Origin of the sequence: Ectopseudomonas composti, from assembly GCF_900115475.1 — a bacterium.
Lineage (GTDB): Bacteria > Pseudomonadota > Gammaproteobacteria > Pseudomonadales > Pseudomonadaceae > Aquipseudomonas > Aquipseudomonas composti.
Map to the genome: position 1 here is coordinate 284,955 of NZ_FOWP01000005.1, position 112,151 is coordinate 397,105.

Genomic DNA, 112,151 nt, shown 5'->3' on the forward strand with positions numbered 1-112,151 from the left:
CACGGTCTTGGCGGTGCCGGTGACCGGCACGTAGAAGTGGCGGAAGAACCAGCTTTCCCTGGCCAGACGGTCGAGGTTCGGTGTCGGATTCAGCGGATTGCCGTAGGCACCCACGGCGCTGGTGCCGAGGGATTCGAGCATGACGAAAACCACATTCGGCTGGCGCTCGGTCTGGATGCGATGCGCCTGCAGCGGCTGCTGGCGGAAGAAGTTCAGCCCCTGCGCATCACGCTCGCTGACGCCCAGGTAATCGGCGACGACCTCGTAGTGTTCGCGCGTGGCCGTCTCGTCGAAGGCGCTGGGTTCGAGCTTGAGGGTGTCGAAGAGAAACAGCGCCGGGTTGATCCCGAGCGCGCCGATCTGGCTGTTACCGCTGTAAAAGGCATCGCTCCAACGCAGCGGCACCGGGTTTTCCAGGTTCAGCGCGCTGGCGCGTCCGAGCAGACCGAAGAACACCAGCACACCCACCACCGCTGCACCGCCGAGTGCCGGTAATACGCCTACCCGTTGTGCTTGCGGTCGATCCAGCGTGGCGCGCTCCAGGCGCAGCAGCGCCCAGGCCCACAGCGCTACGCCGGCCAGCCAGGCCAGGGTTATCCACAGCACCGGGTAGGTCTGCCAGAGCATGTCGGCAGAAATTTGCGCGTCGTCGGCAAAGCGCAGCACCGTGGCATTGAGGCGCACGCCCAGGTAGGCGTAGTGGCCGAAGTCGATGATGTAGAGCAGGCCCAGCGCTGCCACGGCCAGCAGCAGATAGCCACGCAGCAGCCAGCGTACACTGCGAAAGCGCGCCAGGCGCAGCTTCGGCAGCGCCAGCAGGAGGCCCACCGGTAGCATCAGCAGCAGAGCCAGGCGCAGGTCGAAGCGCAGGCCGATGCCGAGGGTGCGCAGCACATCCGGGTCGCTGATGCTTTCGACGGCGGAAAAACCCAGCAGGAATAGCCCGCGCAAGGCGGCGAAGAGTACGAGCAGCAGCGCCGTGAGGCCGACCAGGTAATGCAGACGGCGTGATTTCAACCAGCTCATGCGAGGTTCCTTGTTCGAGTCGAGAGTCGAATCAGCAGCCAGCGTCCGCCTGCGATCAGCAGGGCGCCGAGGCTATAGAGGGCCAGGTAGGGATCGATCAGGTAATCCCAGTAGTTTTCCGAGGCGCCCAGGCGCAGGGCGAAGGCCAGGGTCGCCAGTACCAGCGCCAGGGCGCCGAGCCAGCTGCGCTGGACGATCAGCACCGCGCACAACAGGCCCAGTACCAGCAGCATGGGCCGTGGTTCGAAGCCCAGCTGGTAGGGGTCGGCGTAACTCAGGCCCAGCGCCGCCGGGTAGAGCAGCACGGCCAGGCTGGCGAACAGGGCCAGGCTGGCCAGGCGATCTCGGGCGTCGGCAGGCGGCGCGCCGAAACGGCTCAGGGTCGCCCAGCCGAGCATTGCCAGGCTGGCCACTGACAGGTCGCCGATATAGGTGCGCAGGTGTAGCGCCAGGCTGATGCCCTGCACCGGCACCAGGCTGAGTAGCAGGCAGATGCACAGCTTGAGCGCCTGCAACGGACGGTGGCGGCCAATGGGCGCCAGCAGCAGGAAGGCGAGCAGGGTGAAGGCCAGGTGCGGCAGCCAGAAGTCATTCATGCGGGCGGCGCTCCGACAGCCAGGCCTCGTTGAAGGCCAGGTGTTTGATGAACATGTCGTTCCACGAATAGACGAGGTGGTAGGTGCCCTCGCGGTCGCGGGTGAAGTAGGGGTACTCGTAGTCGAAGGTGCAGCCCTCGGCGCTGCACATGCGCGCGGTCACCCGTTCGAGCACGCGCGCCTGCTGCTCGGGCTTGCCGCCGCTGGCACGGTATTTCTCCGTGACCACGGCGGGAAAGTCCCCGTGCGGGATCGGCTCGCCCCAGGGGTTGGGGCTTTCGTCGAGCTCGCCGAGGGTACGCCAGTTGCCCAGGTTGGCGTCGGTGGCATAAAGGGTCAGGCGAAAGCGCCCGTCCTCCAGATCATTCATCGCCACCAGCAGGCTGCCGTCGGGGCGACCGACCGCGGCCAGGGACGAGTTGGGGTTGCTCGGCTCGACCGGCTCTGGCCGGCTCCAACTGCGCCCGGCGTCGTCGCTGTAGCTGGCCAACACGCGGTGATGCTCCTCGCCGGCATAGCGCAGCAGCGCCACGGCGCGGCGTTCGTCCAGCGCCACCACAGTCGGTTGCAGCGAATAGCGGCCCTTGCCGATGCGGTACTTGCCGAGTACTTCGCCGTTCGCGCTCAGATGCAGGTACTCGGGAAACTTGCCGAGGAACTCGTGGTACACCGGCAGGCCGATGCTGCCGTCGGCGTGGAACACCGGCGCGGCGCGCACCAGGGTGCTGATGTTGAGGAACGGGCTGGTGACCAGCTGGCGGGGTGCTGACCAGGTTTCGCCGAGGTCATCGGACACCATGGCGTTGACCGCGCTACCGGCCCAGCCGCCCAGCGACACCGAGACGTAGAACAGCCACAGGCGATTGTCCGGCGCCAGGCTGATCACCGGGTTGCCCAGCTTGCGGATGTGCTTGCCGACCGCGCGCTGGGTCGACTCGCGTGTGGCCAGCACGCGCTCGGCGCTCCACTGGCCGCTGGCGGCATCGAAACGCGCGGCGCGGATCTGCACATCGGCGGCGCCTTCGCGGCTACCGGCGAACCAGGCGGCCATCAGGTCGCCGCCGGGCAGGCCGGTGATCGATGCGGAGTGGACGAAATCCTCCAGGTCGGAGGAGGCGAAGTGCGCAGCCAGAGCGGGCGTGGCGTTGGCTGCAGACGCTGCCGGCTGAGCGGCGAAGGGCGCCAGCGTATGGGGTACGGCGCCGAGCCAGGCACAGGCAAACACCGTGGCCGCGCCCAGCAGCAGGGCGCAGGTCTTGAAAGTCGAGGTCATGGTTGCTGGTTCAGGGATGGTCGGGAGCCGATAGGCCGGAGCTGGCGACTTCTTCTACCGGGCGTGCGTCGACCGGGTCGTAGTAGACCTCCAGCTTGCGACCGGCGGCGTCGAAGCCGTAGATCTCGTAGCAGTGGCCGGGAGTGATACGAAACTTGGTGATCTGCACGCCCTGGTGCTTCATCTGCTCACGGAACTGCGACTCGGGCATCCAGGTGCTGCGGTCGGGGCGGGCACAATCGGTGTCGGCCAGCAGCGGCGCGGCGCCAAGCATCAGCAAGCTGCCCAGAGTGGTTCGGGCTAAAAGGGGCATGGCGGGGCTCTCGTGACGGGGCACCGACCGCCAGGGCCGGCGCCGGGCTGTGCTCAGTCTTCGATCTCGGTCTTCACGGCCTTGCCGCTGACTGGGTCGTGGTAGATCTCGACCTTGCGGCCGTCCTTGTCGAAACCGTAGATCTCGTAGCAGTTGCCTTCGGTGACCTTGAATTTGTTGATCTTGTAGCCATCGGCCGCGAGCTTGGCCTGGAACTGGTCGGGGTCTTGCCAGGTGGAGCGGTCGGCGGTCGTGCATTCGGTCTTGGCGAAGGCCGGCGCAGTGCAGACCAGCAAGGCGGGAACGAGCAGTAGACGACGCATGGTAGGACTCCAGATGGGGTTGGAGCTGCCACCTTCGACGCGCAGGCTTAACGAAAACTTAAGGCTCACACCCCGTTACATCTTGCCCGCGAGCATCCGGCTGGCAGCGCAATTTGGCCATTTCGATCCCCTTTTGGCCGTTGTCAGCGTTCTCGATTCAGGTTGCGCAGGCGAACAATGCAGGCACAACAACGAGCCTGGAGCGCTTTGCATGCTCACCTACTACAGCGACGACCACCACCTGCACCACGGCAAATGCGAGCTGATCGACGGGCAACTGATGCCCTGCTTCGAAAAGCCGCAGCGCGTCGACCATATCTTGGCCCGTGTGAACAATCGCCAGCTCGGCGATGTCCGTGTGCCGAAGGATTTCGGCCTGGCGCCCATCGAACGCATCCACAGCAAGGCCTATCTGGAGTTCTTCCAGGGCGCTTGGGCGCGCTGGCAGGAACAGGGCGGCCAGGGCGACCTGCTGCCGTTCACCTGGCCGGCGCGCACCCTGCGGCGGATGATCCCCAACGACCTGCACGGCCAGCTCGGCTACTACAGTTTCGACGGTGGCGCACCGATCACCGCCGGCACCTGGCAGGCGGCCTACAGCGCCGCCCAGGTGGCACTGAGTGCCCAGCAGGAGATCGCCAATGGCGCGCACAGCGCGTTTGCCCTGTGCCGTCCGCCAGGTCACCACGCCGCCGGCGACGTGATGGGCGGCTACTGCTACCTGAACAACGCCGCCATCGCCGCCCAGGCCTTCCTTGACCAAGGCCGCAAGAAAGTCGCCATCCTCGATGTCGACTACCACCACGGCAACGGCACCCAGGACATCTTCTACCAGCGCAGTGACGTGCTGTTCGCCTCGATCCACGGCGACCCGGCCGAGGAATTTCCGTTCTTCCTCGGCTATGCCGATGAACTGGGCGAGGGTGCCGGCGAGGGCTACAACTTCAACTACCCGTTGCCCATGGGCAGCTCCTGGGACGCCTGGAGTTCCGCACTGGAGCAGGCCTGCCAACGCATCGCCGAATACGGCGCCGAGGTGCTGGTGGTGTCGCTGGGCGTGGACACCTACATGGAAGACCCGATCTCGCAGTTCAAACTCGACAGCCCGGACTACCTGACCATGGGCCGGCGTATAGCCGCGCTGGGCTTGCCGACGCTGTTCATCATGGAAGGCGGCTACGCGGTGGAGGCCATCGGCGTCAACGCGGTCAACGTACTGGAAGGGTTCGAGGGCGCCTGAGAGGCGCCTCTTCAGCAATCAGAAATCTGCCAAACAAGAGCAATATTTCAGGGGTGCTAGAACGATGAAAGCCATAAAACAGATGCTCGGCGCCGCCCTGTGCGGCGCCACCCTGCTCAGCGGCGCGGTGCAGGCCAAGGAACTGCGCGTATACAACTGGGCGGACTACATCCTGCCGTCGGTGCCCAAGGACTTCCAGAAGGAGTCCGGCATCCAGATCACCTGGGACACCTTCGAGACCAACGAGGCACTGGAGGCCAAGCTGCTCACCGGCAACTCCGGCTATGACCTGGTGATTCCGTCCAACCAGTTCCTCGAAACCCAGGTCAAGGCCGGCGTGTTCGCCCCGCTGGACAAGTCGAAAATCCCCAACTGGAAGAACCTCGATCCGGCGCTGCTCAAGCTGCTGGAGAAGAACGACCCGGGCAACCAGTACGGCGTGCCCTACATGTACGGCACCGTGCTGATCGGCTACAACCCGGACAAGGTCAAGGCCGCGCTCGGCGAAGATGCGCCGGTCAACAGCTGGGATCTGGTGTTCAAGCCCGAGTACATGGAAAAGCTGAAGTCCTGCGGCGTGGCCATGCTCGATTCGCCCAGCGAGATCATCCCCATCGCCCTGCACTACCTGGGCCTTGACCCTAACAGCAGCAATCCGGCCGACTACGAAAAGGTCACCGAACTGCTGCTGAAAGTGCGCCCTTACGTGGCCTACTTTCACTCCGCCAAGTACATGACCGACATCGCCAACGGCGACATCTGCGTGGCCATCGGTTATTCGGGCAGCTTCTACCAGTTCGCCAACCGCGCCAAGGAAGCCGGTAACGGCGTGAAGATCAGCTGGCGTCTACCCAAGGAAGGCGCGCCGATCTGGTTCGACACCTGGGCCATTCCCAAGAGCGCCAAGAATTCGGACGAAGCCCACGCCTTCATCAACCACCTGCTCGAACCCAAGGTGATCGCGCCGATCAGCGACTTCCTCGGCTACCCCAACCCGAACGTGCCGGGCATGCAGCTAGTAAGCAAGGAAATTGCGGCCGACCAGGACCTGACGCCGACCCCGGAAATGCAGAAGTCGCTGTACGTGGTGCAGCCACTGCCGCAGAAGATCGAGCGCGTGCGTACGCGGGCGTGGACGTCGATCAAGTCGGGCAAGTGATTTGTCACTAACGGCTCGCGGCTGAAGCCGCTCCTACAGGCTTTGCAGTTTTCTGGAGGAGCGGCTTCAGCCGCGAATATCTTTGTCCTGCGAAAGCCGGTGCGCGCAGCGCACCCTGCCCGAAAGCTCAGCCACCCACTTCCCCCGTCTCCAACTTGCGCCACAGCAAACGCACCGCGGCCTTGCGCACCAGGGCGCAGCGGTACAGGCGGATTTCCAGCGGGATCTGCCAGTGTTCGCCGCCGCAGATGGCTAGTTCGCCACGGGCCAGTTCGGCGGTGACGGACAGGCGTGGCACCCAGGCCACGCCCATGCCCTGCAGGGCCATGCTCTTCAGGCTGTCGGCCATGGCGGTTTCGTACACCGTGGTCGAGCGCAGCGCGCGCTGGCGCAGCAGCAGGTTGACCGAACGCCCGAGAAAGGCGCCGGCGCTGTAGGCCAGCAGCGGCACACTCTGGCCATTGTCGAGGTCGTACAGCGGCGCGCCGGACTCGTTCACCGCGCACACCGGCAACATCGAGGTGGCGCCCAGGTGCAGCGAGGGGAAGATCGCCGGGTCCATCTGCAGCGCCGCGTCGGGGTCGTAGTAGGCGAGGATCAGGTCGCAGGCGCCTTCACGCAAAGAGTGCACCGCTTCGCCGACGTTGGTCGCTACCAGTCGTGTGGTCAGTGGCAGGCCTTCGCGGCGCAGGCGGGCGATCCACTCGGGGAAGAAGCCCAGGGTCAGCGAGTGAGCGGCGGCAATCGACAGCATTTCGCCCTGCTGACCTTCCAGGTTGTGCAGGTGGCGCACCACTTCGCCAAGCTGTTCGACCAGGCTGCGCGCGGTGACCAGAAACAGCCGGCCGGCCTCGGTGAGTTCGACGGGCGTGCAGGAGCGGTCGACCAGGGTCAGGCCGAGCATGCCCTCCAGGCTGCGGATGCGCCGGCTGAACGCCGGCTGGGTGACGAAGCGCTTTTCCGCGGCCTGGGAAAAGCTGCGGGTGCCGGCCAGGGCAACGAAGTCTTCCAGCCATTTGGTTTCCAGGTTCATTGCAGGCTCCCGAGGCTTGCACGAGGCGTAGGGTGGGTTAGCGACGCTGAACTCGGTTCGGCAGACGCAGCTGTCGTGGTGCGTCGCGTAACCCACCAGGTGATGGATCATCGTTGCGCCGATGGTGGGTACGCCGCGTCTCGAACGACGTGATATTCGGCAATGGCAGCATGCGGCTAACCCACTCTACGTTTGCCGCTATCTCGCAGTCACATTCACATTATGCCGATCATGCATAGGGCAGCAAGCAACGGCATTGGTAGCGAGACGATTGGAGCCCCTATTCTATGGGCATCGCGGCACTCGCCGTACTTCCCAAGAGCCATCGCTATCATGTCCTCTGCTGCATCTGTTCGCGTCGAAAAAGACCTGCTCGGCACCCTCGAAGTCCCCGCTGATGCCTACTACGGCATCCAGACCCTGCGCGCCGTGCAGAACTTCCGCCTGTCCGGTGTGCCGCTGTCGCACTACCCGAAGCTGGTGATCGGCCTGGCCATGGTCAAGCAGGCCTCGGCGGATGCCAACCGCGAGCTGGGCCACCTGAGCGCGGCCAAGCACACCGCTATCAGCACCGCCTGTGCACGCATCATTCAGGGTGAGTTCCACGACCAGTTCGTGGTCGACATGATCCAGGGCGGCGCCGGCACCTCGACCAACATGAACGCCAACGAGGTGATCGCCAACATCGCCCTGGAGGCCATGGGGCATGAGAAGGGCCAGTACCAGCACCTGCACCCGAACAACGACGTGAACATGGCGCAGTCGACCAACGACGCCTACCCGACCGCCATTCGTCTCGGTCTGCTGCTCGGTCACGAGAGCCTGCTGAACGCGCTGCATAAACTGATTCAGTCGTTCGCGGCCAAGGGCCTGGAGTTCGGTCACGTGTTGAAGATGGGCCGCACCCAACTGCAGGACGCCGTGCCGATGACCCTCGGCCAGGAGTTCCGCGCCTTCGCCACCACCCTCGGCGAAGACCTGCAGCACCTGAAACTGCTGGCGCCGACCCTGCTCACCGAGGTCAACCTGGGCGGCACCGCCATCGGCACCGGCATCAACGCCGACCCGAAATACCAGGCCTTGGCGGTCAAGCGTCTGGCCATCATCAGCGGTCACCCGCTGACCCCGGCTGCCGACCTGATCGAGGCCACCAGTGACATGGGCGCCTTCGTGCTGTTCTCCGGCATGCTCAAGCGCACCGCGGTCAAACTGTCGAAGATCTGCAACGACCTGCGCCTGCTTTCCAGCGGCCCGCGTACCGGCATCAACGAGATCAACCTGCCGGCGCGTCAGCCGGGTAGTTCGATCATGCCAGGCAAGGTCAACCCGGTGATCCCCGAGGCGGTCAATCAGGTGGCCTTCGAAGTGATCGGCAACGACCTGGCGCTGACCATGGCAGCCGAAGGCGGCCAACTGCAGCTGAACGTGATGGAGCCGCTGATCGCTTACAAGATCTTCGACTCGATCCGCCTGCTGACCCGCGCCATGGATATGCTGCGTGAGCTGTGCATCGACGGCATCACGGCCAACGAAGAGCGCTGCCGTGAACTGATGGAAAACTCCATCGGTCTGATCACCGCGCTCAACCCCTACATCGGTTACGAGAACGCCACCCGCATCGCCAAGGTCGCTCTGGAAAGTGGGCGCGGCGTGCTGGAGCTGGTACGCGAGGAGCAGCTACTGGATGAGGCCACCCTGGCCGACATCCTGCGTCCCGAGAACATGATCGCCCCGCGCCTGGTTCCACTGCAGGGCTGATCCAACTGGCAAAACCCGCGCCGCCCTCATCCGAGTGCGGCGCGTTTATTTCCGCCCTAGCCTGCCGGGTGGTACCGCTCAAGGCCGCGCAGACGGCCCCACAAAAATGACAATTCGGGTGATAACCACATGAGTCAGAGCAACACCGCTTCTCCTTCTTTCCTTGCGCGCGTGCCGTTGTGGCAGCAGATTCTCGTCGGCCTGGTGCTCGGCGTGGTCGTCGGCATGCTGTTCAAGAGCGTCGCCCTGGCGCTGGCGCCGATCGGCGCGCTGTTTCTCAATGCGATCAAGATGCTTATCGTGCCGCTGGTGTTCGTGTCCCTGGTGGCCGGTATCACCGCCATGAGCGACAGCGCCAAGCTTGGCCGCATCAGCGTCAAGACCATCGCCATCTACCTGATCACCACCGCCTTTGCAGTGAGCATCGGCCTGGCGTTCGGCACCCTGTTCAGCCCTGGTGAAGGCATGAACATGGTCGCCAGCGGCAGCGAAGAGGCCAAGCAGGCGCCTTCGCTGGTGCAGATTCTGGTGGGACTGGTGCCGACCAATCCGGTGACCGCCTTCGCCGAAGGCAACATTCTGCAGATCATCGTCTTCGCCATTGCCCTGGGCGTGAGCATGAATCTGGTTGGCGAAAAGGCCGCGCCGGTGGTGCGTCTCTTCGACAGCCTGGCAGAAGTGTTCTACAAGCTCACCGACCTGGTGATGCGCTTCGCCCCCATCGGCGTGTTCGCGCTGATCGCCGGCGTAGTTGCCTCCCATGGCATCGAGGTGCTGCTGCCGCTGGCCGGTGTGATCGGCGTGATCTACCTGGCCAGCATCGCCCACATGTTGCTGATCTACGGTGGCCTGATCGGCGGCCTGGCGCGCCTCAGCCCGCTGCGTTTCTTTCGTGGTATCGCTCCGGCGCTGGCGGTGGCTTTCAGTACCTCGAGCAGTTCCGGCACCTTGCCGGTGTCCATCGAGTGCGCGCGCAAGAACCTCGGCGTGTCGCAGGGTGTGGCCGGCTTCGTGCTGCCGGTGGGCGCGACCATCAACATGGACGGCACCGCGATCTACCAGGGCGTGCTGGCGCTGTTCATCGCCCAGGCCTTCGGCATCGACCTGAATGCCGGGCAGTACCTGATGATCATCCTCACCGCCACCCTGGCCTCGGTCGGCACCGCCGGCGTGCCCGGCGCCGGCCTGATCATGCTCGGCCTGGTGCTGACTTCGGTTGGCCTGCCGCTGGAAGGCGTGGCGCTGATCGCCGGTATCGACCGCATCCTCGACATGGCGCGCACCACCGTGAACGTCGCCGGCGACCTGATGACCACCACCCTGGTGGGCAGCAGTGAGAAGGAACTGGATCGCGAGATCTACAACAGCGACAACGCAGCCTGAGTGCCGCGCGCCGGGTTATCCACAGCCTGGCGCATTCGTTTTCATAGGAGGCCTCACCAGCCTCACCCTTCAGGGATGGCCTCGGCCATCCCTTTTTTTGTGGCCTGCCATCCCTGGCGGCCACCCTTCGGGCCGTCGCAAGCGACGTCAAAAGCTGCTGCCATTCAAGGGTGGCTGCCGTAGGGTGCGCCGCGCGCACCGCCGGTTGGCCCGCATCAAAGTTTCCACGCTCGGCGCAGCGTCTGCACGGCCTCGACGATCTGCGCCTCGGGCACCGCAGCAAAACCCAGCACCAGTCCGGCGCGGGCGTCCTCAGCCGTCTCGCTGCCTGGCAACCAGTAATCGCTCAGGGGGTTCATCTCGATGCCGGCTGCACGTGCGGCGGCGATAAGCTCACGTTCCCGCGCAAGACTCTCGACCTTGATGCTCAGGTGCAGGCCGGCTTCCACGGTCGGCAATGGCGAGCAGCCGGGAATCGCCGCCGGCCAGGCCGCGAGCAAGGCGTCGCGCCGGCTGCGCGCGGCCTGGCGCATGCGCCGCACATGGCGCTGGAAGTGCCCGGCGGCGATGAACTCGGCCATCACCGCTTGGGTACCGACCTCCGAATGACGCATCTCCAGTGCCTGGCGCCGGGCGAAGCTCTCCGCCAGCGCGGGTGGCAGCACCAGGTAGCCCAGGCGCAATGCAGGAAAGGCGAGCTTGCCGAAGGTGCCGATGTAGATCACCCGCTGCTGCTCGTCCAGCGCCGCCAGAGGCGCGAGCGGCGTGCCGCTGTAGCGGTACTCGCCGTCGTAGTCGTCCTCGATGATCCAGCCGTTCACGCGTTTGGCCCATTCCAGTAGCGCCAGGCGCCGTTGCAGCGACAGGGTCACCCCTGGGGTACTGGTGTGCGGGTGTGACATAGGCCAGCCGGCAATCGTTCAGGCGTTGCAGGGCGGCGACGTCCAGGCCGTCGCCGTCCACCGCGATACCGCACAGCTGCGCGCCGGCCACCGCAAAGGCATGGCCCGCCGCGCGGTAGCCGGGGTTTTCCAGCGCCACCCGCGCGCCGGGCTGCACCAGCAATTGAGCGCAGAGGCTGATGGCCTGCTGCGAGCCGCAGGTGATCAGCACCTGCGTCGCCTCGCAGGTCAGGCCGCGGCTGCTGCGCAGGTAAGCAGCGATCAGCTCGCGCAGTTGTATGTCACCGGCGGGGTCGCCATAACCCAGCCGGGCCGGCGAGGGTTTGCGCCAGAAGCGCGCCTGCAGGCGCGCCCAGGTCTCGAAGGGGAACAGATCGAAGGCCGGTACACCGATGCGAAAAGCGCGCGGTGCACCTTTGGCGGGCATGGCCAGATGGTGATTCTGCAACAGCTGCAGGGCTGGGCTGGCCGCTGCTGGAGTGACCGCAGTGGCGGCGGCAGGCCGGCTACGCGGCAGTTCGGCGATGTAGGTGCCATCGCCGACCCGCCCGGCTACGTAGCCCTCGGCGTACAACTGGTCCAACGCGCGGGTCACGGTATTGCGCGAAATGCCCAGCAGCGCGGCCAGCTCGCGGCTGGCCGGCAGACGTGTGCCGCCCGCCAGGCGGCCGTCGAGGATGCGTTCGCGTAAGGCCTGGTAGAGCTGGCGTGCCAGGCCCTGGCCGGGCTGCAGGCGAATGCCGGAAAGGTCGAACGGCAAGGCAGGCGCGCGATTCATGATCGTCGATTGGCTCCATGAAAATCGTCGGGAATGGATCTTACGTCAGGCCAATATCCTGCCTAGCATGACCCCATCACGCCAGGAGAAACCCTCATGTACTGCCCCGCTGCCTTTCGTCAGGACGACCTGCCCACTCTGCACGCGCAGATTCAGGCCAACGGTCTGGCCATCGTGACCAGCAGCGGCGCGCAGGGCCTGCAGGCCAGTCATCTGCCGCTGCTGCTGGCGCCTGACGAGGGCGAGTTCGGCACCCTGTACGGCCACTTCGCCCGGGCCAACCCGCACTGGCGCGACCTGGCCAGCGGCGCCGAGGCCCTGGTGGTGTTCAGCGGCGCGGACGCCTATGTGCATCCCGGCTGGTACCCGGCCAAGGCCGAGCACGGCAAGGTGGTGCCGACCTGGAACTACATCGCCGTGCATGCCTGGGGTCGGGCCGAAGTGTTCGACGAGCCCGAGCGTCTGCTGCAACTGGTCAGCCGCCTCAGCGACCGCCATGAGCAGGGCCGTGCGCAGCCCTGGGCCGTCGACGATGCGCCGCGTGACTACATCGAGTCCATGCTGCGCGCCATCGTCGGTTTCGCCCTGCCGATTCGCCGACTCGAAGGCAAATGGAAGCTCAGCCAGAACCGCTCGACCCGCGACCAGGCCGGTGTTCGCGCCGGCCTGGCGACGTCCGCCAACCCGCGCGACCACGAGCTGGCGGCGCAGATGAACCCCACCGACTGACCACCAAAGGAAGGCCATCATGCTCGATATCCGCCCCATCACCGCTGCCGATCATGCTGTCTGGCTGCCGCTCTGGCAGGGTTACCAGCGCTTCTACCAGGCCGAGATCCCGGCCGAGACCAGCGCCCTCACCTGGCAGCGTTTTCTCGACCCGGCCGAGCCCATGCAGGCGGCGCTGGCCTGGCAGGACGGCGAGGCGGTCGGTTTGGTGCACTTCATCTATCACCGCAGTTGCTGGACGAGCGGCGACTACTGCTACCTGCAGGACCTGTTCGTCGCCGAGCATATTCGCGGTGGCGGCATCGGTCGCGCGCTGATCGAGCATGTTTACGCCGAGGCCCGTGCTGCCGGCGCCAGTCGCGTGCATTGGCTGACCCAGGAAACCAACTACCAGGGGCGTATGCTCTACGACCGCATCGGCGACCGCTCCGGTTTCATCCAGTACAGGAAGCTCTTCTGATGACGCGTGATCTCACTCACTGGCAACCCCGACCCACACCAGACCAACGCACGCTGCAAGGCCGTTTCGTGCGTCTCGAAGCACTCGATGCCGGGCGCCATGGCGATGATCTGTGGCGCGCCTTGCAGGGTCCGGACCCGGCGCTTTGGGATTATTTGCCCTACGGCCCCTTCAGCGAGCGCGGCGCTTTCGATGCCTGGCTGGCCGCCAATGCGCAGAGTCGCGACCCGCTGTTCTACGCGGTGATCGACCTGGCCAGCGCTCGCGCCCTGGGGCTGTTCAGCTACCTGCGTATCACCGCGCAGGACGGCAGCATCGAGATCGGCCACGTCGCCTTCGGCGCGCCGATGCAGCGCACGCCAGGCGCGACCGAGGCGATCTATCTGTTGGCACACCACGCCTTCGACGACCTCGGCTACCGGCGCCTGGAGTGGAAGTGCGACGCGGCCAACGCCCGCTCGCTGCGCGCCGCCGAGCGCTTTGGCTTCAGCCAGGAAGGACTGTTCCGTCAGCACATGGTGCGCAAGGGGCGTAACCGCGATACCGCCTGGTTCGCCATCATCGACGGGGAATGGCCGGCCCGCCGCGATGCCTTCGAACGCTGGCTGGTGGTGGATAACTTCGATGAGGATGGGCGGCAGAAGCAGCGTCTGGAGGCGCTGCGCGAATAGCCCCTCACTCCATCTCGAACAACCCATCACGCAGCTGTGCGCCACCCAGGCGCTGGCGGATGTCGTCGTCGATGCGCGGGTCGTCGGGGGCGTAGAGCATCAACTGGCGATAGGCGTTGACCCGGTTGATCTCATTGCCCAGGTACTGCCAGACAACGCGGGTGCAGGCCGGCGTGCGGCGGTCGCCGCTTGAGACGCCGGTCTTGATGCCGTTGAGGCGGATGATGCGGCTCTTGAAGCTGGGGATCAGGATGGTCTGGCTCATCTCGTTGCCGGTGAGCGACTCGTAGTCCACCAGGAACAGGCGGTCCTGCAGGAACAACGCCGTGCCCAGGTAGCGGCAGCGCACCCAGTCCTCGCTGCCGCCGCGTGCGGGCTCCTGGCGCTCCTGCCGTTCCTGGCGCTCGAACAGGTAATTGCCGCGCTCCTCACGCAGGTGCACCAGCGACAGCAGCACGTGCCCCGGCACTGACATGCAGTTGGAGTATTCGAAGTAGTAGCCGCAGTAGCGCTCCATCGGGCTGGCCTGGCGGCGTAGCGGGGCGAACAGCTCCAGCAGCGGATCGTTACCACTTTGCTGTTGCGCATCGCCGCTGCGCGCGCCGATCAGGCGGGCGAACTGCTCGGCCGGCATGGCCAGTTCGAAGGGTTCGACGCCGAAGAAATCGCAAATGCGCTTGAGGTTGTGCGTGGTCGGTCGGCTCTGTCCGGCCAGGTAACGGTTGAACTGCGCACGGTTGATCGACAGCTTGCGGCATACCTCGGCAATCGAACGGTAATGGCTGCAGAGCAGTTTCAGATTGGTGCCGAGGGAATCGGACATATGGCCGCTCCAGCTGATGCGAATGACGCGATTCTAGCATCAACTCGCGTCAGCTCGCCGCGACCTGCGAAATTGTTCCACGCAGAGCCTTGACCAAAGATTGCGCCATCCGCTCGGCGCGGCGCCTTCCCATTCAAAACAACAAGAGAGAAAGCCTCCATGCTCGATCTTCTCAATGACCTCATCTGGAGCAAGCTGCTGATCGTGATGCTGATCGGTCTCGGCCTGTACTTCACCATCGCCTCACGCTTCGTGCAGTTCCGCTACTTCGGCAGCATGTTCCGCATCTTCAGCGAAGCATTTCAGCGTCAGCCGGGCCAGCTCAGTTCGTTCCAGGCCCTGATGCTGTCGGTGGCCGGCCGCGTCGGCGCCGGCAACATCGCCGGTGTGTCTGTGGCGATCATGCTCGGTGGCCCGGGCGCCATCTTCTGGATGTGGGTCGTGGCCCTGGTCGGCATGGCCACCAGCTATTTCGAGTGCTCGCTGGCCCAGCTGTACAAGCGTCGCGAGGCCGATGGCGGCTACCGTGGCGGCCCGGCGTTCTACATCCAGCACGGTCTTGGCCAGCGCTGGCTGGGCATCGTCGTGTCGATCCTGCTGCTGGTGACCTTCGGCTTCGGCTTCAACGCCGTGCAGTCCTTCACCGTCGCCAGCTCGCTGCATGACACCTTCGGTATCCCGACCCTGGCCAGCGGCATTGCCCTGACCGTGGTGATCGGCCTGATCATCTTCGGTGGCATCAAGCGCATCGCCAAGTTCGCCGACGTGCTGGTGCCGGTGATGGCGTTCTCTTACCTGGGCATGGCGCTGCTGGTGATCGGCATGAACATCAGCGAAGTGCCGGCTACCTTCGCCCTGATCTTCAAGAGCGCCTTCGGCCTTGAGCCGGCCTTTGCCGGCGGTATCGGCGCGGCCATCATCATGGGCGTCAAACGCGGTCTGTTCTCCAACGAGGCCGGTCTGGGCAGCGCGCCGAACGTGGCCGCAGTGGCCGAGGTCAAGCACCCGGCCGCGCAGGGCATCGTGCAGTCGCTCAGCGTGTTCATCGACACCCTGATCCTGTGCAGCTGCACGGCGATGATCATCCTGCTCTCCGGCGTCTATCAGCCGGGCATGGAGCAAGCCGGTGTGGTGCTGACCCAGAGCGCCGTTGCCGCCGTGGTCGGCGAGTGGGGCCGCGTCTTCATCAGCCTGGCGCTGCTGCTGTTCGTCTTCACCACCCTGATCTACAACTACTACCTCGGCGAGAACGCCCTGGGTTTCTTCAGCCAGAAGCGTGGCCCGGTGATGATCTACCGCGTGCTGGTAGTCGTTCTGGTGCTGTGGGGCTCAGTGCAGGACCTGGGTACCGTGTTCGCCTTCGCTGACGTGACCATGGGCCTGCTGGCGATCTGCAACCTGATTGCCCTGGCCCTGCTGTTCAAGGTAGGCGTGCGCCTGATGCGCGACTACGATAGCCAGATCAAGGCAGGTGTTGAGTCGCCGGTACTCGATGCCAAGCAGTTCGCTGATCTGGACCTCGACCCTGCCGTGTGGGGTAGTCAGCCAGTTGAAACCGCCGACCAGGCGGAAATCGGTGATCGCGTCTACCAGCGTTGATCTGACTCAGATGGGAAGAGGGGGCGATGCCCCCTTTTTCTTGGCCTGCCATCCCGGCGGCCATCCTTCGGGCAGTGGCAAGCGACGTTGCAATCGTCCCCCTTTGCCCGTGATATGCGAGGAGAGCCCATGGCGACCCCAGAAAAACTCTTGGTGCTGTACACCGGCGGCACCATCGGCATGCAGATGAGCGCAGACGGCCTGGCGCCAGCCTCGGGCTTCGAGGCGCGCATGCGCACTCAGCAGGCCAGCGAGAACGCCAGTGAGTTGCCGCAGTGGTGCTTTCGCGAGCTGCTGCCGCTGATAGACAGCGCCAACATGAACCCCGGCCACTGGCTGGCGCTACGTGACGAGATCGTCACTGCAGTGCAGACAGGCGGCCACGACGCCGTGCTGGTGCTGCATGGCACCGATACCCTGGCCTACAGTGCTGCGGCGCTGAGTTTTCTGCTGCTGGGCCTTGACGTGCCTGTGGTGCTGAGCGGCGCCATGCAACCGGCTGGCGTCGCTGGCGGTGATGCCTGGCCCAATCTGTTCGGCGCCATGCGTGCGCTGCATCGCGGTGTCGCGCCTGGCGTGCACCTGTACTTCAACGGGCAACTGCTGCACGGCGCGCGTTGCTCGAAGTTGCGCAGCGATGCTTTCGACGCCTTCCAGGTGTTGCCACGTCAGCGTCAGGCAGAGCGTGCAACGCTCGATGCTCGTATCGACTTCCGCCAACCGCGTCAGGCGGTCAATCTCGCCGTGTTGCCGCTGCATCCGGCCGTGCAGGCCGGGCATCTGCAAGCCCTGCTGGCCAGCGGCGTGCAGGGCTTGCTGTTGGAATGCTACGGCAGCGGCACCGGCCCGGCCGGTGATGAACAGCTGATGAGCGTGCTGCGTGAGGCGCACCAGCGTGGCGTGGTGCTGGCGGCGATCAGCCAGTGTGCGCAGGGCCACGTGCAGTTCGGCGTCTATGCGGCCGGTAGCCGACTGGCCGAGGTAGGCCTGGTGTCCTGCGGCGGCATGACCCGCGAGGCTGCCCTGGGCAAGCTGTTCGCCTTGCTCGGCGCCGGTTTGCCGCAAGCGGAGGTCGAGCACTGGCTGGCGCGTGATCTCTGTGGTGAGATGAGCGACTGATCCACCTGCCCAAACAGAGGAAGGACGATGAGCATCGAGATTCGCCCTGTAGTCGCTGCCGATTACGAAGCCTGGTTGCCGCTATGGCAGGGCTACCAGCGCTTCTACATGACCGAGATTCCAGCCGACACCAGTGCCGTCACTTGGCAGCGCTTTCTCGACCCTGCCGAGCCCATGGGCGCTGCCCTGGCCTGGCACGGTGATCGGGCCATCGCCCTGGTGCACTGGGTCATTCACCGCTCGACCTGGACCACCGGCGATTACTGCTACCTGCAGGATCTGTTCGTGGCCAAGGGCGAGCGCAGTGGCGGCGTTGGGCGCAAGTTGATCCAGCATGTTGTTGAGCAGGCGCGTGCCGCCGGCTGCTCGCGGGTGCATTGGCTGACCCATGAAACCAACAGCCAGGCCAAGCTGCTGTACGAGCGCATCGGCGAGCGTTCGGGCTTCGTGCAGTACCGCAAGCTGCTGTAGCTATTCCTGGTTACGGCCGGCGCGCGATAAAGTCGATTTCCACCAGGGCATGGCGCGCCAGCCCGGTGGTGCCGATGCAGGTGCGCGCCGGGCGTTTGCCTTCGGGGAAGTAGCTGGCGTACACCGCGTTGAAGCGCGCGTAATCGCCATAGAAATCGGTGAGAAACGCCCGCGCCGAGACCACGTTTTCCAAGCCCAGACCCAGGCCTCTCAAGACCACCAAAAGATTGTCGAAAGTCTTGTGGGTTTGCGCCTCGATGCCCTCGGGCAGGGGCGCGGACTCATTACCCGGATCGATGGGCAACTGACCGGTGATGAACACCCAGCCGTCGGCTTCGCAGGCGTGGGAAAAGGGCGCAACCGGCGCCGGGGCGCCGGCGAACATGTGGTATTCAGGCAACGACATAAGCACTCCAGGGCTGATCAACGGGCACCGACGCAGCATGGCACCGGACCCTGTGACCATACCTCAGAATACCGACCAGCCGATGCGTTCGCTGAGCAACTCCAGCGCCTTGATGCCGGCCAGGGAGTTGCCCGCTGCGTTCAACTCCGGCGACCACACGCAGACGCTGAACTGCCCCGGCACCACCGCGATGATCCCGCCGCCCACGCCGCTCTTACCCGGCAGGCCGACGCGATAGGCGAAGTTGCCGGCTTCATCGTACAGCCCGCTAGTGGCCATGATGGCGTTGACCTGCTTGCTCTGCCGCGCGCTGAGGATCTGCTGGCCGCTGTGCTTGCAGAAGCCGTCGTTGGCCAGAAAACAGAACGCCCGCGCCAGATCTGCGCAGCTCATACGCAGCGCGCAGTAACTGAAGTAACTGCGCAGCACCGCTTCCACGTCGTTATGGAAATTGCCGAACGACTGCATCAGGTAGGCCGCTGCCGCATTGCGTGCCCGGTGCTGGTACTCCGACTCGGCAACGTGGTTGTCCACCGTCACTTCGGGGTTGCCCGACAGGCGTCGAACGAAGTCGCGCATCGACAACACCGGTGCGGCAAAGCGCGATTGGTTGATGTCGCAGATCACCAAGGCCCCGGCGTTGATGAATGGATTGCGCGGCTTGCCCCGTTCGAATTCGAGCTGTACTAGCGAGTTGAACGGCTGACCGGAAGGCTCGTGCCCCAAGCGTTGCCAGATGTCTTCCCCGGAATGTTCGATAGCCTGCACCAGGCTGAAAACTTTGGAGATGCTCTGCACGGAGAACGACGTGTGCGCATCGCCGGCGCAGTACAACTCGCCGTCGTTGCTGTACACCGCAATACCTAGCTGGTTGGCTGGCACGTCGGCTAACGCCGGGATGTAATCGGCCACCTTGCCCTGACCGATCAGCGGGCGGACTTCATCGAGAATTTCGTTCAACAGCGCTTGCATGCTCTGGCTCGCGGCAGCGCCGGGCTTGCCCGGCATGTCACTGCTAGACGCCAGCGGGCGCCAGCGAATCACAGCCCATGACTTGCCCTGAGCGGCTGGCACCCCTAGGCTCGGTCCTCCCCTGTCGTTGGCGTGGTTCGATGTCCACCGTTCTCAATGTGCTGCTGCCGATCTTCGGCCTGATCTTGGTTGGCTTCATTTGTCGGCGAACCAATCGCCTGGGCGCGACCGCGGCATCGGAGATGAACCGCTTCGTGGTCTGGCTCGGCCTGCCAGCCTTGCTGTTCAGCCTGACGGCCAAGGCCGACTGGGCGCAGATCTGGCAGCCCGGTTTCCTGCTCGCCTTTACCGGCGGCATGCTCGCGGTGTTTCTGGTCACGCTGGTGTATCGCTGGAAAACCACTGGCAGCCTGGTCGACGCCAGTATCGATGGTCTCAGCGCCGGTTACGCCAATACCGGTTATATCGGCATTCCGTTGTGCGTACTGGTGCTGGGCGAGGACGGTATGGCGCCGGCACTGATCGCCTCGCTGATGGTGGTTTGCGTGCTGTTCGGCCTGGCGGTGGTGTGCATCGAGGTGGGCTTGCAGAGCAAGAAGGGCCTGGGCGGCGCCATCGTTCAGGTGGTCATGGCGCTTTTGAAAAACCCGCTGGTGGTTGCGCCGCTGCTCGGTGCTGCGTGGGCGTTTGGCGGCGTGCAGATGCCCGCGGCGCTGGACGAATTTCTGCGCTTGCTTGGCGCCGCCACGGTGCCCTGCGCACTGGTGTCGCTGGGGTTGTTCCTGGCGCAGCGCCAAAGCGGACCAAGCGAGGGCGCCTGGCCGTTAGTGGCGCTCAAGCTGGTGCTGCAACCACTGGTGACCTGGTTTATCGCTTTCGTACTGCTCGACCTGCCGCCGTTCTGGGCGCACGCCGCGCTGCTGCTCAGCGCTCTGCCAACTGGCACCGGGCCGTTCATGCTGGCCGAGTACTACCAGCGCCAGGCGGCGCTGGTGTCGCGGGCGATCCTGTTCTCTACCCTTGGCTCGCTGCTGACCTTGACCCTGATCCTGCTGCTGATCACGCCTTGAACTGCAGCTCCACGCCCAGCTGTTGCGACAGGCAGGGCCAGCGCCGCCAGGCTGTCACGGTATCCGGCGCTGCCAGGCGCTCACGGTAGGCCTGTACCGAGGGCTGGTCGAAACTGGCGTCATCAAGCATGCCGTCCAGCGCATGATGGACCGCCTCGTCGAGTTGGTTGGCGAAGGGTTCACCGATCAACTGATGGGCGATCAGGTTGGCGCGCGTAGTGTCCAGCGGGATCAGCGTCTGGCCGAGGTGGGCGATATAGCGGTCGTTGACCTCCTCCACCAGGCGATGCGCCAGATAGGCTTCATCGAGCAAGCCTTCAAGGCCTTCGTGGCCCTCCATCAGGGCCGGTGGTTGCAGGAAGAAATGCTCGGCGATCTTCAGCACGGGTTTCACCGCATCCTCGATTCCGGCTTCGCGCGCCACGTCGGCAGCGGCGTCAAGCACGTCCGGCACTTCTTCGATATAGGCGACGACGAAGGCGGTCAGCGCACCTGACGCGTCGTCCTCGGGTAGGCGGATGGACGGGTGCAGGCGATCTAGCTGAGCCTGTAGAAATCGAGCGAGTGCCTGGCTGCCACGTTCCTGCTGGCGAGCCTGGGCGATCAGTTGACGAAGGGCGACGGTGTTCATGACTGCTCCTACATATCAGGACATGGACGTGAACCTTAGCCGGCCGTTTCGGTTGGCTAAGACGCGATTGTCATAACTTTTTCATACTTATGCGAGTCCGCTATATGCATCTGTATCAAAATGGCTACACCCCGCGTCACGCGGGTGTGTGGCATCGCTGTCGAACTGGCCTGGTTGCGGTTGTGCTCACATTGCGGGCTTAAAGTCGCCGTCTATACTCGATTTCGAAAGGCAGTACCTGATGGAACCGGACGAGCTTTGGCACGGAAAGGTTCGACATGTAGTCGCCAGTAGTCAGGAGTGGGTGTTCAGGCAGCGTGCGCCAGCGCCCAACTCCGTGAGGCAGTCGATCCCTTAGCCGCAGGCTTAGCCGGCGGGATAACAAGAACAATCAAGGGGAACCCGCAATGATGCGACATCCACGAGTCTGGATGGGCCTCCTGCTGTGGCTGGCATTGGGCTCGGCGCATGCCCAGTGGACGGTCAACATGACGCCCGGTGTAACCGACGTCAGCCGCTCCGTCTTCGACCTGCACATGACCATTTTCTGGATCTGTGTGGTGATCGGCATCCTGGTCTTCGGCGCCATGTTCTGGTCGATGCTCATGCACCGCCGCTCCACCGGCCAGAAACCCGCGCACTTTCACGAAAGCACCACCGTCGAGATTCTCTGGACCGTGGTGCCACTGGCGATTCTGGTGGTGATGGCGATCCCGGCGACCAAGACGCTGATCGAGATCTACGACACCACTGAGTCCGAGCTGGATATCCAGGTCACCGGCTACCAGTGGAAGTGGCACTACAAGTACTTGGGTCAGGACGTCGAGTTCTTCAGCAACCTGACCACGCCGCGTTCGCAGATCAACAACCGCGAAGCCAAGGGCGAACATTACCTGCTGGAAGTGGATGAGCCGCTGGTGGTGCCGGTAGGCACCAAGGTGCGCTTCCTGATCACCGCGGCCGACGTGATCCACTCCTGGTGGGTGCCGGCGCTGGCGGTGAAGAAGGATGCCATCCCCGGTTTCATCAACGAGTCCTGGACCCGCATCGAGGAGCCTGGCATCTACCGCGGCCAGTGCACCGAGTTGTGCGGCAAGGATCACGGCTTCATGCCGGTGGTGGTCGAGGCCAAGTCCAAGGAAGACTTTGACGCCTGGCTGGCCGAACGCAAGCAGGCGGCTGCCGCCGAGCGCGAGCTGACCAGCAAGGAATGGACCATGGAAGAGCTGATGACGCGTGGTGAGAAGGCTTACAACACCACCTGCGCCGCCTGCCACCAGCCCACCGGTGAAGGCCTGCCGCCAATGTTCCCGGCGCTCAAGGGCTCGTCCATCGCCACCGGCCCGGCCGAGGGTCATATCGACATCGTCTACCACGGCAAACCGGGCACCTCCATGGCCGCCTTCGGCAAGCAACTGTCGCCGGTCGACCTGGCCGCCATCATCACCTACGAGCGCAACGCCTGGGGCAACAATGTCGGTGACATGGTCACGCCCAAGGACATTCTCGATTTCTCCAAGGCGCAGGAGTAAGGACATGAGTGCAGTGATCGACCACGGTCATACTGACCACCACCATGGCCCGGCGAAGGGCCTGATGCGCTGGGTGCTGACCACCAACCACAAGGACATCGGCACGATGTACCTGTGGTTCAGCTTCTGCATGTTCCTGCTGGGCGGCTCGATGGCCATGGTCATCCGCGCCGAGCTGTTCCAGCCGGGCCTGCAGATCGTGCAGCCGGAATTCTTCAACCAGATGACCACCATGCACGGCCTGATCATGGTCTTCGGCGCGGTGATGCCGGCCTTCGTCGGCCTGGCCAACTGGATGATCCCGCTGATGATCGGCGCTCCAGACATGGCCCTGCCACGGATGAACAACTTCAGTTTCTGGCTGCTGCCGGCGGCCTTCGGCCTGCTGGTCAGCACCTTGTTCATGGAGGGCGGCGGGCCGAACTTCGGCTGGACCTTCTATGCCCCGCTGTCGACGACCTATGCGCCGGAGAGCACCACCTTCTTCATCTTCGCCATCCACCTGATGGGCATCAGCTCGATCATGGGGGCGATCAACGTAGTCGCCACCATCCTCAACCTGCGCGCCCCAGGCATGACCCTGATGAAAATGCCGCTGTTCGTCTGGACCTGGCTGATCACCGCCTTCCTGCTGATCGCGGTGATGCCGGTACTGGCTGGTTGCGTAACGATGATGCTGATGGACATCCACTTCGGCACCAGCTTCTTCAATGCCGCCGGTGGTGGTGACCCGGTGCTGTTCCAGCATGTGTTCTGGTTCTTCGGCCACCCCGAGGTGTACATCATGATCCTGCCCGCCTTCGGTGCGGTCAGCTCGATCATCCCGGCCTTCGCGCGCAAGCCGCTATTCGGCTACACCTCGATGGTCTACGCCACCGCGTCCATCGCTTTCCTGTCGTTCATCGTCTGGGCGCACCACATGTTCACCGTCGGCATTCCGCTGACCGGCGAGCTGTTTTTCATGTACGCCACCATGCTGATCGCCGTGCCTACCGGGGTGAAGGTGTTCAACTGGGCCAGCACCATGTGGCAGGGCTCGATGACCTTCGAGGCGCCGATGCTGTTCTCGGTGGCATTCGTCATCCTCTTCACCATCGGCGGCTTCTCCGGGTTGATGCTGGCCATCGCACCGTCGGACTTCCAGTACCACGATACCTACTTCGTGGTGGCGCACTTCCACTATGTGCTGGTGCCCGGTGCGATCTTCGGCATCTTCGCCTCGGCCTACTACTGGCTGCCGAAGTGGACCGGTCACATGTACGACGAAACCCTGGGCAAGCTGCATTTCTGGATGAGCTTCATCGGCATGAACCTGGCGTTCTTCCCGATGCACTTCGTCGGTCTGGCCGGGATGCCGCGGCGGATTCCCGATTACAACCTGATGTTCGCCAACTTCAACATGGTCTCCAGCATCGGCGCCTTCATGTTCGGGGCGACCCAATTGCTGTTCCTGTTCATCGTCATCAAATGCATCCGTGGCGGCAAACCGGCTCCGGCCAAGCCCTGGGACGGTGCCGAAGGCCTGGAGTGGACGGTGCCGTCACCGGCGCCCTACCACACCTTCAGCACACCGCCGGAAGTGAAATAGGAGGTCTGCCGTGAGCGAGGTCATCGCGACTCGTCGTCTGGTTACCCGCCTGCTGGTCGTGGTGGTGGTGATGTTCTGCTTCGGCATTTTCGTCCTGCCACCCTTCTACGATGCCATGTGTCGAGTCTTCGGCATCAACGGCAAGACGGCTGGGGCCTACCAGGGCGAGCAACTGGTGGATGAGGGGCGCCAGGTACGCGTGCAGTTTCTCGCCACCAACGCCGCTGGAATGATCTGGGAGTTCGGTCCCAAGGCCGACGAGATCCTGGTCCATCCGGGGGAGACGCGCGACATGCTGTTCGTCGCCTATAACCCCAGCAACCAGCCGATGAGCGCGCAAGCGATTCCCAGTGTCTCGCCCTCGAAGGCGGCGGCCTTTTTTCACAAGACCGAGTGCTTCTGCTTTACCCAGCAGGTGCTGCAACCGGGCGAGCGCATCGAAATGCCCGTGCGCTTCATCGTCGACCGCGACCTGCCGCAAGACGTGAAGCACCTGACGCTGGGCTACACGCTGTTCGATATCACCGCGCGCAAACCGCCGGTGGCACAGGCTCCATAAGGAGAACAACAATGTCGAGTCACGAGCACTACTACGTTCCGGCCCAGAGCAAATGGCCGATTATCGCCACCCTCGGGATGCTGGTCAGCGTCTTCGGGGTCGGTACCTGGTTCAATGACCTCTCGGCCAATCGCGCAGACTCCAATGGCCCGCTGATCTTCTTTGTCGGCGGCCTGATCCTCGCCTACATGCTGTTCGGCTGGTTCGGCAATGTGATCAAGGAGAGCCGCAGCGGTCTGTACAGTCCACAGATGGATCGCTCCTTCCGCTGGGGCATGAGCTGGTTCATCTTCTCCGAGGTGATGTTCTTCGCGGCCTTTTTCGGCGCCCTCTTCTACGTCCGTACCTGGGCCGGTCCCTGGCTGGGTGGCGAGGGCGACAAGGGCGTGGCCAACATGCTCTGGGAAGGTTTCGAGTACAGTTGGCCGCTGCTGCAGAACCCCGACTCCAAGCTATTTCCGCCGCCCAGCGGGGTGATCGACCCCTGGCATCTGCCGTTGCTCAATACCATCTTGCTGGTGTCATCGAGCGTCACCATCACCCTCGCCCACCACGCCCTGAAGAAGAACAAGCGCGGCCCGCTCAAGGCCTGGCTGGCGGCCACCATTCTGCTCGGTGCAGCGTTCCTGTTCTTCCAGGTCGAGGAGTACATCGAGGCCTACACCGAATTGGGCCTGACCCTGGGCTCGGGGATCTACGGTGCGACCTTCTTCATGCTGACCGGATTTCACGGTGCCCACGTCACCATGGGGGCGCTGATTCTGACGGTGATGCTGGTGCGCATCATGCGCGGGCACTTCGACTCGGAGAAACACTTCGGTTTCGAGGCTGCGTCCTGGTACTGGCACTTCGTCGATGTGGTCTGGCTGGGCTTGTTCATCTTCGTCTATGTGCTTTGAGGCAGCTACCAAGTGACATGAGACACCAGTTGCCCTGAGTAGAAGCCCCAGGCGATCAGGGCGACGGTGATGGCGGTCAGCACCACACGGATTGTCAGTGCATTGACCACACGCGTACCGCGGCTGTCGTCCTTGACCAGGAAGAACAGGCCGCTGAACAGACTGGCGATGGTAGCCAGCAACATGAGGACGATCGCGGCCTTGAGCATGCGAGACTCCAGGGGAGTGGGTGATGCATCGCAGTATAGCCAGCCCGTCTGTGGTTCGCGGAGGCGCGCAATGAGCGGTTTCCGTCCCGGCTGGCTGCCCAGCATTCTGGTGTTGCTGCTGATGCCTGGCCTGGTGAGCCTGGGTTTCTGGCAGCTGCAGCGAGGCGAGGAGAAGCGCCAGCTGCTGGACAGTTTCGAGGCGCGGCGTCAGGCCGAGCCAATCGGCCTCGAACAGCTCGAACCCATGCGTGACCCCGCCTACCGCCGCGTCCACCTGCGCGGTCATTTCGACTCCGAGCACAGCCTTTTGCTGGATAACCGCATCCGCGACGGCCATGCCGGCGTCGAGCTGTTGCAGCCGTTCTACGATCAGGCCAGCGGTCTCTGGGTGTTGCTCAACCGTGGCTGGTTGCCCTGGCCGGATCGGCGCACGCCTGTGCAGTTCGATACCCCCGATGGCGTGCTGCAGCTCAATGCCTGGATCTACGTGGCGCCATCCGGCGGCCTGAGTCTGCGATCCGGTGTGGCGTCCGAGGGCTGGCCACGGCTGATCACTCAGGTCGAGGCCGACAGTCTTTGGCGCCAGCTGGGCCGTGGCGGCCTGCCCTTCGAGACGCGCCTGGAGCCGGGGCCTGCCAGCTATCGCGTCGACTGGCCAATCGTGGCCATGAGCCCCAGCAAGCATCTGGGTTATGCGGTGCAGTGGTTTGCCTTGGCTGCTGCGCTGCTTGGCCTGTTCATTTATCTCGGAATTCACAATGCACGGGAGCATCGTCATGAACCCAGCCATCGCCATGCCTGAGGTGCCCCGCAAGGGCCGGGGGCGTTTGCAGCTTCTGCTGATTCTGGCCATCACCATCGGCCCGATGTTCCTGGCCAGTGCCATGTACCAGTGGCGCTTCTGGGTGCCGGAGACGCGCAATTACCACGGTGTGCTGATCGGCGATGGTCGCACCCTGGCCGATCTCGGCGTGCAGGGCGAAGTGGAGCGGCAGTGGCAGATTCTGGTGACGGCACCTGGCGCGTGCGAGGCGGACTGTCAGCAGCTGGTGTACCTGGCGCGGCAGATCCAGATCGGCCTCAATCGCGAGACCTCGCGGGCCAGCCATGGTCTGGCCCTGGCCGAGCCGCTGAGCGCCGAGTACGACGCCACGCTCAAGCGCGAGTACCCACAACTTGGACGCTATCAGCTGGACCTCCAGGCCTACGACAAGGCCGCCGAGGCGGTGCCGGGTGCGCAGCTTTGGCTGGTCGACCCACACGGCAATCTGGTGTTGCGTTATCCGGCCGGCAGCAACGGCAAGGCGATCCTCGATGACCTGCGCTACCTGCTGAAAATTTCCCTGATCGGTTGACGCTGTGCTCCATCCATAACCACAGAGCGCCCAGCCCATTGCCCAAGGAGTCGACATGCACAAGCCCGGTTACCGTCTAGCATTGTTCGCGACCCTTCTGACCGTGGTGGTCGTGCTACTGGGGGCCTACACCCGGCTCACCCATGCCGGCCTGGGCTGCCCGGATTGGCCAGGCTGTTACGGCTTTCTCGGCGTACCGATGAGCGAGCACAAGCAGGCCATCGCCGAGGCTCGCTTTCCCGAGGCGCCGGTTGAGGTCGCCAAGGGCTGGTACGAGATGATTCATCGCTACTTCGCTGGCGCTCTTGGGCTGGTGATCTTGGCCATCGCGATCCAGGCCTTCCGCCGCCGCGAAGAGCCGGCGCAGCCGCTGAAGTTGCCTTTGGTGATTCTCGCGCTGGTGATCCTGCAAGGGGCGTTCGGCATGTGGACGGTCACCCTGCAGCTGTGGCCGCAGGTGGTCACCGCCCACCTGCTTGGCGGTTTCGCCACGTTGAGCCTGCTGACCTTGCTGACTTTGCGCCTATCCGGGCGCTTCGCCCCGCTGCAGCTGCCGGGACGCCTGCGTGCCCTGGCGGCTGCCTGCCTGCTGCTGGTGATCGGGCAGATCGTCCTGGGCGGTTGGGTCAGTTCCAACTACGCCGCGGTCGCTTGCGTCGACCTACCCACGTGCCATGGGGAATGGTGGCCGGCGATGGATTTCGGCAAGGGCTTTCATCTCACCCAACACATCGGCCCCAATTACCTCGGCGGGCAGCTCGACAGTGACGCGCGCACCGCGATTCACATGAGCCACCGTCTCGGTGCGCTGCTGGTCACGCTGGCACTGCTGGCGCTGGCCTGGCAGTTGCGCGGCGCCAAGCTGCCGCGTCTGGCCGGACTGTTGCTGCTGGCGCTGGCGCTGCAGGTCTGTCTGGGCATCAGTAACGTGGTCTTCCATCTGCCGCTGCTGGTGGCGGTAGCCCATAACGCAGGCGGTGCGGCGCTGCTACTGACGATGGTGTTGATCAACTACCGCCTCAGGGCTGTTTCCGCCGTGACGCGCGATGCATCCGATCGTGTCGGCACGCGTGCAGTGATCGCTTCCCGCGCTCTGCTGCCGGCCGGCAAATAACCCATCAAGGAGAAATGCCATGGCGACAATGCTACGAGCTCACTCCGAACATGCCTCCTGGCGTGATTATCTGGAACTGACCAAGCCACGGGTGGTGATGCTGATGCTGATCACCTCGCTGGTCGGCATGTTCCTCGCTACGCGTGCCGGCGTGCCCTGGGCCGTGCTGCTGTTCGGCAATCTGGGCATCGGCCTGTGTGCGGGGGCTGCCGCGGCGGTCAACCATGTGGTGGACCGCCGCATCGACTCGATCATGGCGCGTACGCACAAGCGTCCGGTCACGGCTGGGCGCGTCTCGCCAGTGGCGGCACTGGCCTTCGCGCTGCTGCTAGCCGTCGCCGGTATGAGCCTGTTGCTGGTGTTCACCAATGAGCTGGCCGCCTGGCTCACCCTCGCCTCGTTGCTCGGTTACGCGGTGATCTACACCGGCTTTCTCAAGCGCGCCACGCCGCAGAACATCGTCATCGGTGGCCTGGCTGGCGCTGCACCGCCGCTACTGGGCTGGGTCGCCGTCACCGGTCATCTCAGTGCCGAGCCGCTGCTGCTGGTGTTGATCATTTTTGCCTGGACGCCGCCGCACTTCTGGGCGCTGGCCATTCATCGCAAGGAGGAGTACGCCAAGGCCGACATTCCCATGCTGCCGGTGACCCACGGCGAGCACTACACCAAGGTCCATATCCTGCTCTATACCCTGGCGATGTTCGCGGTGACCCTGCTGCCCTACGCCATTCACATGAGCGGGCCGCTGTACCTGGTTTGCGCCCTGTTGTTGGGCGGCCGCTTCCTGCACTGGGCCTGGGTGCTGTACCGTGACAGCAAACCGCACGCAGCGATCAACACCTTCAAGTACAGTATCTGGTACCTGTTCCTGTTGTTCATCGCCTTGCTGGCGGACCACTATCTGCTGTTGAACATCTAGCAAGCTGTGGCGTGGCAGACGGTTTGCAAAAGCTAGCTAAGGGATTTCATGACTCGTACCCATACAACGGTTTTCGTTCTTGTCGCTATCGTGGCCCTGGTGCTGGGGCTTACCGTCAACAAGGTGCTCAGTAGCAAGGGCCAGGGTGATCCGGCCGTGTTGCTCGATGCCGGTATCGTCCTGCTGCCGCAGAACCGCAGCCTGCCCGCGCTGAGCCTGGTCGATCAGGACGGCAAAGAGGTCGTGGTCGATCAGCTCAAGGGCGACTGGACGCTGCTGTTCTTCGGCTACACCTTCTGCCCGGACATCTGCCCGGCGACCTTAGCGCAACTGCGTCAACTGCAGAGCCAGCTGCCCGAGGAAACTCGCGCGCGGCTGAACGTAGTGATGGTCAGCGTCGACCCTCATCGCGATACACCGGAGCAACTGAGCAAATACCTGAACTACTTCGATGCCGGCTTCAAAGGCCTGACCGGAGAAGAGGCGACCCTGCAGAAGTTCGCCAACTCGGTGAGCATTCCCTACATCCCGGCTGATACCAGCAAGGAAAACTACACCGTCGATCACAGCGGCAATCTGGTGATCATCGGTCCGGATGGCACCCAGCGTGGTTTCATCCGTGCGCCGATCAACAACGCCAAGTTGGCGGCGCAATTGCCGGGCCTGGTTTCGGGTAGCTGATCCGCCGGGTGTGCTGCGCACCGCTATTACCAGCATTTCCCGGATTTCATCCGGGCTACGGCCCTGACGCAGACCTGTAGGCTGGGTTAGCGGCGCAAAGCCCCGGTCTCGTATACGCAATTGAACCTGGCGCGCCGCGTAACCCACCAGGCAAGGGATGGCGTTGCGCCGACGGTGGGTTACGCCGCCGCAGGAACAGAGAGTGATTCAGCAATGTGTCGCAGGCGGCTAACCCACCCTACGAATCGCGTCGATCGTCCTACAGCGCGAACGGCAGGGGCAGGTTGACCTGCTGACGCTGCGCCAGGCGACGCTGGAACTCACCCGGATCATGAATCAGCACTTCCTGTCCGGCGAACGACTCGGCGGCGATCAGGCGTGACAACCAGAAACGCAAGCACGCCACCCGCAGCATGGCCGGCCACAGTTCTGCCTCGGCTGCCGTGAAGGGCCGCTGCGCCGCATAGGCGCCGAGCAGTGCGCGGGCACGGGCGCCATCGAGGCTGCCGTCTTCGTGCGAGCACCAGTCGTTCAGGGTGATAGCCAGGTCGTAGAGCATCGGCCCGGAACAGGCGTTATAGAAGTCGATCACCCCAGCCAGGTGGTTGCCGTCGAACAGCACGTTGTCGCGGAACAGGTCGGCATGCAGGTTGGCGCGCGGCAGGGCGAGGATGCGCGGCTTCAGCTCGGCGATCTCGGCCAGCGCATCACGCAGTAGCGGTAATGCCTGTTCATCGAGCTTCAGCGCCTGGCTCGGGCCTTCGGCTAGCATCCAGTCCAGGCCACGGTCGCTGCGACGCTCCACCGGCTGTTCGCGAGTCGCCAGATGGATGCGGGCCAGCAGGCTACCCACTTCCTGGCAATGATGAGCATTGGCCTCGCGCACATGCTTGCCGGAAAGCCGGGGCTGCAATAGCGCCGGTTTCTCCGCCAGGGTGCGCAGCGCCTCGTCGTCCTGCGTGCGTAGGGCGTAGGGCACCGGCAGGCCGGCGTCGTGGAGCACGTCGAGCAATTCGATGAAGAACGGCAGATCGGCCACCGGGCCGCGTTCGACCAGGGTCAGGACATATTCGCCCTGCTCCAGGCTGACGAAGAAGTTGCTGTTTTCGCTGCCCGCAGCAATGCCCTGGAAGTCACGCAACCGGCCAAGCCCATAGGGAGCCAGGAAGACTTCGAGCTCATGACGCTCCAGGGGGGTGAATACCGACATATCAGACCTTAATTGCCTTACCAGCTAAAGATTTCCCAGGACGGGATCAGCATGTCCGGGTCATCCGAACGTACGAAGTTGCCGTCGCTGCCATCGGCGCGAACGAGAAAGTAGGGTTTACCGTTCTTCGGGATGACCTTGATGGCGTAGAGGAAGCCATTGACCCGGTATTCCTGAATGGTTCGGTCGCCGTCCTGGCGGATGGTCACATCCGGGTCGCCGGATACCGGATCTTCGGCGTGAGCGGCAAGCGGCAGGCAGGTCAGCAGGCAGGCCAGCAACAGGCGATTCAATGTACCCATGGTAATCTTGCTCCTTCGTTGTTCACCGATGCAGCCATTCTACCGCTGCACCCGCCGAAAAGGTTGATCCCGCGCATGAGCCAAGCTCCCCTCGTTCTGGTCGACGGTTCCTCGTATCTGTACCGCGCCTTCCACGCCCTGCCGCCGCTGACCACTTCCAAGGGCCTGCCCACCGGAGCGGTCAAGGGCGTGCTGAACATGCTCAAGAGCCTGCGCAAGCAGTACCCCAACAGCCCCTTTGCCGTGGTCTTCGACGCCAAGGGCGGCACCTTCCGTGACGAGCTGTTCGCCGAGTACAAGGCCAATCGCCCGTCCATGCCGGACGAGCTGCGCGTCCAGGTCGAGCCGCTGCATGCGAGCGTACGTGCCCTGGGCCTGCCGCTGCTGTGCGTCGAAGGCGTGGAAGCTGACGACGTGATCGGCACTTTGGCGCGCCAGGCCGCCGGGGAAAAGCGCGATGTGGTCATCTCCACCGGCGACAAGGACATGGCGCAGTTGGTCTGCCCGCACGTTACGCTGGTCAACACCATGACCGGAAGCGTCTACGACGCCGATGGCGTGAAAGAGAAATTCGGTGTCGGCCCTGAGCTGATCATCGACTACCTGGCACTGATGGGCGACAAGGTCGACAACATCCCGGGCGTGCCCGGCGTCGGTGAGAAAACCGCTCTCGGTCTGCTGGTTGGCATCGGCGGCGGCCTCGATGTGCTTTACGCCAACCTCGACAAGGTGCCCGAGTTGCCGATTCGTGGCGCCAAGGGCCTGCCGGCCAAGCTCGAAGAGCACCGCGAGATGGCCTACCTGTCCTACCAACTGGCGACCATCAAGACCGACGTGCCGCTGAATATCGAGATCGAGTCGCTGCATCCCGGCGAGCCGGATCAGGCCGCGTTGGTGCAGCTCTATGGCGAGCTGGAATTCAAGAACTGGTTGGACGACCTGCTGCGCCAGAATAAGGCACTGGTGGCCAAGGCCGCAGCGCTGGCTGGCGATCTGTTCGCCGAGCCTGCTGGCGAAGCCGCCGAAGCAAGCGCTGAACCAGCGCCAGCCAGCACCGGTGATTACCAGATGGTGCTGGAGCAGGCGCAGTTCGATGCCTGGTTGAAGAAACTGGAGCAGGCCGAACTGATCGCCTTCGACAGCGAGACCACCAGCATCGATGCCCAGCAGGCGCAGTTGGTCGGTCTGTCTTTTGCGGTCAAGGCTGGCGAAGCGGTCTATATCCCGCTGGCGCATTCCTACATGGGCGTGCCACAGCAGCTCGACCGCGACGCGGTACTCAAGGCGCTCAAGCCGATTCTCGAAGACCCGGCCAAGGCCAAGGTCGGTCAGCACGCCAAGTACGACATCAACGTCCTGGCCAATGCCAGTACGCCGATTGCGGTGCAAGGCGTGGCCTTCGACACCATGCTCGAGTCCTACGTGCTGGACTCCACCGCCACCCGTCACGACATGGACAGCCTGGCGCTGAAGTACCTGAACCACAGCACCATCCGCTTCGAGGACATCGCCGGCAAGGGTGCCAAGCAACTGACCTTCGACCAGATCGCCCTGGAGCAGGCCGGCCCCTACGCTGCCGAAGACGCCGACGTGACCCTGCGCCTGCACCAGGAGCTGTGGGGCCGTCTTGAAGCGGTGCCGTCCCTGGCCAAGGTGCTGCGCGACATCGAAATCCCGCTGGTGCCGGTGTTGGCGCGTATCGAGCGCAACGGCGCGCTGGTCGACGCCAAGCTGCTCGGCGAGCAGAGCGTCGAGCTTGGGGAAAAGCTGGTGGAGCTGGAGCGCAAGGCGTTCGAGATCGCCGGTGAGGAATTCAACCTGGCCTCGCCCAAGCAACTGGGCGTGATCCTCTATGAAAAACTCGGCTATCCGGTGATCAGCAAGACCGCCAAGGGCCAGCCCTCCACCGCTGAGGCGGTCTTGGCCGAACTGGCCGAGCAGGACTTCGAGCTGCCCAAGGTGCTTATGCAGTACCGTTCCTTGAGCAAGCTCAAGAGCACCTACACCGACAAGCTGCCGGAGCAGATCAACCCGCGTACCGGGCGCATCCACACCAGCTACCATCAGGCGGTGGCCGCCACTGGCCGCCTGTCCTCCAGCGATCCGAACCTGCAGAACATCCCGATCCGCACCGCTGAAGGCCGACGCATCCGTCAGGCCTTCGTCGCGCCCAAGGGCTACAAGCTGATGGCAGCGGACTATTCGCAGATCGAACTGCGCATCATGGCCCACCTCGCCAAGGATGAAGGCCTGCTGGACGCCTTCCGTCATGACCTGGACGTGCACAAGGCCACCGCTGCGGAAGTGTTCGGCGTGGCGCTGGACGAGGTGACCAGCGATCAGCGGCGCAAGGCCAAGGCCATCAATTTCGGCCTGATCTACGGCATGAGCGCCTTCGGCCTGGCCAAGCAGATCGACGTCGAACGCAAGGAAGCGCAGGCCTATATCGACCGCTACTTCGCTCGCTATCCGGGTGTGCTGACCTACATGGAAAGCACTCGCGCCCAGGCAGCCGAGCAGGGTTATGTGGAGACGGTCTACGGTCGTCGCCTGTACCTGCCGGAAATTCACGCGCAGAACCAGGCCATGCGCAAGGGCGCTGAGCGCGCGGCGATCAACGCGCCGATGCAAGGCACTGCAGCGGACATCATCAAGCGCGCCATGATCAAAGTGGACGGCTGGTTGCAGGACAGCGGCATCGACGCGCGCATCATCCTGCAGGTGCACGACGAACTGGTGCTGGAAGTGCGTGAGGAACTGATCGACGAGGTCAGCGCCAAACTCAAGCGCCTGATGAGTGGCGCTGCGGATCTGGACGTACCGCTGCTGGTGGAAGTGGGTGTCGGTGCCAATTGGGACGAGGCGCACTGATCAGCCTGCGCCGCGGCGCAAAGCCGCGGCCGCTCTAGCGTTGGGGTTTCAGGGAATCAAAAAGCACTTTCTTATTGCAAATGGTTTTTAAGAGAGCGATGAACTTTCCGCAAACCCGCCCGGTCAGAGTTCATGAATGGCCGTTAAGCCCTTCAATGCTCCTTTGTTGTGTTAAGTGTTGGCAGACATCTGAACCCCGCCCTAGCGGTTCAGACCTTAAACCCCGAACTTCTCCCTCCCCATACGAAGCTCGGGGTTTTTTTTGTCTATAGAAAAGTGCCGCTAGCGGTATTCTGATGACCCTCTCCCATTGGGAGACGACTGCATGGATGCAGGAGGAAGGGCGACGCAGGACGCCAAAGCCGAGGGTGCCCGAAGGGCGGGAGAGGGCTTCTCTGATGCGCTTTCAAGTCAAAACGGGCGGCCGCAGCTCCGTAGGGTGTCGCGGGGCCACCTTGGCCGCGCGCACCGAATACTCCCTACGATCCCGGTGCGCACAGCGCACCCTACGACTCAGGCTTCCCCAGCGCTTTCCTCATCCTCTTCCGGCAACAGATCCAGCCAGCCGGCCAGTACCATCTGCGCCTCTTCCACGCCCATGCGCTTGGGCGCCGAGAACAGTTGAATACTGATGCCTTCGCCCCACTGCTTGCGAATGTCCTGACGCACCTTGAGCAGCGCGGTCTTTGCCGCACCGAAGGCCAGTTTGTCGGCCTTGGTCAGCAGGATATGCAGCGGCATACCGCTGGCTACCGACCAGTCCAGCATCATGCAGTCGAACTCGGTCAGCGGGTGACGGATATCCATCATCAGCACCAGGCCGCACAAGCTCTCGCGGCTGCCCAGATACGCTTCCAGGTGTTTCTGCCAGTGCTGCTTGAGCGGGATCGGTACCTTGGCATAGCCATAACCGGGCAGGTCGACCAGGCGTCGCTCGTCATCCAGGCGGAAGAAGTTGAGCAACTGCGTGCGTCCTGGCGTTTTCGAGGTACGCGCCAGGCTGGCGTGGGTGAGGGTGTTCAGCGCGCTCGATTTGCCCGCGTTGGAACGGCCGGCGAAGGCGACTTCCAGGCCGCTGTCCTCGGGGCACTGGTCGACCTTGGCGGCACTGATGAGGAAGCTGGCCTGCTGGCACAGACCGATGATGGGATTCTTCGGGAGCATGGGGGTATCCGGTGGATGCCTCGATTCCTGTTCAGCAGTTCGAGGACTTGCGACATTTCCGCGCACCTGCTGCACGCCAGGTGGCGCGGCAAGCGGCGTCGTTTCCGTTTCAGCATTGCCAGTATATAATGCCGCAGATTTTGTGTGCGCTTTGTCCCACCCGCAGGAACCCGATTGCCGGGAGCGATTACATCTCTGCTCGATAGAAAGCAGGACGTTCCCCACCCTGATGAGGTTGATCTGATGAAGAAAATGCTGCTCGCTGCTGCCGTTATGACCCTGTCTCTTAACGGCTATGCTGCTCAGGACCCGCAAGCTGTATATGACCGCGCCTGTGGTGTATGCCACAACGGCCAGATTCCCACGGCGCCCAAGAAGGGCGACAAAGCCGCATGGGAACCGCGTCTGGCCAAGGGTACCGATGCACTGGTGCAAAGCGTCACCAATGGTTTGAATGCCATGCCGCCGCGCGGTCTGTGCATGGACTGCACTGCCGAGGATTACCAGGCGGTCATCAAACTGATGACCGAATGAGCAAGCCCGGCCGATAACTCTTTCTCTCTTAGCCGTAATTGGATTAGCTGATGAACAAAGTACTCGTGAGTCTGCTGTTGACCCTGGGCCTCACCGGCGTTGCTCAGGCTGCCGGCGATGCCGAAGCCGGTCAGGGCAAAGTCGCTGTCTGTGGTGCCTGCCATGGCGCCGATGGCAACAGCCCTGCGCCAAACTTCCCCAAGCTGGCCGGTCAGGGCGAGCGTTACCTGCTCAAGCAACTGCACGACATCAAGTCCGGTAACCGCCAGGTCGTCGAGATGACCGGCATGCTGGATAACCTCAGCGATCAGGATATGGCCGACATCGCCGCTTACTTCTCCAGCCAGAAGATGAGCGTGGGCGCTGCCGATCCCAAGCTCGTCAAGCGCGGTGAAGCACTGTTCCGTGGCGGCAAGCTGGAAGAGGGCATGCCATCCTGCATCGGTTGCCATTCGCCCAACGGCGCTGGCCTGGCTGCTGCGGGCTTCCCGCATCTGGGCGGCCAACACGCTCAATACGTTGCCAAGCAGCTGACCGATTTCCGCGAAGGCAACCGTACCAACGACGGCGATGCGATGATCATGCGCGCCATCGCTGCCAAGCTGAGCAACAAGGATATTGAAGCCGTATCCAGCTTCATCCAGGGTCTGCACTGATAATTTGCTGCGCGTCGGCCCTGCGGCGTCAGAAACAGGATCGGAGTGCTCATGTACAAAAGTACATTCCGCCTCCTCTCCTGTTTCTTCCTTGCAGTGCTCTAGCTCGCGAAATTCTCAAAAGACCAAGGGCTTGTTGCTTTTGGCAAGACAAAGGGTGGCTCCGGCCGCCCTTTTTCGTATGCGTCATGGCTACAATGGGCGGAACCGGCCCAGCGGTAGCGAGTCATAGTCTCGAATCGCCACTAGGGCGACGCTTATCCAGTCAAGGAGTACCCCCATGCGTAACCTGATTTTCGGCGCCGCTCTGGCGATCAGCAGCCTGTTCGGCCTCACTGCCCATGCCGAACCGGTAGCCGGCCAGCAGTACGTCGAGCTGAAAAGTCCGGTGCCGGTGTCCAAGCCTGGCAAGGTCGAAGTGGTCGAGCTGTTCTGGTACGGCTGCCCGCACTGCTACCAGTTCGAAGCAACCCTCAACCCCTGGGTCGAGAAACTGCCGGAAGACGTTAACTTCGTCCGCGTGCCGGCGCTGTTCGGTGGCATCTGGAACGTGCATGGCCAGGCGTTCATCACCCTGGAAAGCATGAAGGTCGAGCACAAGGTGCATGACGCCGTGTTCAACGCCATCCACCAGGAGAAGAAGAAGCTGGCTTCGGCTGAAGAGTTCGCTGACTTCGTCGCCACTCAGGGCGTGGATCGCGATGCTTTCCTCAAGACCTTCAACTCCTTCGCCGTCAAAGGCCAGATGGAAAAGGCCAAGAAACTGGCCATGGCCTACCAGATCACTGGCGTACCGGTGATGATCGTTGGTGGCAAGTATCGCTTCGACCTGGGTTCTGCCGGCGGCCCGCAGCAGGCTCTGCAGGTTGCTGATCACCTGATCGCCAAGGAACGCGAGGCGCTCTAAGCGGCCGCAGGCGCGAAGCATGCTGCGCCGCTGGCGAAAGACCCGTGCGGTTGGTCTGTGCGATCCACAGATCAACCCGCACTGCTCGCCCGAGACCGATTGGCCAGCCGACGGCCTTTTGCGTCTGCTCAGTTTCAACGTCCAGGTCGGTATCAATACTCAGCGCTATCATCACTACCTGACCCGCAGCTGGCAGCATGTGTTGCCCCATGCCGGGCGCGCTGGAAATTTGCAACGCATCGGGGATCTGCTCGCCGACTTCGACCTGGTGGCCCTGCAGGAGGTCGATGGCGGTAGCCTGCGCTCGGGCTACGTCAATCAGGTCGAGTACCTGGCCCAGCAGGGCGCTTTTCCCTACTGGTACCAACAACTCAATCGCAATCTCGGACGCTTCGCCCAGCACAGCAACGGTGTACTCAGCCGCTTGCGCCCGACCTTGCTGGAAGATCACCCGTTGCCCGGGCCGCCTGGCCGAGGCGCGATTTTTCTGCGTCTGGGTGAGGGGGAAAATGCCCTGGGGGTAGTCATGATGCACCTGGCCCTGGGTGCTCGCACCCGAACTCGGCAGCTGGCTTACATTCGTGAGCGGGTCAGCGAGTTTCGTCATCTGGTGCTGATGGGCGACATGAACACCCATGCCGTCGACCTGCTGGAGGACTCCCCGCTGCGTGACCTCGGCCTGATCGCGCCGCAGGTCGAAGCGACCTTTCCCAGTTGGCGCCCACAACGCTGTCTCGACCATATCCTGCTCAGCTCCGAGCTTGAGCTGGGGCGTGTTCATGTCCTCAGTCAGCCGATTTCCGACCACCTTCCGGTGGCCGTGGAAATCCGTTTGCCGGAAGCACAGAATGGCGCGCAAATGCCTATGCTGAAAACGCCATCTCCTGAGTAAGTCGTATGAGCGATGACGCGCAACGCTGGAAAGACAAGTACCTGAGCAGCCTGGAGCAGCAGGAAAAGCTCGACCGTCGTTGGGAGTTGCGCCTGGATCTGTTGCGCCGTGGCCTGGTGCGCAGCAGCCTGGCAGCCGAAGGCGCGGACAAGGCGGTCGATCAGTGCATGCAGGAGATGCGCGAGATACTCCGTCGCGACGATATGGATGCTGCGTTGGATGGTCTCATTCCACGCCTGGAAAAGGCCGTGCTGGATTCCGAGCAGCGCCGCCAACAGCGTGCCGGTGAGGCGGCGGCCGCGCTGGCTGCCTTGATCGAGCAGTTGCAGCGTCTGCAGCCGCCGCGTGAGGTGCGCAAGGCACTCAAGTCACTGAGCAAGCAGCTAGAGGACGCCACCAGTCATCAGTATCTGCTGCCTGCGCTGCTCAGCCAGCTGAGTAATCTGCAAGGCCAGGCGCTGACCGTTCTGCAGACGCAGACGCAGGAGCAACCGGGCCTGCTGCAGCGCCTGTTTGGCGCGCGCGCAGATAACAGCGAAAGTGGCGACGATTCAGCGGGCAGCATCCCTGAAGCCGCTAGCATTGCCGAAGCACCAGCTCCAGCATCGACGCCAACGCCAACGCCAACGCCAACGCCAACGCCAACGCTCGCATCCGCATCCGCGCCTGCAGTTGTAGTGAGTGAACTGCCTTCCAGTGCGCCCGTGGTCGCCGCCGGGCCTGTCCATCATCAGGCTCACGATGTCTCGCCCGTGCTCGACAGCTTGCCGTTACCGCCTGGCCTGGTGCCGCAGGAGGATGCTGGCGACAGCCCCTTCTCCTTGCCCAGCAGCGAGCCGGGATACAGCGCGGTGGCGCCGCATATCGCCAGTAGCCTGCGCAGTCTGCTCGATGAGCTCGAGCTGCCGGCGCGTCATCTTCCGCAGGGTGAGGCGCTGCGCCTGCGCCTGGAGGGTAATCTCAACTGGTACGAGCTGGTGCCTGTGCTGGACGATCTGGCGGTGCTGGTGTTGGCCGTCACCGATAGCGGTCAGCGCGAGTTCGCCGGTTACCTCAAGCAGCTCAACGAACGCCTGGCAGCCTTCATCGAAACCCTCAGCCAGGCGCACGAGGGGTACAGCGCCTCGGCGGAGAGTGCGCGCAGTTTCAATCAGCAATTGCGTGATCAGGTCAGCGACCTGCAGCAAAGCGTGCAGGAAGCGGCTGATCTGGAAACGCTCAAGCAGGCGCTGGAGCAGCGCCTGGAAGGATTGCTGCAGAGTGTCAGCAGCCATCAGCGTCAGCGCGACAGCAGCGAGGACGATGTGGCCGAGCGGCTACAGGGGCTGGTCAAGCGCGTCGCCGAGATGGAGCAGGAAGCCCAGCAGTTCCGCCAGCATATCGAGGAGCAGCGACAGAAGTCCTTGCTGGACCCTCTGACAGGTCTGCCCAATCGCGCCGCCTTGATCGAGCGCCTCGATCTTGAGGTCGCCCGCCGGCAACGCTATGGCGGCCAGTTGCTGTTGGCGGTGCTGGATATCGATCACTTCAAGCGGATCAACGATGGCTACGGTCACCTGGCGGGTGACCGAGTGCTGAAGATCATCGCCGGCGAGCTCAACAAGCGCCTGCGCAAGACCGACTTCATTGCCCGTTTCGGTGGTGAGGAGTTCGTTCTGCTGATTCCGGCCACACCGCTGGAAGGTGGTGTTCAGCTTCTGCAAACACTGCGTGTGGCGATCGAGGCCTGCCCGTTCCATTTCAAGGGCGAGCCGGTCACCATCACCTTCTCCGCCGGTATCGCCGAGTTCCGCAATGGCGAGGCGACCGAGCTCACCTTCGAGCGCGCCGATAAGGCGCTATATCGCGCCAAGGGCGCCGGGCGTAACCGAATCGAACAGGCCGTCTGAGCCGTTCACAGTGAAGCCGCAGCAGGTGCTGCGGCTCGTATGCGCCTTTTCAGCGATTGTCAGGACGTCACTTTTGCCGAAGGTCTGCTGGCCGTTGCTGCCGGCCGTGCTCGTGGCGCGTGGTCGTCCTCGTCCTGCAGCGGTACCTCATTGCCCTGCGCGTCATACAGCTTGCCGTCGACGAAGTGATCGCCTTCGTGCAGGGCGGCAATATCGTGGTAGCGCAGGCTGCGCTCGGTGCCGGCGACGAACACCGACTGCTGATCCGAGTTGCCGGCAGTGAAGTGGTTGAATAGGAGGTTGAGCAGAATCGCCATGATCGCTGCCGAGCTGATGCCCGAGTGGAAGATGGTTTCGAACCAGGCCGGGAAATGGTGGTAGAAGCTCGGCATGGCGATGGGGATCATGCCGAAACCAATCGAGGTGGCGACGATGATCAGGTTCATGTTGTTGCGATAGTCGACCTTGGCCAGGGTGCGGATGCCGCTGGCGGCCACGGTGCCGAACAGTACGACGCCGGCACCGCCCAGCACTGCGGTCGGTACGGCAGCGATCAGGCGGCCCATCACCGGCAGCAAGCCGAGGGTGACCAGAATCAGGCCTGCGGTGGCCACCACATAGCGGCTCTTCACGCCGGTCACGGCCACCAGGCCAACGTTCTGGGCGAACGCGCTCTGGGTGAAGGAGCCGAATAGCGGGGCGAACATGCTGGAGATCATGTCGGCGCGCAAACCATTGCCCAGGCGTTTGGAGTCCACCTTGGTGCCGATGATTTCACCGACGGCGAGGATGTCCGCCGAGGTTTCCACCAGGGTCACGATGACCACGATGACCATCGACAGGATCGCGGCGACCTTGAACACCGGCATGCCGAAGTGCAGGGGTTCGGGCATGGCCAGCAGCGGCCCGCTCAACACCTGGGAAAAATCCGCCATGCCAAAGGCCACGGCAACCAGGGTGCCAATTATCATCGCCAGCAGGATCGACAGGCGCGAGATGCTGGCGCTGCCGACCTTGCTCAGGAGCAGCACGGTGGCCAGGGTGAAGGCGGCCAGGCCGATGTTGGCCATGCTGCCGAAATCTGCGGCACTGCTGTTGCCACCCATGGCCCAACGCGCCGCCACTGGCATCAGCGTCAGGCCGATGGTGGTGATGACGATGCCGGTCACCAGCGGCGGGAAGAACTTGGTGATGCGCGAGAACACGGGCGTGATCAACAGCCCTATCAGTGACGCGGCGATCACTGAGCCGAGTACCACCGGTATGCCCCCTGCGCCGTCGCTGCCGATGATCGCGATCATGGTCGCCACTCCGGCGAAGGAGACGCCCTGCACCAGAGGCAACTGACAGCCGAAGAAGGGCAGGCCAAGGGTTTGCAGCAGGGTAGCCAAGCCTCCTGCGAACAGTGAGGCGGCGATCAACAGGCCGATGTCGGCGGACGACAGTCCGGCCGCCTGGCCGATGATCAGGGGAACCGCGACGATCCCGCCGTACATGGTCAGGACATGCTGCAAGCCATAAGCAAAGTTTGCGCTGATACCGAGATTCTCGTCCTCAGGACGCTGGGTGGCAGGCGCGCTGTTGGGGGTGGAGGCCATGGAAAAACTACTCGCTGTTGTTCTTGTTCGGTCAATGTAGACATTTTGTTGTGATCTTGGCTACCACTTTGTATACATTTTTACGAATGGTAGTTCCTGGAACCGATAAGGCCATATCGGTCATAAAATTTCCCATTCCGACGAAAGCCCTCGAATCTGACCGCTGCGCCGACTCGCGAGGCGACCCCGCCAGGCCCTAGACTATGCGCACCTGTCATCGGAGATACCCATGGACATCTTCAGCATCGCCGTGCTGATCTTTTTGGTCACCGACCCTTTCGGCAATATCGCCATCTATATCGCTGCGCTGAAGAACGTCGAGCCGCGCCGGCGCTTGTGGATCGCCGCGCGCGAGCTGCTGTTCGCGCTCGGTCTGTTGCTGCTGTTTCTCACCTTTGGTGACAAATTCCTCACCAGCCTCGGGCTGTCACGGGAGGCAACGGCGATTGCCGGCGGTATCATCCTGTTCGTCATCGCCATGCGCTTGATCTTCCCCAGCCCGCAAGGCCTGCTCGGCGACGTGCCGGATGGCGAGCCGATGCTGGTGCCGCTGGCCACGCCGGCAGTCGCCGGGCCTTCGGCTCTCGCGGTGCTGATGACCCTGCGCAACACCCACACCGGGCCGCTCTGGGAGCTCTATCTCGCGTTGATCCTGGCTTGGGCGGCGACGGCATTCATCCTGTTGCAGGCGTCGTTCCTGCAGCGGTTTCTCGGTAATCGCGGGTTGATGGCGGTGGAACGTTTAATGGGCATGCTGCTGATCATGCTCAGCGTCGACATGCTGCTGGATAACCTGCAGAGCGTATTCGGTCACGCATGAAGTCTCTCTGCCTTACCCTGGTTCTTGTTCTGCTGGCCGGTTGTGCCGGTGGTCTGCGAATCGATGACAGCCATACGGCGACGGGCCAGAACAGCCGCGTGCAGTACATCGTGTTGCACTACACCTCCGCTGATCTGCAGCGCTCGCTCGAACTGCTGACGCAGACCGAGGTGAGCAGCCACTACCTCATCGGTGACGCGCCCCCGACGGTCTACCGCTTGGTGGACGAAAATCGTCGTGCCTGGCACGTCGGCGTCAGTGAGTGGAAGGGGCGCACCTGGCTCAACAGCACCACCATCGGCATCGAGCTGGTCAACCAGGGCTACTACCAGACGCCGGCCGGTCGCTATTGGCAGCCGTTCGCGCCGCAGCAAATCGACACCCTGATCGTGCTGCTCAAGGACATCGTCAAGCGGCACCAGCTGCCGCTGGGCTCGATCATCGCGCACAGCGATGTGGCGCCGCAGCGCAAGGTTGATCCGGGCCCGCTGTTCCCCTGGAAGCGTCTGGCCGACGAGGGCTTGGTGCCCTGGCCGAATGAAGCCGCCGTGGCGCGTCAGCAGGCGCTGTTCAGCACCAGCCTGCCCAGCGTGCAGTGGTTTCAGGAGCAATTGGCGCAAAACGGTTACACGGTGCCGCAGCACGGTGAGCTGGACGAGGTGACGCGCAATGTCATTGCTGCCTTCCAGATGAAATATCGCCCGGCCAACTACGACGGCCAGCCGGACGCCGAAACCGCCGCGCGCCTGCTGGTGCTCAACCTGCAGGCGGGGGCTTGATCAACGCGGGCCCGGCTGGAAGTCCCGTGCGTCGCGCGCCCAGACATCCAGCACTGGCTTGAGGTCGTCCAGGGTCAGCTGGGTACTGCTGTTCTCCAGCGTCAGGCCATGGCCCTTGCGTACCACGCGTAGCACGGGGGTGCTGGTACGGCCATCGAGTGCCTCCATCTCGATGAAGATCGCGCTGTCACGGTCACGAGTGCCGGCAGCTGTGGTCGCGGCAGCGAGTACGAGCGCCACGGGAATCACCTCATAGGCCTTGAGCCCTTCGGTCGACACCGTCACGCTGGTGATCGCGCTGCGCAGCACCAGGCTGTCCATGGTCGGTTCGTTGACGACCGTCATGCGGCCCTGCAGCTCACGTATCAGTGCCTGATGCAGGTAGTCACGGACGTTTTCCAGCGTCTGCGCACTGACCTGATCGCTCGCTGCAGGCTGCGGGTAGAAGCTTGGTTTCTCCACGTAAACCGTCGTGTAGCGCGCGTTGCTGAATTGCGGCGAAATCCAGCGTAGCACTGGCGCGCCAGTGGCCGAGGTCGCGGGCTGGAGCTGGGAGTAATCGGCGAGATAGCCCGAGAACTGTGCGGGTTGGGTGGTCTGGCTGGCGCAGCCGCCTAGCAGCAGACCAGTGAGTAGAGCCAGGCAAAGCGGGGGGACGTAACGCATCGGCAGGCTCTCCTGTTGAGTGGCCTGCAACCAGCCTAGATGCCGCTTCGTCAGCCCGCCAGTTCGCTCAGGCGTTGCCCCAACAGCTTGAAGTCGTAGGGCTTGACGATGCTGTCGGTGGCTGCCGCGCTATCGCGGATGCGCACTTCTTCGAGCAGCTCACGTTCGTTGTAACCACTGGCGAACAACACCGGCAGTGTCGGACGCAGCTGGCGTGCGGCTGCCACCAGCTCGCGCCCGTCCATTCCGGGCAGGCCGATGTCGCTCATCAACAGGTCGAAGTGCTGTGTCGTACGCAGCAGCTCCAGCGCGCTGGGGCCGTCACGCAAGGCGTGGACGCGATAGCCGAACTCCCCGAGCACTTCAGCGGTGAGTTGGCGCACGACATCGTCGTCCTCGACCAACAGGATGGTCTTGGTGGCAGCACAATCGGTTTCGCTCATTAGGATCTCTGTTTTCGCGCGCAGAATGGGCAAATGTTTGGCAAACTTCGGTGAATGCGCACGGTCAGTGTGCCATACGCCCTCCCTGGATAGATAAGAACAAGCGAGACAATCATCGAATGGACGTCCCAATGTCGAATGAGTCCGCAATGGACGAAAAAGGTTTTCGCCGAATTCTCAACCGAAACGTTGGGCTGCCGCTTGGGCTGGGCGTGGTTGGCGCATTGTGCTTTGCGGTGCTGATCGGCTACCTGCTCACCGTGATTCGCTGGGTCGAACACACCGACCAGGTACTCAATCGGGCCAGTGAGATCTACAAGCTGACGCTTGATATGGAAACCGGCATGCGTGGTTTCCTGCTCAGTGGTGAAGAGGACTACCTCGCGCCCTACGAGCAGGCACGGGGCAAGTTTCGTCCGCAGACCGAGCAGCTCATCGACATGGTTTCTGACAACCCGCCGCAGGTGCAGCGTCTCGAGCGACTGCTGGCCATGCAGGATCAGTGGGATGTTTATGCTCAGGAAGTCATTGGCAACCGCCGCAACGGCGGCAACTTCATGGCAGAAGTCGGGCGTGGTCGCGGCAAGAATCTCACCGATGGCATGCGCCGGGAGCTCGATACCTTCATCAACAGCGAGCGTGAGCTGCGCCAGCAGCGCAATGCTGAAGTAAGCAACACCACGCTCTGGGGGGCCGGCATTTACCTGGTGGTCAGCATCCTGTTCAGTGCCTTGTTGGCGCTGTTCGGTCGCCGCGAGCTGATGAACCTCTCGCAGACCTATTCCCAGGCCATGGCCAAGCAGGCCGACTATGCCGGCGAGCAGCGTCGTCGTGCGTGGCTGGGTGATGGCCAGACTCAGTTGGCGGAGCGACTTCTAGGTCAGCCGCACGTGCAGCAGCTGGCGGATCGCTCCCTGGAGTTCTTTGCTGATTATCTCGGTTGCGTGGTCGCGGCTCTGTACCTGCGTGACGCGCAGACCGGCGACCTGAAACGAGTTGCCGGCTATGGCTTCAGCGAGGATGCCAGCCTCAAGGAGCACTTCTATCGCGGTGAGGGCCTGATCGGGCAAGCCGCCCGCGGTCGTCGTCTGGTCTGTCTGGACAACCTGCCCGCGGATTACATCAAGGTCGCCTCGAGTCTGGGTGAGGGGCTGCCGGTTAGCGTCGCCCTGGTACCGTTGCAGTCGGAAGACCGCGTCAACGGTGTGGTCGAGCTGGCCTTTATGCGCGCCCTGGAGCCGCGCGAGCGCGAGTTCCTCGAAGCCATTGCCAGCAGCGTTGGCACGGCGCTGGAAGCTGCCCGTTATCGCAATCGCCTGCAGGAGGTGCTGGCTGAAACGCAGCAGCTCAACGAGGAGTTGCAGACCCAGCAGGAGGAACTGCGCGCCGCCAACGAGGAACTGGAACAGCAGGCCCGCGTGCTCAAGGAGTCCCAGGCGCACCTGGAAACCCAGCAGGCCGAGCTCGAACAGACCAACGAGAAGCTCTCCGAGCAGGCTCAGACATTGGCTGACCAGCGCGACGAGCTGGATCAGCGCAACACCACCCTCGGGCGTATCCAGGCGCAACTGGAAGAGCGCGCCGAAGAGTTGCAACGCGCCAGTCGCTACAAGTCCGAATTCCTCGCCAACATGAGCCACGAGCTGCGCACTCCACTGAACAGCTCGCTGATCCTTGCCAAGTTGCTGGCAGAAAACGCCAACGGCAACCTCAGCGACGAACAGGTGAAGTTCGCCGAGTCGATCTACTCAGCGGGCAATGATCTGCTCAACCTGATCAACGACATTCTCGACATCGCCAAGGTCGAAGCCGGCAAGCTCGAAGTACGCCCCGAGCGTACGCCGCTGGCGAGCATGCTCGAAGGCCTGCGTGATGTGTTCGTCCCGCTGGCTGGCGAGCGCAGTCTGAGTTTTGTCATCGAGCAGCAGGGCGAGCTGCCGCAGGTGTTGTTCACAGACCGCCAGCGCGCCGAGCAGATCCTGCGCAACCTGCTGTCCAATGCCTTCAAGTTCACCGACCGCGGCGGTGTGACTCTCAGCGTGTCACGTCAGGACGATAATTATCTGGCGTTCGCCGTGCGTGACACCGGCATCGGTATCGCTGCGGACCAGCAGCAGGCGATCTTCGATGCTTTCCGCCAGGCCGATGGCACCACCAATCGTCGTTATGGCGGTACCGGCCTGGGGCTTTCCATCTCGCGTGACCTTGCCGGCCTGCTTGGTGGCTCCATCATGGTCAGCAGCGTGCCAGGTGAGGGCAGTACCTTCACCCTGCTGCTGCCTGAGCGTATGGCCGACGCTGGCGCACCGAGCAAACCACCGCTGGCTGTCGTGGTGCCTACAGCGCCTGTAGCTCCTGTCACCGCAGCTGTGGCGGCGCCGATGCCAAGGCTGTCGGCACCATTCGCCGATGATCGGGAGCACCTGAGCGAGCGCCGCGGGCGCCGCGTGCTGGTGGTTGAGGACGAGGTCCGCTTCGCCCGTATCCTCTTCGATCTGGCCCATGAGTTGGGCTATGCCTGTCTGGTTGCCACCTGCGCCGACGAAGGTCTGGAACTGGCGCGGCAGTACCGTCCGGACGCCATCCTGCTCGACATGCGCCTGCCCGATGGCTCCGGTCTCGGTGTGCTGCAGAGTCTGAAGGATGACGCGCTTACTCGTCACATCCCGGTTCACGTGGTCTCGGTCGAGGACCAGAGCGAGGCCGCGTTGCATCTGGGGGCGGTTGGTTATGCGCTCAAACCCACCAGCCGCGATCAGCTCAAGGATGTCTTCGGCAAGCTCGAGGCCAAGCTCAATCAGCAGGTCAAACGCGTGCTGCTGGTCGAGGACGACCCGCTGCAACGCGATAGCGTTGCCCGCCTGATCAGCGACGAAGACATCGAAATCACCGCCGTTGCCCTGGCCGGCGAAGCGCTGGAGAGGCTGCGCGACACGGTATTCGACTGCATGATCATCGACCTCAAGTTGCCCGACATGCTCGGCAACGAGCTGTTGCGACGCATGGCCGAGGAGGACATCTGCTCGTTCCCGCCGGTGATCGTCTACACCGGGCGTAACCTGACCCGCGACGAAGAAGCCGAGCTGCTCAAATACTCGCGCTCGATCATCATCAAGGGCGCTCGCTCGCCGGAGCGCCTGCTCGACGAAGTGACCCTGTTCCTGCACAAGGTCGAGGCCGAACTGTCCAGCGAGCACCAGCGCATGCTCAAGACCGCGCGCAGCCGCGACAAGCTGTTCGAGGGGCGCCGCCTGCTGCTGGTCGACGATGACGTGCGCAACATCTTTGCCCTGTCCAGTGCGCTGGAGCAGAAGGGTGCCGCGGTCGAAGTCGCCCGCAACGGTCACGAGGCACTGGCCAAACTGAGAGAGCACGAAGACATCGACCTAGTGTTGATGGACGTGATGATGCCGGAGATGGACGGCTACGAGGCCACCCGGCAGATTCGCCTGGAACCGCGCTGGAAGAACCTGCCGATCATTGCGGTCACGGCCAAGGCGATGAAGGATGATCAGGAGCGTTGCCGCGAAGTCGGCGCCAATGACTACCTGGCCAAACCCATCGACCTGGATCGTCTGTTCTCCCTGATCCGGGTGTGGATGCCCAAGCTGGAGCGTCTTTGATGCCTGACGAAATCGAGCTGCGCCTGCTGATCGAGGCGATTTACCTGCGTTACAGCTACGACTTTCGCGATTACTCGAAAGCCTCGCTCAAGCGCCGTGTGCGCCAGGCGCAGGCTCAGCTCGACTGCTCGACCATCTCGGCGTTGCAGGAGCGCATCCTGCACGAGCCGCAAGCGTTCATGCAGTTGCTGCAGTACCTCACCATCCCGGTCAGCGAGATGTTCCGTGACCCCGAGTACTTCCTCGCCCTGCGCGAACAAGTAGTACCGCTGCTGCACACCTATCCGTCGCTGAAGATCTGGGTGGCCGGCTGCAGCACCGGCGAAGAGGTGTATTCCCTGGCCATCCTGCTGCACGAGGAAGGCCTGCTGGAGCGCACCATGATCTACGCCACCGACATCAACCCGCACTCGCTGGAGAAGGCCGAGCAGGGCATCTTTGCCCTCGACCACCTGCGTACCTACACCCAGAACTACCAGCTCTCCGGCGGCAAGCGAGCGTTCTCCGACTACTACTCGGCGGCCTACGACCGGGTACTGTTCGACAAGTTTCTGCGCGCCAACGTGACCTTCGCCGATCACAGCCTGGCCACCGACAGCGTCTTCGCCGAGACCCATCTGGTGTCGTGCCGCAACGTGCTGATCTACTTCAACCGCGACTTGCAGGATCGCGCGCTTGGCCTGTTCCACGACTCTCTCTGCCACCGTGGTTTTCTCGGCCTGGGCAGCAAGGAAAGTCTGGATTTCTCCGCCTATGCCCGGCAGTTCGAAGCGGTGTCGCGGCCTGAGCGGATTTTTCGCAAGCGATGAGCAGCCAACGGATCAATCTGCGTGGTCAGGTTCGTGCTCCTCTACAGGTGCTGCTGATCGGCGCATCAGCCGGTGGCGTCGAGGCGCTGTTGAGCCTGCTCGAAGACCTGCCCCCGGATTACCGGTTGCCGGTGGTGTGCCTGCTGCATCAGCCGGATCGCAACGACAGCCTGCTCGCTGACTTGCTGCAGCGGCGCCTGAAGCTGTCCACCAAGGAAGCCGAGGACAAGGAATACCTGCGCGCTGGCATGGTCTACGTGGCGCCCGCCGGCTACCACCTGTCCATCGAGACCGACCGCAGCTTCTCCCTCAGCCGCGAGGAACCGCGGCATTTCTCGCGGCCGTCCATCGATATTCTTTTCGAGTCCGCAGCCGATGCCTATGGCGAGCAGTTGGCCGCTGCCTTGCTCACCGGTGCCAACGAGGATGGCGCAGTCGGTATGCTGGCGATCAAACAGGCCGGTGGCCTGACCCTGGTGCAGGACCCTGCCGACGCTCAGGTGCCCACCATGCCAAATGCAGCCCTGGCGCTGCTGAAACCGGATTTTCTCCTGTCTATCAATGCCATGCGCCTGCTGCTGGCCGAACTGGATGCCCTGCTATGCTGAGGAAGATTGAAGCCAAGGTATTGATCGTCGACGATCTGCCGGAAAACCTGCTGGCCCTGAGCTCGCTGATTCAGACCGAGGATCGGACCATCTTCCAGGCCAGCAGCGCCGATGAAGCACTGTCGCTGTTGCTCGAGCACGAGTTCGCGCTGGCCATTCTCGACGTCAAGATGCCGGGCATGAACGGCTTCGAGTTGGCCGAGCTGATGCGCGGCACGGAGAAGACCAAGCACATTCCGATCATCTTCGTCAGCGCTGTCGGCCGTGACATGGACTACGCCTTCCGCGGCTACGAGAGCGGCGCGGTGGACTTCCTGCACAAGCCGTTGTCGCCCTTCGAGGTGCGCAGCAAGGTGGCGATGTTCGTCGAGCTGTACCGCCATCGCAAGGCGCTGAGCATGCAGCTGGAGGTGGTCGAGGCCGCGCGTCGTGAGCAGGAGGCCTTGCTCGCCGAGCTGCGCGAGACCCAGGGCGAGTTGCAGAAAGCGGTGGCGATGCGTGACGTGTTCATGTCCATCGCCTCGCATGAACTGCGCACGCCACTCAACGGCCTGATCCTCGACGTGCAGCTGCGTCGGCTGCGTCTGGAACAGGGCCGCGTGGATGCCTTCACCCCGGACAAACTGCAAGAGATGGTCGCCCGTGACGAGCGCCAGATCCGTAGCCTGAGTCGTCTGATCGACGACATGCTGGATGTTTCGCGCATTCGTACCGGCAAGCTTTCCGTGCGCCCTGAGCCGGGTGATCTTGGCGTGCTTGCCGGCAATGTGGTGGAGAGCCTGGCGGCGCAGTTCAGCAATACCGGCAGCCATCTCGATTTGCACGTCGATGGTCCGGCGCCGGTGATGATGGATGAGTTCCGCATCGAGCAGGTGTTGGCCAACCTGCTGACCAACGCCCTGCGTTATGGCGATGGCAAGCCGGTATCGGTGCGGGTGCGGGTGGACGGCGACAGAGTGCGTGCCGAGGTTCGTGATCAGGGCCTGGGTATTTCCGAGGCCGATCAGCAGCGGGTGTTTGAGCAGTTCGAGCGAGTTTCCGGTAACAGCGTCGCCCAGGGTCTTGGTCTCGGCCTGTTCATCAGCGAGCAGATCGTCCAGGCCCATGAAGGCCGCATCGAGCTGAGCAGCCACCTTGGCGAGGGCTCCTGCTTCAGCGTCGTGCTTCCGCTGCGCAACTGATCGTGCAAATTGCACGTGTCGGAATTCATGCATCTTGCAAAGTGCATGCAGAAGGCAATTTGATATTTATTTAATATATTGATTTATAAGGATATTTTTAACAATTAGATGTTGGCATGAGCGCTGCAGAATCAGTCATGTAAGCCCCCCGACTGACCTGCTGATGGAGAAGCGTCATGAACATCGTCCGAATGAGCCTGTTTTGCGTCGCTGCATTGCTGGTCAACGGGGCTTACGCCAAAGATTTCACGGGCTCGGCTGGGGCCATTGCCAAGACGGCTGAGTTCACCCTCACCAACTCGCCGGTGTGGGAGTCCCGTGTCGGTGTGCTGCAGGAAGGTTCTGCTGAACTGCGCACCCAGCCCACCCGCGCTGTCGGCACCATCGGTGACGATGCTCAGTGGTTGCGTATTTCCGACGATGGCGACACCGGTACCGCCAACCGTGAGCCGCGCCCAGCCAACAGCACCCCGCGCTGGGTGTTCTGACCGACAAGGAGTCTCGCCATGTCCAGAAGTGCCATCCTGTTGTTGATCATGACCCTTTCGAGCCTCGCCTTGCTGTGGCTGAGCCCCGGCTTGGAAGAGCGTTTCACCCTGCTGCTCAAGGGCGCCGGCCTGGTCTTCGGCCTGGGCTTTCTGATTGCGCTGATGGCTGGGCGCCGTATCAAGTTCGATCCGGTACTGCGCTGAGCTTGTAGCGCCTACAGCAAGACGCCTGAAGCGAAAAACGCCGCGAAGATCGCGGCGTTTTTTATTGTTCGAGGTGTATTGGCTGGCGTTAAGCCGTAAGGCGTCACACTGGCAGGCTGAAGTAGAAGGTGGTGCCTTCGCCTGGGCGCGAATGCACGCTGAGTCGGCCGCCATGCAGTTGCACGATCTCCCGAGCCAGGGCCAGGCCCAGACCGACGCCACCTTTGCGCCGGCCCACCTGGACGAAGGGCTCGAAGATTCGCGCCTGCTGCTCGAAGGGGATGCCTTCGCCCTGGTCCTGTACGCTGACGATCACCTGCTCGTCATGGCGGCGTACCTGCAGCCGTACCGTGTCGCCCGGATTGCTATAGCGCAGGGCGTTGTCGGTCAGGTTGGCGAGCAATCGTTCCAGCTGTGCGCTGTCGAGGTTGAGGTGCGGTAGCGGTTCGTGGATATCGCAGACCAGTGTCACCTCCCGCTCCCCGGCTTTTTCGGCGAAGCGCTGCGGCATTTGCTGAACGAGTTCGCCGAGGTCGCAGGGGCGGCGCTGCAGGGTCTGTACGCCGTTCTGGTAGCGCGAGAAGTTGAGCAGATCGTCGATCAGTTGCACCAGGCGATGCATTTCCTCGTCGACGGTACGTATCAACTCCTGTTCGCGTCCGCCTGATGGCAGCGTGATGCGCTCGCGTAACAGGCTGAAGGCCATGTGCATGCCGGTGATCGGCGTGCGCAGCTCGTGGGATGCGCGCAGGATGAATTCGCTGCGCACTCTCTCGAAGGCGCGTTGTTTGGTGACGTCACGCAGCACCATGACGGCCCCCACGCTGCCACCCTCGCTCACCTGCACCGGTGTCAGGGCCCAGGCCAGCACCCTGGTTTCCCCGTCACGTTCGATCTGCAGGTCGGCCGGCGGCTCCTGCAGCAGCTCGCCTGCCAGTACCTGACGCAGCGCTTCGTCCACCGAGTGTTCGGGTAGCAGTGGACCAATCGGCTGGCCCTGTATATCGGTATGCCGAGACAGCTGGCGCAGCGCCACTGGGTTGGCGTGCTCGATGTTGCCTTCGGCATCGAGAATGATCAGGCCATCGTCGATGCTGTCGAGCACCGCCTTCAGTCGGCCCTCGCTGCTGAGCAACTGGTTGAGATTGCTCGAGTGGTATTCGCGCAGGGCTTCGGTCATCAGACCGAAGCGGCGGCTCAGCACCGCCAGTTCGAGCACTGGAGAGACCGGCAGTACCACGTCGTATCGACCACGGCCGATCTGGTCGGCAGCGCGCGCCAGCATGTCGATGGGAGCGCCGAAGCGGCGCGCGATGCCGTGGGCGGTAAGTACACCGATCGCCAGCACTGCCAGGCCGATCAGTACCAGCAGCCCGGCGATCAGCTGTGAGCGCTCGCCGGCCTTGCTCTCGGCGGCGATGACCCATTCCACGACCTGGTCCTGCTGTTCCAGCAGGTGGTCACGAAGGCGCTGGAAGGCGTCGGTGAAGGGTTTGTAGGTGCCCAGGCCGTGAGGCGTTTCACCAGGCGGGGTGCCGTTGCTGGCTGCCTTTTCCATCTCGTCGTAAAGCGTTGCGGCCCGTTCCATTGCGCGTATGTAATCGGCACCGAGGTTGGCGTTGATCCCTTCCTCGAAGGTGGCGCGGAACGATTGGCGAATGGTCTGGAGGCGCTGCGGGTCAGGCTCCTTGTCGATCAGTACGATCAGCTCGTCGCCCAGGTGCTGACGCAGCTTCTGGCCGATCTGCACGGCATCGAAGCCGCGCTGGATCAGGTCGCTCTGGCTGCGCGCCATCTGCGTCACGCTGAAGAGGCCGAGTAGCAGGCCGAGCAGCGCCACGGTGATCAGTGCGGAGATGCTAAGGAACAGTCGCGTGCGAAGCTTCATCGACAGCTTCATGGAGATCCCGTGGTCAGAGGTTGTACTGCTTGCGTTTGCGGTAGAGGGTCGAGGTATCGATACCCAGGGTCTTGGCTGCCATGTCGAGGGTGCCGCTGCTGGCTAGCACGGCGGCAATGTGCGCCTTCTCCAGCTCTTCCAGGCTCATCGCCGCGCCAACTCGCACGGTACTGCTGGGGGCTTCGCTGCTGCCGCCGAGTCCGAGGTGGACGACCTCCACGGTCTCGCTCTGGCAGATGATGCTGGCGCGTTCGATGACGTTGCGCAGTTCGCGGATGTTGCCCGGCCAGTGATAGGCCTGCAGGGCGGCGATGGCCTCGGCGCTGAAGCCGCAGGCCGGGCGGCCGTAATCGCGGACGAAACGCACGAGGAAGCGTTCGGCTAGCGACATCACGTCCTCGTGGCGTTCGCGCAGTGGCGGCAGCTTGAGGGTGATGACGTTGAGGCGGTAGAGCAGGTCTTCGCGGAAACGCCCCTCGCGTACCATTTCGTCGAGGTCGAGGTTGGTGGCGGCGACGATGCGCACATCGGCGCGGCGGGTCACCGGGTCGCCGACGCGCTCGTATTCCTTGTCCTGGATGAAACGCAGCAACTTGGGCTGCAGGGCTAGTGGGAAGTCGCCGATTTCATCGAGGAACAGCGTGCCGCCATCGGCCTGGCTGACGCGGCCCTGGGTGCTCTCGCTGGCACCGGTGAAGGAGCCGCGAGCGTGGCCGAACAGCTCGCTTTCCATCAGTTCGGCCGTCAGTGACGGGCAGTTGATGGTCACGCAGGTGCGCTTGGCGCGCCGGCTCCAGCCGTGGATGGCGCGCGACAGCTCGCCCTTGCCGGTGCCGGACTCGCCGAGGATAAGGATGTTGGCATCAGTGGCGGCGACCTGACGCGCCGTTTCCAGAATCGCCATCATTGCCGGGCTATGCGAGTCGAGCCCGTCCTTGGCCTTGCGTACCTCACCCTCCAAGGCCTCCAGGCGCGCGGCCAGGGAGCGCACTTCCAACTGCTTGGCGGCAGCCAGGCGCAGTTGATCCGGGGTGCAGGGTTTGACCAGATAATCGGCGGCACCAGCCTGAATCGCGTCCACCGCTGTATCCACGGCGGAGTGAGCGGTGACGATCACCACGCGCATCCATGGCGCCTGGATGCGCATCTGCGCCAGCAGGTCGAGACCGTTGTCCTCGCCGAGGCGCAGATCGAGGAAGCACAGGTCGAACACCTGGCGATGCAGTAGTGCTTCGGCCTGCGCGGCGCTGCTGGCACCGGCGACGTCGTAGCCCTCGTCTTCCAGGCAGTAGCGGAAGGTACGCAGGATTGCCGCTTCGTCGTCCACCAGCAGAATTCGTCCGCTGGTTTGCTCTGAAACTGCCATGTATGTGCTCCGTCTGACTGGTCAATGCAGCTTAGTCAGGTAAAAACCATGCAAGTTGCACGGCCTGACTGCGCCAATACTGCACCCTGCATGCAGGCAGGGTGCCTTTATTTATATTAACTATTTGTTTTTAAACGATTTTATTGAGTACGCTTGGCTGGCATGGGGCTTGCGATATTCCTCCATATCGTCTCACGAACAGGAGTGAAGCCATGCCCCAGTTCAAACCCTTGTTACTGGCCGCCGGTACCGCGCTGATGCTCGGGCTGACACCGCTGGCCAGTCACGCTGCCGAAGACCAGCTGTCAGCGCAGCTTGAGGCGGCGCGCCAGGAAGGTTCTATCTGGACCGCCTTCGCTCTCAACCGCCACCTCAACCCGTTCAAGCTCGACATCGATGTGGAGGATGGCGAGGCCACCCTCAGCGGCAAAGTCGAAAGCGAGGTCCAGAAGGAGCTGGCCGAGCAGGTGGCGCTGAGCATAGAGGGCATCGATGCGGTGGACAATCGCATCGAAGTGGCTGGTGAAGCAGCCGAAGGCAATCCTCCAGGCCTGGTGCAGCGTCTGGAGGATGCTAGCCTGGCCGCCACGGTGAAGTCCAAGTTGCTGTGGAATAGCAATACCCGCGGCCTGGACATTCAGGTCAAGAGCGAGACCGGCAACATCACCCTCAGTGGCCATGCCCAAACCCCAGCGGCCAAGGAGTTGGCGGGCCAGCTGGCGGCCAATACCGACGGCGTGCGCGAGGTGTTCAACCATCTCAGCATCAGCACCGCCGACAGCAGTGGCAGCGAAGTGCAGACCACCCTCAATGAGGCGCGCGAGAACATCAGCGACGGCTGGATCACCAGCAAGGTCAAGGCCAGTTTCCTCTACAGCCGCAACCTGGATGCGCTGAACATTTCGGTGAATACCGACGATGGTCTGGTCAGCCTGCGCGGTAACGTGCTGAGCAGTGCCGAGAAACGCCTGGCGGTCGAGATCGCCCGCAACATTCGCGGTGTGAAGGGTGTCGATGCCGACGCTCTGCGCATCAGCAGCTGAATTTCAACCCATCGCGGCCGCCCACAGTGGCCGTAATCCGCAAGTCCCATTGCCAAGGAGTCAATCCATGAGCAGCAAGACCGCACAACTCAACGAACTGATCGAAATCACCCGTGACGGCAAGCGCTTCTACGAACATGCCCATGAAGAGGTCAAGGATATCCGTCTGCAGGCGCTGTTCCGCGACATGGTGCGCGCCAAGACCGAAGTAATCGACGCCCTCAGCGTCAAGGTCGCCGCCAACCAGAGTGAGCCGGCGTCCGGCGGCACCATGCTGGGCAAGCTGCGCCAGTTCTACGCCGACACTCGCGCGACCCTGGCTAAGGACGAGGACGCCACTTACGTCGCGCAGCTGGAAGAGGCCGAGGACCGTATCCTGCATGCCTTCGAAGATGCGCTGGAAAGCGCGGACAATGACGTTCGTGTGCTGCTGGCAGTGGAGATGCCCAAGGTGCGTGCTTGTCACGACCGCATGCGCGCGCTGAAGCAGAACATGCAGTAACCCCTGCGGCGACACTCGAGCCCCTGCACGCATTGCGTGCGGGGGCTTTTTGGTTGGGCAGATCGGACTGGCAAGTTTGTGCGCGTATTGCTTACTGGCTTAGCACTATCCGTTACCGCGTGTGCTGAGCGTTTGGGTTGCGCCCCTTATGGGCGCCACACCTTGATTCGCTGCGCTCACCCTTCGGGCCAGCCTGCGGCTGTTACTGCGCTTCGCTACGTTTCTTTGCTTGCCCAAGAAAGGTGTGCCAAAGAAGGGAACCCCGGCGCAGCCGGGGCCGGATGTCGGGGTGCCCTTCTCTTTGGTTACTTTCTCTTGGGCAAGCAAGAGAAAGTGACTCGCCCGTAAGGGGCGAAACCTAAACGTTCAGACGACGCGCTAACGGATAGTGCCAGCACCGAAAGCACACACTTATTGCCAGTCCGGTATCACTCACACTTCCCCCAGACCATCCGAAGCGCTTTCTCTCTGCCACCTCCGAAAGTCGCCAGCATTCATTTAACTGTCACATTCGTTTCATAGAGTGTTCACGTGGCCTGCAGATACTTGGGCCCGTTCCATCCAACACTATCCTGCTAGGAGCAAGGCATGAAACTGAAGCGTTTGATGGCGGCCCTGACTTTCGCCGCCGCTGGCGTAAGCGCCGTATCTGCTGTAGCCGCCGTCGACCCGGCTCTGCCAGCCTATGAAAAGACTTCCGGTGTATCGGGCAACCTGTCCAGCGTCGGTTCCGACTCGCTGGCCAACCTGATGACCCTGTGGGCAGAAGAGTTCAAGAAGAACTACCCCAACGTCAACATCCAGATCCAGGCCGCCGGTTCCTCCACCGCGCCACCCGCGCTGACCGAAGGCACCGCCAACATGGGCCCGATGAGCCGTCCGATGAAGGACAGTGAAATCCAGGCCTTCGAAGAAAAGTATGGCTACAAGCCGACCGCCGTTCCGGTAGCCATCGACGCCCTGGCCGTGTTCGTGCACAAGGACAACCCGGTCAAGTCGCTGACCATGCATCAGGTCGATGCGATCTTCTCCAGCACGCGTCTGTGCGGTGAAGACAAGGACCTGAAAACCTGGGGCGACGTCGGTCTGACTGGCGAGTGGGCGAACAAGCCGATTCAACTGTTCGGTCGTAACTCGGTATCCGGCACCTACGGCTACTTCAAGGAAGAAGCCCTGTGCAAAGGCGACTTCAAGGCCAACGTCAACGAGCAGCCGGGTTCGGCTTCCGTGGTCCAGTCGATCTCCAGCACCCTGAACGCCATCGGCTACTCGGGCATCGGTTACAAGACCTCCAGCGTTCGCGCTGTGCCGCTGGTAGACAAGAACGGCCAGGTCGAAGAAGCCAACGAAACCAACGCCCTGTCCGGCAAGTACCCGCTGGCTCGCTTCTTCTACGTCTACCTGAACAAGGCGCCGAACCAGCCGCTGAGCCCGCTGGACGCCGAGTTCGTCAAGCTGGTGCTGTCCAAGCAAGGTCAGGAAGTGGTGGTGAAGGATGGCTACATCCCGCTGCCGTCCAAAGTGGTCGAGAAGACCATGAAGGAGCTGGGCCTGTAATTTCAGTGCCTGACGATGTCGGCCGACTGATGTTCATCTGATGGCCGACGCAGCCCACCGCTCCTGTGAGTGGTGGGCTTCGTCGTGTCAGGCGACTGTAACCTTTCTGTCATACAAGCTCGCTAGATTGACAAGCCTGGACAGCCCTATGCGCTGCACTTGAGCCCGCGCAGAGATTTCTCGCATGAATGACTTGGCAAACGAATCCGTGAATCGCTCGCAGAACCCCCTGGGGATCGACTTCAACACCCCCGCCCTGCAACGCAAGCGTCGCCTGCGTGCACTGAAGGACCGCATGGCGCGTTGGTACGTCTCCATCGGTGGTCTGGCGGTGCTCGGTGCCATCACCCTGATCTTCTTCTACCTGGCCCACGTCGTGTTGCCGATGTTCCAAGGCGCCGAGCTCGATGCGCGCAAGGTGCAGCAACCAGCCTGGCTGGCCGAGGCGCAAGCGCCGCTGTTGCTGGCTGTCGAAGAGCAGAATCAGGTGGCCATGCGTCTGGATACTGCCGGTGCCGTGCAGTTCTTCGAACTGAAGAGCGGTGAAGCGCTGCAACGCCTGCAGTTGGCGCTGCCAGAAGGCGTCAGCGTCGCCTCCGTCGCCCAGGACCAGCCGGGTACGCGCCGTGTGGTACTGGGTCTGTCCAATGGCCAGGCGCTGGTGATCCAGCACAACTACAAGATCACCTACCCGGATAACGTGCGCACCATCGCACCGCAGATCGAATACCCCTATGGCGAGACGCCAATCGAGGTCGACCCGCAGGGCCGCCCGCTCGAGCACGTCGCCCTGAACATCAATGGCGGCACGCTGATGCTGGCCGGTTCAACCGGTAACGAGCTGCACCTGATCAGCCTCGGTCGCGAGGAAAATCTGTTCACCGGTGAGGTGAGCGTCAGCGAAGAGCGCATCGCCCTGCCGCAGATCGGCGAGCCGATCAGTCAACTGATCCTCGACCCGCGGCAGATGTGGCTGTACGTGTTCAATGGCGACTCCAGCGCGGATGTCTTCGACCTGCGCAAGCGTAGCCTCAACGGTCGCTATGAACTGCTCAAGGACGCCTCCAACCGCGTCACCAGCGCCACCAGCCTGCTCGGCGGCATCTCGATCATGATCGGTGATGCCAAGGGCGGCATCCAGCAGTGGTTCATGGTGCGTGACAAGGACGGCAAGTCCACCTTCCAGTCGATCCGCAGCTTCCAGCTGGGCGACAGCGCGATCACCCAGATTCTGCCCGAGGAGCGCCGCAAGGGCTTCATGGCGCTGGATGCCGACGGTCGTCTGGGTATCTTCCACAGCACCGCACACCGCACCCTGCTCAAGCAGCAGGTCGCCGAAGGTAGCGCCATCGCTGCTCTGTCGCCGCGTGCCAGCCGTGTGCTGGTGGAGTCGGACGGCAAGCTACAACGCTTCGTGGTCGACAACCCGCACCCGGAGATTTCCTGGAGCTCGCTGTGGGGCAAGGTCTGGTACGAAAGCTATCCAGAACCTGACTACGTTTGGCAGTCGACCTCTGCCAACACCGACTTCGAAGCCAAGCTGAGCCTCTCGCCGTTGGCCTTCGGTACCCTCAAGGCCGCGTTCTACGCGATGCTGCTGGCCGCTCCGCTGGCCGTGGCCGCGGCGATCTACACCGCCTACTTCATGGCGCCGCGCATGCGCACCAAGGTCAAGCCAGTGATCGAGCTGATGGAGGCGCTGCCGACGGTGATCCTTGGTTTCTTCGCCGGTCTGTTCCTCGCACCGTTCCTGGAGAACCACTTACCCGGCATCTTCAGCCTGTTGCTGCTGACGCCGGTGGGCATTCTGTTGTTCGGTTTCCTCTGGACCAAGTTGCCTGAGACCGTCCGCCACCGCGTTCCCGAGGGCTGGGAGGCGGCGCTGCTGATTCCGGTGGTGATCGCCGTGGGCTGGTTCTCCATCGCCATCAGCGGCCATCTGGAAAACTGGCTGTTCGGCGGCAACATGCGCCTGTGGCTGTCCAACGACCTGGGTATTCCCTTCGACCAGCGCAACGCTCTGGTGGTCGGTCTGGCGATGGGTTTCGCGGTGATCCCGAACATCTACTCGATCGCCGAAGACGCCGTATTCAGCGTACCCAAGAGCCTGACCTTCGGCTCGCTGGCGCTCGGTGCCACGCCCTGGCAGACCTTGACTCGCGTGGTGATCCTCACCGCCAGCCCGGGCATCTTCTCGGCGCTGATGATCGGTATGGGCCGAGCTGTCGGCGAGACCATGATCGTGCTGATGGCCACCGGCAACACGCCGATCATGGACGTGAACATCTTCGAAGGCATGCGCACCCTGGCGGCTAACGTCGCGGTCGAAATGCCCGAGTCCGAGGTCGGCGGTACTCACTACCGCGTGCTGTTTCTGGCCGCGCTGGTGCTGTTGATGTTCACCTTCGTGATGAACACCCTGGCCGAGCTGATTCGCCAGCGTCTGCGCACCAAGTATTCGAGCCTGTAAAACATGCCTGCGCAGCAGGCCAACTGATGACCCTCTCCCACTTGTGGGAGAGGGTGCCCCGAAGGGGCGGGAGAGGGCGTTTCGGTCGCGTGCCGTAGCCCTCTCCCCCGACCCCTCTCCCGCAAGCGGGAGAGGGGAGATAAAGCAGCCCTTCTCCCAGGAGAAGGGCGCAATGCAAGATTTCATTCAAGGTGTGATGCCGTGAAACAGAACAACCTGAAATCCTGGTACAAGAGCGGCGCTCCGGGCGTGTGGATGAGCGGGGGCGCAGTGGCCATCGCCATCATCATGACCCTCGGCCTGCTGGCGGTGATCGCCTCCCGCGGTCTTGGCCACTTCTGGCCGGCGGATATCCTCGAGGCCGACTATCAGGTGCCCGGTCAGGAGGCACGGGTACTGCTGGGTGAAGTGGTGCAGGTGGAGGAGGTGCCGCGTGCACGTCTCGCTGCCGCCGGCATGCCGGTCGCCGCCGAGGGTGGCGAGTTCATGACCCGCGAGCTGTTCAAGGTGGGTAACCGCGATCTGTTCGGTGCTGACTTCACCTGGGTGGTTGGCGAATGGCTGAGCAATCCGCGCAAGCCGGCTGGCATCACCGTGCTGGAGCGCCGCGAGTGGGGCAATTTCTACGGCAACCTGGTCAACGTCAAGGAAGGCGGCCAGGTGGTCGCCGAGGGTGATGCGGCCTGGGCGGCATTGCAGGAGCGCCTGGATCGTGTCGACGACCTGCATGCGCAGCTGGTGCGCCTGGAGAAGCGTGACATCGGCCGCATCAACCATGGCCTCGAACGTATCCGCCTGGAGGGCCGCAAGCTGCAGCTGCAGGACAAGCTGGATGCTGCCGCACAGGCCGACATGGATGCCCGCCGCGATGCGTGGAATGCCGAGTACAAGGTGCTCGAAGAGCGCATGGTGGCGCTGACCCAGCAGATCAACCGTGACAGTGTGACCCTGAGCGCCAGCGATGGCCGTCTGACCGAGATCGCCCTGGGCAAGATTGTTCGTGCCTTCCGCCCGAACGCCATGAGCACCGTCGACAAGCTCGGCTTCTATGCCATGAAGCTATGGGAATTCGTCAGCGACGAGCCGCGTGAGGCCAACACCGAAGGCGGGATCTTCCCGGCCATCTTCGGTACCGTGCTGATGGTCATGCTGATGGCGGTGATCGTCACCCCGTTCGGCGTGATCGCTGCGGTGTACCTGCGTGAATACGCGCACCAAGGCGCACTGACCCGGGTGATCCGCATTGCGGTGAACAACCTGGCCGGCGTACCGTCGATCGTCTACGGCGTATTCGGTCTGGGCTTTTTCGTCTATGTACTGGGTGGTTCGATCGACCAGTTGTTCTTCCCCGAGTCTGCGCCGGCACCGACCTTCGGCACGCCGGGCCTGATGTGGGCCTCGCTGACGCTGGCGATCCTCACCCTGCCGGTGGTGATCGTCGCCACCGAGGAAGGTCTGGCGCGCATCCCGCGAGCGGTGCGCGAGGGTTCGCTGGCGCTCGGTGCGACCAAGGCCGAGACGCTGTGGAAGGTGGTCATTCCGATGGCCAGCCCGGCGATGATGACCGGCCTGATTCTCGCCGTGGCGCGTGCCGCCGGTGAGGTGGCGCCGCTGATGCTGGTGGGTGTGGTCAAGCTGGCACCGACCCTGCCGCTCAACGGCAACTACCCTTACCTGCACCTGGATCAGAAGATCATGCACCTGGGCTTCCACATCTACGACGTCGGCTTCCAGAGCCCCAACGTCGAGGCCGCTCGCCCGCTGGTTTACGCCACGGCGCTGCTGCTGGTGATCGTCATCGCCCTGCTCAACCTGACCGCGGTCTATATCCGTAACCACCTGCGCGAGAAGTACAAGGCGCTGGATCACTAACGCAGCTACGAGTCGCGCACCGCCGGTGCGCAGCTTGCAGCTTGTAGCTACGAACGGAGTGAGTTTATGCAACACGAAACCCATACCCACGGTATCGATCTGGCCGCACTCGGCCGTGACAAGCAGAGCCTGAGCCTGGCCAACGAGACCACGGCCATCGAAGTGCCGGGTCTCAACCTCTACTACGGCCAGAAGCAGGCGCTGTTCGAGGTCAAGATGGATATCCCCAAGCAGCGCGTGACCGCCTTCATCGGCCCGTCCGGCTGCGGCAAGTCGACCCTGCTGCGTACCTTCAACCGCATGAACGATCTGGTCGACGGTTGCCGCGTGGAAGGTGAGATCAACATCGACGGACGCAACATCTACCGCAAGGGCGAGGATGTCGCCGAGTTGCGCCGCCGCGTCGGCATGGTGTTCCAGAAGCCCAACCCGTTCCCCAAGAGCATCTACGAGAACGTGGTGTATGGCCTGCGTATCCAGGGCATCAACAGCAAGCGTGTGCTCGATGAGGCGGTGGAGTGGGCGCTGAAGAGCGCGGCGCTGTGGGACGAGGTCAAGGACCGTCTGCACGATTCGGCGCTGGGCCTGTCCGGTGGTCAGCAGCAACGTCTGGTGATCGCCCGTACCGTGGCGGTGCAGCCCGAAGTGCTGCTGCTCGACGAACCCTGCTCGGCACTCGACCCGATCTCCACGCTGAAGGTCGAAGAGCTGATCTACGAGCTCAAGAGCAAGTACACCATCGTCATCGTGACCCACAACATGCAGCAGGCGGCGCGCGTTTCCGATTACACCGCGTTCATGTACATGGGCAAACTGATCGAGTTCGGCGATACCGACACGCTGTTCACCAACCCGGCCAAGAAGCAGACAGAAGACTACATCACCGGTCGCTATGGCTAAGGCCATGGCAAACACTCCCAGGCTTTGTCGGGCGCGCTTGCCGTACTACTCGTACTGTCAGCGCGCGCCCTTCGCGCCAGAGAGCATTTTCCAAGGGCCTTAGTGCTGAAACTCAACGTGTAGGGTGCGCCGTGCGCACCATGGTCACCCAAGCTGGCAGCTTTCGCGGAGCGAAACATGATCAACAAAGATAACCTTACCCAGCACATCTCCCAGCAGTTCAACGCCGAACTGGAAGAAGTGCGCAGCCATCTGCTGGCCATGGGCGGCCTGGTGGAAAAGCAGGTCAACGACGCCGTTACCGCGCTGATCGAGGCCGACTCCGGCCTGGCCCAGCAAGTGCGTGAGATCGATGACCAGATCAACCAGATGGAGCGCAACATCGACGAGGAATGCGTGCGCATCCTCGCCCGTCGCCAGCCAGCGGCCTCTGATCTGCGCCTGATCATCAGCATCTCCAAGTCGGTGATCGACCTCGAGCGCATTGGTGACGAATCGACCAAGATCGCCAAGCGCGCCATCCTTCTCAGCGAAGAAGGTGAAGCCCCGCGCGGCTACGTGGAGATCCGTCACATCGGTGATCAGGTGCGCAAGATGGTGCAGGATGCGCTCGACGCTTTCGCCCGTTTCGATGCCGACCTGGCTCTGGCCGTGGCCCAGCACGACAAGACCGTCGACCGCGAGTACAAGACGGCGCTGCGCGAGCTGGTCACCTACATGATGGAAGACCCGCGCTCCATCACCCGCGTGCTCAACGTGATCTGGGTGCTGCGCTCGCTGGAGCGCATCGGCGATCATGCGCGCAACATCGCCGAACTGGTGATCTACCTGGTGCGTGGCACCGATGTGCGTCACATCGGCCTGACCCGTATGCGCGAAGAGGTCGAGGGCAAGTCCAGGGGGTGATGCCCGCTATACGCTGACGGCCCGGGACTTCCCGGGCCGTTGCGTTTGCGCGATTTGTTGCGTGCCCGACGTTTTCCGTTGGCCTTAGGCCACTGGCCATGACTATGCTTACTGCCATTCGTACAGGAGTGGCCGATGAGCAAAGTCAGTGTGCTGGTGGTGGACGACGCGACCTTTATCCGTGATCTGGTCAAGAAAGGGCTGCGCGATCACTTCCCCGGCGTACAGATCGAGGAGGCGATCAATGGCCGCAAGGCGCAGCAGATGCTCAGCCGCCAAGTGGTCGACCTGATCCTTTGCGACTGGGAAATGCCGGAGATGTCGGGCCTCGAACTGCTGACCTGGTGCCGCGAGCAGGACAACCTGAAAACCACACCCTTCATCATGGTCACCAGCCGCGGCGACAAGGAAAACGTGGTGCAGGCGATCCAGGCCGGGGTCTCCGATTACATCGGCAAGCCGTTCTCCAACGAGCAGTTGGTGACCAAGGTGAAGAAAGCCCTGAGCCGCGCCGGCAAACTGCAAGCCCTGGCTGCCAGCGCACCACCGAAGATGCTCAGCACCGGCAGTTTCGCCAACGACTCGCTGGCCGCCCTCACCGGTGGCAAGGCTGAGGTGGTCAAACCCAGCGCCGCGATGCCCGTACCTGCAGCTCAAGCTGCGCCGAGCGCAGCACCGGCAGCCGCGGCCCCGAGCAAATCACCGGCTGGCCGTGGCCAGGGTCAGCTGCGCTTACCGAGTGGCAGCATGGCCTGTGTGATCAAGGCGCTGAGCCTCAAGGAGGCATTGCTGGTGGTCAAGCGTACCGAGCAACTGCCCCAGGTTCTGGAAAGTGCGGTGCTCGACCTGGAGCAGGGCGAGGCGGCGGAAACCGCGCGGCTCAACGGCTATCTGCACGCGGTGGCGGCGTTCGAACCCAAGCCCGATAGCGAGTGGCTGCAACTGACGTTCCGCTTCGTTGATCGCGACCCGCAGAAGCTCGACTACCTGTCGCGCCTGATCGCCCGCGGCACCGCACAGAAGCATTTCAGCCCCGGTGCCTGATGACGGGTTACCCCGCCCTGCGAATGCTGGAAACCTGATGTCTGCCGACCGGCGGCGGTGAGCCGGTTCACAGCCTGACGGCCGGTAGCTCGCATGTGCCGTGCCGCGCTGCTAGTCTTCCTAGCCCGGATATCAAAAAGCCATAAGATCCGAGTCGTTATGCTAGGGCGTCTGATTTTTCTCTGCAGCCTGCTGGTTCTCAGTAGCCAAGCCGCTGCGCTGACCATCTACAAATACGTCGACAAGAACGGCGTGGTGACCTATAGCGACCAGGCAGCGCCTGGCGCCCAGGTGTTCGTGTTCAACGACCGCATGGTCGAGCGCCTGGACAACCAGGTGAAGCTGGAAACCAAGAAGCACGAAGCCGGCGAAACCCTGCTGGTGCGCAACGACCTCTATGCCCCGGTAGAAATCGAGCTGAAGCTGGAACAGGTGCAGAACGCCATCGGTGCGCCGGGAAAACCGCTTCGCTGGGTACTGCCGCCGCGCAGCAATATCCGCCTGGCCACCCTCACCGCCCAGGACGCCTCCAAGCCACTGCGCTACAAGCCCAGGTTGCGTTATGCCTTGGGCGACCCGCGCTTGCAGCCGAGCATCCATCGCTATCCGCTGCCCTGGCGCGGCGGCCCGTTCCGCCAGACCCAGGGCGCCAACGGCACCTACAGTCACTTCACCGCCAAGGGCCGCTACGCGGTAGACATCGCCATGCCCGAAGGCACGCCCATCGTCGCCGCGCGCGCCGGTGTGGTGGTGAAAACCGAGAACCAGCAGAGCGGGCGCGGCAACAACCCGGCCGGCAATTTCGTGCGCATCCTGCATGATGACGGCACCATGGGCGTCTACCTGCACCTGATGAAAGGCTCGGTGAGCGTGCGTGAAGGTCAGCGGGTGGACACCGGCAGCCTGCTGGCGCGCTCCGGCAATACCGGCAACAGCACCGGCCCCCACCTGCACTTCGTGGTCCAGCGCAACGTCGGCCTAGCGGTCGAGTCCATTCCCTTCAACTTCCGCCAGCCAGTCAACAGCCTGCCCAACTTCGCCGTCGGTGGTGAATAGTCTGTTCCCAGCGCCCGCCTGAACAGCTCACCCGGAACCTGTCGCAGGTTCACCCTTCGTTCGCATTTTCGCCGTAGCTCGGCGCCATCGGTGCGCAGCGACCCGCAACGCAATCGGTAGGGTGCGCCGTGCGCATCGCGAACGCGTGCCGCTGTCGCGGGTAGGTAGCGGTCGACGGCACTCTCCTCACTTCTCCCTTAAGTCAGACCTTCTGCATGTCGCCTGTGTAAGGCGTGCGTCCGCCCGCTGTGTGTCGCAGGCGGAAGCCATTCTTCCGCCCGCCTTCCGCAGCATCGTGAGCGGAAAGGATCTTTCACCTGGCGGTTTGCTGTAAGCCCTTTGAATCAAGGGTTTCAGCTGTTGGCACCGCTATTGCTATCTCTCAGGAAAACGGGTGTCCGACTATGGCTATCGATTCAGATTACGTTCAAAGCATGGCGACCCAGCTGGCCCAGTATGAAGTTCAGGGCCAGTTGGCCAAGGCCAATCGCAACGAGGCGGCATACAAGGCGCAGCTAGGCGCTCTGACGACGCTGGACACCGCATTGAAGACCTTCAAGACGGCTGCCAGTGGTCTCAAGCTGGCTGGCAGCAGCATGTTGGTCAACAGTGCGAGCTTCAGTCAGGAAGGCTATGCCAGCGCCACAGTAGGCACCAAGGCAGTGGCTGGCAGTTACGACTTCTTCGTTCAGCAGCTGGCCAGCAAGAGCCAGGTGGCCTTGCAAAGCCTGCAGGACGGCAATCTGGGCAGCGGTAGCCTGACCATCGGCCAGGGCGGCGACTCGTTCAATATCGACCTCGGCTCCGTCGCCACCCTCGACGAACTGGCCGCGGCCATCAATGGCGCCGATGGCAATAGCGGCGTCAAGGCGACGCTGGTGCGCAGCAATGGCCAGGTCAACCTGGTGCTGACCAGTGAGAAGACCGGTGCCGACCAGGCCATCAGCCTGAGCGCTGCGGGCAACGGCGCATTCGAGGGCGCGGTCGCCGCGCGTCAGGAGCTCTCGGTCGCCAAGGATGCCATCGTGCGCCTGGGCGGCGAGGCGGGTATCGAGCTGACCAGCACCAGCAACACCTTCGATAACGTCATCGACGGCGTCAGCCTGACCTTCAACAAGACACACAAGAGCGGTGACGCACCGCTGACCATGGAGGTCGGCCAGGACCAGAAAGCCACCAAGGAGAAGGCGCAAACCTTCGTCAGCGCTTTCAATGCGTTGATGACCAGCTTCGACACGCTCACCGCCAGTGGCGGCGAAAGTGGTACCCGTGGGGTCCTGGCCGGTGATGCCAGCATTCGGGCTATCGAGGGCATGCTCAACCAGCTGGTGCGCACCTCGTTTGGGGGCGTGAGCCTGACCGAGTTCGGCATTGCCGCCGACCGCAATGGCAAGCTGACCATCGACAACGCTCGCTTCGAAAAGGCGGTGGCTGCCAATCCGGAAGGCTTCGAGAAACTGTTCACCGATAAGGGCAATCTGCTCGACACCCTGGACAAGAACCTGGCGGTCTACACCAGCAGCGCCGGTGGTTTGCTGACCAATCGCAAGGACACCCTCAATAGCCAACTGCGTCGTGTCGATCAACAGTTCGACACCATCCAGAAGCAGTACGACTCCTACTACAGCCGCTATCTCCGCCAGTACACCGGTCTCATGCAGACCATGGCGGCGATGGAGCAGACTTACGGAATGTTCTGATGAGTGCCTACAACCTCAACGAAAGTTACGACAGTTATCGCACCGTGGATCTTGAGGCGCGTGCCGCTGCGGCCTCTCCCTACGAGCTGGTGCTCGTGCTGTTCGATGGTCTGCTTGACGAGCTGGCGCGTGCCCGCGGTCATATTGAGGCCAAGCGTTACCAACAGAAGGGCCAGTCCCTGGAGAAGTGCCTGAACATCCTGGGCGGCCTCAACGGTGCACTCGATTACGAGAGCGGTGGTGAACTGGTGCAGGGCTTGGCACGACTCTATGACTACTGCATTTATCGCCTCTCCGACGTCAGTGTAAGCCTGTCGCTGGAGGGGCTCGACGAAGTTGTCGGCCTGCTCGGTGTGCTGCGCGAGGGCTGGGAAGGCGTGAATGCAACGCGTAAGTGAACTGCGTGCGCTGCAGCAGTTGCACGGCCAGTTGGCGGAAGCCCTGCAGCAGGGTGATTGGTCACGGATCGGCGAGATCGATTCGGTGATTCGTTCCTGCCTGCAACTGTTACTCGGGCTACCCAGCCTGAGCGACGAAGTGCGTGAGGCCAAGCGTCAGTTGCAGCAGTTGCATGGCCAGGCGTGTATCGCCTGCGCCGAGGAGTGCGAGCGAGTGCGTCGGTTACTGCTGACGCATCTGGAATACGCCGAAGGGCGCAGTGCCTACATGCGCGTCGATCTGTACCAGGATGGGAGATAAAAGGTGCTGCAACTGATCAATAGCAATGCTCAGATCAACCTGAACGACGCCACTGGGCAGAGCCTGCCAGCCGGCTTCACTCAGGCTCGGAGTGGCGCCGATGAGTCTCCTGCTTTTGATCTGCAGATGACTGTGCAGGCATTCACTGCCGCCGAGGTACAGGCACCACTGAATGAGGGTGCTGCTCCCGTGGCATTCACTCTCAGCGAGGCCGATGCCGAACAGTGGTTGGCCAGCGTGCTGAGCCAGCAGGCGGTCCGTATCGAGGCGCGTGAATCGCCAGAGCCCGTGCCGTATGAGCAGAGGGCGCCAGAGCAGGACGAGCCAACTGCAGCGTTGCCAATCGAGCCGCTGGTCCAGCCGCAGGTACAACCACGCGAGCAACCACCTGTTGAGCCTGCGCGTGTTGTGTCAGCCGTAAGCCATTCGGCACCGCTACCGACGGCTCAGGTCCTGAGCGCTTCGGTAGCACAAATGACCGGTGAGGTTGCGGTTCAGATGGCCTCGTCAGCCGCAGCGAGCGAAATGATCGATGTAATCGCTCTTGAGCGGCTGCCGAGTACGGCTGTTGACGGCGACAAGTCGGTTCCATTGACCGCCACCTCCAGCCAGGCGATGCCTGCGCCAGTGACAGCCGAGCGCCACCTCAAGCTGCACGCACCGCAGGCGCAGTGGGGCGAGCAGATGCTAGCCAGCCTGCGTGAGCATGTGGATCTGCAGATCAGTCAGCGCATCCAAAACGCGACCATTCGCCTCGACCCACCGGAGTTGGGCAGCCTGGAAATCTTCCTCAGTCATGAGTCCGGCCGCTTGAGCGTGCAGCTGTCGGCCGCCAATGCCGATGTCGTCCGCCTGCTGCAGCAGACCAGCGAGCGCCTGCGTCAGGAACTGGTGGGGCAGAACTTCGTGCAGGTCAACGTGCAGGTCTCTGCCGATGCACAAGGAGGCCGTCAACAGGGACAGCCACGTCAGGCCTGGCAGGGTGAAGAACCGGTGCAGGCAGCGAGGATTTCAGCAGCAGGCAGCGAGCGCGGCAACCTGGATTCGACCAGCGACGTGCTGGTCACCGTTTAACCCTTTGCAAGTAGATCGAGAACCAATCATGACAATGCCGCGCATCATCCTGTTGCTGCTGATCTTCAATACCCTGGTGGTGATCGGCGGTACCGTCTTCAACTACGCGACGCTGCGCTCTATGCAGTCCGGGCAGCCGCTGCTCGGCCTGTCTACGGCAAGTGCCGATGCCGAGGAGGCGACCAGCGAATACCGCTTCTTTCCCATCGAGAAGGTCATTGTCAGCCTGAAGGGGGAGAGCCGCGAGCATTATTTCGTGCTCGATCTGGTACTGCAGGCCGATCTCGAAACCGATCCGAAGAAGCTCGAGCAGATCGACCCGATGGTGCGCAATTCGGTGGTCGCCCACCTGTCTGCGATGACCTTCGAGAAGTTGCGTGCCATGCCCATTCCCGATTTGCAGAGCAGCCTGGAAAGCGCGCTGTTCGATGACTTCGCCAGCAAGAAGCTGGCGATGCCATTCGCCAACGTGCTGGTCAGCAAGCTGATCGTCCAGTAGAGAGCAGACCCTGCCCATGAACGCCACCTGCGCCATCGACTACCGCTACGCCGCTGAACAGGGTGGGGCTGCACTGTTCGCTCCCGGAGCCGAGCAAAAGTGGCTCTTGCAGTATCTGCCGCTGGTCAAACGCATCGTCAGCCAGCTGGCGCTGCAGGCTAACCAGGTGCTTGACCGCGAGGACATGGAGCAGATCGGCCTGATGGGGCTGCTCGAATGCCTGCGTCGCTATGGCACGCCGGACGAGCAGTTCGGCCGTTTCGCTGCGCTGCGTATCCGGGGCGCGATTCTCGATGAACTGCGCCGCCAGGACTGGCGCCCGCGCCAGGTGCGTCAGCAGACTCACCGGATTCGCGATGCCATCCGCCAATTGGCGCGGCAGCTAGGTCGCGTGCCACAGGAAGAGGAAATCCTCCAGGCCGCCGGGATCAGCGCCAAGGATTACCACGAATTCCTCCAGGCCGATGCCTGCGAGGCCATCGAGAGCCTCGACGAGCTGCTGCAGAACGGTCACGAGGGTTTCGCCTGTGGTGCCAGCGGCGTCGAGGATCGTGTGCTCAAGGAGCGCCTGCTAGTGCAGGCACTGAGTCAGCTCAGCGAGCGCGAGCGACTGGTGCTGACCCTTTACTACCAACATGAGCTGAGCCTCAAGGAAATCGCCCTGGTGCTGGAGCTGAGCGACGCGCGCGTCTGCCAGTTGAGCAAGCAGGCGATCGCCAAGGCCAGTCGCTACCTGAACGAGAGAGGCTAGGGTGCAGAAGTTATTAGGTGCATTGATCATCGTCGCCTGTGTGCTCGGTGGCTACGTCATGGCCCATGGCGAGCTGGCCATGCTCTGGCAGCCGGCCGAGGTGATCATCATCGTCGGTGCAGGCTTTGGCGCTCTGGTGGTGGCCAATCCCAAGGATGTGCTGCTGGAAATGCTGCATCAGATCAAAGGCGTGTTCGTCTACAAGAAACGTGGCGAGGAGTTTCAGCGCCAGTTGTTGATGCTGCTCTATGAGCTGTTGGAGATGGTCGATGTCGGCGGCCTCAAGGTGCTCGATGCGCATATCGAGGAGCCCGAGCAGAGTGAACTGTTCGCCAAGTACCCGCTGATCCGTCAGGAGAAGAACCTGATGGCCTTCATTGCCGACAACTTCCGGCTGATGGCCATGGGCAAGATCAGCGCCCACGAACTCGAAGGTTTCCTCGAGCAGGAACTGGAGGCCATGGAGCATGTGCTGATGCAGCCGTCGCGCTCGCTGCACAAGATCGGCGAAGCCATGCCGGGCTTTGGCATCCTGGCGGCGATCCTCGGCATCGTCATCACTATGGGCAACATCGGCGGCTCGGTGGCCGAAATCGGTGCCCACGTGGCTGCGGCGCTGGTGGGTACCTTCCTCGGCATCTTCATGTGCTATTGCGTGATGGAGCCGCTGTCGAGCGCCATGGGGCAGCGCATCAAGACCGAGATGTCGGCGCTCGAATGCGTGCGCACCACCCTGGTTGCGCATGTCGCCGGCAAGCCCACGCTGCTGGCGGTGGATGCCGGGCGCAAGCTGATCGAGCAGGACGTCAAGCCAGCCTTCAAGCAGCTGGAGATCTGGGTCAACCGTTACGAAGATGAAAGGGACGCTGCATGAAACAGCGCGGCGGCGAAGGCCACGAGATCATCATCAAGCGGCGTGGCAAGAAAGGTGGCCACGACGAGCATGGCGGTGCCTGGAAGGTGGCCTTCGCTGACTTCACCATGGCCATGATGGCGTTGTTCATGGTGCTGTGGATCATCCAGCCGCAGACCCAGGATGCCAGCCGCGCCAATGCCGATATGCTGAACAACCCGTTGGTCGATGGTGGCGCCGGCATCTTCGACGGTACCAGCACCACGCCGCTGGACCTCGATGGCGTGCCGGTGCAGGTCGCCCCGCGCCGCGACCCCGAGAATCGTGCACGCACGCCGCAGGAAGACCCCGGCGCGGCCCTGGGCGAGGGCCAGCCCGGCGAGCCGCGGCGCCCGCACTTTGCCGAGCCGCTGCAGATGCAGGAGCTGGCCAAGCTGATGGAAGAGCTGGCGCTGCAACTGGATGCCGAGGCCAATATCGAAGTCCAGGTGGTGCCGCAGGGGTTGCGCATCCTGATCAAGGACGACGCCCAGCGTTTCATGTTCAGCCGCGGTAGCGCGCGACTGGATCCGCATTTTGCCAGGCTGCTCGAACGTCTGGCCGCCATTCTGGCCAAGGTCGACAATCATCTGATCATCAGCGGCCATACTGATGCCACGCCTTATCGTGGCGTCGTCGGTGGCTACAACAACTGGAACCTGTCCGGCGACCGCGCATTGCGTGCACGTAACGTGATGGTCGAGGCCGGCCTGCCAGCCAGCACTGTGCTGCAGGTCACCGCTCAAGCGGATGGCATGCCCTTGTTGCCGAAGGATCCGGAGAACGGTGCCAACCGCCGTATCGAGCTGCTGTTGCTGACCAGTCAGGCCGAAGGCCTGTACCGCGAGTTGTTCGGTGAGGCCCAGGTGCGCGTGGAATACCGTGCCGAGGGTGCGCAGCTCAGCGCGCCGGAGTCCTGAGCTGTGTCCAGTTCCGCTCTAAAGATTGTGCGTCGGGCAGTAGATCTGCCGAGTCTCCAGCGCATAGAGGCAGCCATCGAGGCTGGTCAGGCGAATGGTCGAACCCTTATGTCGACCATAGAGCAGGTTGAACACCAGTTCGTCGTCGGTTTCGCTGGCCAGTCCGGTGACCTGGCCATCTTCGACGCGCAGCCGGTAGTTGCCGAGAAAACCGTACTCCACCACCCCCGACGTCTCCAGGATGCTGTCGCCTTGCCGGGTCATGGCATAGAAGCGACCGTGGTTGACTTGCAGGCTGTGGCTGATTTCCAGCACCTGACCATTACTCAGATGAACTTGGCCGGTGGACTGGTAACGACCATCGAGTTCGGCGCTGGAGATGAAGTTCAGCCATAGCACGAGCATGCTCAGCAGCATCGCCAGGGCCGTGGCGAGCATGGTCAGCAACCAGCCACCGCTGATACCGCACTGTTTGCCCTGGCTCATCGCAGGCACCTGCTCAGTTGGGTATCGGCCACCTGATTCAGCTGGCTTTCGTGCAGCATCAGCGAGCGTGCACCACCGTTGGCCTGCAGGCACAGCAGTTCATAGAAACCGCCGCGCAGGCTCAGAACCAGGTTGGCCGGTTTGCTGGCCAGTACCGTAAGCCGACTGGTTAGCCCGTGGGTTTGCAGGATCAGCTGTTGCAGCCTTTGTGGATCCTGATCGGTGTAGCGCACGTGCAGTGAGCCCAGATTCATTTCACTGCTATGCAGGTCTGCGGGTTGACTGATGCTGTACAGCGCAGTGAACAGTGCAATGCCTATGGTGCTGAACAGGCTCAGAAGGATCAGCCAGGATGTCCGCTGGCGACTGTGGCGGTGCAGAAAGGCAGGTTGTAGCGTCGGCGTATCGAGTGGTTCGCTGACGGCACCGATGTCGTCGATGCTTGGCGGATAGACCAGAAAATTGGGGTTGAGCAGATAGCCACGGCGCGGCAGGGTCTGAATGATCTCGCGATTTTTCTCGTCGCCTAGCACCTGGCGCAGGGTATAGATCTGCTGGTTCAGGCTGCCTTGACCGACGACCCGATCGGCCCAGGCATGGTTCATCAGTTCGTCACGCGACACCACTTCACCGGGCTCTTGCAGTAGGCGCTCGAGCAGGCGGCTGCCAGAGTAGCCCAGGTCGATTTTCTCCTCGATGCCGCTTTTGACCAGGGTCAGTTGATACAACGCTGGATAGAAATGTGCGTAGCAATCATTGCGTCCGGTCTTGATGATCAGGCAGGCAATATTGCTTCCCGGCTCGGCGAGCGGCGTATCGGAGCTGGAATTCATGCGGTCCTTAAGGCGAGCGGCGTTTCCGACTGGAAAAATCCGGGCGATGAGTGGTCGGCATTCTGGCGTCAGGAATATGCAGTGGCAAGTCTTGTGCCAGTCAATGGCCGCGTCCCGTAATGGTCTTGCTAGCCAGACGCAGCCGAATACTAGCCACTCTGCGGGTTAAGGCGACGCGATCAAGGATAATAGTGAAAGCTGCTCGATCATGCCGCAATTCGATTACGGTTGATCAATTTTGGTGATGAGGCAGGCAATGGTCCAGAGACCATGAAGAACGCCCCGCAGTGGCGGGGCGTAGAAGGGGGGGCGCAATCCATTGCGCCTGGATGACGCGGGATCAGCCCAGCAGGGACATGACCATGCCCGGCATCTGGCCGGCTTGTTTGAGCATGGAGATGCCGGACTGCATCAGCATGGAGTTCTTGCTCATGTTGGCACTTTCCTTGGCGAAGTCGGCATCCATGATGCGACCCTTGGCCATGTCGGTGTTGTCCTTCATGTTGTTCAGGTTGTTGGCGGTGTGGTTCAGGCGGTTGATGTTTGCACCAAACTGGGCACGCAGTTCGCCGATGCTGTCCAGCGCGTCGCTCAGGGTGTCGATCATGCCGTTGGCTGCGGTGCCGTCGGCGCCAGCGATCTCGGTGCCCGGAGTGGTGCTGTCCGGCGTAGCGTACTGAGCGGACAGGCCGTCCAGAGCGGTGGCCAGGTCACCCAGCGGGGTGGTGACGTCCAGGGTCAGGGTCTCGGCGGCGCTGGCGCCGATCTGGAAGTCCATGGCTGCGCCGAACTTGCCGGCGGTACCGTCGGTGGTGGTGCCGTCGCTGAACAGGTTCTCGCCAGCGTACTTGGTGTTCTTGACAATGTTGCCCAGTTCCTGACCCAGTTGGTCATACTCGGACTGCATCGCGTCGCGGTCTTTTTCGCTGGCAGTGGCGTTGGCCGCCTGGGTGGCCAGGTCTTTCATGCGCTGGACGATGTCGGTCATCTCGGTCAGCGCGCCTTCGGCGGTCTGCAGCAGGGAGACGGAGTCACCGGTGTTGCGGATGGCTACGTCCATACCGCGCGATTGAGCGTTCAGGCGGGTGGCGATCTGCAGGCCAGCAGCGTCGTCGGCGGCGGAGTTGATGCGCAGGCCGGTGCCCAGGCGCTGCTGGTTGGTGCCCAGAGCATTGTTGGTCTTGCCGAGGTTGGTCTGGGTGATCAGCGAGGAGTAGTTGGTATGAATCGACAGAGCCATGACGGTATTCCTTCAGTTGAGTGAAGCTGGCTGTGATTGCCTGCTGTAAGTGAAGGGCGACCGGCTTCCAGCGCTGATTAAATGGTGCTGAGGATTTTTTCGAGCGCGACTCGGGAGCCGCTCTGGCATGCGGCCTGAAATGAAAAACGGCGACCCTTGGGTCGCCGTTTTGCTGAAAACCAGGCGTGATCAGCCGATTTCGATCATCTCGAAATCCATCTTGCCAACGCCGCAGTCCGGGCATAGCCAGTCTTCCGGCACGTCTTCCCAGCGGGTGCCGGGAACGATGCCGTCATCCGGCCAGCCCTGGCTCTCGTCGTAAATCAGTCCACAGACCACGCATTGCCACTTTTTCATATAAACCTCAGGCCAATCTCACGGTGTTGCGCGTCGCAAGCTACCGCAATTGAACTGATGCGCCAAGCCGGCCAGCGGCAAACGCCGCCAGCCGGAGGGCCAACCAAAGTCGGGTCGTGCCGGGCACAACCCGCCAGGCTTTAGCGACTGGCCATCAGTGGATCGGTCAGGGCAATGCCGTACATCGCTATCAGCGCGATCAGGCCGGCCATGGCGAGATAGTAGAGTGTCGGCAGGATGGTCTTGCGCAGGGTGATGCCTTCACGCCCGAGCAGACCGACCGTGGCCGAGGCTGCCACCACGTTGTGGATGGCGATCATGTTGCCCGCTGCCGCACCAACCGACTGCACCGCGACCATCATCGCCCCGGACACGCCAATCAGTTCCGCAGCGTTGAGCTGGAACTGCGACAGCATTAGGTTGGACACAGTGTTGGAGCCGGCGATAAAGGCGCCCAGAGCGCCGACGGCCGGGGCGAAGAACGGGTACACCCCGCCGACGCTGTCAGCCACCAGTTGCGCCATGGCCACCGGCATCGACACCAGGTCGCTGCCATTGACGCCGGAGTTGATCAGGATGCGCACCATGGGAATGGTGAAGATCAGCACGAAGCCGGCGCCGAGCAGGGTCTTGCTCGACTCGCCCACCGCCGCCTTGAGCTCGGAGAAGCGCATGCGATGCAGGAAGAAGGTCACCAGCACGACCATGCACAGGATGCCACCCGGCAGGTACAGCGGCTCGATGGTGCCGGACACGCCGGTCTCACCGAGGATGTCTTTCCAGCCGAAGCTCAGGCCCAGCATTGCCGCCTTGAGCTCGGGGAAGGTGCGCGACACCACCAGGAACACCGCTAGCAGCAGGTAGGGCGCCCAGGCCATGGGCACCGAGATCGGCGCCTTGCCAGCCACTTCGTCGAGCTTCATCTCGATCTTGCCCATCCAGTCGGACGGCCAGTCCTTGGGATCAGCGAAGTCCCAGCTGTCCTTCGGCAGCAGGAAGCCGGCCTTGGCGGCCGGTACCACGATGGCCAGGCCGACCAGGGCGCCGATCATCGAGGGGAATTCCGGGCCGAGGAACACGCCGGCTGCCATGTACGGCAGGGAGAAGGCGAAGGCGGTGAAGATGGCGAATGGCGCGATGGCCAGGCCTTCCTTCCAGCTCTGATTCTTGCCGAAGAAGCGCGTCATGATCATCACCATGATCAGCGGCATCAGCAGGCCGATCAGGCCGTGGGTGATGGCTACCCGCGAGTAGATCAGGTGGAAGAAGGCTTCCCAGCTGCTGCCGGTGGCCACCAGTTGCTCGGTGATGCCGGTTCTGTCCAGACCCGAACCGACACCGACCAGGATAGGCGTGCCCACTGCGCCGAAGGATACCGGCGTCGATTGCACCATCATCCCCAGCACCACGGCGGCCAGTGCCGGGAAGCCCAGCGCTACCAGCAGCGGCGCGGCCACGGCGGCGGGGGTGCCGAAACCGGAGGCACCCTCGATGAAGCAGCCGAACAGCCAGGCAACTATCAGCGCCTGCACGCGGCGATCCGGGCTGATGTTGGAGAAGCCCCGGCGAATTGCCGCGATCCCTCCTGAGTGCTTGAGGGTGTTCAGCAGCAGGATCGCGCCGAAGATGATCCACAGGATCGCGGCTGTGAGAATCAGCCCCTGCAGACTGGAGGCGATGACCCGGTTGAGGGACATGTCCCAGGCCAGCAGGCCGATCAGGGCGGTGAGGACGAACACCAGCGGCATCGCGTACTTGGCCGGCCAGCGAAAGCCGATCAGCAGTACACCCGCTAGCACCAATGGCACGAAGGCCAGGATGGACAGCAGCGTTTGACTCATGGGTTGGTTCCTTCTTTTTCTTGTGAACCACAGTTTTCCGGGGACACCCGGCGCCACGCATCTGGAAGGGGCGGGCGCTACGGCACCGACCTTTCCGCGAGCCGCGACGGCAGGGATCACCCATCGCCGCGCTCATGCTCGAAAGCCCCGACGGTCAGAAACCGTCAGGGCTTGTTACTGCTCAGTGGGAGGGGCTTTAGCCGCGAGCTTTTTGTAGTTGTTTGGTCGCGGCTAAAGCCCCTCCCACATTACTTAGGCCTCCTCTTTGAAGCGCAAACGCCAGGCATGCAGCAGCGGTTCGGTGTAGCCGGACGGCTGCTCGCGGCCCTTGAACACCAGGTCGCTGGCGGCGCGGAAGGCATGGGATTGTTCGAAGTTCGGCGCCATCGGGCGGTAGGCCGAATCGCCAGCGTTCTGCCCGTCGACCACCTGCGCCATGCGCTGCAGGGTCTCGCGTACCTGGGTTTCGCTGACCACACCGTGGTGCAGCCAGTTGGCGATGTGTTGAGCCGAGATGCGCAGGGTGGCGCGGTCTTCCATCAGGCCGACGTTGTGGATATCCGGCACCTTGGAGCAGCCGACGCCTTGCTCGACCCAGCGCACCACGTAACCGAGGATGCCCTGGCAGTTGTTGTCCAGTTCCTGCTGGATATCGCTGGCGCTCCACGGCCGTTCGGCGCTGACCGGCACACTGAGCAGGTCGTTGAGCAGGCTGTCGCGCTGGCTGGCCAGGTCGATCAGTTCCAGTTCGGTCTGCACCGCCTGCACGTCGATCTTGTGGTAGTGCAGCGCGTGCAGCACGGCGGCGGTGGGCGATGGTACCCAGGCGGTGTTGGCGCCGGCTTTCGGGTGACCGATCTTCTGCTCGAGCATGGCCGCCATCAGATCCGGCATGGCCCACATGCCCTTGCCGATCTGCGCCTTGCCGCGTAGCCCGCAGGCCAGGCCGACCAGCACGTTGTTGCGCTCGTAGGCCTGGATCCAGGCGCTGGACTTCATGTCGCCCTTGCGCAGCATGGCGCCGGCTTCCATGGCGGTGTGCATCTCGTCGCCGGTGCGGTCGAGGAAACCGGTGTTGATGAAGGCCACGCGCGCGCTGGCGGCTTCGATGCAGGCCTTGAGGTTGACGCTGGTGCGCCGCTCCTCGTCCATGATGCCCATCTTCAGGGTATTGGCCGGCATGCCCAGCAACTGTTCGACGCGGCCGAACAGTTCGTTGGCGAAGGCCACTTCGAACGGCCCGTGCATCTTCGGTTTGACGATATAGACGCTGCCGGTGCGCGAGTTGCCGCGACGCTTGAGGTCATGCAGGGCGATCAGGCTGGTCATCACCGCATCGAGGATGCCTTCGGGAATCTCAAAGCCTTCACCATCGAGGATCGCCGGGTTGCTCATCAGGTGGCCGACGTTGCGCACGAACAGCAGCGAGCGGCCGTGCAGGGTCAGTTCGCTGCCGTCGGCGGCGGTGTAGACGCGATCCGGGTTGAGACGGCGAGTGATGCGCTTGCCGCCCTTGTCCAGCTCCTCGGCCAGATCACCTTTCATCAGGCCCAGCCAGTTGCGGTAGATCACCACCTTGTCGGCGGCGTCGACGGCGGCCACCGAGTCTTCGCAGTCCATGATGGTCGACAGCGCTGCCTCCATCAGTACGTCCTTCACGCCCGCCGCGTCAGTGCTGCCGATTAGGCTGCTGGCGTCGATCTGGATCTCGAAATGCAGGCCGTTGTTCTTCAGCAGCACTGCACGTGGTTTGGCAGCCTCGCCCTGGTAACCGACGAATTTCTCTGGCTGCGCCAGGGAGGTCTGTGCGCCGCTGCTCAGGGTCACCTGCAACTGGCCGGCAACGACCGCATAGGCGCTGGCATCGGCGTGCGAGCCTTTAGCCAACGGCGCGGCCTGGTCGAGGAAGGCGCGGGCGAAGGCGATCACCTTGGCGCCGCGCACTTCGTTGTAGCCGGGACCTTTGCTGGCGCCATCGTCTTCGCTGATCGCGTCGGTGCCGTACAGCGCGTCGTACAGCGAGCCCCAGCGGGCATTGGCGGCGTTCAGCGCATAACGCGCGTTCATCACCGGCACCACCAGTTGTGGGCCGGCCTGGGTGGCGATCTCGCTGTCGACGTTGGTAGTGGTCGCTTTGACCTGCTTCGGCTGCGGCAGCAAATAGCCGATAGAGCCGAGGAAGGTGCGGTAGGCGTTCATGTCGCGGATCGGCCCGGGGTTGGCGCGGTGCCAGGCATCCAGCTCGGTCTGCAGACGGTCGCGCTCGGCCAGCAGGGCACGGTTGCGCGGCGCCAGGTCGTGCACCAGCGCATCGAAACCGCTCCAGAAGGCTGCAGCCTCGATACCGCTGCCGGGCAGCACTTCGCTCTCGATGAATTGCTTGAGTTCGGCGGCCACCTGCAGGCGCTGACATTGCACGCGTTCGGTCATTTCTCTGTTCTCCTGTCTGCATCCGGTTGCGTGGGATGCCTATGAATTTCGTCTCGCCTCGATCAGTCCCCTCGCCCCTCTGGGGAGAGGGTTAGGGAGAGGGGAGAAAACGATGCGCGCTGCTTACAGCACTGCTATCCCGGCCTTGGCCACCTGCGCGTCCTGCTCGGCCTTGACCCCGGACACGCCGACGGCACCGACTACCTGGCCTTCGATCACGATCGGTACACCACCTTCCAGCGAGGTGATCAGTGGCGCGCTGAGGAAGGCGCTGCGCCCGCCGTTGACCATGTCCTCGTAGCCCTTGGTTTCGCGACGACCGATGGCGGCGCTACGGGCCTTTTCGGTGGCGATGTAGGCGCCGATCGGCGCGCAACCGTCGAGGCGTTCCAGGGCCAGCGGATGGCCGCCGTCATCGACCACGGCGATGGCCACGGCCCAGCCCTGTTGCTGTGCTTCGCTGCGGGCGGCCTGGAGGATCTGGCTGACTTCGCTCTGGCTGAGTACGGCTTTGTGTTGCATGGCATACCTCGTTCTTGGCTTTTCTCCCCTCTCTCATTCATGGGAGAGGGGCCGGGGGGAGAGGGTTCAGGCTTTTAGCTCATCGCCTCTTCGACAATTTCGATCCAGTGCCTTACCGGCGTGCGCCCGGCGCCATCCAGGTGGCTCTGGCAGCCGATGTTGGCGGTGACGATGGCGTCGGGCTTGCCGCTTTCCAGGGCGTTCAGCTTGTTGTCGCGAAGCTGCCTGGACAGCTCTGGCTGGGTCAGCGAATAGGTGCCGGCCGAGCCGCAGCACAGGTGGCCGTCCGGCACGGCGGTGAGGCCGAAACCGAGGCGCGTCAGCACGCCTTCCACTGCGCCGCCGAGTTTCTGCGCGTGTTGCAGGGTGCAGGGGCAATGGAAGGCCAGGCGCTGTTCGGCGCGGACCTGCAGCTGTTCCAATTGTTCGTTCTGCAGCACCTCGACCAGATCCTTGGCCAGGGCACTGACTCGCGCTGCCTTGCTCGCATAAGCCGGGTCACCGGCGAGCAGGTGGCCGTAGTCCTTGACGAAGGCGCCGCAGCCGCTGGCGGTCTGCACGATGGCTTCGGCGCCAGCCTCGATGGCTGGCCACCAGGCGTCGATGTTCTGCCGCGCGCGCTGCAGGCCTGCTTCCTGGGCGTTGAGGTGATAGTCGACGGCGCCGCAGCAGCCGGCTTCGCGGATCGGCGTGACGCTGATGCCCAGGCGATCCAGCACGCGTGCGGTGGCGGCGTTGGTGTTGGGCGACAGCCCCGGCTGCACGCAGCCTTCGAGCATCAGCACGCGGCGCGCATGCTGCGGCGTCGGACGTGGTTTGGCCGGGCGAATCTCGCGTGGCAGCTTGGCCTTGAGTGTGGCCGGCAGCAGTGGGCGCAGGGCCAGGCCGGTCTGGGTCAGCGCCTTGAACAATGCCGGGCGCGGCACCACGGCGCGCAGGCCCTGGCGCAGCAGGCGCTCATTCAAGGGCCGCGGCACCGCCTGCTCGGCCACTTCACGGCCGATATCCAGCAGGTTGTGATACTGCACGCCGGACGGGCAGGTGGTCTCGCAGTTGCGGCATGTCAGGCAGCGATCCAGGTGCTGCTGGGTCTTGGCCGTGACCTCATTGCCTTCGAGCATCTGCTTGATCAGATAGATACGCCCGCGCGGGCCGTCCAGCTCGTCGCCGAGCAACTGATAGGTCGGGCAGGTGGCGTTGCAGAAGCCGCAGTGCACACAGGAGCGCAGGATGCGTTCGGCTTCTTCGGCGCGCGGCAGGCGCTTGGCCTGTTCACTCAAATTGGTCTGCACGTCTTATACCTCGGCGTACATGCGGCCAGGGTTGAAGATGCCCTGGGGATCAAGCTGGTTCTTCAACTGGCGCTGGTAGCGCAGCAGCATTGCTGCCAGCGGCTGGAAGGGTTGTGCCTGGCCGGCGGTGAAGCAGGTGGCGTGGCCGCCGAGCTTGGCGGTCACGCGCTGGATCAGTTCGCCATCGGCGTCGGATTTGAGCCAGCGCTGCGCGCCGCCCCAATCGATCAACTGGCGGCCGGGCAGGTCGAGCAGGCCGCTGTTGGCCGGCAGCGACAGGCGCCACAGCGTGCCGCTGGCGCTGAAGAACGGCAGGCGTTGCTCGCGCAGCTCATGCCAGTAACCGTTGTCGATCTCTTCGCCACCGAGGCGTTGGCGCGCGGCCAGAACCGAGCCTTCGCCGCCTTCCAGACGCAGGTGCAACGCTGCACCGTCGTGGCTGGCGGCGCTGATCGGCAGCGGCTGCTGGCCCCATTCGGCGAGTTTGTTCAGCGCATGCAGGGCGTCCACTTGCAGGCGCAGGCTGAGTACCTGGCGCGGCTTGGGTAGCACCTTGATCGACACCTCGGCGAGCAGGCCGAGGCAGCCGAAGCTACCGGCCATCAGGCGCGACAGGTCGTAGCCGGCGACGTTCTTCATCACCTCGCCGCCGAAGCGCAGCAGCTTGCCCTGGCCGGTGATCACACGGGTTCCGAGTACCTGGTCGCGCACCGAACCGGCCCAGGGCCGACGCGGGCCGGACAAGCCGGCGGCGACCATGCCACCGAGGGTGGCGCCATCGCCCAGGTGTGGAGGTTCGCACGGCAGCATCTGGTTGTTCGCTTCCAGTGCTGCCTCGATTTCGCTGAGCGGCGTGCCGGCACGGGCGGTAAGCACCAGCTCGGTTGGGTCATAGCTGACGATGCCACGGTGCAGGCGGGTGTCGAGCACTTCGCCGGCAGTGGCGCGGCCCAGATGAGCCTTGCTGCCACTGCCCTGGATGCGCAGTGGCGTGGCGCTGTTCAGCGCGTGGTTGACCTGTTCCAGCAGCGCGGCGCTGGCGTCGAAATCATGCGACATCAGAAACGCTCCAGTTCCGGGAAGGGCAGTTGGCCGTGGTGCACATGCATGGCGCCGAACTCGGCGCAGCGGTGCAGGGTGGGGATGTTCTTGCCCGGATTGAGCAGGCCGCTCGGGTCGAACGCCGCCTTTACTGCGTGGAACAGAGTGATCTCGTCGCTGTTGAACTGCGCGCACATCTGGTTGATCTTCTCGCGGCCGACGCCGTGCTCGCCGGTGATGCTGCCGCCTACCTTGACGCAGAGTTCGAGGATCTTGCCGCCGATGGCTTCGGCGCGCTCCAGCTCGCCGGGCACGTTGGCATCGAAGAGGATCAAGGGGTGCATGTTGCCGTCGCCGGCGTGGAACACGTTGGCCACGCGCAGGCCGTATTCTTCGGACAACTCGGCGATGCCGCGCAGCACGCCGGGTAGCTCGCGACGCGGGATGGTGCCGTCCATGCAGTAATAGTCCGGCGAGATGCGCCCGACCGCGGGGAAGGCGTTCTTGCGCCCGGCCCAGAATTTCACCCGTTCGGCCTCGTCGCGGGCCAGGCGTACTTCGGTGGCACCGGCTTTTTCCAACACCTCACGGACGCGTTCGCAGTCGTCGGCCACATCGGCTTCGACGCCGTCCAGCTCACAGAGCAGAATGGCTGCGGCCTCCACCGGGTAGCCGGCATGGATGAAATCCTCGGCGGCGCGAATCGCCAGGTTGTCCATCATCTCCAGCCCACCAGGAATGATGCCAGCGGCGATGATGTCGCCGACCGCGCGGCCGGCTTTTTCCACCGAGTCGAAGGCCGCCAGTAGCACCTTGGCCACTTGCGGCTTGGGCAGCAGCTTGACCGTCACCTCGGTGACGATGCCGAGCATGCCTTCGGAGCCGGTGAACAGCGCCAGCAGGTCGAAGCCGGGGGCGTCCAGGGCTTCGCTGCCGAGGGTCATGAACTCGCCTTCGACGGTGAGGATGTCGACCTTGAGCAGGTTGTGCACGGTCAGGCCGTACTTCAGGCAGTGCACACCGCCGGCATTCTCGGCGACGTTGCCGCCGATGGAGCAGGCGATTTGCGAAGACGGATCGGGGGCGTAATACAGGTCGAATGGCGCTGCAGCCTGGGAGATTGCCAGGTTGCGCACACCGGGCTGCACGCGGGCGAAGCGACCTTCGCGGTTGATCTCGAGAATCTGGTTGAAGCGTGCCATCACCAGCAGGATGCCTTTCTCCAGCGGCAACGCGCCGCCAGACAAACCGGTGCCGGCACCGCGCGCCACCACTGGCACGCCACGGGCATGGCAGAGTTGGAGCAACTGCTGCACCTGCTCTATACGCTCGGGCAGCACCACCAACATGGGCGTGGTGCGATAGGCAGAGAGGCCATCGCACTCGTAGGGCTTGAGGTCTTCCTGGGTGTGCAGGATGTCGAGGTCGGGCAGGCGCTGGCGCAACTCGGCGAGCAGGGCGGCCTTGTCGACCGTGGGTAGCGCGCCGTCGACGCGCTCGTCGTACAGAATGCTCATGGCAGGCTCAATCGTGGACGTTGTTGTTATTGGCGGTCATGCCGCGACCTTGGCCTGCATCTTTAGGCCGCCTGCATTTTTACGTCCATCCTCTTTAGTGCTGGTAGGACCAGTTTCTTTCGTCAGCCTTTCGCCCTGGATCGCTCCGGGGGCTTATTTAATGAGGCTTGCCTGCTGGTGCACGCACGATCTAAGGTGGGCGTTAAAAATTGGTACGACCAGTTCTGCGGAGGTGGCGAATGGACGGGCAACTGGGTGTCGCACGGCGACAGGTCAGTGATGTGGTGGCCGAGCGCATCGAGCGGCTGATCGTCGACGGCGTACTCAAGGTCGGGCAGCCGCTGCCGTCGGAGCGGCGTCTGTGCGAGAAGCTGGGCATCTCCCGTTCGGCCCTGCGCGAAGGGCTCAAGGTGCTGCGTGGTCGCGGCATTATCGAAACGGCGCAGGGCCGTGATTCACGGGTGGCCAAACTCAGTGGCGAGCGCGACGCCAGCCCGTTGATGCACCTGTTCAACTCGCAGCCGCGCACCCTGTATGACCTGCTGGAGGTGCGCGGCCTGCTCGAAGGCGAGTCGGCGCGCCTCGCAGCGCTGCGTGGTACCGATGCGGATTTCGTCCTGCTGACCCGGCGTTACGAGGAAATGCTGGCAGCCCATGCGCAGGAAAATCCGGTCGACCCGCGCGAGCATGCGCGCCTCGATCATGCCTTCCACCTGGCCATCTGCGAGGCCTCGCACAACCCGGTGCTGGTGCACACTCTGCAATCGCTGACCGACCTGATGCTCAGCACCGTGTTCGCCTCGGTGAACAACCTCTATCACCGCCCGGCGCAGAAGCGCCAGATCGACCGCCAGCATTCACGCCTCTACCACGCGGTGATCGAACGCCTACCGGAACAAGCCCAGCGCGCCGCGCGCGACCACATCCACAGCATTCGCGACAACCTGCAGGAGATCGAACAGGAAGAGCAGCGCCTGGTACGCGCCACCATGCGTCTGGAGGGCTGGGCGTAGGGCGGGAGAAACCCGCCTGATCCCGCTTGATCGTTCCCACGCTCCGCGTGGAAACGCAGCCCCAGACGCTCCGCGTCTGCCGCAAGACAGACGCCCGCCGTGATTTGGCGCAGAGCGCCCTCACAGGGGCTACCACGCAGAGCGTAGGAGCCATCTACGTGGCATGACACCCTACCTGAAGGTACTGGTCACCACCCCTTCTTCCACTACCTGCGCCTCGATCACCTTCTGGCTACCGAGGTTACGTACGCGGATCACTTCGCCTTCACGGCCATTGGCCAGGGCCTCGCCGGTGGCCGAAGCGGAGATACCGTCCTGGCTGGCGATGATTGTCACCTGTTGACCTCGGCGGATCAGCAGGGGCGCGGCGAGCAGGTTCGGCGCGATCAGCTGGCCGGCGCGTACGCGGCGTTTGGCGCCCTGGCCGATCACTTCGTCGAGGCTGCTGTAGAAGCCGCGCGGCGTCTTGCCAATGTTCACCTCCTGCAACTGCAGCTGTTCGCCGCTGATGGTCTGGCCGCGCTCGATCACTCGTGCGGCATGTACCACGGGTAAGAACACGTTGGCCTGCACCAGCGCTGTGACATTCCAGCCGGAAGCGTCTGCGCAGCTTACGTCCAGGCGCTGTCGCGACAAGGGTGAGGGATCGGTGCTGCTGACCGTCACGCTCAGCGCCTGGATGCAAGTCGGCAGGCGTTCTGCGCTATTGAGCAAGGTGATGTCGAGGCTATGGCGCTGCCCCTGCCAGGACTGGCGTCGGGCTTCCTCGGTCAGCTTCTGCTGCATGTGCACCGTCACGGCCTGATCGATCTGGCTGGCGGCATTCGCCTCAACCTGCGCGGTCGCCGAGGTCGATACGGCGAAGAGGAAAAGCAGCGACGCGCAGGCGGAAAAAACCTTTCCGCTTTTGTTCCCAGCGCCTGCTCGATGCGGAAAAAGGGCGACACAGAAACCACTGATATGTCTTGAAAAATCATTATAAATCAATGAATTACTGCTCTCTCATGGGGTGGGCACGCTTTGTGCTCAAGGCACCTGGGCACAACCTTGGGCTAAGGGTACCGGTGAATGAGTATACGGATTGATGATGTGGTGGGCCTGCATTCGCGGGCGATCGAGCTGCGCATGCAGCGCAGCGAGCTTCTCGCCGCCAACCTGGCCAATGAAGACACGCCGGGCTTTCTCGCCCGTGACATCGACTTCGCCGGCGAGATGCAGCGTCTCGATCCGCAGCAAGCATTCATCGCCAGCACGGTGGATCTCAAGTACCGCGTGCCGACCCAGCCGTCGCAGGATGGCAACAGCGTCGAGCTGAGTGTGGAGCAGGCCGCGTTCTCCAAGAACAGCATGGACTTCCAGACCAGCCTGACCTTTCTCAGCATGAAATTCCGCGGCCTGAAACAGGCTATCGAGGGGCGCTGATCATGGCTTTCGACTCCATCTACCGTATCGCCGGCTCGTCAATGAACGCGCAGACCGTGCGCCTCAACACCGTGGCCAGCAACCTGGCCAACGCCGACTCGGCCGCGGCCAGCGCCGAGGACGTATACCAGGCGCGCAAGCCGGTATTCGCCGCCGTTTACAACAACGACCAGCTGACTCGCAGCGCTGGCATGGGCGGTGCTCATGTGCAGGTGCTCGACGTGGTCACTGCCGGTCGTGAACCGGTGCGCCGCTACGAGCCGGACAATCCCCTGGCCGATGACAAAGGCTACGTGTTCTACGCCGACATCGATCAGATCGAGGAGATGACCGACATGATGTCGGCCACCCGCAGCTTCGAGACCAGTGTCGAGGTGCTCAACCGCCTGAAAAGCATGCAGCAGGGCCTGCTCAAGCTCGGAGAATCCTGATGGCCACGGTCAGTAATAACAGCCAGAGCAATCCCGCTTACAGCATCGACGAAGCGGTCAAGCAGGCGGTCAACGTCAGTGACGCGACCCAGCTGGAAAACAACTTTCTCACCCTGATGGTCGCGCAGATCCAGAACCAGGACCCGACCAAGCCGGTGGACAGCACCGAGTTCCTCAACCAGTTCGCCGCCATGAGCCAGGTCAAGAGCCTGGAAAACATGGCCTCGCTGAGCAAGAGCAACCTGGTGCTGCTGGACAACCTGCAGACCCTCACCGCTGCCGGCCTGGTCGGCCAGGAAGTGAAGGTGGCGACCGAGCAGCTGGAATTGGGCGCGGACAAGGTCAAGGGCGAGATCAACCTCGAGCATGCCGCCGGCAAGCTGGCCCTGGTGGTCACCGACAGCAATGGCGTGAAGAAGGAAATCGACCTCGGCTCCCAGGCGCCGGGGCGCGTGCCCTTCGAGCTGGACCCCAACGCCCTTGGCCTGGCGCCGGGCAGCTACAAGGTCGAGGTCAAAAGCGACAGCGGCGAGTACCCGAAGGTGGAGGTGGCCGGGCGCGTCACCCAGGTACGTGTCAGCGCCGAAGGCCCGGTACTGGAAGTCATTGGCGTTGGTTCCGTGCCTTTCTACAACATCACCGAATTTGGCCAGACGCAGACCGCCGGTCTGCTCTGAACCTTCCCATTCGTTCAATTCAAAGGTCCAGTCGCCATGAGTTTCAACATCGCCATGACCGGCCTCAGCGCCGTCAACGAACAGCTCAACACCATCAGCCACAACATCGCCAACGCCGGTACCACCGGCTTCAAGTCCTCGCGTACCGAGTTCGGCAGCATCTACGCCGATAGCCAGGCGATGGGTGTGGAGGTGCTGGCCACCACCCAGAGCATCAGCCAGGGCGGCTCCCTGGTGACTACCGGGCGCAGCCTGGATCTTGCCATCTCCGGCGGCGGCTTCTTCGTCACCCGCGACACCAATGGTGACCTGAGCTATACCCGCGCCGGCGTGTTCGGCGCCGACAAGGACAACAACATCGTCAACGCCGCCGGGCAGACCCTGCAGGGCTATCCCGTGGACGCCGCCGGTAACCTGTTGGTCGGCGCCATGGGCGACCTGCAGCTGCAGAACGCCAACCTGCCGGCCCGCGCCACCGACACCCTGGCCTTCGTCATGAACCTGGATTCCAACCAGACCGTACCGGCCACTGCGCCGTTCGACCCGGCGGATGTGAACACCTACAACTCCACCTACACCACCAAGGTGTTCGACTCGCAGGGCAAGGAACACACCCTCACCCAGTACTTCGTGAAGACTGGCGACAACACCTGGGATGCCTATTACTACCAGGGCAACACCGCCGTCGGCGGCCCGCAGGCGCTGACCTTCGGCACCAATGGCACGCTCACCGCGCCGGTCGGTCCGGTCAACGTCGGCTTCGCCCTGCCGGGCGTCGACCCGATGGCCGTCGCCATCGACTACAGCAACTCCAGCCAGTACGGCTCCGACTTCGTCGTCACCACCAACCGCGCCAGCGGCTACGCGGCGGGCGAGCAGACCGGCCTGTCGGTGGAGAAGGACGGCATGGTCTATGCCAACTACAGCAACGGCCAGCGCATGCTCCAGGGTCAGGTGGCGCTGGCTACCTTCGCCAACGCCGGCGGCCTGAAGAACATCAGCGGTACTGCCTGGGTGGAGACCGCCGATTCTGGCGCCGCGCTGATCGGTGTGCCCGGTGTCGGTCCGTTCGGCGCGCTGGTGGCTGGTTCGTTAGAGAACTCCAACGTCGACCTGACCCAGCAACTGGTCGGCTTAATGGAGGGGCAGCGCAACTACCAGGCCAACACCAAGGTGCTGACCACCAACAAGGAACTCACCCAAGTGCTGTTCGGCGCGATCTGAGGCTGATCCATGGACCGTCTCGGTTATACCGCAATGACTGCCGCCAGCCGCACCATGAGCTCGCTCACGGTGCGTGCCAACAACCTGGCCAACGTCAACACCCCCGGCTTTCGCGCCGATCTCGAACAGGCCCAGGCCGTCGCCGTGGAAGGCTACGGCTACGACAGCCGACACCTGGCGCGGGTGAAGAACAACGGCGTCAACCTGGCGCCCGGCGAGCTGATGGCCACCGGCCGCGACCTCGACATTGCGATCCAGGGCCGCGGCCTGTTCACCGTCGAAGGTGATGGAGGCGCCGAGCGCTACACGCGCAACGGCGCGCTGCAGGTCGATGCCGAGTTGCGCCTGACCCTGAACGGCCGCGCTGTGCTGGGCGAGGGTGGCCCCATCGTGCTGCCCGAGTACGACAGCCTGCACATTGGCCGTGACGGCACCGTGTCGGTGATCCCGCGTGGTGATTTCGTCACTGCCGAGGTCGATCGCATCCGAGTGGTGGATGTCGATGCTGCCGACCTGAGCAAGGACGCCAGCGGTCTGCTGACGCGCACCGACGGTCAACCGGCCGAGGGCATGGAGACACCGGTGCTGGTCTCCGGTTATCTCGAGGCGAGCAACGTCGGCGCCATCGACCAACTGGTGGCGACCATGAGCCTGAACCGCCTGTTCGAGACCCAGGTGAAGATGATGAAGGCCGCCGAGGATCTGTCCGAAGCCGGCAACCGGATGATTCGCGGCAGTTGAGGGTTCGCCGGGGCGAAGTCGTAGGGTGGGCTTCAGCCCACCTGGCTCGCTCTGCAATGGTGGGCTGAAGCCCACCCTACAGCGGAGCACCGCCCGGTCCACCCTACGGGTGACGAGAAACGACGATTTCCCCGGATTGCATCCGGGCTACAGGTACAGAGGAGACACGACATGAGTTCCGCACTTTGGGTCAGCAAGACCGGCCTGGCCGCTCAGGACAAGGCCATGAGCGCCGTGGCCAACAACCTGGCCAACGTCAACACCAATGGCTTCAAGAGCGACCGCGTGGTGTTCGAGGATCTGTTCTACGCCATCGAACTGCAGCCGGGTGCGCAGGCCGATGAGGTCAACACCGTGCCTTCGGGCATCCAGCTTGGCAGCGGTGTGCGCGTGGCCGGCACGCAGAAGGTGTTCACCGAAGGCAGCATCCAGACCACCGGCCAGCCGATGGATCTGGCCATCGTCGGTGCCGGCTTCTTCCAGGTCGAGGCGCCCAACGGCGATATCTACTACACCGAGAACGGCCAATTGCAGCTCAATGCCGAAGGCATGATCGTCAATTCCCAAGGCTTGCCGCTGAACCCGGCCATCGAAGTGCCGGCCGGCAGCAGCCGCTTCACCGTGGGCAGCGACGGCATCGTCACTGCCGTGCTGGCCGGCGATAGCCTGCCGTCCGAGCTGGGCCAGATCACCCTGGTCAACTTCACCAACCCGGGTGGCCTCGAAGCCCTCGGCGGCAACCTCTACCGCGAGACCGTGGCCAGCGGCGAGCCGGTCGAAGGCGTACCGGGTGAAGAGGGCCTGGGCAACCTCAAGCAGGGTGTGCTGGAAGGCTCCAACGTGCAGGTGGTCGAGGCCATGGTGGCGATGATCTCCATCCAGCGCGCCTACGAGGCCAACGCCAAGGTGCTCGATGCCGCCTCCGGCATGCAGCAGTTCCTCAACCAGACCGTGTGACCGCCATGAAGCGCCTGATCCCGCTCGTTCTGCTGCTGACTCTGGGTGGTTGTACCAGCTTCAACGAGATGCTGCCCGACGAAGACTCGAGCCATTACGAACCCTTGCAGCTGGACTACAGTGTGCCGCCGAGCACCGGTGGCGGGCTGTTCCGCAGTGGCTACAGCGGCTCGTTGATCGGCGACAAGCGCGCGGTGCGGGTCGGCGACATCCTCACCGTGGTACTCGACGAATCCACCCAGTCGAGCAAGAGCGCCGGCACCAGCTTCGGCAAGACCTCCAGTGCCGCCATCGGCATCCCCACGGTGCTGGGCAAGGCCTACGACCGCCTGGAAAGCTCCGCCGAGGCCGAGCGCGATTTCAACGGTTCGGCGCGCAGCTCGCAGCAGAACACCCTGCGTGGCTCCATCGCCGTGACCGTGCATCAAGTGCTGCCCAACGGCACGCTGTTGATCAAGGGCGAGAAGGCCCTGCGCCTGAACCAGGGAGACGAGTACATCCGCCTGGTCGGCCTGGTACGTATGGACGACATCAACCGAGGCAACCAGGTGTCCTCGCAGAACGTGGCCAACGCGCGCATCTCCTACGCCGGCCGAGGTGTGCTCAGTGACAGCAACTCGGCGGGTTGGCTGACGCGCTTCTTCACCAGCCCGCTGTTCCCGCTCTGAGGCCCAGACCATGATCAAACGTATTCTCGTCGCCTGTGTCCTGGGTTGGCCACTGTCGACCAAGGCCGTGCCGTTGATGGATCTGGTGGACATCGAAGGCATTCGCGGCAACCAATTGATCGGCTACGGTCTGGTGGTTGGCCTGGACGGCACCGGCGACAAGAACCAGGTGCGCTTCACCAGCCAGTCGGTGGCCAACATGATCAAGCAGTTCGGCATCAACCTGCCGCCGAACGTCGACCCCAAGTTGAAGAACGTCGCGGCGGTGACCGTGACCGCAGAAATTCCGCCGTCCTATAGCCCGGGGCAGACCGTGGACATCACCGTCGCCTCGCTGGGGGACGCCAAGAGTCTGCGTGGCGGCCAGTTGCTGATGACGCCGCTGCAGGGTGTCGACGGTGAAACCTACGCCCTGGCTCAGGGCGCCATCGTCGTCGGCGGCCTCAATGCCACCGGGCAGAGCGGCTCCAGCGTGGCGATCAACTCCGCCAACAGCGGCCGCGTACCCAATGGCGCCACCGTCGAGCGGATGATCCCCAGCGATTTCAGTACCCGTGACGAAGTCATGCTCAACCTGCGCCAGCCCAGCTTCCAGACTGCCGCCAAGGTGGTCGAAGCGGTCAACGGACGCTTCGGCAGCGGCACCGCCAGCGCGCTGAACTCGACCAAGATTTCCATCCGCGCGCCGATCACCAGCACCCAGCGTATCGGCTTCATGGCCATGCTCGAAGGTCTGGATGTGGAGGAAGGGCGTGAGCGACCGAAGGTGGTGTTCAACAGCCGCACCGGTACCGTGGTGGTCGGCCAGGGCGTGCGGGTCAAGGCCGCCGCCGTGGCTCACGGCACGCTGACCGTGACCATCAGCGAGAATCCTCAGGTCAGCCAGCCCAACGCCTTCTCCGGTGGCCAGACCGCCGTAGTGCCGCGCTCCGACGTGGCCGTCAGCCAGGACAAGAACGCCATGTTCAAGTGGCCAGAAGGTGCCAGCCTGGACAGCATCATCAACACCGTGAACAGCCTCGGCGCCACCCCGGACGATGTCATGAGCATCCTCCAAGCGCTGGAGCAGGCCGGTGCCCTAAACGCTGAACTGATCGTGATCTGAGCCATGAGCATCGTTTCCCTCGCCCAACACATGAGCAGCCACCGTGGCAGTGCCGACGGTATTGGCACCGCTCGCGAGCAGCAGCTGCAGGCCGCGGCCGAGCAGTTCGAGGCGCTGTTCCTGCAGCAAATCCTCAAGCAGATGCGCAAGGCCAGCGATGTGCTCGCCGAAGGCAACCCGATGCGCAGCCGCGAGATGGACACCATGCGCGACTTCTACGACGAAGTGCTGGCCGAGACCCTGGCCGGGCGCAAGCAGACTGGCATCGCCGACATGCTGGTCAAGCAGCTGTCCGGTGGTGCGGGTGGGGCGCCGGATCTGCAGGGCGCGGCGCTGGCGGCGCAGTCGGCCGAGCTGCCACAGCGCTCCGGCAGCAGCCTGCTGGAACCGCTGCGCGCGACCTGGCAGCGCGGTGTCGATGGTCTGGGCAACGTCTGGGACAAAGGCTCGGCGGGCTTTCTCGCCCTGGTCGACAAGGTCATCCAGCAGGAGTCGGCTGGACGCGTTGATGCTGTGTCGCCCAAGGGCGCGCGTGGCCTGATGCAGTTGATGCCGGACACCGCGCGGGAGATGGCCACCGAACTCGGTCTGCCGTTCGATGAGGCGCGCCTAACCAGCGATGCCGGCTACAACAAGCGCCTGGGCAGTGCCTACCTGGACAAGATGCTGCAGCGTTATGACGGCCATCAGGCGTTGGCGCTGGCGGCCTATAACGCCGGCCCCGGTCGTGTCGACGAGTGGCTGAAGGTCAACGGCGACCCGCGCAGCGGCGAGATCGGCACGGGCGCCTGGATCGAGCGCATCCCGTTTCAGGAAACCCGCGACTATACGCGCAAGATTCTCGGCGATCTGGTCAGCCGTGAAACACCGGTCAAGGACGACGTACAGCAGCAGACCTCGCTCAGCGCGCAGACCCGCCAGCAGCTGGCCAGTGCTCTGAGTGCCGACAGTGGTCTGCTGCTCGGTGCTGTTGCCAGCAAGCAGGTGCTGACTCGTGGCGAATTTAAGTCCGTCGGAGATTCCGTCGCCCTGTCTTCAGTATCAGCCCAATCCGCTGCCGACGATGCCCGCGTGCTGCGTCTGGCAGCCTTCGCTCAGCCGATGCGCTTCGAGCGTCAGGAGTCCTAAGTCGTGAGCATCCTCAACCAGATTGCCTACAGCGGCGTGCGTGCCAGTCAGGTGGCCTTGGCCACCACCGGGCAGAATATCGCCAACGTCAATACGCCAGGATTCAGCCGCCTGCAGACCATCACTGGTTCGCTGGCTGGGCAGGGCGGGTTGAGCGTCGGCGGTGGGGTTGAGGTGATCAGCATTCGTCGCATGACCAATGAGTTCCACAATCAGCAGCTGTGGCGTGCGACTACCGAAGAGAACTTCTACGGCGCTTCGCAGCAGTACCTGACCGCACTGGAAGCACTGATGTCTGGCACTGGTTCGAGCATCAGTGCCGGTCTCGACCAGTTCTTTGCAGCGCTCAGCGAAGCCAGCGCCACGCCCGGCTCCATCGCCTTGCGCCAGCAGATCGTGAGCGAGGCCGGTAACCTTGCGCAGCGCTTCAACGGCCTGAGCAGCAACATCGATGCGCAGGTCAAGGCGCTGCAGGAGCAGCGTACGGCCATGGCCACCGAGATTAACGGCCTGACCGAGAACATCGCGCTGCTCAACAAGAAGATCGTCGAGACCGAGTCGGTCAAGGGTGACAGCACCGCGCTGCGCGATCACCGCGAAAGCCTGATCGGCCAGCTCAGCCAATTCGCCAAACTGCGCATCAACGAAGTGCCGGATGGCTCGGTCAGCGTTGCCCTGGCCAACGGCCAGCCGCTGGTGGCCGGCCCGACCGCCGGCCAGCTCAAGGTAGCGATGACCGCTAGCGGTGAGCAGGAAGTCAGCCTGGCCTTCGCCGGTACCAGCTTTCCGCTACGTCAGGATGGCTTTGGCGGCGCCTTCGGTGGCCTCTACGACGTCGAGTACAGCAACCTGCGGCCGAATCTGGACGCCTTGCACGATATGGCCGGCCAGTTGGCGCAGATGGTCAATGACGTGCTCGCCACAGGCTTCGATCTCAACGGCAACCCCGGCCAGCCGTTGTTCGTCTATGACCCCACCAGCACTACCGCGCTGCTGCGTATCGAGCCATTGACCGCTGAACAACTGGCGTTCTCCTCAGCGGCCGGCGAAACCGGCAACAACGAAGTGCTGCTCGATCTGCTCGGTCTGAAGAACCAGGCCATTACCTTGGGTGGCAGCCAGGTCACCCTCAACGACGCTTACGCGGGCCTGCTCGGCCAGGTCGCCAGCGACAGCCGGCAGAACCAGGCTGACCTCAAGTCGGCGACTGCCGTGACTCAGCAGGCACAGTCGCAGCGCGATAGCGTCAGCGCGGTGAGCCTGGATGAGGAGGCGGTCAACCTGATGACCTACCAGCAGGCCTACCAGGCCAACATGAAGGTGATCAGCACCGCCAACCAGTTGTTCGACGACATGCTTTCCGCGTTCTGACGCGGTTTTCAGAGAGATTCAGCCATGATGCGCATCACCAACTCGCAGATCACCTCGATGATGCACAGCTCGATGAACGCCAGTTCTGCCGAGCTGGGCAAACTGATGCAGCAGATGGCGACCAGCAAGCGCATTCTGCTACCGTCGGACGATCCCATAGCCAGCGTGCGCGTGTTGCGCGTGCAACGTGAAGAGGCGAGCCTGGAGCAGTTCCGCAAGAACATCGCCAACGTGTCCGGCAGCCTGTCGACCCAGGAGGCCAACCTCAAGTCCACCTCCGATGCCATGCTCAACGTGCGTGACCTGTTGCTGTGGGCGGCCAATGGTTCGAACACCAGCGAAGACCTTGCGGCCATGGCCGGTGAGTTGTCTATCATCGAAGACACCCTCTTCAGCTTCGCCAACGTGCGTGACGAGGAGGGGCGCTACCTGTTCTCCGGTACCCTCAGTGACATCCCGGCGCTGGCTTTCGATGCTGCGACCCAGACCTACAGCGTCACCGGTAACGACAAGCACCGCCAGGCCGCCGTGGCCAATGGTGTGCTGGTCGACGAGAACGTCACTGCCGCCAGCGTTTTCGGCGCTGGTGTCGATGTGCTCAATGATCTGCACGGCCTGATCAATACCCTGCAGGACCCGGCGCTGGATGTCACTGACCCTGCCGTGCGCCAGCAGATCGTCGATACTCTTGGCGCCCTAGATGAAGCACATGGACGTGTAATGAGCTCGATCACCGAACTCGGCGGTCGGCAGAACGCTCTGACTCTGCTGACCGACAGCAATGAGGATGTGTCGCTGGTCAATCAGAAGATCGAAGGTGAGCTTTCGCAGCTGGACTATGCCGGCGCTACCATTGACCTGAACAACTACCAGCTGGCACTGGGGGCGACGCAGAAGACTTATCTGAAGATCAACCAGATGTCGCTGTTCAGCCTGCTGTAAGGAGTGGCATTGGTGATCAAGGTCGACAAACAGCTCCCGGTCGTCACGGCGCTCGATCCCCAGGCCCGTCGGCCAGTGCAGGGCGAGCAACCCTTGCAGCGCCAGCGCAAGCAGCTGTCCGCTGAGGCTATGTCACAGCCGCGTGGCAAGAGCGCCACCTTCAACCTGCAACTCAACCAGCAGTTGACCTCGATGCAGGCTGCCGACAGTTACCTCGGCGACCTGGCTGGGCGGCTCGGTCAGCTCAAGCTCAGCCTCGGTCGCGAGCTGAGTAATGCTCAGGTAGGTGAACGCGAAGGCATCAAACACGAGCTGGAACAGGTAAGTAAGCTGCTCGCCGAACGCAGCCTGCGTTCCGGCGAAGCGCTGGATGCCACCTTCAAATTGCGTCTCAGCGAGCCAGTGCGCAGTCGCTTCAGTCTGCAAGGGCTGGACTCAATTGCCTCGGTGCAGCAGGCCGGCAAGGAGACCCTGCTGTTCAGTGCCGGGCGTAAGCTGTCCGAGCCGCTGGCGGTGGTGCTCGATGAGGGCTTGAGCGAGCAGCAGATTCTCCGTCGTTTCAACGCTGGGCTCGGCCCAGCTGGTATTCGCGCCGAAATCGATAACGGTGGCGTGCTCAAGTTTAGCGCCCGTGAAAGCGAGTGGCAGCAGCTCAAGGGCGAACTGCGCGTTCAGGGTGAGGGCAAGCTGGCGCCGCCGAGTACCGCGCCGCTGGCCAGCCAGGAAGAACAGCTGCTGCGTCTGCCCGATGCGGCGCGTCTGGAGGGTGCCCGTGAGCTACGGCGTGCACTGGATGAAGTGGTCGCAGCGCTGGACAAGATCGGTTCGCTGCGTGAGCAGCTCAGTCATCGGCAGGATGAGATACGCGAGTTTCTCGCTCGTCATGCCGAGCAGAACGAGCGCGAATGGGCGCGTGATTTCGCCGGAGAAGTGTTCAGCCTGATGCGTCGCAGCCCAAGCAGCTATGCGGCGGTGACTCAGACCGTGGTGGCCCAGGCCAACATCAGCCGTTCCAGCGTGGTCAGCCTGCTGTCCTGATCGCCTGGGCGTGATTCCTCAGTCGTCAGTCGCTTTCCCCCTTGTTTCATGGCGACTGGCGGCTTTTTTATTGGTTGCTGCAGCCGAGCGGGCGACCAGTCGTCCGCTTCATGACTGGTCGCACAGAATGATGGCGTTTTAGCAGCTATCATTGCGCCCTTTTCCGCAGCATCTGGGCCTGGCGCCCGTCGAAACTGCCCCTCGCATTCCAATAAAAACCCCGCACTCAAGGGTTCAACCCGTTGCCGGTAGCGCCTGCTCCCGGTGCATTGCCTTGTTCTCGAATTTTGGAGTACCGACGTGTTGAAGAAGTACCTGACTCTCATCCTGCTTGCCTGCACCGCACTGGTCAGCGTGCCCAGTCTGGCGCAGTTGAGCGATTCCGAGGCCATGAACATGGCCGGTCTGCAGCGCTCGCTGACCCAACGCATGGCCAAGAACTACCTGATGCTCGGTGCCGATGTGCGCGTGGATGCTGCCCAGCGTCAGCTGCAGGAAACCATCGAGCGTTTCGATGCCAGTCACAAGGCGTTGACCGCCTACGCGCCGACTGCCGAGATCAAGGCCGCGCTGGCCAAGATCGACGGCACCTGGGCCACCTACCGTCAGCAGCTGGAGGCGAAACCCGAACAGGCCAAGGCCGTGCAGGTTTTGGCGACCAGTGAAGAGCTGTTGCAGCAGACGCAGACCGTCAGTGAGCTGATGGGCAAGCACCTGGGCGCCATGGGCGCATCGGTCCACCGCACCGGCTGGGCCCGCGTGCAGACCCAGCGCATCGCAATGCTCTACATGGCCAAGTCCTGGCATGTGCAGGCGCCAGACCTGGATGCCAAGCTGGACAAGGCAGTGAGCGACTTCGAAACCATCCTCAAGGAGCTGGAAGCCCGCGGTACGCCGAACGAGGAAATCGCCAACGCCCAGCGTCGCGCCCGTGCCCACTGGGGCTTCACCCTCAAAGGCATCGACCTGCATGCCTCGCAGGACTTCGTGCCGACCGTGATCACCGTCAGCACCGACTCGCTGTTCCGCCAGCTCAACGAGCTGACCCGCCTGTACGCCGGTCTGCAGGCCAAAGAGGCCTGATAGCCATTCGCCAGGCCGTCACCTCGGCGACCCGCATTTGCGCTATAACAGAGCGCAAGTCGAGCAGAGGTGACGGGCATGAGCGAAGCAACTGATCAGGCGGTCTACAAGACCCTGCTGGAGTCCACCCGGGCTATTCCCTGGAAGATCGACTGGAAGAGCATGACTTTCGCCTACATCGGCCCGCAGATCGAGACGCTGTTGGGCTGGTCGCAGGCCAGTTGGGTCAGTGCCGAGGACTGGGCGACGCGCATGCACCCGGACGATCGCGAGAAGGTGGTGGAGTTCTGCATCTCGCAATCACAGAACGGCGTCGATCATGAGGCCGACTACCGCGCGCTGACCGCCGCCGGCGATTACGTGTGGATTCGCGACGTGGTGCACGTGGTGCGCGATGACAACGGCGAGGTGGACTCGCTGATCGGCTTCATGTTCGACATAAGTGAGCGCAAGAAGACCGAGGAGCAGCTGCTGACCCTGCAGAAGCAGCTGGAGGAATACTCCTACAAGGACGGCCTCACTGGTGTGGCCAACCGGCGCATGTTCGACAGCGTGCTGGCCACCGAATGGGCCAATGCCCAGCGCACCCAGCAGCCGCTGTCACTGATCCTGCTGGATATCGATCACTTCAAGCAGTTCAACGACCACTACGGCCATATCCAGGGCGACGATTGCCTGAAGAGTGTCGGCCAGGCCCTGAGCCGCGCGGCCAGCCGGCCCCGAGATTTTGTCGGCCGCTTCGGCGGCGAGGAGTTCGTGCTGGTGCTGCCGGAGACCGACGAGGCCGCCGCCCGCCATATTGCCGAGCGCTGCCGCCAGCAGGTACGCCAGCAACGCATTGCCCACGAGCGCTCGTCGGTGTCGTCCCTGCTCACCATCAGCCTCGGTGTGGGCACCATTGTGCCGGGCGGCCACGACCGCCCATTGGACTTCCTCAACAGCGTAGACCAACTGCTCTACCAGGCCAAGCAACGCGGTCGTGACCGCTTGGAAGTGGCCAAGACGCCCGCTCGTTCGACGCTGGATGGTGCCGCTGACGCCCGCGGTTGAGCAATCGTTAACCTAGGCGTAACGATTGCGTCGGCTGCTTGATTGATGACCCAAGGGTCACGCTCCTAATGTGTCTCCACGACAGCGGAACTCGTGGAGTCTTCAATGACAACAACAATATCCCCACCGCCGCAGTGGTCGCGTCGTCGCGCTGAAAAAGCCCGGCGACTCGATCAGGTGCGCAACCTCGCCGATGGCGTGGTCCTGCCCAGCGACAAGATCGTCGCCGCGCTCGAAGCGCTGATCGCCCCCGGCGACCGCGTGGTGCTCGAAGGCAACAACCAGAAGCAGGCGGATTTCCTCTCCCGCTCGCTGGCCAAGGCCGACCCTGGCCGTCTGCACGATCTGCACATGATCATGCCCAGCGTCAGCCGCGCCGAGCACCTCGATCTGTTCGAACGCGGCATTGCCCGCAAGCTCGACTTCTCCTTCGCCGGGCCGCAGAGCCTGCGCATCGGCCAGCTGCTCGAAGATGGGCAGATGGAAGTCGGCGCCATCCACACCTACATCGAGCTGTACTCGCGCCTGCTGGTGGATCTGATCCCCAATGTCGCGCTGGTCGCCGGCTTCCAGGCCGACCGCCACGGCAACATCTACACCGGCCCGAGCACCGAGGACACCCCGGCGCTGGTCGAGCCCACGGCGTTCAGTGACGGCATCGTGATCTTTCAGGTCAACGAGATCGTCGACGAGCTGCCGCGCGTGGACATCCCCGCTTCCTGGGTCGACTTCGTGGTGGTGGCGGACAAGCCGTTCTACATCGAGCCGCTGTTCACCCGCGACCCACGCCACATCACGTCGGTGCACGTGCTGATGGCGATGATGGCGATCCGCGGCATCTACGACAAACACAACGTGCAGTCGCTCAACCACGGCATCGGTTTCAACACCGCCGCCATCGAGCTGATCCTGCCGACTTACGGTGAGTCGCTTGGCCTGAAGGGCAAGATTTGCCGCAACTGGACGCTCAACCCGCACCCGACGCTGATCCCGGCCATCGAGACCGGCTGGGTGGAAAGCGTGCACTGCTTCGGCACCGAGCTGGGCATGGAAGGCTATATCGCCCAGCGCCCGGATGTGTTCTTCACCGGTCGCGATGGCTCGATGCGCTCCAATCGCATGATGTGCCAGCTGGCCGGGCAGTACGCGGTCGACCTGTTTATCGGCGCCACCTTGCAGGTGGACGGTGATGGTCATTCCTCCACAGTGACCCGGGGTCGCTTGGCCGGCTTCGGCGGTGCGCCGAACATGGGCCACGATCCGCGCGGTCGGCGCCATTCGACCCCCGCCTGGCTGGACATGCGTCCTGGCGACAGCGAAGCGCCGCTGCTCGAACGCGGCAAGAAGCTGGTGGTGCAGATGGTCGAGACCTTCCAGGAGGGCGGCAAACCCACCTTCGTCGAGCAGCTCGATGCGGTAGATATGGCGAAGAAGGTTGGCATGCCGCTGGCACCGATCATGATCTACGGCGACGACGTCACCCATCTGCTCACCGAGGAAGGCATCGCCTACCTGTACAAGGCGCGCACCCTGGAAGAGCGTCAGGCAATGATCGCCGCAGTCGCCGGCGTCACCGCCATCGGCCTGCGCCATGACCCGAAAGAAACCGCGCGCATGCGCCGCGAAGGGCTGATCGCCCTGCCCGAAGACCTCGGCATCCGCCGCACCGATGCCAGCCGCGAATTGCTCGCGGCCAAGAGCATCGCCGAGCTGGTCGAGTGGTCGGGCGGCCTGTACAACCCGCCCGCCAAGTTCAGGAGCTGGTGATGAATGCACTGACTGCAATTCAGCCGAAGCTCTCTTTAGGCGATTGGCTGGCCGACCTGGTGGTCGATGCGCTGATCGACGAGGCCGACCTGTCGCCCAAGCCGGGCCTGGTCGACCGTCGCGGTAACGGCGCGCACACCGATCTGCACCTGGGCCTGATGCACGCCTCGGCGCTGGCGCTGTGGCCTAGCTTCAAGGCCATGGCCGAGGCCGCGCAGCAACGCGGCGCCATTGACCAGGCACTGCGTGAGGACGTCGGGCGCATCGGCCGTGAAGGCGAGGTGGAGATGCTGCGCGTCACTGGCGGCGTCAATACCCATCGCGGCGCGATCTGGGCGCTAGGGCTGCTCAACACCGCTGCGGCGTTGGACGTGACCGCACTGGCGCCAGCGCAGGTCGCCGTGCGCGCCGCACGCCTGGCCCTGCTCAATGACCGCGCCGCGCCCGTCACTGGCGACAGCCATGGCGCCCAGGTCTGCCGTTTGTACGGTGTGCATGGGGCACGGGAGGAAGCGCAGCTTGGCTTTCCCGCGGTGATCCAGCAGGCCCTGCCGCAACTGGCGCGCAGCCGAGCCGCCGGGGCAGGCGAGCAGAACGCCCGCCTCGATGCGCTGCTGGCGATCATGACCCAGCTGGCCGACACCTGTGTGCTCTACCGCGCCGGCATGGCCGGGCTGAGCTGCATGCAGAGCGGTGCCCGCGCGGTGCTCGCCGCTGGCGGTTGCGCCAGCCTCGACGGACGTCGCCTGCTGCGTGACCTCGAACGCGACATGTTGCGCCTGCGCGCCTCGCCTGGCGGCGCTGCCGATCTGCTCGCCGCCACCCTGTTCCTCGACCGCCTGCAGCATGGCCTGCCGGCGCAGCTTGGGAGTCTGTGAAATGGAAACCCTGTCCTTTGAATTTCCCGCCGGGCAACCGGCGCAGAGCCGCGCGCTGGTGGGTTGTGTCGGCTCCGGCGACCTGGAGGTGCTGCTCGAACCCGGCCAGGCCGGCACCCTGGCCATCGAAGTGGTCACTTCGGTGAACGGCAGTGCGCCGCGCTGGCAATTGCTGTTCGAGCGCATGTTTCGCGAGCAGCAGCTGCCCGCGCTGAACATCTCCATTCATGATTTCGGCGCCACGCCGGGTGTGGTGCGCCTGCGCCTGGAACAGGGCCTGGAGGAACTGAACCATGGCTGAGCAAGACATTGCGCGCCTGCTGGCGCAGCGCAGTTTTACCGAACTCGGTGCCCGCGAGCGTGCCCGCGCACTGCTCGATGCCGGCAGTTTCCGCGAGCTGCTCGACCCCTTTGCCCGGCTGATGTCGCCCTGGCTGCCCAAGCAGGGCATCGTGCCGCAGGCCGATGACGGTGTGGTGGTGGCCAAGGGGCTGATCGATGGTCAGCCAGCGGTGGTCATCGCCATCGAAGGCGCCTTTCAGGGCGGCAGTCTGGGGGAAGTAGGCGGGGCGAAGATTGCCGGTGCCCTGGAGCTGGCCGCCGAAGACAACCGCAACGGCACGCCGACTCGCGCCGTGCTACTGCTGGAAACCGGTGGCGTGCGCCTGCAGGAGGCCAACCTGGGCCTGGCGGCCATCGCCGAGATCCAGGCCGCCATCGTCGAACTGCGAGAGTTTCAGCCGGTGATCGGCCTGGTCGCGGGCCCGGTCGGCTGCTTCGGTGGCATGTCCATCGCTGCCGGGTTGTGCAGCTATCTGCTGGTGACCCGCGAAGCGCGCCTGGGCCTCAACGGCCCGCAGGTGATCGAACAGGAAGCCGGGCTGGACGAATACGACTCGCGTGACCGTCCCTTCATCTGGAGCCTGACCGGCGGCGAACAGCGTTACGCCAGTGGCCTGGTCGACGGCTATGTCAGCGACGACGTGGAGGCGATCCGCGGCGAACTGCATGGGCTGTTCGCCAAGGGCAAACCGGCGCAGGAACGCAGCCGTCGTCACGCCTGGTTCCTCCAGCGCCTGCGCGCTGTCGACACGTCCGTCCAGGCCGATGCCGCTGCCGTGCGCAGCGCCTACCAGGGAGCATGAACATGACAACTGCACAGGAACAACGCGGCCTGCACTGGTTTCAGGCCCTGACCGGTGATGCCCAGCCACAACAAGGGTTGCCTGCTTCGCTGCGGGTGGCCGATGGCGAACTGGCCGGTCAGGCGGTGCGCTATCTGGCGGTTATCGCCGATGCCAGCAATCCCTTCCCCCGCGCCCGCAACGGTGAGGTTGGCCTGCTCGAGGGCTGGGGGTTGGCACAGGCGGTCGATGAGGCCATCGAGGCGGATCGCGACAACCCGCACAAGCGTGCGCTGATCGCCATCGTCGATGTGCCCAGCCAGGCCTACGGCCGGCGTGAGGAGGCCTATGGCATCCATCAGGCACTGGCTGGCGCGGTGGACGCCTATGCCCGTGCCCGCCTGGCCGGCCATGCGGTGATCGGCCTGCTGGTGGGCAAGGCCATGTCCGGCGCCTTTCTCGCCCACGGCTACCAGGCCAATCGCCTGATCGCCCTGCGCGATGCCGGAGTCATGGTGCATGCCATGGGCAAGGCCGCCGCCGCGCGCATCACCCTGCGTAGCGTCGATGAGCTGGAGGCGCTGGCCGCCAGCGTGCCGCCCATGGCCTACGACCTGGACAACTACGCCTCGCTTGGCCTGCTGGCGGAGGTGCTCGATGTGGAACAGGCCTCGCAGCCGACGGCCGCCGACCTGGCTTGCGTGCAGGACGCCCTGAGCCGTGCCCTGGCCGCTATCGCAGGCAGCCCGCGCAACTTGCGTAGCCGCCTGGGCGCCGCCAACCGCGTGGCTTCCACCCAGGTGCGCGAAGCTCTGCGTGCGCAGTGGTGAAACGTAGGGCGGGTGAAACCCGCCAACTCTGAATGACGTGAAATGGCGGGTTGCACCCGCCCTACAGAGGAAATACCGATGCACCCGACACCTCGTCCACATGATCTGCTCTGGGGCCTGCGCCCTGAGCATCTGTCGCAGGAGGCGCCGGCCTGGGCTCGTGCCGCCCTGGGCAGGCATGTGCCGGTGGTGGTGCGACGGGCATCGGCCGAGCCCGGTTGGGTGGCGGTGGGCATACGTGGCGTGGCGCGTGAACAACGCCATGCCACCTGGATGCGTGTGAACGAGATCAGCCGTCTGGTCAGCCCGCAGGCCGTGGCGCGGTCCGGGCGTTGGCGTAGCCACGCTCAGCCGCAGTGGCCGGCGTTGCGCGCCCTGAATCAATTGGCGCCGCGTCTCGATGCCCTCGGCCTGGCCTGGGGCGTCACCGGCAGCCTGGGCTTCGAGCTGGCCAGCGGCATCGCCGCTGCGCATCCGGACAGCGATCTCGATCTGTCGCTGCGTGCGTCACACCAACTGCCGCGCGACTGGGCACGCACTCTTTGCCGCCTGCTGGACGAGGCACCCGGTCGTATCGACCTGCAACTGGAAACCCCATACGGCGCCGTGGCGTTGCGTGAGTGGGCCAGCGAGGCGCCGCGCGTTTTGCTGAAAACCCAGGACGGTCCGCTGCTGGTACGCGATCCGTGGCAATTGCAGCAGGTGGCGGCGTGAGTACGCTCTGGGCCTTCCCCGGCCAAGGCGCGCAGCAGCACGGGATGCTCCAGGCATTGCCCGCCACGCCGGTGGTGCAGGCCTGTATCGAGCAGGCCAGCGTCGCGTTGGACGAGGACGTGCGCTTGCTGGATTCGCCCGAAGCCCTGCAAAGCACGCGCGCCGTGCAGCTCTGTCTGCTGATCGCTGGCGTCGCCACCGCGCGTCTACTCAGCGAACGTGGGCATCGCCCCGACTACGTCGCCGGCCTGTCCATCGGCGCCTATGCCGCTGCTGTGGTGGCCGGTGCGCTGGACTTCGCCGCTGCCGTGCGTCTGGTCGCCCTGCGTGGCGAACTGATGCAACGCGCCTATCCCAGTGGCTACGGCATGACCGCCATCCTCGGTCTCGACCAAGCCGGCATCGAACGTCTGCTGGTCGACGCCGACGGCCCGGTATACCTGGCCAATATCAACGGCGAAAGCCAATTGGTGATCGCCGGTAGCGATGCCGCCATGGCGGCGGTGGCCGAACGTGCTCGCGCGCTCGGTGCCGGTGCGGCCAAGCGCCTGGCCATGAGCGTGCCGTCGCACTGCGAACTGCTCGACGGCCCGGCACGCGAGCTGGCCGACGCCTTCGCGGGTGTCGAGCTGCGTACACCGCAGGTGCGCTACCTGAGCAGCAGCTCGGCGCGCCTGATCCGTGATCCCGAAACCCTGCGCGATGACCTGGCTTACAACATGAGCCGCGTCGTCGACTGGCAGGCCACGCTCGTCACCGCCTATGAACGCGGCGTGCGCCTGCATCTGGAACTGCCGCCCGGCGGCGTGCTCACCGGGCTTGCCCGACGCGTCTTCGACGCCGGCCAGGCCATCGCCTTCGAAGGCGCACGTCTGGATACACTCGACGCCATGTTGCGTCAGGAGGTAAGCCGCGACCGCTGAGCCGTAGCGTTTACCGAAGCACAAAAACAACAACTTCGATACGTAAGACGAGGACAACAACAATGATCATCTACGGTGTCGCCTTCCTGGCGTTCTGCACCCTGGCAGGCATCTTCATCGGTGAACTGCTGGGCAAACTCATCGGCGTACCCGCCAACGTTGGCGGTGTTGGTATCGCCATGATCCTGCTGATCTTCCTCGGCAGTTACCTGAGCAAGCGTGGTTTGTTCACTGGCAAGTCGGAACAGGGCGTGGAGTTCTGGAGCGCCATCTACATTCCCATCGTGGTCGCCATGGCCGCCCAGCAGAACGTCTACGGTGCCCTCAAAGGCGGGCCGATGGCGATTCTCGCTGGCACCGCTGCCGTCGCTATCGGTTTTGCGCTGGTCCCCGCACTGAGCCGCATCGGGCAAAAGAAGCCTGAAACCGACGTTGCCCCCTCCCTGAACAAAGCGCCACGGTGATTGCCATGTACGAATCTTTGATGAAGGTCATTACCGGCTACGGCCTGCTCAGCGGCTTCGCCATCATCGGCATCACCATGTGGGTGTCGTACTGGATTTCCGACAAGTTCACCAAGGGCCGTCTGCACGGCTCGGCTATCGCCATCCTGCTTGGCCTGCTGCTGTCCTATATCGGCGGCGCCTACACGGGCGGACAGAAGGGGTTGGTGGACATCCCGTTGTTCGCCGGTATCGGCCTGCTCGGCGGCGCCATGCTGCGTGACTTCGCCATCGTCGCCACCGGTTTCGGGGTGAGTGTCGAAGAACTCAAACGCGCCGGTTTCGCCGGGGTGCTGGCGCTGTTCGTCGGCGTCTTCGCTTCCTTCGTGGCCGGTGTCGGGGTGGCCATGGCCTTTGGTTACACCGACGTGGTCAGCCTGACCACCATCGGTACCGGCGCGGTCACCTATATCGTCGGTCCGGTGACCGGTGCAGCCATCGGCGCCAGCTCCGACGTGATGGCGTTGTCCATCGCTGCCGGCCTGATCAAGGCGATTCTGGTGATGGTGGCCACGCCCTTTATTGCGCCCTATATCGGCCTGAACAACCCACGCAGCGCGGTGATCTTCGGCGGCCTGATGGGCACCTCCAGCGGCGTGGCCGGTGGTCTGGCGGCGACCGATCCCAAGCTGGTGCCGTACGGTTGCCTGACCGCAGCCTTCTACACCGCACTGGGCTGCCTGCTCGGCCCATCCTTGCTCTACTTTCTGATGCGCGGCCTTATGGGCTGACACTTCGCCCGCCGTCATGGCGGGCTTTTTTATTCCGGCTGAAAGCGCCGTCCTGTTTCAGAGGCAATTGCCGCGGCTGAAGCAGGTAGGGTGCGCGGTGCGCACCAGGATTGCCGCGTAGGAACGACCTGCCGCCTAGGATTGCCGGCTGTACATCCGGCATTCGGCGAGCAGCGCCAGCAGGTTCGGGTCGCGCTCCTTGGCCTTGAGAAAGACCACGCCGATATGCTGCTGCAGGTGATACTTGGCCTGCAGTGGGATCAGCTTCACCCGGTTCTCGTACACCGCCGCCACGCGTCCTGGCAGCAGTGCATAGCCAACCCCGGAGCTGACCATGCTGAGCAGGGTGAAGATGTCCTTCACCTGCATCGCCACCTTGGGTTCGAAACCGGCCTGCTGGAATACGCGGGTGCCATCGCGGAAGGTGGCGTAGCCCTGGGTCAGGGTGATGAAGGTGTGGTCGCGCAGATCGGCCAGGTCCACTTCGGCGTGATCGGCGAAGGGCGAATCGTTGGGCGCGGCGAGGAAGATGTCATCGGAGAACAGCGCCAGCTGCTCGCAGTCCGGGTCGCTGATGCTGTCGTCGAGGGCGATGAGGATGGCGTCCAGCTCCATGTTTTTCAGCTTGTACAGCAGGTCGACGTTGGAGCCGAGCACCAGGTCGATGTTCAGCTCGCTGCGGCGCAGCTTCAGGCCCATGATCAGTTGCGGCACGGTCTTCACCGTCAGCGAGTAGAGTGCACCGAGCTTGAAGCGCTCGGCACCGAAGCCTGCCGCTTCGCGGGTCAGGCGCACCATCTCTTGGGCGTCCTGGATCAGCTTCTGCGCCTTCTCTTCCAGCACATAGGCGCTCTCCAGCGGAATCAGGTTGCGCCCCTCGTGTTTGAACAGTGGGCAGCGCAGCGCGCTTTCCAGCGAATGGATGGCGCGGTGCACGCTGACATTGCTGGTCTGCAGCTCGCTGGCGGCACGCGCCAGGTTGCCGCTGCGCATAAAGGCGAGAAAGACCTCCAGCTTTTTCAGGGTCAGTTCTTCATCGATCAGCATCGGCCTGTTGTCCTTTTCCAGCGGTGGCTGATTGTGCCGTATCCATGCCGGTCAGCGGTGATCGGTTGGTGCGACTTTGGTTGCAGACAGCGATGTCTGGAATGCCCCCTTGTTTGTCATTTCAATAATATTGATATGAGTGCTGAGCAGAGGCTACCGTACGAGCAGTCCTGCACTGGTGCAGGCCAATGCCTGCGCACTGCGCCGTTCCTGTTTGAGGAGTACCGCCATGAATGATTTCGCCTCGCTGCCCGCGACCTCCGGCCTGAAGGCCCTGCAAGCCCTGATTCGCGGTGAACTGCCGGCGCCGCCCATCGGCGAGACCATGGGTATCCATGCGGTGCAGGTGGCGGCGGGCAGCATCACCCTGGAGGGGCGCCCGGATCAGCGTCACCTGAACCCGGCCGGCGCCGTGCATGGCGGTTTTGCTGCCACCTGCCTGGACGGTGCCGCGGCACTGGCGCTGTTCTCCATCCTCGAGGCGGACGTGCCGCACTCGACGGTGGACCTCAACGTCAAGTACGTGCGCCCGTTGCGCCCCGGCGAGGCCTACCAGGTGCGTGGTTGGGTGGTCGAGCGCACCCGCAGCCTGGCGATCTGCGATGCGCAGATCGTCGATGCACAGGGCAAGCTGTGCGCCAAGGCCACCACGACCTTCGTCATCGGAGCGGCCAAGGCATGAAGGCGCTCATGGTTCAGGGCCCCGGCCAGCTGGCCTGGGTCGAGGCGCCCGATCCACAACTTGCTACTGCGGCCAGTGCGTTGGTCAGGCCCATCGCCTCGGCCTCCTGTGATCTGGATCGGCGCTTGATCGCCGGTACCACGCCGTTCAAACCGCCGTTCGCACTGGGCCATGAATGCGTGGCCGAAGTGCTGGAGGTGGGTTCGGCGGTACGCCATGTGCGCCGTGGCGATCTGGTTTCGGTGCCTTGGAAGATCGCCTGTGGCAGTTGTGCGCAATGCTTGGCCGGGCGTTCCAGCGCCTGCACGGCGGTGCCGCGCATGGCTGCCTATGGCGTGCCGGCGGGTGGTCACTGGGGTGGGCTGTTCTCCGAGTTGGTGATGGTGCCGTTCGCCGACGCCATGCTGGTGCCATTGCCCGCCGGGCTCGACCCGGTGGCAGTCTCCAGTGCCAGCGACAACCTCACCGATGCCTGGGTAGCCGCCAGTCGGCCGCTGGCCACACGCCAGGATGCCCGTGTGCTGGTGGTCGGCGGCACGGAAAGCCTCGGTGTGCTCGCCGTGCAGATGGCGCGGGCCGCCGGTGCGGCCAGCGTGGACTACCTCGATGATCATCCGCTGCGTCAGCAGCTAGCCGCGCGCAGTGGCGCCGGTGTCGATCTGGCAGGAAGCGATCTCGACCGCAGCTATGACCTTGTGATCTCTGCCACCCGTGATCATCAGGCGCTGCGCCGTGGCCTGCTGGCGCTGGCCCCTGGCGGGCATTGCTCGTGCATCGGCATCATCTTCGACGATCCGAAGATTCCGCTGTTCGACATGTACCTGCGTGACGTCACCTTCTCGGTTGGCGCCTGCAGCGTGCAGCAGCACATCCCCAAGGTGCTGGACCTGGTGCACAGCGGCTGCTGCGATCCGCTGCTGGTCAACCCGCAGGTGGTGGGCTGGGAGGATGCACCGCAGGCCCTGATTCAGCCGCTGACCAAGTGCATCGTGGTGCGCGAGCGCATCACCTGAGACGGCTCAGTTGAGGTGTTCGGCAAGCGCCAGCATCACCCGTCGCCAGGCGTCCTGACCGTCGGCGTCGGTGTTGGCGAAGGCATCACGCAAGGTGCGTCGCTCCCGCTCGGTGGCCTCGGCCTCCAGCGCCGCGCCTGCGTCGCTCAGGGCCAGCAGCTTGAAGCGATGCCGGCCTGGCTCGCGGGTGTATTGCACCAGCGTCTGTTCGAACAGGTGCGACAGTGGACGATGCAGCGCCTGGTTGCTGACGCCCAGAGTGGTGGCCAGTTCACCGACGCTGATTGCATCGGCGCGGGCGATCACATACAGAATGCGGTGGTGGACACGGGACAGCCCACGCGCCTCGAGAAAGCGGTCGGCCTCCACCGTCAGGCCGCGGAAACCGAAATGCAGCAGCTCGAGGCTATGGTCCAGTGGGTCCAACGATTTCAGGTTCACGGACGCCGTATTGATCTTTTTCTCGATGACCATGGGATATTCACGCGGGTTGAAGTGGCGCACAGCCTAAGGCTTCGACCGGCTCTCTCACAACACGACACAGGAACACGCGCATGCAACTGATCTACGCTGCTGCCTCACCCTTCGCCCGCAAGGTTCGCGTACTGGCCGCGGAAACCGGCCTGCTGGCGCGCATCGAGCTGCTCGATACCGCCGTACTGCCGATTACGCTGAACGAGAGGGTCAACGCGCTCAACCCGCTGGGCAAGATTCCGGTGCTGCTGGCCGACGCTGGCGAGGCGCTGTACGACAGCCGGGTGATCTGCGAATACCTCGATACCCTGCACGCGGGGGCGAAGCTGCTGCCGAGTGGTGCGGCGCGCTGGCAGGTGCTACGCCTGGCCGCGCTGGCCGATGGCTTGATGGACGCGGCCCTGCTGGCGCGTTACGAGCGTGCAGCGCGGCCCGTCGAGCTGCGGTGGCCAGCCTGGCTGGATGGCCAACTGGGCAAGGTGCAGCGCGCCCTGGCGGAGCTGGAGCGCCAGATCGAACACTTGCAGGGCCCGCTCGACCTGGCGCAGATCGGCGTCGCCTGCGCCCTGGGCTATCTGGATTTCCGCTTCGCCGACCTCGACTGGCGAGCCGCGCATTCGGGGCTGGCCGCTTTCCAGCAGGACTTCGCCCAGCGCGCCTCGATGCAGGCCAGCGCGCCGGTGTGAGTCGCCGGTTCAGAGACGAAAGCGTGTCACCAACTGATTGAGGCCGACGGCCAGGCTCGACAACTCCTGGCTGGCGGCAGTGGTCTGATCAGCGCCGGCCGAGCTTTGCAGTGACAGGTCGCGGATGTTGACCAGGTTGCGATCCACCTCGCGGGCCACCTGCGCCTGCTCTTCCGAGGCGCTGGCGATCACTAGGTTGCGTTCATTGATTGCACCGATGGACTGGGTGATTTGCTCCAGCGCCTGGCCGGCGGATTGAGCCAGGCCGAGTGTTGAGTCGGCGCGCTGCATGCTGGTGTCCATCGCCTGCACGGCCTGTTCGGTTTCTTTCTGGATGAGATCGATCATCTGCTCGACTTCGCCAGTCGATTGTTGGGTGCGGTGGGCGAGGGCGCGAACCTCGTCGGCCACCACGGCGAAGCCTCGGCCCTGCTCGCCGGCCCGCGCGGCCTCGATAGCCGCATTGAGCGCCAGCAGATTGGTCTGCTCGGCGATGGCACGGATCACCGTGACCACCTGACCGATGTTGCGCACGTTGTCGGCCAGGCGGCGGATCTCTTCGCTGGTGGTGGATATATCCTGCGTCAGCAGGCCGATCGATTCGACCGTCTGGCCTACCTGGTTCTGGCCTTGGCGCGCGGTATGGTCGGTCTCGCGGGAGGCCTCCGATGTGTTGACGGCGTTGCGTGCGACTTCTTCCACGGCTGCGGTCATTTCGTTGACGGCGGTCGCGGCCTGTTCGATCTCGTTGTTCTGCTGGTGCAGCCCGCGCGTGCTGTCCTCGGTGACGGCATGCAGCTCTTCGGAGGCGGACGCCAGCTGGCTGGAAGAGTCGGCGATCTGTTGGATGGTGTCGCGCAGGCTGTGACGCATGGTGGCGAGCGCGGCCAGCAGTTGCGCGGGCTCATCCTGGCCCTCGTCGCTGATTTCACGGCTGAGGTCGCCGGCGGCAATGTCACCGGCCATGCTCACCGCCTTGTTCAACGGCACGACGATGCTGCGCGTGAACAGCAGGGCGAGCACTACCGTCAGCAGCATGGCTACAGCAACGGCGGCCTGCACGATATGCCTGGCGTTGTCGTAGGCGTCTTCGCTCTGTGCCGAGGCATTGCCTGCGCCGCTCTTGTTCAGCTGCATCAGCTCCCGCAATGAGGACGTCAGGGCGTCGGCGGTCTCGCTCAGCGGGCCTTCCACCAACTGGCTGACCTGCACGTCGTTACCCGCCAGAATCGCTTTCATCACCTCGATTTGACTGGCCATGTAGCGTTCCCGGCTATTGTGAAACCTGTCATAGGCCGACCGTTCCTCGGCCGAGTTGATGAATGCGGCGTACGTTTGTTCGACGCGCGCCAGGTCCTTCTTCGCCTGTTCGAGAGCTGCCAGATCGGTGCTGCGGTTTTCAGCGTCGCGGGAAATATGAATGCGTAAGGTCAACGCACGAATTTTCGCCGCGCTCGTGTTCATCTCGTCCAGCGCCAGCACTGACGGAAACCACTTGCCCTCGATGGCATCGGACATCTCGTCCATGCGTGACATCTGCATCAGGGTAATCCAGCCTAACAGCAAGACCAGCAGTGCCAGTACGGCGAAGCTGGCAGCGGCACGCCAGCCGATCTTCATCTTTCTCAGCAACATGACTACCTCGTGGAAACAGCGTAAATGACATCATCGATGTGCGATGAAAATTGATTGAGTGATCAGTTTTTATGTCAACGACCGCGTCGGTTAATTACTGATGCGAGAAGAACCTTGCATCCCTGTAATGTCGCTAGAGGGTTGTCCGAATAAATAACCCTGCACCCAATAGCTGCCGAGACTTTGCGCCAGGTGTAGGTCGGCAGAAGTTTCGATGCCTTCGACTATTACGCAGGGCGCCAATGTCTTGCACAGTTCCAGCAGATACTTGAGTGTTTTCTCGCCATGCGTACTATTGCGCGCGCGTTGTATATAGCTCTGGTCGATCTTGATGATGTCCGGCTGACTT

General features: G+C 63.4%; 112 protein-coding genes and 1 pseudogene (2 of these 113 cut by a window edge). 78 read left to right on the forward strand and 35 right to left on the reverse strand.

Annotated features, from left to right (window positions below; genetic code table 11):
- The 5 genes in view from BM059_RS11780 to BM059_RS11800 are tightly spaced (at most 53 nt apart) and all read right to left on the reverse strand, a layout consistent with a single transcriptional unit that may run on beyond the window.
- Positions 1-1,026, reverse strand: the 5' portion of a protein-coding gene (locus BM059_RS11780; RefSeq protein WP_074938816.1) for an LTA synthase family protein. Its footprint begins 1,011 nt before the window's first position; 1,026 of the gene's 2,037 nt are visible here — the first part of the coding sequence; its start codon is at positions 1,024-1,026; the stop codon falls past the left edge of the window.
- Entirely contained in the window at positions 1,023-1,622 is a 600-nt protein-coding gene (locus tag BM059_RS11785) for a hypothetical protein (protein WP_074938818.1), read from the reverse strand. The genes BM059_RS11780 and BM059_RS11785 overlap by 4 nt, the downstream gene beginning before the upstream one ends.
- Positions 1,615-2,895 (reverse strand): sialidase family protein, encoded by a 1,281-nt coding sequence (locus BM059_RS11790; RefSeq protein WP_074938820.1) that lies wholly within the window; start codon positions 2,893-2,895, stop codon positions 1,615-1,617. The genes BM059_RS11785 and BM059_RS11790 overlap by 8 nt, the downstream gene beginning before the upstream one ends.
- Positions 2,896-2,905: 10 nt before the next feature.
- A complete protein-coding gene (locus tag BM059_RS11795) occupies positions 2,906-3,208 on the reverse strand; it encodes a PepSY domain-containing protein (RefSeq protein ID WP_074938822.1) in 303 nt (100 codons plus the stop codon).
- Positions 3,209-3,261: 53 nt separating this feature from the next.
- Positions 3,262-3,531: a PepSY domain-containing protein gene (locus BM059_RS11800; RefSeq protein WP_037002177.1), complete on the reverse strand. Its 270-nt coding sequence runs from the start codon at positions 3,529-3,531 to the stop codon at positions 3,262-3,264.
- Between the two features lie 211 nt (positions 3,532-3,742).
- Between BM059_RS11800 and BM059_RS11805 the strand changes: the two genes are divergently transcribed.
- Positions 3,743-4,771, forward strand: coding sequence for a histone deacetylase family protein (locus BM059_RS11805; RefSeq protein ID WP_074938824.1), 1,029 nt, complete (start codon positions 3,743-3,745; stop codon positions 4,769-4,771).
- 64 nt (positions 4,772-4,835) lie between these two features.
- Positions 4,836-5,930 (forward strand): polyamine ABC transporter substrate-binding protein, encoded by a 1,095-nt coding sequence (locus BM059_RS11810; protein WP_074938826.1) that lies wholly within the window; start codon positions 4,836-4,838, stop codon positions 5,928-5,930.
- A 127-nt stretch (positions 5,931-6,057) separates the two neighbouring features.
- Here the strand turns inward: BM059_RS11810 and BM059_RS11815 are convergent, their stop codons facing one another.
- Positions 6,058-6,963 carry a LysR substrate-binding domain-containing protein gene (locus tag BM059_RS11815; protein WP_074938827.1) on the reverse strand — a complete coding sequence of 302 codons (906 nt, stop codon included), beginning with the start codon at positions 6,961-6,963 and terminating at the stop codon, positions 6,058-6,060.
- Positions 6,964-7,296: 333 nt separating this feature from the next.
- Here BM059_RS11815 and aspA point away from each other — a divergent pair, with 333 nt between their 5' ends.
- Positions 7,297-8,721: an aspartate ammonia-lyase gene (gene aspA / locus BM059_RS11820; protein WP_037002181.1), complete on the forward strand. Its 1,425-nt coding sequence runs from the start codon at positions 7,297-7,299 to the stop codon at positions 8,719-8,721.
- Positions 8,722-8,850: 129 nt separating this feature from the next.
- On the forward strand, positions 8,851-10,104 hold the full coding sequence (locus tag BM059_RS11825; protein WP_074938829.1) for a dicarboxylate/amino acid:cation symporter: 1,254 nt from the start codon (positions 8,851-8,853) through the stop codon (positions 10,102-10,104).
- A gap of 215 nt (positions 10,105-10,319) precedes the next feature.
- On the opposite strand, the pseudogene pdxR reads toward BM059_RS11825, so the two are convergent.
- Positions 10,320-11,784: pseudogene (pdxR, locus tag BM059_RS11830) on the reverse strand (MocR-like pyridoxine biosynthesis transcription factor PdxR).
- Between the two features lie 96 nt (positions 11,785-11,880).
- Between pdxR and BM059_RS11835 the strand changes: the two are divergent.
- The 3 genes from BM059_RS11835 to BM059_RS11845 are packed head-to-tail and all read left to right on the forward strand — an operon-like array spanning position 11,881 to position 13,644.
- Positions 11,881-12,513 carry an FMN-binding negative transcriptional regulator gene (locus BM059_RS11835; RefSeq protein ID WP_074938831.1) on the forward strand — a complete coding sequence of 211 codons (633 nt, stop codon included), beginning with the start codon at positions 11,881-11,883 and terminating at the stop codon, positions 12,511-12,513.
- Between the two features lie 19 nt (positions 12,514-12,532).
- Positions 12,533-12,973 carry a GNAT family N-acetyltransferase gene (locus tag BM059_RS11840; RefSeq protein WP_074938833.1) on the forward strand — a complete coding sequence of 147 codons (441 nt, stop codon included), beginning with the start codon at positions 12,533-12,535 and terminating at the stop codon, positions 12,971-12,973.
- A complete protein-coding gene (locus BM059_RS11845) occupies positions 12,973-13,644 on the forward strand; it encodes a GNAT family N-acetyltransferase (RefSeq protein WP_074938835.1) in 672 nt (223 codons plus the stop codon). Before BM059_RS11840 ends, BM059_RS11845 begins: the two co-directional genes overlap by 1 nt.
- 4 nt (positions 13,645-13,648) lie before the next feature.
- Here BM059_RS11845 and BM059_RS11850 read toward each other — a convergent pair whose 3' ends face one another.
- Complete coding sequence (locus tag BM059_RS11850) at positions 13,649-14,467, reverse strand: helix-turn-helix domain-containing protein (protein WP_037002193.1); 819 nt, start codon at positions 14,465-14,467, stop codon at positions 13,649-13,651.
- A 159-nt stretch (positions 14,468-14,626) separates the two neighbouring features.
- Here BM059_RS11850 and BM059_RS11855 point away from each other — a divergent pair, with 159 nt between their 5' ends.
- The 3 genes from BM059_RS11855 to BM059_RS11865 all read left to right on the forward strand — a co-directional run bounded on the left by BM059_RS11855 (position 14,627) and on the right by BM059_RS11865 (position 17,656).
- Positions 14,627-16,066: an alanine/glycine:cation symporter family protein gene (locus tag BM059_RS11855; RefSeq protein WP_037002195.1), complete on the forward strand. Its 1,440-nt coding sequence runs from the start codon at positions 14,627-14,629 to the stop codon at positions 16,064-16,066.
- A gap of 129 nt (positions 16,067-16,195) precedes the next feature.
- Positions 16,196-17,185 carry an asparaginase gene (locus BM059_RS11860; protein ID WP_037002197.1) on the forward strand — a complete coding sequence of 330 codons (990 nt, stop codon included), beginning with the start codon at positions 16,196-16,198 and terminating at the stop codon, positions 17,183-17,185.
- 27 nt (positions 17,186-17,212) lie between these two features.
- Positions 17,213-17,656 (forward strand): GNAT family N-acetyltransferase, encoded by a 444-nt coding sequence (locus tag BM059_RS11865; protein WP_074938837.1) that lies wholly within the window; start codon positions 17,213-17,215, stop codon positions 17,654-17,656.
- Positions 17,657-17,666: 10 nt separating this feature from the next.
- Here BM059_RS11865 and BM059_RS11870 read toward each other — a convergent pair whose 3' ends face one another.
- On the reverse strand, positions 17,667-18,062 hold the full coding sequence (locus BM059_RS11870) for a RidA family protein (RefSeq protein WP_074938838.1): 396 nt from the start codon (positions 18,060-18,062) through the stop codon (positions 17,667-17,669).
- Positions 18,063-18,125: 63 nt separating this feature from the next.
- Positions 18,126-19,034 (reverse strand): glutaminase B, encoded by a 909-nt coding sequence (gene glsB / locus BM059_RS11875; protein ID WP_074938989.1) that lies wholly within the window; start codon positions 19,032-19,034, stop codon positions 18,126-18,128.
- Between the two features lie 140 nt (positions 19,035-19,174).
- On the opposite strand from glsB, the gene BM059_RS11880 reads away from it, so the two are divergent.
- Entirely contained in the window at positions 19,175-20,104 is a 930-nt protein-coding gene (locus BM059_RS11880) for an AEC family transporter (RefSeq protein ID WP_037002212.1), read from the forward strand.
- Here BM059_RS11880 and BM059_RS11885 read toward each other — a convergent pair.
- Positions 20,094-20,735: a hypothetical protein gene (locus BM059_RS11885; RefSeq protein WP_074938840.1), complete on the reverse strand. Its 642-nt coding sequence runs from the start codon at positions 20,733-20,735 to the stop codon at positions 20,094-20,096. The two genes, BM059_RS11880 and BM059_RS11885, sit on opposite strands and share 11 nt — an antisense overlap.
- Positions 20,736-21,142: 407 nt before the next feature.
- Between BM059_RS11885 and coxB the strand changes: the two genes are divergently transcribed.
- Genes coxB through BM059_RS11905 form a run of 4 tightly spaced genes read left to right on the forward strand, consistent with a single transcriptional unit; the run spans position 21,143 to position 25,313 of the window.
- Positions 21,143-22,267: a cytochrome c oxidase subunit II gene (gene coxB / locus BM059_RS11890; protein WP_074938842.1), complete on the forward strand. Its 1,125-nt coding sequence runs from the start codon at positions 21,143-21,145 to the stop codon at positions 22,265-22,267.
- A gap of 4 nt (positions 22,268-22,271) precedes the next feature.
- The gene (ctaD, locus tag BM059_RS11895) at positions 22,272-23,855 is read left to right on the forward strand and encodes a cytochrome c oxidase subunit I (protein WP_037002216.1); all 1,584 of its coding nucleotides are present in this window, start codon (positions 22,272-22,274) and stop codon (positions 23,853-23,855) included.
- A gap of 10 nt (positions 23,856-23,865) precedes the next feature.
- Positions 23,866-24,414: a cytochrome c oxidase assembly protein gene (locus BM059_RS11900; protein ID WP_074938844.1), complete on the forward strand. Its 549-nt coding sequence runs from the start codon at positions 23,866-23,868 to the stop codon at positions 24,412-24,414.
- An 11-nt stretch (positions 24,415-24,425) separates the two neighbouring features.
- A complete protein-coding gene (locus BM059_RS11905; protein WP_037002218.1) occupies positions 24,426-25,313 on the forward strand; it encodes a cytochrome c oxidase subunit 3 in 888 nt (295 codons plus the stop codon).
- A gap of 5 nt (positions 25,314-25,318) precedes the next feature.
- On the opposite strand, the gene BM059_RS11910 is transcribed toward BM059_RS11905, so the two are convergent.
- The gene (locus tag BM059_RS11910; protein WP_037002219.1) at positions 25,319-25,522 is read right to left on the reverse strand and encodes a twin transmembrane helix small protein; all 204 of its coding nucleotides are present in this window, start codon (positions 25,520-25,522) and stop codon (positions 25,319-25,321) included.
- Between the two features lie 70 nt (positions 25,523-25,592).
- Between BM059_RS11910 and BM059_RS11915 the strand changes: the two genes are divergently transcribed.
- The 5 genes from BM059_RS11915 to BM059_RS11935 are packed head-to-tail and all read left to right on the forward strand — an operon-like array spanning position 25,593 to position 29,591.
- Positions 25,593-26,324, forward strand: coding sequence for an SURF1 family protein (locus tag BM059_RS11915; RefSeq protein ID WP_074938846.1), 732 nt, complete (start codon positions 25,593-25,595; stop codon positions 26,322-26,324).
- Entirely contained in the window at positions 26,299-26,877 is a 579-nt protein-coding gene (locus BM059_RS11920; RefSeq protein WP_037002222.1) for a hypothetical protein, read from the forward strand. The genes BM059_RS11915 and BM059_RS11920 overlap by 26 nt, the downstream gene beginning before the upstream one ends.
- Before the next feature lie 55 nt (positions 26,878-26,932).
- Positions 26,933-27,991: a COX15/CtaA family protein gene (locus tag BM059_RS11925; protein WP_074938848.1), complete on the forward strand. Its 1,059-nt coding sequence runs from the start codon at positions 26,933-26,935 to the stop codon at positions 27,989-27,991.
- 19 nt (positions 27,992-28,010) lie between these two features.
- Entirely contained in the window at positions 28,011-28,910 is a 900-nt protein-coding gene (gene cyoE / locus BM059_RS11930) for a heme o synthase (RefSeq protein WP_037002227.1), read from the forward strand.
- A 48-nt stretch (positions 28,911-28,958) separates the two neighbouring features.
- On the forward strand, positions 28,959-29,591 hold the full coding sequence (locus BM059_RS11935; RefSeq protein WP_074938850.1) for an SCO family protein: 633 nt from the start codon (positions 28,959-28,961) through the stop codon (positions 29,589-29,591).
- Between the two features lie 259 nt (positions 29,592-29,850).
- Here BM059_RS11935 and BM059_RS11940 read toward each other — a convergent pair whose 3' ends face one another.
- The gene (locus BM059_RS11940; RefSeq protein ID WP_074938852.1) at positions 29,851-30,801 is read right to left on the reverse strand and encodes a homoserine kinase; all 951 of its coding nucleotides are present in this window, start codon (positions 30,799-30,801) and stop codon (positions 29,851-29,853) included.
- Positions 30,802-30,818: 17 nt separating this feature from the next.
- Complete coding sequence (locus tag BM059_RS11945; RefSeq protein WP_074938854.1) at positions 30,819-31,103, reverse strand: DUF2782 domain-containing protein; 285 nt, start codon at positions 31,101-31,103, stop codon at positions 30,819-30,821.
- Positions 31,104-31,178: 75 nt separating this feature from the next.
- On the opposite strand from BM059_RS11945, the gene polA reads away from it, so the two are divergent.
- Complete coding sequence (gene polA, locus BM059_RS11950; RefSeq protein WP_074938856.1) at positions 31,179-33,974, forward strand: DNA polymerase I; 2,796 nt, start codon at positions 31,179-31,181, stop codon at positions 33,972-33,974.
- 513 nt (positions 33,975-34,487) lie between these two features.
- Here the strand turns inward: polA and yihA are convergent.
- Positions 34,488-35,138 carry a ribosome biogenesis GTP-binding protein YihA/YsxC gene (gene yihA / locus BM059_RS11955; RefSeq protein WP_037001652.1) on the reverse strand — a complete coding sequence of 217 codons (651 nt, stop codon included), beginning with the start codon at positions 35,136-35,138 and terminating at the stop codon, positions 34,488-34,490.
- 243 nt (positions 35,139-35,381) lie between these two features.
- Here yihA and BM059_RS11960 point away from each other — a divergent pair, with 243 nt between their 5' ends.
- The 5 genes from BM059_RS11960 to BM059_RS11980 all read left to right on the forward strand — a co-directional run bounded on the left by BM059_RS11960 (position 35,382) and on the right by BM059_RS11980 (position 40,016).
- Entirely contained in the window at positions 35,382-35,672 is a 291-nt protein-coding gene (locus BM059_RS11960) for a c-type cytochrome (RefSeq protein WP_074938858.1), read from the forward strand.
- A gap of 50 nt (positions 35,673-35,722) precedes the next feature.
- A complete protein-coding gene (locus tag BM059_RS11965; protein WP_037001650.1) occupies positions 35,723-36,328 on the forward strand; it encodes a c-type cytochrome in 606 nt (201 codons plus the stop codon).
- Between the two features lie 280 nt (positions 36,329-36,608).
- Positions 36,609-37,235, forward strand: a complete 627-nt coding sequence (locus BM059_RS11970) for a thiol:disulfide interchange protein DsbA/DsbL (protein WP_037001649.1) — start codon at positions 36,609-36,611, stop codon at positions 37,233-37,235.
- 19 nt (positions 37,236-37,254) lie between these two features.
- Positions 37,255-38,127 (forward strand): endonuclease/exonuclease/phosphatase family protein, encoded by an 873-nt coding sequence (locus BM059_RS11975; RefSeq protein ID WP_074938861.1) that lies wholly within the window; start codon positions 37,255-37,257, stop codon positions 38,125-38,127.
- Positions 38,128-38,132: 5 nt separating this feature from the next.
- Positions 38,133-40,016 carry a GGDEF domain-containing protein gene (locus tag BM059_RS11980; protein ID WP_074938863.1) on the forward strand — a complete coding sequence of 628 codons (1,884 nt, stop codon included), beginning with the start codon at positions 38,133-38,135 and terminating at the stop codon, positions 40,014-40,016.
- Between the two features lie 59 nt (positions 40,017-40,075).
- Here BM059_RS11980 and BM059_RS11985 read toward each other — a convergent pair whose 3' ends face one another.
- The gene (locus BM059_RS11985) at positions 40,076-41,614 is read right to left on the reverse strand and encodes a nucleobase:cation symporter-2 family protein (RefSeq protein ID WP_074938865.1); all 1,539 of its coding nucleotides are present in this window, start codon (positions 41,612-41,614) and stop codon (positions 40,076-40,078) included.
- A 229-nt stretch (positions 41,615-41,843) separates the two neighbouring features.
- Between BM059_RS11985 and BM059_RS11990 the strand changes: the two genes are divergently transcribed.
- Positions 41,844-42,434 carry a MarC family protein gene (locus tag BM059_RS11990; RefSeq protein ID WP_037001645.1) on the forward strand — a complete coding sequence of 197 codons (591 nt, stop codon included), beginning with the start codon at positions 41,844-41,846 and terminating at the stop codon, positions 42,432-42,434.
- Positions 42,431-43,213: an N-acetylmuramoyl-L-alanine amidase gene (locus tag BM059_RS11995; RefSeq protein WP_074938867.1), complete on the forward strand. Its 783-nt coding sequence runs from the start codon at positions 42,431-42,433 to the stop codon at positions 43,211-43,213. The genes BM059_RS11990 and BM059_RS11995 overlap by 4 nt, the downstream gene beginning before the upstream one ends.
- On the opposite strand, the gene BM059_RS12000 is transcribed toward BM059_RS11995, so the two are convergent.
- Positions 43,214-43,879, reverse strand: coding sequence for a DUF3313 domain-containing protein (locus BM059_RS12000; RefSeq protein ID WP_074938869.1), 666 nt, complete (start codon positions 43,877-43,879; stop codon positions 43,214-43,216).
- Between the two features lie 50 nt (positions 43,880-43,929).
- Positions 43,930-44,322 carry a response regulator gene (locus BM059_RS12005; protein WP_074938871.1) on the reverse strand — a complete coding sequence of 131 codons (393 nt, stop codon included), beginning with the start codon at positions 44,320-44,322 and terminating at the stop codon, positions 43,930-43,932.
- Positions 44,323-44,453: 131 nt separating this feature from the next.
- On the opposite strand from BM059_RS12005, the gene BM059_RS12010 reads away from it, so the two are divergent.
- The 6 genes from BM059_RS12010 to BM059_RS12035 all read left to right on the forward strand — a co-directional run bounded on the left by BM059_RS12010 (position 44,454) and on the right by BM059_RS12035 (position 51,235).
- Positions 44,454-47,945 carry a response regulator gene (locus tag BM059_RS12010; RefSeq protein WP_074938873.1) on the forward strand — a complete coding sequence of 1,164 codons (3,492 nt, stop codon included), beginning with the start codon at positions 44,454-44,456 and terminating at the stop codon, positions 47,943-47,945.
- Positions 47,945-48,754, forward strand: coding sequence for a CheR family methyltransferase (locus BM059_RS12015; RefSeq protein WP_037001640.1), 810 nt, complete (start codon positions 47,945-47,947; stop codon positions 48,752-48,754). The genes BM059_RS12010 and BM059_RS12015 overlap by 1 nt, the downstream gene beginning before the upstream one ends.
- Complete coding sequence (locus BM059_RS12020; RefSeq protein WP_074938875.1) at positions 48,751-49,362, forward strand: chemotaxis protein CheB; 612 nt, start codon at positions 48,751-48,753, stop codon at positions 49,360-49,362. Before BM059_RS12015 ends, BM059_RS12020 begins: the two co-directional genes overlap by 4 nt.
- On the forward strand, positions 49,356-50,543 hold the full coding sequence (locus BM059_RS12025; RefSeq protein ID WP_074938877.1) for a hybrid sensor histidine kinase/response regulator: 1,188 nt from the start codon (positions 49,356-49,358) through the stop codon (positions 50,541-50,543). The genes BM059_RS12020 and BM059_RS12025 overlap by 7 nt, the downstream gene beginning before the upstream one ends.
- 176 nt (positions 50,544-50,719) lie before the next feature.
- Positions 50,720-51,031: a hypothetical protein gene (locus BM059_RS12030; protein ID WP_037001633.1), complete on the forward strand. Its 312-nt coding sequence runs from the start codon at positions 50,720-50,722 to the stop codon at positions 51,029-51,031.
- An 18-nt stretch (positions 51,032-51,049) separates the two neighbouring features.
- The gene (locus BM059_RS12035) at positions 51,050-51,235 is read left to right on the forward strand and encodes a PA3371 family protein (protein WP_037001632.1); all 186 of its coding nucleotides are present in this window, start codon (positions 51,050-51,052) and stop codon (positions 51,233-51,235) included.
- Positions 51,236-51,338: 103 nt separating this feature from the next.
- Here BM059_RS12035 and BM059_RS12040 read toward each other — a convergent pair whose 3' ends face one another.
- Both BM059_RS12040 and algB read right to left on the reverse strand, forming a co-directional pair.
- Positions 51,339-53,135: an ATP-binding protein gene (locus tag BM059_RS12040; protein ID WP_074938879.1), complete on the reverse strand. Its 1,797-nt coding sequence runs from the start codon at positions 53,133-53,135 to the stop codon at positions 51,339-51,341.
- A gap of 13 nt (positions 53,136-53,148) precedes the next feature.
- Positions 53,149-54,501 carry a sigma-54-dependent response regulator transcription factor AlgB gene (gene algB / locus BM059_RS12045; protein WP_074938881.1) on the reverse strand — a complete coding sequence of 451 codons (1,353 nt, stop codon included), beginning with the start codon at positions 54,499-54,501 and terminating at the stop codon, positions 53,149-53,151.
- A 212-nt stretch (positions 54,502-54,713) separates the two neighbouring features.
- Here algB and BM059_RS12050 point away from each other — a divergent pair, with 212 nt between their 5' ends.
- From BM059_RS12050 to BM059_RS12130, 17 genes are all read left to right on the forward strand, one after another.
- The gene (locus BM059_RS12050; RefSeq protein WP_074938883.1) at positions 54,714-55,544 is read left to right on the forward strand and encodes a BON domain-containing protein; all 831 of its coding nucleotides are present in this window, start codon (positions 54,714-54,716) and stop codon (positions 55,542-55,544) included.
- A 67-nt stretch (positions 55,545-55,611) separates the two neighbouring features.
- The gene (locus BM059_RS12055) at positions 55,612-56,046 is read left to right on the forward strand and encodes a ferritin-like domain-containing protein (RefSeq protein ID WP_017676439.1); all 435 of its coding nucleotides are present in this window, start codon (positions 55,612-55,614) and stop codon (positions 56,044-56,046) included.
- 588 nt (positions 56,047-56,634) lie between these two features.
- Positions 56,635-57,603 carry a PstS family phosphate ABC transporter substrate-binding protein gene (locus BM059_RS12060; RefSeq protein ID WP_037001622.1) on the forward strand — a complete coding sequence of 323 codons (969 nt, stop codon included), beginning with the start codon at positions 56,635-56,637 and terminating at the stop codon, positions 57,601-57,603.
- A gap of 184 nt (positions 57,604-57,787) precedes the next feature.
- Positions 57,788-60,073, forward strand: coding sequence for an ABC transporter permease subunit (locus BM059_RS12065; protein WP_074938885.1), 2,286 nt, complete (start codon positions 57,788-57,790; stop codon positions 60,071-60,073).
- Between the two features lie 201 nt (positions 60,074-60,274).
- Positions 60,275-61,945 (forward strand): phosphate ABC transporter permease PstA, encoded by a 1,671-nt coding sequence (gene pstA / locus BM059_RS12070; RefSeq protein ID WP_074938887.1) that lies wholly within the window; start codon positions 60,275-60,277, stop codon positions 61,943-61,945.
- 66 nt (positions 61,946-62,011) lie between these two features.
- The gene (gene pstB / locus BM059_RS12075; protein ID WP_074938889.1) at positions 62,012-62,845 is read left to right on the forward strand and encodes a phosphate ABC transporter ATP-binding protein PstB; all 834 of its coding nucleotides are present in this window, start codon (positions 62,012-62,014) and stop codon (positions 62,843-62,845) included.
- Positions 62,846-63,022: 177 nt separating this feature from the next.
- The gene (phoU, locus tag BM059_RS12080; protein WP_037001617.1) at positions 63,023-63,751 is read left to right on the forward strand and encodes a phosphate signaling complex protein PhoU; all 729 of its coding nucleotides are present in this window, start codon (positions 63,023-63,025) and stop codon (positions 63,749-63,751) included.
- 135 nt (positions 63,752-63,886) lie between these two features.
- Entirely contained in the window at positions 63,887-64,795 is a 909-nt protein-coding gene (locus BM059_RS12085; RefSeq protein ID WP_074938890.1) for a response regulator, read from the forward strand.
- Between the two features lie 159 nt (positions 64,796-64,954).
- Positions 64,955-65,851, forward strand: coding sequence for a peptidoglycan DD-metalloendopeptidase family protein (locus BM059_RS12090; protein ID WP_074938892.1), 897 nt, complete (start codon positions 64,955-64,957; stop codon positions 65,849-65,851).
- A 404-nt stretch (positions 65,852-66,255) separates the two neighbouring features.
- Positions 66,256-67,551 (forward strand): flagellar filament capping protein FliD, encoded by a 1,296-nt coding sequence (fliD, locus tag BM059_RS12095; RefSeq protein ID WP_037001610.1) that lies wholly within the window; start codon positions 66,256-66,258, stop codon positions 67,549-67,551.
- Positions 67,551-67,949 carry a flagellar export chaperone FliS gene (gene fliS / locus BM059_RS12100; RefSeq protein WP_037001608.1) on the forward strand — a complete coding sequence of 133 codons (399 nt, stop codon included), beginning with the start codon at positions 67,551-67,553 and terminating at the stop codon, positions 67,947-67,949. The genes fliD and fliS overlap by 1 nt, the downstream gene beginning before the upstream one ends.
- Entirely contained in the window at positions 67,933-68,250 is a 318-nt protein-coding gene (locus BM059_RS12105) for a hypothetical protein (RefSeq protein ID WP_037001605.1), read from the forward strand. The genes fliS and BM059_RS12105 overlap by 17 nt, the downstream gene beginning before the upstream one ends.
- 3 nt (positions 68,251-68,253) lie before the next feature.
- Positions 68,254-69,324, forward strand: coding sequence for a flagellar hook-length control protein FliK (locus BM059_RS12110; RefSeq protein ID WP_074938894.1), 1,071 nt, complete (start codon positions 68,254-68,256; stop codon positions 69,322-69,324).
- A 28-nt stretch (positions 69,325-69,352) separates the two neighbouring features.
- A complete protein-coding gene (locus BM059_RS12115) occupies positions 69,353-69,823 on the forward strand; it encodes a flagellar basal body-associated FliL family protein (RefSeq protein WP_037001600.1) in 471 nt (156 codons plus the stop codon).
- A 16-nt stretch (positions 69,824-69,839) separates the two neighbouring features.
- On the forward strand, positions 69,840-70,574 hold the full coding sequence (locus BM059_RS12120; RefSeq protein WP_074938896.1) for a FliA/WhiG family RNA polymerase sigma factor: 735 nt from the start codon (positions 69,840-69,842) through the stop codon (positions 70,572-70,574).
- A 1-nt stretch (position 70,575) separates the two neighbouring features.
- On the forward strand, positions 70,576-71,448 hold the full coding sequence (motA, locus tag BM059_RS12125) for a flagellar motor stator protein MotA (RefSeq protein ID WP_074938898.1): 873 nt from the start codon (positions 70,576-70,578) through the stop codon (positions 71,446-71,448).
- Positions 71,445-72,386 carry a flagellar motor protein MotB gene (locus BM059_RS12130; protein WP_074938900.1) on the forward strand — a complete coding sequence of 314 codons (942 nt, stop codon included), beginning with the start codon at positions 71,445-71,447 and terminating at the stop codon, positions 72,384-72,386. Before motA ends, BM059_RS12130 begins: the two co-directional genes overlap by 4 nt.
- An 18-nt stretch (positions 72,387-72,404) precedes the next feature.
- Here BM059_RS12130 and BM059_RS12135 read toward each other — a convergent pair whose 3' ends face one another.
- The 10 genes from BM059_RS12135 to glcD form a co-directional block, all read right to left on the reverse strand.
- Complete coding sequence (locus BM059_RS12135; RefSeq protein WP_074938902.1) at positions 72,405-72,872, reverse strand: hypothetical protein; 468 nt, start codon at positions 72,870-72,872, stop codon at positions 72,405-72,407.
- Positions 72,869-73,705 (reverse strand): winged helix-turn-helix domain-containing protein, encoded by an 837-nt coding sequence (locus tag BM059_RS12140; RefSeq protein ID WP_074938904.1) that lies wholly within the window; start codon positions 73,703-73,705, stop codon positions 72,869-72,871. Before BM059_RS12140 ends, BM059_RS12135 begins: the two co-directional genes overlap by 4 nt.
- Before the next feature lie 340 nt (positions 73,706-74,045).
- Positions 74,046-74,945, reverse strand: a complete 900-nt coding sequence (gene lafA, locus BM059_RS12145; protein ID WP_037004255.1) for a lateral flagellin LafA — start codon at positions 74,943-74,945, stop codon at positions 74,046-74,048.
- Positions 74,946-75,134: 189 nt separating this feature from the next.
- The gene (locus BM059_RS12150; protein WP_037004256.1) at positions 75,135-75,302 is read right to left on the reverse strand and encodes a rubredoxin; all 168 of its coding nucleotides are present in this window, start codon (positions 75,300-75,302) and stop codon (positions 75,135-75,137) included.
- A gap of 140 nt (positions 75,303-75,442) precedes the next feature.
- Positions 75,443-77,143: an L-lactate permease gene (locus tag BM059_RS12155; RefSeq protein WP_074938906.1), complete on the reverse strand. Its 1,701-nt coding sequence runs from the start codon at positions 77,141-77,143 to the stop codon at positions 75,443-75,445.
- Positions 77,144-77,395: 252 nt separating this feature from the next.
- Positions 77,396-79,573 (reverse strand): malate synthase G, encoded by a 2,178-nt coding sequence (locus BM059_RS12160; protein WP_074938908.1) that lies wholly within the window; start codon positions 79,571-79,573, stop codon positions 77,396-77,398.
- 123 nt (positions 79,574-79,696) lie between these two features.
- A complete protein-coding gene (locus tag BM059_RS12165; protein WP_074938910.1) occupies positions 79,697-80,095 on the reverse strand; it encodes a heme-binding protein in 399 nt (132 codons plus the stop codon).
- 74 nt (positions 80,096-80,169) lie between these two features.
- A complete protein-coding gene (gene glcF, locus BM059_RS12170; protein ID WP_074938912.1) occupies positions 80,170-81,387 on the reverse strand; it encodes a glycolate oxidase subunit GlcF in 1,218 nt (405 codons plus the stop codon).
- A gap of 3 nt (positions 81,388-81,390) precedes the next feature.
- The gene (glcE, locus tag BM059_RS12175) at positions 81,391-82,446 is read right to left on the reverse strand and encodes a glycolate oxidase subunit GlcE (RefSeq protein WP_037004261.1); all 1,056 of its coding nucleotides are present in this window, start codon (positions 82,444-82,446) and stop codon (positions 81,391-81,393) included.
- Positions 82,446-83,945 (reverse strand): glycolate oxidase subunit GlcD, encoded by a 1,500-nt coding sequence (glcD, locus tag BM059_RS12180; protein ID WP_074938913.1) that lies wholly within the window; start codon positions 83,943-83,945, stop codon positions 82,446-82,448. Before glcD ends, glcE begins: the two co-directional genes overlap by 1 nt.
- A 239-nt stretch (positions 83,946-84,184) precedes the next feature.
- Here glcD and glcC point away from each other — a divergent pair, with 239 nt between their 5' ends.
- Positions 84,185-84,958 carry a transcriptional regulator GlcC gene (glcC, locus tag BM059_RS12185; RefSeq protein ID WP_037004263.1) on the forward strand — a complete coding sequence of 258 codons (774 nt, stop codon included), beginning with the start codon at positions 84,185-84,187 and terminating at the stop codon, positions 84,956-84,958.
- Positions 84,959-85,129: 171 nt separating this feature from the next.
- Here the strand turns inward: glcC and flgA are convergent, their stop codons facing one another.
- Positions 85,130-85,756, reverse strand: a complete 627-nt coding sequence (flgA, locus tag BM059_RS12190; protein ID WP_277813606.1) for a flagellar basal body P-ring formation chaperone FlgA — start codon at positions 85,754-85,756, stop codon at positions 85,130-85,132.
- Between the two features lie 270 nt (positions 85,757-86,026).
- Here flgA and flgB point away from each other — a divergent pair, with 270 nt between their 5' ends.
- The 23 genes from flgB (at position 86,027) to madM (ending at position 106,265) form a co-directional block, all read left to right on the forward strand.
- Positions 86,027-86,380: a flagellar biosynthesis protein FlgB gene (gene flgB / locus BM059_RS12195; RefSeq protein ID WP_037004264.1), complete on the forward strand. Its 354-nt coding sequence runs from the start codon at positions 86,027-86,029 to the stop codon at positions 86,378-86,380.
- 2 nt (positions 86,381-86,382) lie between these two features.
- Positions 86,383-86,811 (forward strand): flagellar basal body rod protein FlgC, encoded by a 429-nt coding sequence (flgC, locus tag BM059_RS12200; RefSeq protein ID WP_037004265.1) that lies wholly within the window; start codon positions 86,383-86,385, stop codon positions 86,809-86,811.
- A complete protein-coding gene (flgD, locus tag BM059_RS12205) occupies positions 86,811-87,488 on the forward strand; it encodes a flagellar hook assembly protein FlgD (RefSeq protein ID WP_037004266.1) in 678 nt (225 codons plus the stop codon). Before flgC ends, flgD begins: the two co-directional genes overlap by 1 nt.
- A gap of 36 nt (positions 87,489-87,524) precedes the next feature.
- Positions 87,525-88,712, forward strand: a complete 1,188-nt coding sequence (gene flgE, locus BM059_RS12210; RefSeq protein ID WP_037004267.1) for a flagellar hook protein FlgE — start codon at positions 87,525-87,527, stop codon at positions 88,710-88,712.
- A gap of 9 nt (positions 88,713-88,721) precedes the next feature.
- A complete protein-coding gene (locus BM059_RS12215; protein WP_074938915.1) occupies positions 88,722-89,453 on the forward strand; it encodes a flagellar basal body rod protein FlgF in 732 nt (243 codons plus the stop codon).
- A gap of 171 nt (positions 89,454-89,624) precedes the next feature.
- Positions 89,625-90,410, forward strand: a complete 786-nt coding sequence (flgG, locus tag BM059_RS12220) for a flagellar basal-body rod protein FlgG (protein ID WP_037005710.1) — start codon at positions 89,625-89,627, stop codon at positions 90,408-90,410.
- A gap of 5 nt (positions 90,411-90,415) precedes the next feature.
- Positions 90,416-91,078 carry a flagellar basal body L-ring protein FlgH gene (gene flgH / locus BM059_RS12225; protein WP_074938991.1) on the forward strand — a complete coding sequence of 221 codons (663 nt, stop codon included), beginning with the start codon at positions 90,416-90,418 and terminating at the stop codon, positions 91,076-91,078.
- Between the two features lie 10 nt (positions 91,079-91,088).
- Positions 91,089-92,183 carry a flagellar basal body P-ring protein FlgI gene (locus BM059_RS12230; protein ID WP_037005708.1) on the forward strand — a complete coding sequence of 365 codons (1,095 nt, stop codon included), beginning with the start codon at positions 91,089-91,091 and terminating at the stop codon, positions 92,181-92,183.
- 3 nt (positions 92,184-92,186) lie between these two features.
- Complete coding sequence (locus BM059_RS12235; RefSeq protein WP_074938917.1) at positions 92,187-93,311, forward strand: lytic transglycosylase domain-containing protein; 1,125 nt, start codon at positions 92,187-92,189, stop codon at positions 93,309-93,311.
- A 3-nt stretch (positions 93,312-93,314) separates the two neighbouring features.
- A complete protein-coding gene (gene flgK / locus BM059_RS12240; protein ID WP_037005706.1) occupies positions 93,315-94,682 on the forward strand; it encodes a flagellar hook-associated protein FlgK in 1,368 nt (455 codons plus the stop codon).
- Positions 94,683-94,706: 24 nt separating this feature from the next.
- Entirely contained in the window at positions 94,707-95,624 is a 918-nt protein-coding gene (gene flgL, locus BM059_RS12245; RefSeq protein WP_083413270.1) for a flagellar hook-associated protein FlgL, read from the forward strand.
- Between the two features lie 15 nt (positions 95,625-95,639).
- Positions 95,640-96,662 carry a hypothetical protein gene (locus BM059_RS12250; protein ID WP_037005712.1) on the forward strand — a complete coding sequence of 341 codons (1,023 nt, stop codon included), beginning with the start codon at positions 95,640-95,642 and terminating at the stop codon, positions 96,660-96,662.
- 300 nt (positions 96,663-96,962) lie between these two features.
- On the forward strand, positions 96,963-97,745 hold the full coding sequence (locus tag BM059_RS12255) for a type IV pili methyl-accepting chemotaxis transducer N-terminal domain-containing protein (protein WP_037005704.1): 783 nt from the start codon (positions 96,963-96,965) through the stop codon (positions 97,743-97,745).
- Positions 97,746-97,823: 78 nt separating this feature from the next.
- Positions 97,824-98,795 carry a sensor domain-containing diguanylate cyclase gene (locus BM059_RS12260; protein WP_037005703.1) on the forward strand — a complete coding sequence of 324 codons (972 nt, stop codon included), beginning with the start codon at positions 97,824-97,826 and terminating at the stop codon, positions 98,793-98,795.
- A 105-nt stretch (positions 98,796-98,900) separates the two neighbouring features.
- The gene (gene mdcA / locus BM059_RS12265) at positions 98,901-100,562 is read left to right on the forward strand and encodes a malonate decarboxylase subunit alpha (RefSeq protein ID WP_074938919.1); all 1,662 of its coding nucleotides are present in this window, start codon (positions 98,901-98,903) and stop codon (positions 100,560-100,562) included.
- Positions 100,562-101,440, forward strand: a complete 879-nt coding sequence (locus BM059_RS12270; protein WP_074938921.1) for a triphosphoribosyl-dephospho-CoA synthase — start codon at positions 100,562-100,564, stop codon at positions 101,438-101,440. The genes mdcA and BM059_RS12270 overlap by 1 nt, the downstream gene beginning before the upstream one ends.
- A gap of 1 nt (position 101,441) precedes the next feature.
- Positions 101,442-101,741, forward strand: coding sequence for a malonate decarboxylase subunit delta (locus BM059_RS12275; RefSeq protein ID WP_074938923.1), 300 nt, complete (start codon positions 101,442-101,444; stop codon positions 101,739-101,741).
- Positions 101,734-102,585 (forward strand): biotin-independent malonate decarboxylase subunit beta, encoded by an 852-nt coding sequence (locus BM059_RS12280; protein WP_074938926.1) that lies wholly within the window; start codon positions 101,734-101,736, stop codon positions 102,583-102,585. Before BM059_RS12275 ends, BM059_RS12280 begins: the two co-directional genes overlap by 8 nt.
- Positions 102,586-102,587: 2 nt before the next feature.
- Positions 102,588-103,394, forward strand: coding sequence for a biotin-independent malonate decarboxylase subunit gamma (mdcE, locus tag BM059_RS12285; protein ID WP_074938927.1), 807 nt, complete (start codon positions 102,588-102,590; stop codon positions 103,392-103,394).
- Between the two features lie 78 nt (positions 103,395-103,472).
- Entirely contained in the window at positions 103,473-104,108 is a 636-nt protein-coding gene (locus tag BM059_RS12290; RefSeq protein ID WP_074938928.1) for a malonate decarboxylase holo-ACP synthase, read from the forward strand.
- Positions 104,105-105,031, forward strand: a complete 927-nt coding sequence (gene mdcH / locus BM059_RS12295) for a malonate decarboxylase subunit epsilon (RefSeq protein WP_074938930.1) — start codon at positions 104,105-104,107, stop codon at positions 105,029-105,031. The genes BM059_RS12290 and mdcH overlap by 4 nt, the downstream gene beginning before the upstream one ends.
- Before the next feature lie 62 nt (positions 105,032-105,093).
- Positions 105,094-105,495 carry a malonate transporter subunit MadL gene (gene madL / locus BM059_RS12300; protein ID WP_037004795.1) on the forward strand — a complete coding sequence of 134 codons (402 nt, stop codon included), beginning with the start codon at positions 105,094-105,096 and terminating at the stop codon, positions 105,493-105,495.
- A gap of 5 nt (positions 105,496-105,500) precedes the next feature.
- On the forward strand, positions 105,501-106,265 hold the full coding sequence (madM, locus tag BM059_RS12305; protein WP_037004807.1) for a malonate transporter subunit MadM: 765 nt from the start codon (positions 105,501-105,503) through the stop codon (positions 106,263-106,265).
- Between the two features lie 135 nt (positions 106,266-106,400).
- Here the strand turns inward: madM and BM059_RS12310 are convergent, their stop codons facing one another.
- Positions 106,401-107,312 (reverse strand): LysR family transcriptional regulator, encoded by a 912-nt coding sequence (locus BM059_RS12310; protein WP_037001840.1) that lies wholly within the window; start codon positions 107,310-107,312, stop codon positions 106,401-106,403.
- A 229-nt stretch (positions 107,313-107,541) separates the two neighbouring features.
- Between BM059_RS12310 and BM059_RS12315 the strand changes: the two genes are divergently transcribed.
- Both BM059_RS12315 and BM059_RS12320 read left to right on the forward strand, forming a co-directional pair.
- Entirely contained in the window at positions 107,542-107,994 is a 453-nt protein-coding gene (locus BM059_RS12315) for a PaaI family thioesterase (protein ID WP_074938932.1), read from the forward strand.
- Complete coding sequence (locus BM059_RS12320) at positions 107,991-109,007, forward strand: zinc-dependent alcohol dehydrogenase (RefSeq protein WP_074938934.1); 1,017 nt, start codon at positions 107,991-107,993, stop codon at positions 109,005-109,007. Before BM059_RS12315 ends, BM059_RS12320 begins: the two co-directional genes overlap by 4 nt.
- A 6-nt stretch (positions 109,008-109,013) precedes the next feature.
- On the opposite strand, the gene BM059_RS12325 is transcribed toward BM059_RS12320, so the two are convergent.
- Positions 109,014-109,481, reverse strand: a complete 468-nt coding sequence (locus BM059_RS12325) for a MarR family winged helix-turn-helix transcriptional regulator (RefSeq protein WP_037001846.1) — start codon at positions 109,479-109,481, stop codon at positions 109,014-109,016.
- An 80-nt stretch (positions 109,482-109,561) separates the two neighbouring features.
- Here BM059_RS12325 and BM059_RS12330 point away from each other — a divergent pair, with 80 nt between their 5' ends.
- Positions 109,562-110,167: a glutathione S-transferase gene (locus tag BM059_RS12330; RefSeq protein ID WP_074938936.1), complete on the forward strand. Its 606-nt coding sequence runs from the start codon at positions 109,562-109,564 to the stop codon at positions 110,165-110,167.
- A gap of 9 nt (positions 110,168-110,176) precedes the next feature.
- On the opposite strand, the gene BM059_RS12335 is transcribed toward BM059_RS12330, so the two are convergent.
- Both BM059_RS12335 and BM059_RS12340 read right to left on the reverse strand, forming a co-directional pair.
- A complete protein-coding gene (locus BM059_RS12335) occupies positions 110,177-111,802 on the reverse strand; it encodes a methyl-accepting chemotaxis protein (protein ID WP_074938938.1) in 1,626 nt (541 codons plus the stop codon).
- A gap of 90 nt (positions 111,803-111,892) precedes the next feature.
- Positions 111,893-112,151: the final stretch of an EAL domain-containing protein gene (locus BM059_RS12340; RefSeq protein ID WP_081811716.1), read on the reverse strand. It continues 539 nt past the right edge of the window; only the last 259 of its 798 coding nucleotides appear in the window; the start codon falls outside the window, past its right edge; it ends in the stop codon at positions 111,893-111,895.

Bases quoted from the DNA above. Each gene is read 5' to 3' on its own strand.
- BM059_RS11785 (WP_074938818.1), bottom strand. From the start codon at position 1,622: ATGAATGACTTCTGGCTGCCGCACCTGGCCTTCACCCTGCTCGCCTTC.
- BM059_RS11790 (WP_074938820.1), bottom strand. From the start codon at position 2,895: ATGACCTCGACTTTCAAGACCTGCGCCCTGCTGCTGGGCGCGGCCACG.
- BM059_RS11795 (WP_074938822.1), bottom strand. From the start codon at position 3,208: ATGCCCCTTTTAGCCCGAACCACTCTGGGCAGCTTGCTGATGCTTGGC.
- BM059_RS11800 (WP_037002177.1), bottom strand. From the start codon at position 3,531: ATGCGTCGTCTACTGCTCGTTCCCGCCTTGCTGGTCTGCACTGCGCCG.
- BM059_RS11805 (WP_074938824.1), top strand. From the start codon at position 3,743: ATGCTCACCTACTACAGCGACGACCACCACCTGCACCACGGCAAATGC.
- BM059_RS11810 (WP_074938826.1), top strand. From the start codon at position 4,836: ATGAAAGCCATAAAACAGATGCTCGGCGCCGCCCTGTGCGGCGCCACC.
- BM059_RS11815 (WP_074938827.1), bottom strand. From the start codon at position 6,963: ATGAACCTGGAAACCAAATGGCTGGAAGACTTCGTTGCCCTGGCCGGC.
- aspA (WP_037002181.1), top strand. From the start codon at position 7,297: ATGTCCTCTGCTGCATCTGTTCGCGTCGAAAAAGACCTGCTCGGCACC.
- BM059_RS11825 (WP_074938829.1), top strand. From the start codon at position 8,851: ATGAGTCAGAGCAACACCGCTTCTCCTTCTTTCCTTGCGCGCGTGCCG.
- BM059_RS11835 (WP_074938831.1), top strand. From the start codon at position 11,881: ATGTACTGCCCCGCTGCCTTTCGTCAGGACGACCTGCCCACTCTGCAC.
- BM059_RS11840 (WP_074938833.1), top strand. From the start codon at position 12,533: ATGCTCGATATCCGCCCCATCACCGCTGCCGATCATGCTGTCTGGCTG.
- BM059_RS11845 (WP_074938835.1), top strand. From the start codon at position 12,973: ATGACGCGTGATCTCACTCACTGGCAACCCCGACCCACACCAGACCAA.
- BM059_RS11850 (WP_037002193.1), bottom strand. From the start codon at position 14,467: ATGTCCGATTCCCTCGGCACCAATCTGAAACTGCTCTGCAGCCATTAC.
- BM059_RS11855 (WP_037002195.1), top strand. From the start codon at position 14,627: ATGCTCGATCTTCTCAATGACCTCATCTGGAGCAAGCTGCTGATCGTG.
- BM059_RS11860 (WP_037002197.1), top strand. From the start codon at position 16,196: ATGGCGACCCCAGAAAAACTCTTGGTGCTGTACACCGGCGGCACCATC.
- BM059_RS11865 (WP_074938837.1), top strand. From the start codon at position 17,213: ATGAGCATCGAGATTCGCCCTGTAGTCGCTGCCGATTACGAAGCCTGG.
- BM059_RS11870 (WP_074938838.1), bottom strand. From the start codon at position 18,062: ATGTCGTTGCCTGAATACCACATGTTCGCCGGCGCCCCGGCGCCGGTT.
- glsB (WP_074938989.1), bottom strand. From the start codon at position 19,034: ATGCAAGCGCTGTTGAACGAAATTCTCGATGAAGTCCGCCCGCTGATC.
- BM059_RS11880 (WP_037002212.1), top strand. From the start codon at position 19,175: ATGTCCACCGTTCTCAATGTGCTGCTGCCGATCTTCGGCCTGATCTTG.
- BM059_RS11885 (WP_074938840.1), bottom strand. From the start codon at position 20,735: ATGAACACCGTCGCCCTTCGTCAACTGATCGCCCAGGCTCGCCAGCAG.
- coxB (WP_074938842.1), top strand. From the start codon at position 21,143: ATGATGCGACATCCACGAGTCTGGATGGGCCTCCTGCTGTGGCTGGCA.
- ctaD (WP_037002216.1), top strand. From the start codon at position 22,272: ATGAGTGCAGTGATCGACCACGGTCATACTGACCACCACCATGGCCCG.
- BM059_RS11905 (WP_037002218.1), top strand. From the start codon at position 24,426: ATGTCGAGTCACGAGCACTACTACGTTCCGGCCCAGAGCAAATGGCCG.
- BM059_RS11910 (WP_037002219.1), bottom strand. From the start codon at position 25,522: ATGCTCAAGGCCGCGATCGTCCTCATGTTGCTGGCTACCATCGCCAGT.
- BM059_RS11915 (WP_074938846.1), top strand. From the start codon at position 25,593: ATGAGCGGTTTCCGTCCCGGCTGGCTGCCCAGCATTCTGGTGTTGCTG.
- BM059_RS11920 (WP_037002222.1), top strand. From the start codon at position 26,299: ATGAACCCAGCCATCGCCATGCCTGAGGTGCCCCGCAAGGGCCGGGGG.
- BM059_RS11925 (WP_074938848.1), top strand. From the start codon at position 26,933: ATGCACAAGCCCGGTTACCGTCTAGCATTGTTCGCGACCCTTCTGACC.
- cyoE (WP_037002227.1), top strand. From the start codon at position 28,011: ATGGCGACAATGCTACGAGCTCACTCCGAACATGCCTCCTGGCGTGAT.
- BM059_RS11935 (WP_074938850.1), top strand. From the start codon at position 28,959: ATGACTCGTACCCATACAACGGTTTTCGTTCTTGTCGCTATCGTGGCC.
- BM059_RS11940 (WP_074938852.1), bottom strand. From the start codon at position 30,801: ATGTCGGTATTCACCCCCCTGGAGCGTCATGAGCTCGAAGTCTTCCTG.
- BM059_RS11945 (WP_074938854.1), bottom strand. From the start codon at position 31,103: ATGGGTACATTGAATCGCCTGTTGCTGGCCTGCCTGCTGACCTGCCTG.
- polA (WP_074938856.1), top strand. From the start codon at position 31,179: ATGAGCCAAGCTCCCCTCGTTCTGGTCGACGGTTCCTCGTATCTGTAC.
- yihA (WP_037001652.1), bottom strand. From the start codon at position 35,138: ATGCTCCCGAAGAATCCCATCATCGGTCTGTGCCAGCAGGCCAGCTTC.
- BM059_RS11960 (WP_074938858.1), top strand. From the start codon at position 35,382: ATGAAGAAAATGCTGCTCGCTGCTGCCGTTATGACCCTGTCTCTTAAC.
- BM059_RS11965 (WP_037001650.1), top strand. From the start codon at position 35,723: ATGAACAAAGTACTCGTGAGTCTGCTGTTGACCCTGGGCCTCACCGGC.
- BM059_RS11970 (WP_037001649.1), top strand. From the start codon at position 36,609: ATGCGTAACCTGATTTTCGGCGCCGCTCTGGCGATCAGCAGCCTGTTC.
- BM059_RS11975 (WP_074938861.1), top strand. From the start codon at position 37,255: ATGCTGCGCCGCTGGCGAAAGACCCGTGCGGTTGGTCTGTGCGATCCA.
- BM059_RS11980 (WP_074938863.1), top strand. From the start codon at position 38,133: ATGAGCGATGACGCGCAACGCTGGAAAGACAAGTACCTGAGCAGCCTG.
- BM059_RS11985 (WP_074938865.1), bottom strand. From the start codon at position 41,614: ATGGCCTCCACCCCCAACAGCGCGCCTGCCACCCAGCGTCCTGAGGAC.
- BM059_RS11990 (WP_037001645.1), top strand. From the start codon at position 41,844: ATGGACATCTTCAGCATCGCCGTGCTGATCTTTTTGGTCACCGACCCT.
- BM059_RS11995 (WP_074938867.1), top strand. From the start codon at position 42,431: ATGAAGTCTCTCTGCCTTACCCTGGTTCTTGTTCTGCTGGCCGGTTGT.
- BM059_RS12000 (WP_074938869.1), bottom strand. From the start codon at position 43,879: ATGCGTTACGTCCCCCCGCTTTGCCTGGCTCTACTCACTGGTCTGCTG.
- BM059_RS12005 (WP_074938871.1), bottom strand. From the start codon at position 44,322: ATGAGCGAAACCGATTGTGCTGCCACCAAGACCATCCTGTTGGTCGAG.
- BM059_RS12010 (WP_074938873.1), top strand. From the start codon at position 44,454: ATGTCGAATGAGTCCGCAATGGACGAAAAAGGTTTTCGCCGAATTCTC.
- BM059_RS12015 (WP_037001640.1), top strand. From the start codon at position 47,945: ATGCCTGACGAAATCGAGCTGCGCCTGCTGATCGAGGCGATTTACCTG.
- BM059_RS12020 (WP_074938875.1), top strand. From the start codon at position 48,751: ATGAGCAGCCAACGGATCAATCTGCGTGGTCAGGTTCGTGCTCCTCTA.
- BM059_RS12025 (WP_074938877.1), top strand. From the start codon at position 49,356: ATGCTGAGGAAGATTGAAGCCAAGGTATTGATCGTCGACGATCTGCCG.
- BM059_RS12030 (WP_037001633.1), top strand. From the start codon at position 50,720: ATGAACATCGTCCGAATGAGCCTGTTTTGCGTCGCTGCATTGCTGGTC.
- BM059_RS12035 (WP_037001632.1), top strand. From the start codon at position 51,050: ATGTCCAGAAGTGCCATCCTGTTGTTGATCATGACCCTTTCGAGCCTC.
- BM059_RS12040 (WP_074938879.1), bottom strand. From the start codon at position 53,135: ATGAAGCTGTCGATGAAGCTTCGCACGCGACTGTTCCTTAGCATCTCC.
- algB (WP_074938881.1), bottom strand. From the start codon at position 54,501: ATGGCAGTTTCAGAGCAAACCAGCGGACGAATTCTGCTGGTGGACGAC.
- BM059_RS12050 (WP_074938883.1), top strand. From the start codon at position 54,714: ATGCCCCAGTTCAAACCCTTGTTACTGGCCGCCGGTACCGCGCTGATG.
- BM059_RS12055 (WP_017676439.1), top strand. From the start codon at position 55,612: ATGAGCAGCAAGACCGCACAACTCAACGAACTGATCGAAATCACCCGT.
- BM059_RS12060 (WP_037001622.1), top strand. From the start codon at position 56,635: ATGAAACTGAAGCGTTTGATGGCGGCCCTGACTTTCGCCGCCGCTGGC.
- BM059_RS12065 (WP_074938885.1), top strand. From the start codon at position 57,788: ATGAATGACTTGGCAAACGAATCCGTGAATCGCTCGCAGAACCCCCTG.
- pstB (WP_074938889.1), top strand. From the start codon at position 62,012: ATGCAACACGAAACCCATACCCACGGTATCGATCTGGCCGCACTCGGC.
- phoU (WP_037001617.1), top strand. From the start codon at position 63,023: ATGATCAACAAAGATAACCTTACCCAGCACATCTCCCAGCAGTTCAAC.
- BM059_RS12085 (WP_074938890.1), top strand. From the start codon at position 63,887: ATGAGCAAAGTCAGTGTGCTGGTGGTGGACGACGCGACCTTTATCCGT.
- BM059_RS12090 (WP_074938892.1), top strand. From the start codon at position 64,955: ATGCTAGGGCGTCTGATTTTTCTCTGCAGCCTGCTGGTTCTCAGTAGC.
- fliD (WP_037001610.1), top strand. From the start codon at position 66,256: ATGGCTATCGATTCAGATTACGTTCAAAGCATGGCGACCCAGCTGGCC.
- fliS (WP_037001608.1), top strand. From the start codon at position 67,551: ATGAGTGCCTACAACCTCAACGAAAGTTACGACAGTTATCGCACCGTG.
- BM059_RS12105 (WP_037001605.1), top strand. From the start codon at position 67,933: ATGCAACGCGTAAGTGAACTGCGTGCGCTGCAGCAGTTGCACGGCCAG.
- BM059_RS12115 (WP_037001600.1), top strand. From the start codon at position 69,353: ATGACAATGCCGCGCATCATCCTGTTGCTGCTGATCTTCAATACCCTG.
- BM059_RS12120 (WP_074938896.1), top strand. From the start codon at position 69,840: ATGAACGCCACCTGCGCCATCGACTACCGCTACGCCGCTGAACAGGGT.
- BM059_RS12130 (WP_074938900.1), top strand. From the start codon at position 71,445: ATGAAACAGCGCGGCGGCGAAGGCCACGAGATCATCATCAAGCGGCGT.
- BM059_RS12135 (WP_074938902.1), bottom strand. From the start codon at position 72,872: ATGAGCCAGGGCAAACAGTGCGGTATCAGCGGTGGCTGGTTGCTGACC.
- BM059_RS12140 (WP_074938904.1), bottom strand. From the start codon at position 73,705: ATGAATTCCAGCTCCGATACGCCGCTCGCCGAGCCGGGAAGCAATATT.
- lafA (WP_037004255.1), bottom strand. From the start codon at position 74,945: ATGGCTCTGTCGATTCATACCAACTACTCCTCGCTGATCACCCAGACC.
- BM059_RS12150 (WP_037004256.1), bottom strand. From the start codon at position 75,302: ATGAAAAAGTGGCAATGCGTGGTCTGTGGACTGATTTACGACGAGAGC.
- BM059_RS12155 (WP_074938906.1), bottom strand. From the start codon at position 77,143: ATGAGTCAAACGCTGCTGTCCATCCTGGCCTTCGTGCCATTGGTGCTA.
- BM059_RS12160 (WP_074938908.1), bottom strand. From the start codon at position 79,573: ATGACCGAACGCGTGCAATGTCAGCGCCTGCAGGTGGCCGCCGAACTC.
- BM059_RS12165 (WP_074938910.1), bottom strand. From the start codon at position 80,095: ATGCAACACAAAGCCGTACTCAGCCAGAGCGAAGTCAGCCAGATCCTC.
- glcE (WP_037004261.1), bottom strand. From the start codon at position 82,446: ATGTCGCATGATTTCGACGCCAGCGCCGCGCTGCTGGAACAGGTCAAC.
- glcD (WP_074938913.1), bottom strand. From the start codon at position 83,945: ATGAGCATTCTGTACGACGAGCGCGTCGACGGCGCGCTACCCACGGTC.
- glcC (WP_037004263.1), top strand. From the start codon at position 84,185: ATGGACGGGCAACTGGGTGTCGCACGGCGACAGGTCAGTGATGTGGTG.
- flgB (WP_037004264.1), top strand. From the start codon at position 86,027: ATGAGTATACGGATTGATGATGTGGTGGGCCTGCATTCGCGGGCGATC.
- flgC (WP_037004265.1), top strand. From the start codon at position 86,383: ATGGCTTTCGACTCCATCTACCGTATCGCCGGCTCGTCAATGAACGCG.
- flgD (WP_037004266.1), top strand. From the start codon at position 86,811: ATGGCCACGGTCAGTAATAACAGCCAGAGCAATCCCGCTTACAGCATC.
- flgE (WP_037004267.1), top strand. From the start codon at position 87,525: ATGAGTTTCAACATCGCCATGACCGGCCTCAGCGCCGTCAACGAACAG.
- BM059_RS12215 (WP_074938915.1), top strand. From the start codon at position 88,722: ATGGACCGTCTCGGTTATACCGCAATGACTGCCGCCAGCCGCACCATG.
- flgG (WP_037005710.1), top strand. From the start codon at position 89,625: ATGAGTTCCGCACTTTGGGTCAGCAAGACCGGCCTGGCCGCTCAGGAC.
- flgH (WP_074938991.1), top strand. From the start codon at position 90,416: ATGAAGCGCCTGATCCCGCTCGTTCTGCTGCTGACTCTGGGTGGTTGT.
- BM059_RS12230 (WP_037005708.1), top strand. From the start codon at position 91,089: ATGATCAAACGTATTCTCGTCGCCTGTGTCCTGGGTTGGCCACTGTCG.
- BM059_RS12235 (WP_074938917.1), top strand. From the start codon at position 92,187: ATGAGCATCGTTTCCCTCGCCCAACACATGAGCAGCCACCGTGGCAGT.
- flgL (WP_083413270.1), top strand. From the start codon at position 94,707: ATGATGCGCATCACCAACTCGCAGATCACCTCGATGATGCACAGCTCG.
- BM059_RS12260 (WP_037005703.1), top strand. From the start codon at position 97,824: ATGAGCGAAGCAACTGATCAGGCGGTCTACAAGACCCTGCTGGAGTCC.
- mdcA (WP_074938919.1), top strand. From the start codon at position 98,901: ATGACAACAACAATATCCCCACCGCCGCAGTGGTCGCGTCGTCGCGCT.
- BM059_RS12270 (WP_074938921.1), top strand. From the start codon at position 100,562: ATGAATGCACTGACTGCAATTCAGCCGAAGCTCTCTTTAGGCGATTGG.
- BM059_RS12275 (WP_074938923.1), top strand. From the start codon at position 101,442: ATGGAAACCCTGTCCTTTGAATTTCCCGCCGGGCAACCGGCGCAGAGC.
- BM059_RS12280 (WP_074938926.1), top strand. From the start codon at position 101,734: ATGGCTGAGCAAGACATTGCGCGCCTGCTGGCGCAGCGCAGTTTTACC.
- mdcE (WP_074938927.1), top strand. From the start codon at position 102,588: ATGACAACTGCACAGGAACAACGCGGCCTGCACTGGTTTCAGGCCCTG.
- BM059_RS12290 (WP_074938928.1), top strand. From the start codon at position 103,473: ATGCACCCGACACCTCGTCCACATGATCTGCTCTGGGGCCTGCGCCCT.
- madL (WP_037004795.1), top strand. From the start codon at position 105,094: ATGATCATCTACGGTGTCGCCTTCCTGGCGTTCTGCACCCTGGCAGGC.
- madM (WP_037004807.1), top strand. From the start codon at position 105,501: ATGTACGAATCTTTGATGAAGGTCATTACCGGCTACGGCCTGCTCAGC.
- BM059_RS12310 (WP_037001840.1), bottom strand. From the start codon at position 107,312: ATGCTGATCGATGAAGAACTGACCCTGAAAAAGCTGGAGGTCTTTCTC.
- BM059_RS12315 (WP_074938932.1), top strand. From the start codon at position 107,542: ATGAATGATTTCGCCTCGCTGCCCGCGACCTCCGGCCTGAAGGCCCTG.
- BM059_RS12320 (WP_074938934.1), top strand. From the start codon at position 107,991: ATGAAGGCGCTCATGGTTCAGGGCCCCGGCCAGCTGGCCTGGGTCGAG.
- BM059_RS12325 (WP_037001846.1), bottom strand. From the start codon at position 109,481: ATGGTCATCGAGAAAAAGATCAATACGGCGTCCGTGAACCTGAAATCG.
- BM059_RS12330 (WP_074938936.1), top strand. From the start codon at position 109,562: ATGCAACTGATCTACGCTGCTGCCTCACCCTTCGCCCGCAAGGTTCGC.
- BM059_RS12335 (WP_074938938.1), bottom strand. From the start codon at position 111,802: ATGTTGCTGAGAAAGATGAAGATCGGCTGGCGTGCCGCTGCCAGCTTC.